The organism is Arenibacter sp. S6351L (assembly GCF_023016025.1).
GTDB classification, from domain to species: Bacteria; Bacteroidota; Bacteroidia; order Flavobacteriales; family Flavobacteriaceae; genus Arenibacter; species Arenibacter algicola_B.
In genome coordinates this window covers 115,343-230,685 of sequence record NZ_JALKBB010000006.1, presented here as the reverse complement: position 1 = coordinate 230,685, position 115,343 = coordinate 115,343, and the positions used below count along the sequence as shown (strand labels likewise).

General features: G+C 39.7%; 89 protein-coding genes and 1 other RNA gene (2 of these 90 running past the window's edge). 38 read left to right on the top strand and 52 right to left on the bottom strand.

The window, feature by feature from the left end:
• Window positions 1-517, top strand: the 3' portion of a protein-coding gene (locus MWU82_RS07410) for an NlpC/P60 family protein (RefSeq protein WP_215946564.1). It extends 236 nt beyond the left edge of the window; only the last 517 of its 753 coding nucleotides appear in the window; the start codon falls outside the window, past its left edge; the stop codon is at window positions 515-517.
• Between the two features lie 54 nt (window positions 518-571).
• Here MWU82_RS07410 and MWU82_RS07405 read toward each other — a convergent pair whose 3' ends face one another.
• Together MWU82_RS07405 and gyrA are read right to left on the bottom strand one after the other, a co-directional pair.
• Window positions 572-1,834: a tetratricopeptide repeat protein gene (locus MWU82_RS07405; protein ID WP_215946563.1), complete on the bottom strand. Its 1,263-nt coding sequence runs from the start codon at window positions 1,832-1,834 to the stop codon at window positions 572-574.
• A 33-nt stretch (window positions 1,835-1,867) separates the two neighbouring features.
• Entirely contained in the window at window positions 1,868-4,399 is a 2,532-nt protein-coding gene (gyrA, locus tag MWU82_RS07400; protein ID WP_215946562.1) for a DNA gyrase subunit A, read from the bottom strand.
• 257 nt (window positions 4,400-4,656) lie between these two features.
• On the opposite strand from gyrA, the gene MWU82_RS07395 reads away from it, so the two are divergent.
• Together MWU82_RS07395 and MWU82_RS07390 are read left to right on the top strand one after the other, a co-directional pair.
• Window positions 4,657-7,209 carry an ATP-dependent Clp protease ATP-binding subunit gene (locus MWU82_RS07395; protein WP_247095881.1) on the top strand — a complete coding sequence of 851 codons (2,553 nt, stop codon included), beginning with the start codon at window positions 4,657-4,659 and terminating at the stop codon, window positions 7,207-7,209.
• A gap of 205 nt (window positions 7,210-7,414) precedes the next feature.
• Window positions 7,415-7,825 (top strand): STAS/SEC14 domain-containing protein, encoded by a 411-nt coding sequence (locus MWU82_RS07390; RefSeq protein WP_215946560.1) that lies wholly within the window; start codon window positions 7,415-7,417, stop codon window positions 7,823-7,825.
• A 37-nt stretch (window positions 7,826-7,862) separates the two neighbouring features.
• Here MWU82_RS07390 and MWU82_RS07385 read toward each other — a convergent pair whose 3' ends face one another.
• Entirely contained in the window at window positions 7,863-9,407 is a 1,545-nt protein-coding gene (locus MWU82_RS07385) for an NAD(P)H-hydrate dehydratase (RefSeq protein WP_247095879.1), read from the bottom strand.
• A gap of 58 nt (window positions 9,408-9,465) precedes the next feature.
• Here MWU82_RS07385 and MWU82_RS07380 point away from each other — a divergent pair, with 58 nt between their 5' ends.
• The 4 genes from MWU82_RS07380 to thrC all read left to right on the top strand — a co-directional run bounded on the left by MWU82_RS07380 (window position 9,466) and on the right by thrC (window position 14,453).
• Window positions 9,466-9,606 (top strand): hypothetical protein, encoded by a 141-nt coding sequence (locus MWU82_RS07380; RefSeq protein ID WP_215946558.1) that lies wholly within the window; start codon window positions 9,466-9,468, stop codon window positions 9,604-9,606.
• Between the two features lie 69 nt (window positions 9,607-9,675).
• The gene (thrA, locus tag MWU82_RS07375; protein ID WP_215946557.1) at window positions 9,676-12,120 is read left to right on the top strand and encodes a bifunctional aspartate kinase/homoserine dehydrogenase I; all 2,445 of its coding nucleotides are present in this window, start codon (window positions 9,676-9,678) and stop codon (window positions 12,118-12,120) included.
• A gap of 36 nt (window positions 12,121-12,156) precedes the next feature.
• Window positions 12,157-13,089 (top strand): homoserine kinase, encoded by a 933-nt coding sequence (locus tag MWU82_RS07370; protein WP_247095877.1) that lies wholly within the window; start codon window positions 12,157-12,159, stop codon window positions 13,087-13,089.
• 68 nt (window positions 13,090-13,157) lie between these two features.
• On the top strand, window positions 13,158-14,453 hold the full coding sequence (gene thrC / locus MWU82_RS07365) for a threonine synthase (RefSeq protein WP_247095875.1): 1,296 nt from the start codon (window positions 13,158-13,160) through the stop codon (window positions 14,451-14,453).
• Between the two features lie 9 nt (window positions 14,454-14,462).
• On the opposite strand, the gene glf is transcribed toward thrC, so the two are convergent.
• Window positions 14,463-15,560, bottom strand: coding sequence for a UDP-galactopyranose mutase (gene glf / locus MWU82_RS07360; protein ID WP_247095874.1), 1,098 nt, complete (start codon window positions 15,558-15,560; stop codon window positions 14,463-14,465).
• 137 nt (window positions 15,561-15,697) lie between these two features.
• On the opposite strand from glf, the gene MWU82_RS07355 reads away from it, so the two are divergent.
• Window positions 15,698-16,741 carry a beta-1,6-galactofuranosyltransferase gene (locus MWU82_RS07355; protein ID WP_247095872.1) on the top strand — a complete coding sequence of 348 codons (1,044 nt, stop codon included), beginning with the start codon at window positions 15,698-15,700 and terminating at the stop codon, window positions 16,739-16,741.
• An 18-nt stretch (window positions 16,742-16,759) separates the two neighbouring features.
• Here the strand turns inward: MWU82_RS07355 and MWU82_RS07350 are convergent, their stop codons facing one another.
• On the bottom strand, window positions 16,760-18,379 hold the full coding sequence (locus tag MWU82_RS07350; RefSeq protein WP_247095886.1) for an aminopeptidase P family protein: 1,620 nt from the start codon (window positions 18,377-18,379) through the stop codon (window positions 16,760-16,762).
• A gap of 254 nt (window positions 18,380-18,633) precedes the next feature.
• Between MWU82_RS07350 and gcvT the strand changes: the two genes are divergently transcribed.
• From gcvT to MWU82_RS07330, 4 genes are all read left to right on the top strand, one after another.
• Entirely contained in the window at window positions 18,634-19,719 is a 1,086-nt protein-coding gene (gene gcvT / locus MWU82_RS07345; protein ID WP_247095870.1) for a glycine cleavage system aminomethyltransferase GcvT, read from the top strand.
• Between the two features lie 39 nt (window positions 19,720-19,758).
• Window positions 19,759-20,577, top strand: coding sequence for a sugar nucleotide-binding protein (locus tag MWU82_RS07340; protein ID WP_215946550.1), 819 nt, complete (start codon window positions 19,759-19,761; stop codon window positions 20,575-20,577).
• A 48-nt stretch (window positions 20,578-20,625) separates the two neighbouring features.
• On the top strand, window positions 20,626-20,913 hold the full coding sequence (locus MWU82_RS07335; RefSeq protein WP_215946549.1) for a 4a-hydroxytetrahydrobiopterin dehydratase: 288 nt from the start codon (window positions 20,626-20,628) through the stop codon (window positions 20,911-20,913).
• Window positions 20,914-20,980: 67 nt separating this feature from the next.
• Entirely contained in the window at window positions 20,981-21,691 is a 711-nt protein-coding gene (locus tag MWU82_RS07330) for a YebC/PmpR family DNA-binding transcriptional regulator (protein WP_111621994.1), read from the top strand.
• Between the two features lie 115 nt (window positions 21,692-21,806).
• Here MWU82_RS07330 and MWU82_RS07325 read toward each other — a convergent pair whose 3' ends face one another.
• The 9 genes from MWU82_RS07325 to MWU82_RS07285 form a co-directional block, all read right to left on the bottom strand.
• A complete protein-coding gene (locus MWU82_RS07325) occupies window positions 21,807-22,901 on the bottom strand; it encodes a hypothetical protein (protein ID WP_247095868.1) in 1,095 nt (364 codons plus the stop codon).
• 411 nt (window positions 22,902-23,312) lie between these two features.
• Window positions 23,313-31,892, bottom strand: coding sequence for a malectin domain-containing carbohydrate-binding protein (locus MWU82_RS07320; RefSeq protein ID WP_247095867.1), 8,580 nt, complete (start codon window positions 31,890-31,892; stop codon window positions 23,313-23,315).
• Between the two features lie 24 nt (window positions 31,893-31,916).
• The gene (locus MWU82_RS07315) at window positions 31,917-40,082 is read right to left on the bottom strand and encodes a PKD domain-containing protein (RefSeq protein WP_247095865.1); all 8,166 of its coding nucleotides are present in this window, start codon (window positions 40,080-40,082) and stop codon (window positions 31,917-31,919) included.
• A gap of 696 nt (window positions 40,083-40,778) precedes the next feature.
• Window positions 40,779-41,318: a 1-acyl-sn-glycerol-3-phosphate acyltransferase gene (locus tag MWU82_RS07310; RefSeq protein ID WP_247095863.1), complete on the bottom strand. Its 540-nt coding sequence runs from the start codon at window positions 41,316-41,318 to the stop codon at window positions 40,779-40,781.
• Window positions 41,319-41,456: 138 nt separating this feature from the next.
• Window positions 41,457-42,584, bottom strand: coding sequence for an iron-containing alcohol dehydrogenase family protein (locus tag MWU82_RS07305; protein WP_247095861.1), 1,128 nt, complete (start codon window positions 42,582-42,584; stop codon window positions 41,457-41,459).
• Window positions 42,585-42,588: 4 nt separating this feature from the next.
• On the bottom strand, window positions 42,589-43,290 hold the full coding sequence (locus tag MWU82_RS07300) for an HAD family hydrolase (protein ID WP_215946545.1): 702 nt from the start codon (window positions 43,288-43,290) through the stop codon (window positions 42,589-42,591).
• Window positions 43,281-44,009, bottom strand: a complete 729-nt coding sequence (gene kdsB / locus MWU82_RS07295; protein WP_247095859.1) for a 3-deoxy-manno-octulosonate cytidylyltransferase — start codon at window positions 44,007-44,009, stop codon at window positions 43,281-43,283. Before kdsB ends, MWU82_RS07300 begins: the two co-directional genes overlap by 10 nt.
• Window positions 44,010-44,124: 115 nt before the next feature.
• Window positions 44,125-44,688 carry a DUF4126 domain-containing protein gene (locus tag MWU82_RS07290; RefSeq protein ID WP_247095857.1) on the bottom strand — a complete coding sequence of 188 codons (564 nt, stop codon included), beginning with the start codon at window positions 44,686-44,688 and terminating at the stop codon, window positions 44,125-44,127.
• Between the two features lie 33 nt (window positions 44,689-44,721).
• Complete coding sequence (locus MWU82_RS07285; protein ID WP_215946543.1) at window positions 44,722-46,155, bottom strand: AAA family ATPase; 1,434 nt, start codon at window positions 46,153-46,155, stop codon at window positions 44,722-44,724.
• Window positions 46,156-46,256: 101 nt separating this feature from the next.
• Between MWU82_RS07285 and MWU82_RS07280 the strand changes: the two genes are divergently transcribed.
• The 3 genes from MWU82_RS07280 to MWU82_RS07270 are packed head-to-tail and all read left to right on the top strand — an operon-like array spanning window position 46,257 to window position 48,266.
• Entirely contained in the window at window positions 46,257-46,907 is a 651-nt protein-coding gene (locus MWU82_RS07280; RefSeq protein ID WP_215946542.1) for a hypothetical protein, read from the top strand.
• On the top strand, window positions 46,885-47,721 hold the full coding sequence (locus MWU82_RS07275; RefSeq protein WP_215946541.1) for a DUF3822 family protein: 837 nt from the start codon (window positions 46,885-46,887) through the stop codon (window positions 47,719-47,721). The genes MWU82_RS07280 and MWU82_RS07275 overlap by 23 nt, the downstream gene beginning before the upstream one ends.
• Complete coding sequence (locus tag MWU82_RS07270) at window positions 47,721-48,266, top strand: RsmD family RNA methyltransferase (protein WP_247095855.1); 546 nt, start codon at window positions 47,721-47,723, stop codon at window positions 48,264-48,266. Before MWU82_RS07275 ends, MWU82_RS07270 begins: the two co-directional genes overlap by 1 nt.
• Window positions 48,267-48,542: 276 nt before the next feature.
• Here MWU82_RS07270 and rnpB read toward each other — a convergent pair.
• An RNA gene (rnpB, locus tag MWU82_RS07265) (RNase P RNA component class A) lies at window positions 48,543-48,859 on the bottom strand.
• A gap of 133 nt (window positions 48,860-48,992) precedes the next feature.
• On the opposite strand from rnpB, the gene MWU82_RS07260 reads away from it, so the two are divergent.
• Window positions 48,993-50,828 carry a DNA polymerase III subunit gamma/tau gene (locus MWU82_RS07260; protein WP_247095853.1) on the top strand — a complete coding sequence of 612 codons (1,836 nt, stop codon included), beginning with the start codon at window positions 48,993-48,995 and terminating at the stop codon, window positions 50,826-50,828.
• Here the strand turns inward: MWU82_RS07260 and MWU82_RS07255 are convergent.
• From MWU82_RS07255 to MWU82_RS07220, 8 genes are all read right to left on the bottom strand, one after another.
• Window positions 50,817-51,176: a transmembrane 220 family protein gene (locus MWU82_RS07255; protein WP_247095851.1), complete on the bottom strand. Its 360-nt coding sequence runs from the start codon at window positions 51,174-51,176 to the stop codon at window positions 50,817-50,819. The genes MWU82_RS07260 and MWU82_RS07255 overlap by 12 nt on opposite strands.
• Before the next feature lies 1 nt (window position 51,177).
• Window positions 51,178-52,554 (bottom strand): nucleotide pyrophosphatase/phosphodiesterase family protein, encoded by a 1,377-nt coding sequence (locus MWU82_RS07250; protein WP_247095850.1) that lies wholly within the window; start codon window positions 52,552-52,554, stop codon window positions 51,178-51,180.
• A 3-nt stretch (window positions 52,555-52,557) separates the two neighbouring features.
• The gene (gene eboE, locus MWU82_RS07245; RefSeq protein WP_247095848.1) at window positions 52,558-53,751 is read right to left on the bottom strand and encodes a metabolite traffic protein EboE; all 1,194 of its coding nucleotides are present in this window, start codon (window positions 53,749-53,751) and stop codon (window positions 52,558-52,560) included.
• Complete coding sequence (locus tag MWU82_RS07240; RefSeq protein WP_215946535.1) at window positions 53,745-54,926, bottom strand: 3-dehydroquinate synthase; 1,182 nt, start codon at window positions 54,924-54,926, stop codon at window positions 53,745-53,747. Before MWU82_RS07240 ends, eboE begins: the two co-directional genes overlap by 7 nt.
• 11 nt (window positions 54,927-54,937) lie before the next feature.
• Window positions 54,938-55,840 (bottom strand): UbiA-like protein EboC, encoded by a 903-nt coding sequence (eboC, locus tag MWU82_RS07235; protein ID WP_247095846.1) that lies wholly within the window; start codon window positions 55,838-55,840, stop codon window positions 54,938-54,940.
• On the bottom strand, window positions 55,840-56,748 hold the full coding sequence (locus tag MWU82_RS07230) for a TatD family hydrolase (RefSeq protein ID WP_215946533.1): 909 nt from the start codon (window positions 56,746-56,748) through the stop codon (window positions 55,840-55,842). The genes eboC and MWU82_RS07230 overlap by 1 nt, the downstream gene beginning before the upstream one ends.
• Before the next feature lie 246 nt (window positions 56,749-56,994).
• Window positions 56,995-60,345 (bottom strand): ThuA domain-containing protein, encoded by a 3,351-nt coding sequence (locus MWU82_RS07225; RefSeq protein ID WP_247095844.1) that lies wholly within the window; start codon window positions 60,343-60,345, stop codon window positions 56,995-56,997.
• Between the two features lie 680 nt (window positions 60,346-61,025).
• Window positions 61,026-61,883, bottom strand: a complete 858-nt coding sequence (locus MWU82_RS07220; protein WP_247095843.1) for an EboA domain-containing protein — start codon at window positions 61,881-61,883, stop codon at window positions 61,026-61,028.
• Window positions 61,884-62,060: 177 nt separating this feature from the next.
• Here MWU82_RS07220 and MWU82_RS07215 point away from each other — a divergent pair, with 177 nt between their 5' ends.
• Window positions 62,061-62,642, top strand: a complete 582-nt coding sequence (locus tag MWU82_RS07215; RefSeq protein ID WP_215946530.1) for a tRNA-(ms[2]io[6]A)-hydroxylase — start codon at window positions 62,061-62,063, stop codon at window positions 62,640-62,642.
• 52 nt (window positions 62,643-62,694) lie between these two features.
• Here the strand turns inward: MWU82_RS07215 and MWU82_RS07210 are convergent, their stop codons facing one another.
• From MWU82_RS07210 to rpsA, 9 genes are all read right to left on the bottom strand, one after another.
• Window positions 62,695-63,582, bottom strand: coding sequence for an exopolyphosphatase (locus MWU82_RS07210; protein WP_215946529.1), 888 nt, complete (start codon window positions 63,580-63,582; stop codon window positions 62,695-62,697).
• A 14-nt stretch (window positions 63,583-63,596) separates the two neighbouring features.
• On the bottom strand, window positions 63,597-65,675 hold the full coding sequence (gene ppk1, locus MWU82_RS07205; protein WP_215946528.1) for a polyphosphate kinase 1: 2,079 nt from the start codon (window positions 65,673-65,675) through the stop codon (window positions 63,597-63,599).
• Window positions 65,672-66,160, bottom strand: coding sequence for a histidine phosphatase family protein (locus MWU82_RS07200; protein ID WP_247095841.1), 489 nt, complete (start codon window positions 66,158-66,160; stop codon window positions 65,672-65,674). The genes ppk1 and MWU82_RS07200 overlap by 4 nt, the downstream gene beginning before the upstream one ends.
• Before the next feature lie 136 nt (window positions 66,161-66,296).
• Window positions 66,297-66,944, bottom strand: a complete 648-nt coding sequence (gene pdxH, locus MWU82_RS07195; protein ID WP_215946526.1) for a pyridoxamine 5'-phosphate oxidase — start codon at window positions 66,942-66,944, stop codon at window positions 66,297-66,299.
• 278 nt (window positions 66,945-67,222) lie between these two features.
• Window positions 67,223-68,128, bottom strand: a complete 906-nt coding sequence (locus tag MWU82_RS07190; protein ID WP_247095840.1) for a ribonuclease Z — start codon at window positions 68,126-68,128, stop codon at window positions 67,223-67,225.
• Between the two features lie 145 nt (window positions 68,129-68,273).
• Window positions 68,274-68,606 (bottom strand): ribonuclease Z, encoded by a 333-nt coding sequence (locus MWU82_RS07185; RefSeq protein WP_215946524.1) that lies wholly within the window; start codon window positions 68,604-68,606, stop codon window positions 68,274-68,276.
• A gap of 7 nt (window positions 68,607-68,613) precedes the next feature.
• Complete coding sequence (locus MWU82_RS07180) at window positions 68,614-69,540, bottom strand: aspartate carbamoyltransferase catalytic subunit (protein ID WP_215946523.1); 927 nt, start codon at window positions 69,538-69,540, stop codon at window positions 68,614-68,616.
• A 2-nt stretch (window positions 69,541-69,542) separates the two neighbouring features.
• Entirely contained in the window at window positions 69,543-70,082 is a 540-nt protein-coding gene (pyrR, locus tag MWU82_RS07175; RefSeq protein ID WP_247095838.1) for a bifunctional pyr operon transcriptional regulator/uracil phosphoribosyltransferase PyrR, read from the bottom strand.
• Between the two features lie 285 nt (window positions 70,083-70,367).
• A complete protein-coding gene (gene rpsA / locus MWU82_RS07170; RefSeq protein WP_215946522.1) occupies window positions 70,368-72,209 on the bottom strand; it encodes a 30S ribosomal protein S1 in 1,842 nt (613 codons plus the stop codon).
• Between the two features lie 263 nt (window positions 72,210-72,472).
• Between rpsA and MWU82_RS07165 the strand changes: the two genes are divergently transcribed.
• On the top strand, window positions 72,473-72,850 hold the full coding sequence (locus MWU82_RS07165) for a LysM peptidoglycan-binding domain-containing protein (protein WP_110357789.1): 378 nt from the start codon (window positions 72,473-72,475) through the stop codon (window positions 72,848-72,850).
• A 92-nt stretch (window positions 72,851-72,942) separates the two neighbouring features.
• On the opposite strand, the gene cmk is transcribed toward MWU82_RS07165, so the two are convergent.
• Both cmk and lon read right to left on the bottom strand, forming a co-directional pair.
• Window positions 72,943-73,635 carry a (d)CMP kinase gene (gene cmk / locus MWU82_RS07160; protein WP_215946521.1) on the bottom strand — a complete coding sequence of 231 codons (693 nt, stop codon included), beginning with the start codon at window positions 73,633-73,635 and terminating at the stop codon, window positions 72,943-72,945.
• Between the two features lie 145 nt (window positions 73,636-73,780).
• Window positions 73,781-76,231 (bottom strand): endopeptidase La, encoded by a 2,451-nt coding sequence (gene lon, locus MWU82_RS07155; protein WP_247095836.1) that lies wholly within the window; start codon window positions 76,229-76,231, stop codon window positions 73,781-73,783.
• 218 nt (window positions 76,232-76,449) lie between these two features.
• Between lon and MWU82_RS07150 the strand changes: the two genes are divergently transcribed.
• The 4 genes from MWU82_RS07150 to MWU82_RS07135 are packed head-to-tail and all read left to right on the top strand — an operon-like array spanning window position 76,450 to window position 79,377.
• Complete coding sequence (locus MWU82_RS07150) at window positions 76,450-77,013, top strand: RNA polymerase sigma factor (protein WP_215946520.1); 564 nt, start codon at window positions 76,450-76,452, stop codon at window positions 77,011-77,013.
• Window positions 77,003-77,563, top strand: a complete 561-nt coding sequence (locus MWU82_RS07145) for a hypothetical protein (RefSeq protein ID WP_215946519.1) — start codon at window positions 77,003-77,005, stop codon at window positions 77,561-77,563. Before MWU82_RS07150 ends, MWU82_RS07145 begins: the two co-directional genes overlap by 11 nt.
• The gene (locus tag MWU82_RS07140) at window positions 77,544-78,635 is read left to right on the top strand and encodes a hypothetical protein (RefSeq protein WP_215946518.1); all 1,092 of its coding nucleotides are present in this window, start codon (window positions 77,544-77,546) and stop codon (window positions 78,633-78,635) included. The genes MWU82_RS07145 and MWU82_RS07140 overlap by 20 nt, the downstream gene beginning before the upstream one ends.
• 16 nt (window positions 78,636-78,651) lie before the next feature.
• Window positions 78,652-79,377: a head GIN domain-containing protein gene (locus tag MWU82_RS07135; RefSeq protein ID WP_215946517.1), complete on the top strand. Its 726-nt coding sequence runs from the start codon at window positions 78,652-78,654 to the stop codon at window positions 79,375-79,377.
• A 22-nt stretch (window positions 79,378-79,399) separates the two neighbouring features.
• Here the strand turns inward: MWU82_RS07135 and MWU82_RS07130 are convergent, their stop codons facing one another.
• The 4 genes from MWU82_RS07130 to glgB form a co-directional block, all read right to left on the bottom strand.
• Window positions 79,400-80,728 (bottom strand): MFS transporter, encoded by a 1,329-nt coding sequence (locus MWU82_RS07130; protein WP_215946516.1) that lies wholly within the window; start codon window positions 80,726-80,728, stop codon window positions 79,400-79,402.
• Window positions 80,729-80,802: 74 nt separating this feature from the next.
• A complete protein-coding gene (locus MWU82_RS07125; protein ID WP_247095835.1) occupies window positions 80,803-81,612 on the bottom strand; it encodes a M48 family metallopeptidase in 810 nt (269 codons plus the stop codon).
• A gap of 40 nt (window positions 81,613-81,652) precedes the next feature.
• Window positions 81,653-84,052 carry a glycoside hydrolase family 31 protein gene (locus tag MWU82_RS07120; RefSeq protein ID WP_247095834.1) on the bottom strand — a complete coding sequence of 800 codons (2,400 nt, stop codon included), beginning with the start codon at window positions 84,050-84,052 and terminating at the stop codon, window positions 81,653-81,655.
• A 98-nt stretch (window positions 84,053-84,150) separates the two neighbouring features.
• Window positions 84,151-86,046 (bottom strand): 1,4-alpha-glucan branching protein GlgB, encoded by a 1,896-nt coding sequence (gene glgB / locus MWU82_RS07115; RefSeq protein ID WP_215946513.1) that lies wholly within the window; start codon window positions 86,044-86,046, stop codon window positions 84,151-84,153.
• Window positions 86,047-86,227: 181 nt separating this feature from the next.
• Here glgB and MWU82_RS07110 point away from each other — a divergent pair, with 181 nt between their 5' ends.
• The 4 genes from MWU82_RS07110 to MWU82_RS07095 all read left to right on the top strand — a co-directional run bounded on the left by MWU82_RS07110 (window position 86,228) and on the right by MWU82_RS07095 (window position 89,417).
• A complete protein-coding gene (locus MWU82_RS07110) occupies window positions 86,228-86,803 on the top strand; it encodes a collagen-like protein (RefSeq protein ID WP_215946512.1) in 576 nt (191 codons plus the stop codon).
• Between the two features lie 163 nt (window positions 86,804-86,966).
• Entirely contained in the window at window positions 86,967-87,461 is a 495-nt protein-coding gene (msrB, locus tag MWU82_RS07105) for a peptide-methionine (R)-S-oxide reductase MsrB (RefSeq protein WP_215946511.1), read from the top strand.
• A gap of 163 nt (window positions 87,462-87,624) precedes the next feature.
• Window positions 87,625-89,016 (top strand): dihydrolipoyl dehydrogenase, encoded by a 1,392-nt coding sequence (gene lpdA, locus MWU82_RS07100; RefSeq protein ID WP_247095832.1) that lies wholly within the window; start codon window positions 87,625-87,627, stop codon window positions 89,014-89,016.
• Window positions 89,017-89,117: 101 nt separating this feature from the next.
• Window positions 89,118-89,417 (top strand): DUF3817 domain-containing protein, encoded by a 300-nt coding sequence (locus tag MWU82_RS07095; RefSeq protein WP_247095830.1) that lies wholly within the window; start codon window positions 89,118-89,120, stop codon window positions 89,415-89,417.
• 116 nt (window positions 89,418-89,533) lie between these two features.
• On the opposite strand, the gene aroQ is transcribed toward MWU82_RS07095, so the two are convergent.
• Together aroQ and MWU82_RS07085 are read right to left on the bottom strand one after the other, a co-directional pair.
• Window positions 89,534-89,959, bottom strand: coding sequence for a type II 3-dehydroquinate dehydratase (gene aroQ, locus MWU82_RS07090; protein WP_215946508.1), 426 nt, complete (start codon window positions 89,957-89,959; stop codon window positions 89,534-89,536).
• A 103-nt stretch (window positions 89,960-90,062) separates the two neighbouring features.
• The gene (locus MWU82_RS07085) at window positions 90,063-90,596 is read right to left on the bottom strand and encodes a hypothetical protein (protein WP_247095828.1); all 534 of its coding nucleotides are present in this window, start codon (window positions 90,594-90,596) and stop codon (window positions 90,063-90,065) included.
• 159 nt (window positions 90,597-90,755) lie between these two features.
• On the opposite strand from MWU82_RS07085, the gene xerD reads away from it, so the two are divergent.
• Entirely contained in the window at window positions 90,756-91,667 is a 912-nt protein-coding gene (xerD, locus tag MWU82_RS07080) for a site-specific tyrosine recombinase XerD (RefSeq protein ID WP_215946506.1), read from the top strand.
• A 27-nt stretch (window positions 91,668-91,694) separates the two neighbouring features.
• Here the strand turns inward: xerD and MWU82_RS07075 are convergent, their stop codons facing one another.
• Window positions 91,695-92,987, bottom strand: a complete 1,293-nt coding sequence (locus tag MWU82_RS07075; protein ID WP_215946505.1) for an NAD(P)/FAD-dependent oxidoreductase — start codon at window positions 92,985-92,987, stop codon at window positions 91,695-91,697.
• A gap of 256 nt (window positions 92,988-93,243) precedes the next feature.
• On the opposite strand from MWU82_RS07075, the gene MWU82_RS07070 reads away from it, so the two are divergent.
• Window positions 93,244-93,738, top strand: coding sequence for a sigma-70 family RNA polymerase sigma factor (locus tag MWU82_RS07070; RefSeq protein WP_031442937.1), 495 nt, complete (start codon window positions 93,244-93,246; stop codon window positions 93,736-93,738).
• A 4-nt stretch (window positions 93,739-93,742) separates the two neighbouring features.
• Window positions 93,743-94,390, top strand: a complete 648-nt coding sequence (locus tag MWU82_RS07065; protein ID WP_215946504.1) for a hypothetical protein — start codon at window positions 93,743-93,745, stop codon at window positions 94,388-94,390.
• On the opposite strand, the gene MWU82_RS07060 is transcribed toward MWU82_RS07065, so the two are convergent.
• Window positions 94,387-95,190 carry a lysophospholipid acyltransferase family protein gene (locus MWU82_RS07060; protein ID WP_215946503.1) on the bottom strand — a complete coding sequence of 268 codons (804 nt, stop codon included), beginning with the start codon at window positions 95,188-95,190 and terminating at the stop codon, window positions 94,387-94,389. The two genes, MWU82_RS07065 and MWU82_RS07060, sit on opposite strands and share 4 nt — an antisense overlap.
• Before the next feature lie 39 nt (window positions 95,191-95,229).
• Window positions 95,230-95,871: a CoA pyrophosphatase gene (locus MWU82_RS07055; RefSeq protein WP_215946502.1), complete on the bottom strand. Its 642-nt coding sequence runs from the start codon at window positions 95,869-95,871 to the stop codon at window positions 95,230-95,232.
• A 101-nt stretch (window positions 95,872-95,972) separates the two neighbouring features.
• Between MWU82_RS07055 and MWU82_RS07050 the strand changes: the two genes are divergently transcribed.
• A complete protein-coding gene (locus MWU82_RS07050) occupies window positions 95,973-96,689 on the top strand; it encodes a peptidylprolyl isomerase (protein ID WP_247095826.1) in 717 nt (238 codons plus the stop codon).
• 80 nt (window positions 96,690-96,769) lie between these two features.
• Here MWU82_RS07050 and MWU82_RS07045 read toward each other — a convergent pair whose 3' ends face one another.
• Both MWU82_RS07045 and MWU82_RS07040 read right to left on the bottom strand, forming a co-directional pair.
• Window positions 96,770-97,387, bottom strand: a complete 618-nt coding sequence (locus MWU82_RS07045; protein WP_215946500.1) for a trimeric intracellular cation channel family protein — start codon at window positions 97,385-97,387, stop codon at window positions 96,770-96,772.
• A gap of 3 nt (window positions 97,388-97,390) precedes the next feature.
• Window positions 97,391-98,116 carry an RDD family protein gene (locus MWU82_RS07040; protein WP_215946499.1) on the bottom strand — a complete coding sequence of 242 codons (726 nt, stop codon included), beginning with the start codon at window positions 98,114-98,116 and terminating at the stop codon, window positions 97,391-97,393.
• A gap of 38 nt (window positions 98,117-98,154) precedes the next feature.
• On the opposite strand from MWU82_RS07040, the gene MWU82_RS07035 reads away from it, so the two are divergent.
• Genes MWU82_RS07035 through MWU82_RS07010 form a run of 6 tightly spaced genes read left to right on the top strand, consistent with a single transcriptional unit; the run spans window position 98,155 to window position 104,373 of the window.
• Complete coding sequence (locus MWU82_RS07035) at window positions 98,155-99,135, top strand: stage II sporulation protein M (RefSeq protein WP_215946498.1); 981 nt, start codon at window positions 98,155-98,157, stop codon at window positions 99,133-99,135.
• Window positions 99,104-100,054, top strand: a complete 951-nt coding sequence (locus tag MWU82_RS07030; protein WP_247095825.1) for a hypothetical protein — start codon at window positions 99,104-99,106, stop codon at window positions 100,052-100,054. The genes MWU82_RS07035 and MWU82_RS07030 overlap by 32 nt, the downstream gene beginning before the upstream one ends.
• On the top strand, window positions 100,051-100,779 hold the full coding sequence (locus tag MWU82_RS07025) for a DUF4129 domain-containing protein (protein ID WP_247095823.1): 729 nt from the start codon (window positions 100,051-100,053) through the stop codon (window positions 100,777-100,779). The genes MWU82_RS07030 and MWU82_RS07025 overlap by 4 nt, the downstream gene beginning before the upstream one ends.
• Window positions 100,772-101,983 (top strand): DUF4350 domain-containing protein, encoded by a 1,212-nt coding sequence (locus MWU82_RS07020; RefSeq protein WP_247095822.1) that lies wholly within the window; start codon window positions 100,772-100,774, stop codon window positions 101,981-101,983. Before MWU82_RS07025 ends, MWU82_RS07020 begins: the two co-directional genes overlap by 8 nt.
• A gap of 3 nt (window positions 101,984-101,986) precedes the next feature.
• Window positions 101,987-102,991 carry a MoxR family ATPase gene (locus MWU82_RS07015; RefSeq protein ID WP_215946494.1) on the top strand — a complete coding sequence of 335 codons (1,005 nt, stop codon included), beginning with the start codon at window positions 101,987-101,989 and terminating at the stop codon, window positions 102,989-102,991.
• A 47-nt stretch (window positions 102,992-103,038) separates the two neighbouring features.
• Window positions 103,039-104,373 (top strand): DUF58 domain-containing protein, encoded by a 1,335-nt coding sequence (locus MWU82_RS07010; protein WP_247095821.1) that lies wholly within the window; start codon window positions 103,039-103,041, stop codon window positions 104,371-104,373.
• A 42-nt stretch (window positions 104,374-104,415) separates the two neighbouring features.
• Here the strand turns inward: MWU82_RS07010 and MWU82_RS07005 are convergent, their stop codons facing one another.
• Window positions 104,416-104,778: a hypothetical protein gene (locus tag MWU82_RS07005; RefSeq protein ID WP_215946492.1), complete on the bottom strand. Its 363-nt coding sequence runs from the start codon at window positions 104,776-104,778 to the stop codon at window positions 104,416-104,418.
• 95 nt (window positions 104,779-104,873) lie between these two features.
• On the opposite strand from MWU82_RS07005, the gene MWU82_RS07000 reads away from it, so the two are divergent.
• Both MWU82_RS07000 and MWU82_RS06995 read left to right on the top strand, forming a co-directional pair.
• Window positions 104,874-105,098, top strand: coding sequence for a DUF2007 domain-containing protein (locus MWU82_RS07000; protein WP_247095819.1), 225 nt, complete (start codon window positions 104,874-104,876; stop codon window positions 105,096-105,098).
• 338 nt (window positions 105,099-105,436) lie between these two features.
• Complete coding sequence (locus MWU82_RS06995; protein WP_247095818.1) at window positions 105,437-107,167, top strand: hypothetical protein; 1,731 nt, start codon at window positions 105,437-105,439, stop codon at window positions 107,165-107,167.
• Window positions 107,168-107,272: 105 nt separating this feature from the next.
• Here the strand turns inward: MWU82_RS06995 and MWU82_RS06990 are convergent, their stop codons facing one another.
• The 6 genes from MWU82_RS06990 to MWU82_RS06965 all read right to left on the bottom strand — a co-directional run.
• Complete coding sequence (locus tag MWU82_RS06990) at window positions 107,273-108,214, bottom strand: nitronate monooxygenase (protein ID WP_247095817.1); 942 nt, start codon at window positions 108,212-108,214, stop codon at window positions 107,273-107,275.
• Window positions 108,214-109,833, bottom strand: a complete 1,620-nt coding sequence (locus tag MWU82_RS06985) for a S8 family serine peptidase (RefSeq protein WP_247095815.1) — start codon at window positions 109,831-109,833, stop codon at window positions 108,214-108,216. The genes MWU82_RS06990 and MWU82_RS06985 overlap by 1 nt, the downstream gene beginning before the upstream one ends.
• 1 nt (window position 109,834) lies before the next feature.
• Entirely contained in the window at window positions 109,835-111,025 is a 1,191-nt protein-coding gene (mnmA, locus tag MWU82_RS06980) for a tRNA 2-thiouridine(34) synthase MnmA (RefSeq protein ID WP_215946487.1), read from the bottom strand.
• Between the two features lie 550 nt (window positions 111,026-111,575).
• Window positions 111,576-113,432 (bottom strand): membrane protein insertase YidC, encoded by a 1,857-nt coding sequence (gene yidC / locus MWU82_RS06975; protein ID WP_215946486.1) that lies wholly within the window; start codon window positions 113,430-113,432, stop codon window positions 111,576-111,578.
• Window positions 113,433-113,551: 119 nt separating this feature from the next.
• The gene (locus MWU82_RS06970) at window positions 113,552-115,177 is read right to left on the bottom strand and encodes a CTP synthase (protein WP_247095814.1); all 1,626 of its coding nucleotides are present in this window, start codon (window positions 115,175-115,177) and stop codon (window positions 113,552-113,554) included.
• A 63-nt stretch (window positions 115,178-115,240) separates the two neighbouring features.
• Window positions 115,241-115,343, bottom strand: partial view of a DUF3820 family protein gene (locus MWU82_RS06965; RefSeq protein ID WP_072862729.1) — the final stretch only. 131 nt of this gene lie beyond the right edge of the window; the window shows 103 of its 234 coding nt (coding positions 132-234); the start codon falls outside the window, past its right edge — the gene reads right to left on this strand; its stop codon occupies window positions 115,241-115,243.

The window sequence follows — 115,343 nt, the reverse complement described above, 5'->3', positions numbered from 1 at the left end:
AATATCTTCCGAACTTATTTCATTTATAGAAACAGAGAACAATGTACTGCTTCCTATTGTCCTAGGATCGTGCATACCACAAAATTGTCCTTTAAACCACAAGTTCGACGGCTCGTTCACAGTCGGAAAACAGGACAAGGACCAACTCGTAAACAAAGCTCTTCTCTATTTAAACGCTCCTTACCTATGGGGAGGAAAAACCACTTTTGGAATTGACGGTCCGGGATTTACCCAAATGGCCTACAGAACCAACGGCTATCGTTTACTCAGAGGAGCCCAACAGCAATCTACCCAAGGGGAAGCCTTAAGTTTTATTGAGGAAAGTGAACCAGGGGATCTGGCCTTTTTTGACAATAATGATGGCATTATAGACCACGTAGGGATTATCATGGAGAACAACTATGTTATCCATTCCTTTGGCAAGGTCAGAATAGACCGGATAGACCATACAGGAATTTTCAATGCCGAAACAAATACCTATACCCATAAGCTAAGGGTAATCAAAAAAATCATATAAAAAAAGGGCCATCGTTTTGCGATAGGCCCTTTAATATATTGTTGAAATATGGTATTACTCTCCGCTAAGCTTTTTAAGGCGCAAGAAGTTTTCATTATCTCCTAAGGCACCATAAATATTCTTTAATTGGGAAAGAATGCTTTGGTTATCAGGATTCAATTTTAAGGCATCCTCCAAGATTATGGCCCCGTCGCGGAACAAACTATCTTTTTTCTCCTTCAATTCATCATACCTGGCTATATCTTTTTTGGAATTGCCAAGTGAGTTCATTTCATCTATCAAACCGTTACCTTCGTTAACGTAGGTTGTAGAAAGATTCAGTTGTGCATTGACATAGCCTGGATTAATTTCGATTGCCCTTCTATAAGCTTTCCTTGCATCTTCAATTAACCCTTGTTCCATATTGATAACACCAACATTGTAGAACAAATCGGGATTATCAGGAGCAACTTCCGAAGCTTCTGCCATTAAAGCCTTGAATTTCTCCTTATCGCCCATCTTATAGTAAAGATTGGCTTCGTTCAGAATCAAGTTCACATCCTTTGGATCTTTTGCCCTTGCATCCTTATAAGCATCCAACGCATTGTCATCTTGACCCAATTGTGTATATATCAAGGCAATATTCTTTACTATTTCCGTGGTTTTTGAAGGGGTCTTCTCGTCCACTGGATCTTTATAGGCCCCAGATTTAACCATTAATTCTCTTTGTGTTTTCTCCATCTCCTCGACTTCACCAGTAGACACGTTGGTAGCTTTATAAACCATTCCGCCTCCATCATAACCCAAATCCTTTAACTCATTGTAATATTTAAGTGCCTTCTCATAATGTCCTCCATTTACAGCGCTACTGGCCGCATAATAAAGATAAACAGTATCCTGAGGACTTAATTGGTACCCCATATAGAGTTTACCGGCAGCTTCCTCGTACTTTTTGTTATTGTTATCTTCCACAGCAGAATTGATCAGATCAGCGGTCATACCAGAAAGTTTTTCCTTGGCATCCGATCCGTATTTGGCCTTACCACTCTTTTCTTCTACTTCACTTACTTTTTTAAGGGAAGAAATAGCTTCATCAAAAGCACCAGCAGTTCCTTTTTTAGCCAGTTCAGCATAAGCGCTTCCCCTTAAAAAATAATATTGGGCCTGCATTTTTGGGTCTGCACTGGCAATTAGTGAAGATGCACCATCCAATGCTGTTTTCGCAGCCATGGCATCGCCCGACTTTAACGCCTTATCAGCCGTTTTTATCTCATCCTTTTGAGCAATTCCGACTACCGAAAAAAGCATAGTCGAGAGTATTAAAATATTTGTTTTCATTTCAAATTAAATTTACTTATTAGTGTTTAAATGTTATTCTTTGGTTTCCGCACTATCATTATCAAGAGCCGTGCCATCTTCTTCTTTGGCATCTACCTCCAAGGTTGTAATGTCATCTATTTCGTCTTCATCCTTCATAACTTTGGCCACAGCAGCAATGGAATCGTTGCCTTTAATATTAATAAGTCGAACACCCTGTGTTGCCCTACCCATTACTCTTAAATCCTCAACACTCATCCTAATTGCGATACCCGATTTATTGATAATCATTAAATCATCGGAGTCCGAAACATTTTTAATAGCTACCAATCCACCAGTTTTATCGGTAATGGAGATAGTCTTCACCCCTTTACCTCCTCTATTGGTGATTCTATAGTCTTCAATACTGGAACGTTTTCCGTACCCATTCTCGGACACTACCAATATTTCCTCTTCAAAATTATGCACGGCCACCATACCTATTACCTCATCATTATCATGTGCCAGGGTAATTCCACGTACACCGGATGCATTTCTACCCATAGGTCTCGTCTTTACCTCCTCGAACCTAATAGCCTTACCGGACTTTAACCCTAGGAAAATCTGACTTGAACCTGTGGTAAGTTTAGCTTCCAAAAGTTCATCGTCCTCACGAATACTTATCGCATTAATACCATTCTGTCTTGGCCTTGAGTATTGTTCCAAAGATGTTTTTTTAACGATACCCTTTTTGGTCGCCATAATAACATAATGACTGTTTACATATTCCTCATCCTTTAAATCCTGGGTACAGATGAAGGCTTTCACCATATCATCGTTCTCAATATTGATCAAGTTTTGGATAGCACGTCCTTTGGAAGTTTTGGTACCCTCCGGAATTTCATACACGCGCATCCAGAAACATTTACCCTTTTGGGTAAAGAACAACATGTATTGGTGGTTGGTACCCACGAAAAGATGTTCCAAGAAATCTTCATTTCTAGTGGAAGATGCCTTTTGGCCAACACCACCCCTGTTTTGGGTCTTATATTCCGAAAGAGGCGTTCTTTTAATATAACCGGCATGGGAAATGGTAATTACCACTTGCTCATCAGGAATCATATCCTCCATACTTAGGTCACCACCAGCAAAATTTATTTCGGAACGACGGTTATCGCCATACTTGTCCTTAACCTCTAGCAGCTCATCCTTAATTATCTGCATCCTTCGCTCTTTCTTGGCAAGGATATCCTTTAAATCCGCAATGGTCAAGATTATTTCTTCGTACTCCGTCCTTAATTTATCCTGCTCCAGACCTGTCAATTGGCGTAAACGCATTTCAACAATGGCCTTGGCCTGAATTTCACTAAGCTTGAAGCGCTCCATAAGCTTTTCCCTTGCCTCATCAGCATTGGAGGAAGCTCTTATGATCGCAATTACCTCGTCTATATTATCCGAGGCTATAATAAGTCCTTCTAGGATGTGCGCCCTGTCTTCGGCCTTCTTCAGCTCAAACTCCGTGCGCCTTACAACCACTTCGTGACGGTGCTCCACAAAATAGTGGATCATCTCCTTAACGTTCAACAATTGTGGCCTTCCGTTTACAAGTGCAATGTTATTAACACTAAAAGAGGACTGTAAGGAAGTATACTTGTATAAGGTATTAAGTACTATATTTGGAATAGCATCCCTTTTAAGGATATAAACGATACGCATACCGTTCCTATCAGATTCATCCCTTATGGTAGAAATTCCTTCTATCTTTTTTTCATTGACCAGATCGGCAGTCTTCTTGATCATGTCCGCCTTGTTGATCTGATAAGGAATTTCCGTCACTACAATACTCTCTCTTCCCTGAACTTCCTCAAAATTGGCTTTCGCCCTCATTACTACACGACCACGTCCGGTATGGAAAGCCTCCTTAACCCCGTCGTAGCCATAAATTATACCACCTGTTGGAAAATCCGGTGCCTTGATATGGGTAATCAGCTCATCGATCTCAATATCGTTATTGTCAATATAGGCAACGGTACCGTCCACTACTTCCGAGAGGTTATGGGGCGGCATATTGGTCGCCATACCCACTGCAATTCCGGAAGCCCCATTGATCAATAAATTAGGTATCCTAGTAGGGAGTACCGTTGGCTCCTGTAAGGAATCATCAAAATTAAGCTGATGATCCACAGTATCCTTATCAATATCGGCCAACATATCATCCGCAATTTTACGCATACGGGCCTCCGTATAACGCATCGCTGCAGGACTGTCACCATCAACGGAACCAAAGTTTCCCTGGCCATCGACCAACATATACCTTAAACTCCACTCCTGGGCCATACGCACCATGGAATCATAAACAGAAGTATCTCCGTGTGGATGATACTTACCTAATACTTCCCCGACAATACGCGCGGATTTCTTATGGGCACTATTAGATCTAACACCTAACTCGTGCATTCCGAACAAAACCCTTCTATGCACTGGCTTTAAACCATCCCTAACATCTGGCAGGGCACGTGACACAATGACCGACATTGAATAATCAATGTAGGCAGATTTCATTTCATCTTCAATGTTAATCGGAATTAATTTTTCTCCTTCTGCCATTTAAAATCTTCTATTTATTTTTAGTTAAAAAAGCAGGACAATATACGTAAAATCGATACTATACAAGTACTTAGGACAGACTTTTGTGAAGAATTTATTAACACTTCAAATATGAGGTTCGGATAACGATTTGATTGTTAATTTTTTTGCAAATAATGGCTTATTTCGGCAAATCGACCACCTTTAACGAATATTAGGTATAGTATTTGCCATAGATTGATATAGATTTACTATTTTTAAAGTTGAAAGGATATTTTATGGACGACAATTTTTCCCCTAGAGTAAAAGATGTTATTGCTTACAGTAAGGAAGAGGCCTTAAGATTGGGTCACGACTTCATTGGAACCGAGCATTTAATGCTGGGATTACTGCGGGACGGTAATGGAAAAGCAATAAGCATTTTAGACGCATTGGACGTGGACTTGGATCACTTGAGAAGAAAAGTGGAGATATTAAGTCCCGCCAATCCAAATGCTGGCGCTGCACAAAAGGACAAAAAGAACCTGCATCTGACCAGACAGGCGGAGCGTGCGCTGAAAACAACATTTCTAGAAGCTAAATTATTTCAAAGCTCCTCTATCAATACGGCCCATTTATTACTATGTATTTTACGTAATGAAAACGACCCTACCACTAAATTACTACATAAATTAAAAGTGGACTATGATGGAGTAAAAGACCAGTTTAAATCAATGATAACAAGTGATGACGATTATATAGATTCCCCTACTTCGGAATCCTTTCCTAGTGATTCCGATGAGCCCAATGAAGAAAAAGAAGGCACTTTTGGCACTTCCGGTTCCGGGCAAAAGGGAAGCAAAAAATCAAAGACCCCTGTATTGGACAATTTTGGTCGCGACCTGACCAAAATGGCAGAGGAAAACAAATTGGACCCCGTTGTGGGGCGTGAAAAGGAAATTGAAAGGGTTTCCCAAATTCTAAGTAGAAGAAAAAAGAACAATCCTCTGCTAATAGGAGAACCAGGTGTTGGTAAAAGTGCCATTGCCGAAGGACTTGCCCTAAGGATAATCAACAAGAAAGTTTCCAGAATACTATACAATAAAAGGGTAGTAACCCTGGATTTGGCTTCTTTGGTTGCAGGTACCAAATACCGCGGCCAATTTGAAGAGCGAATGAAGGCGGTCATGAACGAACTCGAAAAAAATGATGATGTAATTCTATTCATCGATGAGATCCACACTATTGTAGGTGCCGGCGGGGCCACAGGTAGTTTGGATGCTTCCAATATGTTTAAGCCAGCACTCGCGAGAGGTGAAATTCAATGTATTGGAGCCACCACTTTGGACGAATACAGACAATACATAGAAAAAGATGGTGCCCTAGAAAGACGATTTCAAAAGGTAATCGTTGAGCCTACAACCGTAACCGAGACCATTGAGATCTTAAAGAATATCAAAGGAAAGTACGAGGACCACCATAACGTAATCTACACAGATGAAGCGATAATTGCCTGTGTAAAACTTACCAATAGGTATATGACGGACAGGTATTTACCGGACAAGGCCATTGATGCCCTGGACGAGGCAGGTTCGCGCGTGCATATTGTTAATATGGATGTTCCCAAACAAATATTGGAACTGGAAAAACAATTGGAAGACGTTCGTGAACTAAAAAATACTGTCGTAAAAAAACAAAAATACGAGGAGGCCGCCAAACTAAGGGATGATGAAAAACGAATAGAAAAAGATTTGGCCATTGCCCAAGAACGATGGGAGGAAGACAGTAAGCTACACAAAGAAACCGTTACCGAGGACAATGTTGCCGACGTGGTTTCCATGATGAGCGGTATTCCCGTAAACAGGATTGCACAAACAGAAAGCAATAAATTGGCAGAATTGCCAAAACTTATCAAGAGCAATGTAATTGGTCAGGACGAAGCTGTTGCCAAAGTTGCCAAAGCGATCCAACGTAACCGGGCAGGTCTAAAAGACCCTAACAAACCTATTGGCTCCTTCATCTTTTTAGGGCAAACAGGGGTAGGTAAAACACAACTTGCCAAAATACTGGCCAAGGAGTTATTCGATTCCGAGGACGCCTTGATCAGAGTGGACATGAGTGAATATATGGAGAAATTTGCCATATCAAGACTAGTAGGTGCACCTCCAGGATATGTCGGATACGAAGAAGGCGGACAGTTGACAGAAAAGGTACGCCGTAAGCCTTATTCCGTTATTCTATTGGATGAAATTGAAAAAGCACACCCAGATGTATTCAATATGCTTCTGCAAGTGCTGGATGACGGATATTTAACAGATAGTCTTGGCAGAAAGATCGATTTTAGAAATACGATCATCATAATGACCTCCAATATCGGAGCTAGACAGCTTAAGGATTTTGGCCAAGGAGTTGGTTTTGGAACTTCCGCAAAAAAGGCCCAGGCCGACACCCATCAAAAAAGTGTTATCGAAAACGCCTTAAAGAAGGCCTTTGCACCGGAATTCTTAAACAGAATAGACGACGTTGTTGTATTTAATGCCCTGGAACGCGAAGATATCCACAGGATAATCGATATTGAGTTGAAGAAATTATACCTCAGGATCAAGGATATTGGGTATGATTTACAGCTAACCGATAAGGCCAAGGATTATATTGCCGAAAAAGGCTTTGACAAACAATACGGCGCCAGGCCACTTAAGAGAGCTATTCAAAAATATATTGAAGATGCACTGGCCGAGGAAATCGTAAATTCCAAATTGGAGGAAGGCGATACTATTCATATGGATCTTGATGAGGCCAAGGAAGAACTTACCATTAAGATCAAAAAAGCAGAAAAGTCGTCCAAAACTTAAATTGGACATCTATATTAAACACAAAAAAGGAGTAGCAAAATGCTACTCCTTTTTTTATTTATTCCCCGAGGTTTGTAAGAAATAAATCACAGTAAGCCCCTTTTCATTCCACATAAACGATTAAAGTGTCTTTAATCTAATAATTTTTATAATAGTTATACTTAATTCTACATTCGCTGCAGACACACTATATAAAATACGGAGAATGAAAGTCGGACGACCCAAGAAGACTATTATCGTACGAGAATATCAACTGGACATTGGGAAAGTACAGGTATTTGACGATTACATGGTTTCTATTTTTGACGAAGGAAGCACCATAACCAAAGAAAGAGTATTTCAAATTATTGGCATTATGGAAATTCATTTCAGGAATAAAAACTTCGGTTACATAAGTTTAAGGAAGAACTCATATGCCATTGACCCAATGGTATACAATCAAATTAGGGAAATAGAGAATATTAAGGCTTTTGCTGTAGTTTCAATAAAAGAAATAGACATGCACAATTTTAATATCGAGAGACTATTTTATAAAAAACCTATGAAATTCTTCATTGATCAGGATAATGCCCTGATGTGGGTTAAAAGACGTGTAAGAACATCCAATACAGAATAAAGGTATGTCATTATCATAATTGGTAATGACATACCTTCTATTGCTCACTTTCACCAGTGGCAACATCAGGCTCAGAAACTTGAAAAAGATCTAAAAAGGCCATGCCGATATTATCCAATATACCACTGGCAATCAAGGCTTGAAAACCACATTTCTCTACCGCAATATCAGCTGCTTTTCCATGGATGTATACCCCAAAAATAGCAGCATTCAATGGAGAATAACCCTGAGCGATCATACCCGTGATTACCCCTGTTAGCACATCCCCGCTTCCACCAGTGGCCATACCTGGATTTCCTGTGGTGTTAACATAGCCCATATCCTTATATATAGTCATGGTGTTTGCCCCTTTTATAACCAAAATACAATCGTATTTTTCAGAGAACTCCTTTGCTTTTTTCAACTTGTCAAAGTCATCGGCCCATTTCCCGATTAAACGCTCCAACTCCTTGGGGTGCGGGGTTAAAACGGTCTGGGGAGGCATTTCTTGAAACAAGTCCTGATTTTTGGAAAGAATGTTCAAACCGTCAGCATCTATGACCAAAGGCAGTTTATTCCCCTTTAGAAAATTAGAAAAAGCCTTAACTGTAGTCGCGGTTGTTCCAATTCCAACCCCTATACCAACAACGCTGGGCATTATAATGAAATCAATTTTGGAAATTTCCACTTCTTCATTATCTGTAATTACCATGGCCTCCGGCAATGCCGTCTGCAATGGCAAATATCCACACCTTGGAACAAAAGCCGTTACCAATCCGCTTCCGGCCAACATACTTCCCTTTGCCGCCAAAACAACGGCCCCGATCTTTCCGTAACTTCCACCAATTATCAATGAATGGCCATAACTGCCCTTATGCGAATACTTTTCCCTGGGAATGTACATGGACAGCACTTCGTTCTTACCTATCAACTCATATTGCGGTTTCAACTTAAACATAAACTCTTGGTCCAAGCCAATATCCAGAATCTCCCAATGATCCATATATTTACCCGTTTCTGGAAGAAAAAAAGCAAGTTTAGGCACTTGAAAAGTAAGCACGTAATTTGCTTTTATTACACCTTCTTTATTGGGAAGGCCAGCCTCCATAAAAAGTCCGGAAGGCATATCTATTGAGAGAATAAACGCATTTGAGTTGTTTAGCTGCTGCATAAGCCTTACCACCCATTTATCGGGAACCCTATTCAGTCCTATACCAAAAATAGCATCAACAACAATATCATCTTTTCCTATAACGGGTAATTCCGATTGTTCATTTAGAAAATTGGGCCAAACGCCTTTCTCCTTTAATCGATCTAGGTTTATTAAAAAATCCTTGGACCTGTGTTCGCTATAGTTAACAACAAATACCTCTATATTATAATCGTGATCCTGCAAATGCCTTGCAAGTACCAGCCCATCCCCACCATTGTTGCCGATACCGCAAAACAAATGAATTTTTGTTTGGGCACCCTGCATTCTAGAATGCATCCAATTAAAAATCTGAATTGCAGCCCTTTCCATAAGCTGCTCACTGGTGATTTGTTGCTTTTCTATTGTGAATTTATCAGCTTCGTATATCTGTTTGGCATTAAAAATCTTCATTCTATAAGATATTTTAGAAAAAATTGATGATTTGGCAAAAATCCGCAAAAACATTTGATTGGGTAATCAAAAATACTACATTTGGTTCTTTATTCTTATGATGACTTTTAACAATACGGACAATAAACTACTTAATACACCATTTATAGATGGTTGCATTGCTATTACCGTTATCAGCACCACTACCCCATTGGGGTAAGCTACTACATATACGTCCGTTACACAATTTTATCAAAATTCAGTTTTTCTTACTTAATTCCATTGAACCATGAAAGTTCTAAAATTCGGTGGCACTTCGGTGGCCAACGCCAATAATATAAGCTTAGTAAAAAATATTATCGCAGATCTAGGGTCCAACAAAACCATAGTAGTGGTTTCCGCACTTGGAGGAATTACGGATCTTCTTTTAAAAACCGCCGCTTTAGCTTCTGCACAGGATCAAACCTATAAAACGATACTAAAGGAAATAGAGGACAGACACCTCTTGACCATCAAGGAACTAATCCCAATACATTCCCAGAGTAAGGTACTTAGTAAGGTAAAGAGTGAGCTAAATACCTTGGAAACTCTTTTGGAAGGGGCTTATTTAATTGGCGAGATTACACCTAAACTATCGGATAAAATTGTGAGTTATGGAGAGTTGCTATCTTCCTATATCATAGGCGAATATTTTATTGTTGAAGGAATAGATACCGTACATGCCGATAGCAGACAACTAATAAAGACAAATTCCAATTTTGGAAAAGCGGCCGTCAACTTTAATCTTACGAACAACAATATTACCGAATACGTGGACAAGTGCAATAATTCCGTAATTATTATGGGAGGCTTTATTGCTTCGGCCGTAAATGGAGATTCCACCACCCTAGGGCGTGGAGGATCGGACTATACTGCTGCCATCGTTGCAAATGCCATAAATGCGGAAGTTCTGGAAATATGGACAGATGTAAGCGGTATGTATACCGCCAACCCCAAAATAGTAAAACAGGCCATGGCCATTCCCCATATTTCTTATGAAGAAGCCATGGAGCTGTCGCATTTTGGTGCAAAGGTTCTTTATCCGCCCACGATCCAACCAGTATTGACCAAAGGAATTTCCATCGTCATTAAGAACACCTTCGATCCCAAGGCAGCAGGTACTTTGATTACCAAGAATAAGAATGGACAAGGTAAAACGGTACGGGGAATAAGCCATGTGGAGAATATTGCACTCGTATCCCTTGAAGGACCTGGCATGGTAGGAATTACAGGTATCTCCAAACGCTTTTTCGAAGTGCTATCAACTGCAGGTATCAGTGTTGTAATGATTACCCAGGCATCATCCGAACATTCCATCTGCATAGGAATAGACAATCAGGATGCAGACCATGCAGTACAAGTTATCAATGATGCATTTGACATTGAAATTTCCCTCGGAAAAATAAAACCGGTAATTGCGGAGAAAGATTTGGCCATCATTGCCCTTGTCGGCGATAACATGAAAAGTCACCAAGGACTTAGCGGAAAAATGTTCAGCACCTTAGGTAAGAACAACGTTAATATACGCGCCATAGCCCAAGGTGCATCCGAAAGGAACATATCTGCCGTTATCCTTAAGGAAGATGTAAAAAAAGCTCTCAATACATTGCATGAGGAATTTTTTGAGGAAAATATAAAACAGTTGAATCTGTTTGTCATGGGTGTGGGTAATGTAGGTGCCAAATTTTTGAACCAAATACAATCACAAAAAAAGTATTTAAAAGAGAAGTTAAAACTCAATATAAGGGTTATTGGTATGTCCAATTCCAGGACCATGATATTCGATGAAGATGGCATAGCCCTTAAGAACTGGGAAGAATTGCTAAGCAAGGGAGAAAAGACCGATCTAGACCTGTTCTTCCAAAAAGTAAAAAAACTGAATTACCGAAATAGCATCTTTGTTGACAATACCGCCAGCCAAGAGGTTTCGGAAACTTACAATTCATATTTAAGGAACAGCATATCCGTTGTTACCTGTAATAAAATAGCCTGCTCATCGGCCTATGATAATTATCAGGAGTTAAAGGATCTAGCCAGACAGTACAATGCACCATTTCTTTTTGAAACAAATGTTGGTGCGGGATTACCCATTATCGATACATTAAAGCATCTAGTAGCATCAGGGGACAAAATATTAAAAATTCAAGCGGTACTTTCAGGTAGTTTAAATTTCGTTTTCAACAATTTCAACGATAGTACCACCTTTCATGATGTGGTAAAGCAAGCCCAAGAAGAAGGCTACACGGAGCCAGATCCCAAAATAGATTTAAGTGGGGTGGATGTAATGCGAAAAATATTGATCCTGGCCAGGGAAAGTGGAAATGTACTGAACATAGAGGACATTCAGAACAATCCTTTTCTACCACAGGAGAGTTTGGAAACAACCAACAATGAGGATTTCTTCAAATCTTTGACCAAGTATGAAGCATCGTTTCAAGAGATGTACAAAAAAGCGGTTGAGGAAGACAGTAAATTGAAATATGTGGCGCAATTCGAAAACGGAAAAGCCAGTGTAGGTCTGCAAAGGATACCCAAGGGACATGATTTCTATAATTTGGAAGGCAGTGATAATATCGTATTGTTCTACACAGAACGTTATCCCAACCAACCTATGATTATAAAAGGCGCTGGGGCCGGAGCCGATGTTACTGCCTCTGGAATTTTTGCAGATATTATACGTATAGGTAATTTTTAAAAGTGCCCCACAAGTTTGAAATTTATTTGATGAGAAATGAAAACTAACGAAATTAGAATTTTCTGTCCAGCTACGATAGCCAATGTTTCCTGTGGCTTTGATGTTCTGGGGCTTGCTTTGGATTCCGTAGGAGATGAGATGGTGGTAAGGAAAACCACTGAAAAAGGAATAAAGATTACCAAGCTTACAGGACAGGATCTACCTACCGAAACCCTTCAAAATGTTGCCGGAGTTGCCGGTTTGGCCTTGTTGGCGGAAAGTGATCATGTAGGTGGTTTTGAGATAGAAATTTACAAGAAAATAAAAGCGGGTAGCGGTATAGGAAGCAGTGCAGCCAGTTCTACGGGAGCGGTATGGGCTATGAATCAACTACTGGGCAGCCCCTTTAGCAATCTGGAGTTGGTAAAATTTGCTATGGAAGGAGAGCGATTGGCCAGTGGGGTTGCCCATGCTGACAATGTTGCCCCTGCCCTGTTCGGAGGCTTTACCTTGGTGCGCAGTTACCAACCATTGGACATAGTGAAAATTCCGACTCCTCCAGAATTATACGCAACGGTAATACACCCGCAAATAGAAGTAAGGACCTCAGACTCCAGACGAATCCTAAAAACATCCATTTCCCTGGAAGACGGTATAAAGCAATGGGGAAATGTGGGTGGCCTTATTGCTGGGCTATTTACCAATGATTATGACCTAATAGGCAGGTCCTTGGTAGACCATATCATAGAACCCATTAGATCCATTCTTATTCCGGGATTTGACAAGGTAAAGGAAGATGCCATAGAAGCAGGTGCCCTGGGCTGTGGTATCTCAGGCTCGGGCCCATCTATATTTGCGCTAAGCAAAGGCAAGGAAACTGCCCTTAAAGTGGCCGAGGCTATGAGAAAGGTATATGAAAAAATTGGGGTCGACTATGACGTGCATGTTTCAAAAATAAATACACAAGGGATTAAAATACTGGAAAGCTAATGTATTATATCCTTCAGGTCACTTAAGTCAGAACTCAAAAATTACAACTCATTCTAACAACAATAAATATGAACTTTTATAGCCTAAATCAACAAGCACCCAATGTATCTTTCAAAGACGCAGTTATAAAAGGAATTGCCCCAGATCGTGGGTTATATTTTCCGGAAATAATCGAGGCACTGCCAAATGATTTTTTTAACAAGATAGAAGATTACTCCAATCATGAAATTGCCTTTTTGGCCATACAACAATTTGTGGGCAAGGATATTCCTGAAGACGTGCTTAAAGAAATTCTTGCCGATGTTTTGGATTTTGATTTTCCCGTTGTGGAAATTGAGGACGACGTGGCCGTATTGGAACTTTTTCATGGTCCTACCTTGGCCTTTAAGGACGTGGGCGCAAGATTTATGGCCAGATGCCTTGGCTATTTTTCAACCGAAAACACTAAAGATGTAACCGTATTGGTAGCTACATCCGGAGATACCGGAGGTGCAGTGGCCAATGGATTTCTTGGAGTGGACGGAGTTAAGGTTGTTATTCTATACCCTAGTGGAAAGGTCAGCGATATTCAAGAAAAACAGTTGACCACATTGGGCAAAAACATTACTGCCCTAGAAGTTGAAGGCACTTTCGACGACTGCCAAAACATGGTAAAAACAGCTTTCTTGGACGAAGAGTTGATCCAAAACATGCAATTGACCTCGGCCAATAGCATCAATGTGGCCAGATGGCTTCCTCAAATGTTTTATTTCCTGTTCGCATACAAGGAGATGAAGTCCAAGGGCAAGGATATTATATTTTCTGTCCCTAGTGGAAATTTTGGAAACATCTGTGCAGGTATTATGGCACAAAGACTGGGAATGCCCACCAAACATTTTATTGCCTCAACGAACGTCAATGACGTGGTTCCTCGTTACATGGATACAGGAGCATATGACCCAAAAGCTTCCATCGCCACCATTTCCAACGCCATGGATGTTGGTGATCCCAGTAATTTTATTAGGATAAGGCATTTGTACAAAGATAATTTTGAGGAGCTGTCCAAAAACATATCTTCTTATTCATTTACAGATAAGGAGACCAAAGAAGCCATGTTGAAATTATACAACGACTTTACTTATGTGGCCGATCCCCACGGGGCCGTTGGTTATTTGGGCTTAAAGAAGTATCAACAAACCCATCCGGATACTTACGGCATTTTTCTAGAAACTGCACACCCTGTCAAGTTCTTGGATGTCGTGGAGGATACCATTCGTGAAAATATTGATTTACCGGAGAGTATTGTAAAAGTAATGGGCAAAAAGAAAAAGTCGATTAAAATCTCCCTATATGACGAGCTGAAAGGTTACCTATTGGGTAAATAAAATTTTATCTTAGTTAAAGATTTTTTTACACTTGGCCAATGCCGAGGCTATTACCTGGTGCATATCGTAGTACTTATACTCGGCCAGCCTTCCTCCAAAAATGATATTGTCCCTTTCGGATAAGGTCTTGTACTTGGAGTAAATGTCACTGTTTCGTTGATCATTGATGGGATAATAAGGCTCCTTATTGCCAGACCATTCCGTAGGGTATTCTTTTGTTATTACGGTCTTTTTCTGTGTTCCAAATTCAAAATGCTTATGCTCTAAAATCCGGGTATATGGAATGTCTGAAGCTGTATAATTTACGACTGCATTACCCTGATAATTTTCCATATCCAGGGTTTCATGCTTAAAATCCAGGCTCCTATATTCCAGCTTACCATATTGGTAATCATAAAACTCATCAATCTTGCCTGTGAACACTACCTGATCGGCCATTGCGACCAATTCCGTTTTATCCTTAAAAAAGTCGACCTCTAAGCGAGTTTCTATGCCTTCCAACAAACCATTGATCAACTTATTGTAACCCCCGATGGGAATTCCTTGGTATTTGTCATTGAAATAATTATTATCGAAGGTAAATCGCAACGGCAATCTTTTTATAATAAAAGCAGGCAGTTCCGTGGCTTTTCGTCCCCATTGTTTCTCCGTATACCCTTTTATCAACTTTTCGTAGATATCCTTACCTACCAGAGACAAGGCCTGTTCTTCCAAATTTTTTGGAATTTCAACCCCTACTTCCTTTACTTGTTCAGCAATAACCGACTTAGCTTCTTCAGGCGTCTTTACCTTCCATAACTGATAAAAGGTGTTCATATTGAAGGGCAAATTATAAAGTTCATCCTTATAATTGGCCACGGGTGAATTGGTATATCTATTAAATTCCACAAAACTATTTACATAATCCCAAATTGCTTTGTCATTGGTATGAAAAATATGGGCTCCGTACTTATGAACATTTATACCTTCCACTTCCTCGCAATAAACATTACCTCCAAGATGTGGACGTTTATCAATTACCAGACATTTTTTTCCTTTCTTCTTGGCCTCGTGGGCAAATACGGCGCCAAAAAGTCCAGCTCCCACAATAAGGTAGTCGTATTTCATTATAGGTAGATTAGTATCCAATAGGAATAAAAAAGTAAAACTAGTGTATATTATAACGTTTACGAATTGAAATCAAAAAAAAAATCCCCTTTGCCATAACATGGTTATATTTGTAGAGCTTAAAGAACCGACCCAAAATGGCCAATTTATATTATATCTCCCGAAATTACAAAGCTACCAACAGTGCGGCCTCCAAGCCGAAAACAGATTGTGAGCGAATCTTGGACACCATAGGTTTCCGAAATTTAGGATTTAAACAGACTACTTATGCAAGTTCTGCTATTGGTGCGGTAGTAAGTTTTTTTGGAATAACCAAGGGCGTAATTCGTTTGCCAAAAAATTCCACTTTGGCCATACAATACCCTCTAAGCAAATATTACAAATACATCACTACCATAGCCGGAATAAAAAAATGCAAAATCGTGTTGATCATTCATGATGTTAAATACCTCATGGGAAAAAACAAGGATATTGCCCGGGAAATGAAAAAATTCTCATGTGCCGATGTAATCATTGTACATAACGACAACATGAAAAAATGGTTCGAGCAACAAGGGGCTACTGCCCAATTGATCCCCCTATACATGTTCGATTATTTGGATAACAACAGTAGCTATACTGCTCCGGAACTTTCTAACAATGGCCTATTCGATGTAGTTTTCGCCGGTGGCTTGGGAATAGCAAAAAGTGCCTTTATCTATAAATTGGATGCCTTAAAAAATAATAGTTTTCATTTAAAACTATACGGCAGCGGTTTTATCAAAGACGATGTGGACCCGGCCAACACCATCATAAGTTTTGAGGGCATGTATTCTCCGGATGAAGTTGCCAAACACATAAAAGGTTCCTTCGGTTTGGTCTGGAACGGGAATTCCATTGACGAATGTGCCGGTCATTTTGGGCAATACCTTTTATATAACAATCCCCATAAGACATCTCTATACTTACTCTGTGGCCTTCCCATCATTATATGGGACAAAGCTGCCATTGCCGCTGTGATTAAAGAACGCCAATTGGGCATTTGTATTTCCTCCTTGGAGGAGTTGGACGGTAAATTAAAAAACCTGTCCCATGAAGACTACCAAAAAATGGTAAAAAATGTAGCCGAAGTCAGAAAAGAAATCATTTCCGGTGGATTTTTAAAAGCAGCTATGGATAAGGCACTCCTAGCACTTTCTTAGTACCCTGTATCGAAATATTTAATCCAATGGTGGCAATTTAAATTGATCCAGCGGACTGGATTGTTTCATCACTGCCTCTATAGCTTCCGTTGTCCTAGGGGCCATTCCCGATAAATTAACAGGACCATTTTTGGTGATAAGAATATCGTCTTCGATCCTTACGGCTATCCCCCACCACTTTTTATCGCAATCGCTCCCCTCCGGAATGTAAATTCCTGGTTCCACTGTAATCACCGTATTTTCCTTAAAGGGCTGATAAGTGCCCTTATCATGAACATCCAATCCCAAATAATGGGATGTGCCATGTGGAAAATAATTTCTGGCCTCCTCCGGGCTTCCAATAATTCCCAGCTTCATCAACCCTCTGGCAACAACTTCACTAGCGGCCTGCCCAGGGGCCTGAAAAGAAGCCCCTATTACACTAGCCCTTATCCCCGCCTCTTGTGCATTGTATACAATATCGTAAATTTGTTTTTGTTCCTTTGAAAATTTGCCATTGGCCGGAATGGTCCGGGTTACATCGGCAGTATAACCATGATATTCGGCTCCTAAATCCATCAAAACCAAATCGTTCCCAACCTTAGGTTTATTATTCTCTATATAATGTAGAATACAGCCATTATTGCCTCCACCCACAATGGAAGGATACCCCTCATATTCGGCACCGTACTTCTTATAAACAAACTCATGCACCCCTTGTATTTCCATCTCGGACATATTGGGATGCATGGCCTTCATAACCTCTATTTGCCCTACTGCCGAAATCTCCACGGCCTTCTTCAGAAGTACCAACTCTTCTTTGGTCTTAACTTCCCTTAAGGTGTTCATTATTTCCTCCAACTTAGCGCTGTTAAGGTTATTGGATTTCAATTGCAGGGCCACTTTTTCCTTGATTTCGATCCGGGACCTATCATCTGAAGCCTCCACAAAATCGACCAACAATTTGTCCGATTTTAATTCCTGGTAATAATTTAAATACCTCCCCAGGGTTTGGGCCACATTGGCACTATTTTCCAATTCCGTTGACTTGATCATGCTGTAAAGCTGTTGTTTGGTGGCATCGTAATCTGACGGATAATTGGATTTGTCCTTAAATGTCCTTATCAAATCAAATATATCAGCTGGGTCATTGGTATCCCTAAAATCATTATTAAAATCAAAAAACAGTACATTTTCAAACTGGGAAAAATCAATATCCGAATTTAAAAATTCTTCCGCATTAAACGCTTGTTCAAACCCCAATTGCCCTTTAACCCCTTCTACTCCCAATCGTTTTCCATTCCACTGTTCGGCCTTTTCATCCCTTTTCTGGGCATAGAGCACCTCATCATAATTATTCCCTTCCTTATCCTTTTGCATTTCGGAAAATATGAGCAAAAGAGCATTAGGTTCCTTATATCCAGTTAAATAATAAAAATCCGGATCTTGATGGTATATATAATCCACGTCGTTCGCCCTATTCCTAACGGCTGCGGCAAAAAATACCGCCACACTATTTGGAGGCATAGCCTTGCGCACTTCCTGACGCCTTCCCTTATGAAAATCTGCAGGTAGAAAATCGTTGGGAACTTCCTGGGCCTGAAACCAAGATGTTAAAAAAAGAAATAAAGAAATCATTATTAAATTCCTCATAGTCATCATTAAATTAATGTTTAAAAATAATCAATTATAATACCACATTGACTAATACTTCGCCAGAAAACTTGGAAAAGCAAACTGGACAATCCCTAAAGGGACAAAAAATGTTCACTGCTCGGTTAAAAAGTGAACATCCCTCCTCCCCCAAATTATCAAAGTAAGAATTCAAATTAACATTAATTTGTGCAAAACAAAAAGTATATAGATTCTCCCTTAGATTAATTTTCGATATTTTTACGCCTCAAATTATTCAAATGAAAAACACCGCATTGACAAAAACCCATGAGGCATTGGGCGCTAAAATGGTACCGTTCGCAGGATACAATATGCCTGTTTCTTATGAAGGAGTTAATATAGAACACGAAACAGTCCGCAAAGGAGTGGGCGTTTTTGACGTATCCCACATGGGTGAGTTCTTAGTAGGAGGCCCCAAGGCATTGGATCTCATACAAAAAGTAACTTCCAATGATGCATCCAAATTGACTATTGGTAAGGCGCAATACAGTTGTTTGCCTAACGAGACTGGTGGTATTGTGGATGACCTTATAGTCTATAAAATTAAAGAAGAGCAGTATTTATTGGTGGTAAACGCATCCAATATTGATAAGGATTGGGAGCACATTAGTAAATATAATAAAGATTTTGGTGCAGATATGCGCAATATATCCGAAGGGTATTCCCTTCTGGCCATTCAGGGTCCCAAAGCCGTTGAAGCTATGCAAACGTTGACGTCCATAGATTTAAGCGCAATTAAGTTCTACAGCTTTGAGGTAGCAGATTTTGCCGGTATTGATAACGTAATTATTTCTGCCACCGGCTATACCGGTTCAGGAGGTTTTGAAATATACTGCAAGAATGAAGAAGTACAACAGATTTGGGACAAGGTTTTTGAAGCTGGTGCCGCCTATAACATAAAACCTATTGGACTTGCCGCCAGGGACACCTTACGCTTGGAAATGGGCTACTGTTTGTACGGCAATGATATCAATGATACTACATCGCCACTGGAAGCAGGCCTAGGATGGATTACCAAGTTCAGCAAGGATTTTGTGAACAGTGAATCCCTAGCCAAACAAAAGGAAGAAGGCGTTACCAAAAAACTGGTTGCTTTTGAGTTGGATGAAAAAGGGATTCCAAGGCACGATTATGACATTGTTGATGCTTTGGGAAATAAAATAGGGGTGGTAACCTCGGGCACCATGTCGCCCTCCATGGGAAAGGGCATTGGTTTGGGGTATGTACCCACAGACTTGTCCCAAATTGGCAGTAAAATCTATATTCAAATTAGAAAAAATGCGGTTCCTGCTACCATCGTTAAACTCCCTTTTTATAAGGTTTAACAGATGTAGTGGTTGAGTTTTGCAAAAGGAGGTGATAGAATGAACAAAATACTCATTTTAGGAGCAAGCGGTTTTATAGGCAATGCCATTTACAAGGAATTGAATTCCTATTTTGACACCTATGGCACTTATTACTCTTCAAGAAAGAGCTTTGAGAACAATCAACAGTTCTTCCGCTATGACCTTGAAGAAGATGACGTTCATGATATTTTGAACAAAGTAAAACCCGACTTAATAATTTCTGCACTAAGGGGAAATTTCCAAGCACAGGTAATGGCCCATCAACATATAGTGGAATACATCCAAAAAAGGGATTGCAAATTATATTTTATATCCTCTGCCAACGTATTTGATGCCTATAGCAAATACCCATCCTATGAAAATGACAAGACCTTGTCCGAAAGTATCTATGGCCGACTGAAAATTAAAATAGAAAATATGCTTCTGAGGATACCTGTTTCTAAAATGGCTATTCTTAGGGTGCCCATGGTTTTTGGCATAAATTCACCAAGAATTAAGGAAATAAAGAATGCCCTATCCAATAAGGAACCTATTGAGGTATTCCCCAACCTAATTATAAATGTTACCAACGATGATAAACTAACACAACAAATACATTACCTTATAAATCACAATAAAACGGGTACTTTTCATTTGGGAAGTGTAGACCTAATACACCATGAAGATTTTATAAAGGAAATTGTAAACCGTTTGGGCAACTACCATCCCATATATAAACATGTTTTTACCACCAATGAAGACCGTTATTTGGCGGTGCTACCAAAAACGAATCAGCTTCCAAAGAATTTATTATTCAACTATCAGGAGATAATAGACCATCATATCTTTAGTGAATAAGCCACTTGGAATTGTACTGTTTTAATTAACTTTATAAAAAATAGCGACATGAAAAAATTATCGGAATTGGAAATAGAAAAGCGATTGGAGGAATTGGACGGTTGGGATTATGTTGATGGTGCTATAGAAACGTCATTTGAATTTAAAAATTTCAAGGATGCCTTCTCCGTAATGACCAGAATCGCCTTTGAATGTGAATCCCAAAATCATCACCCAGATTGGAGCAATGTCTACAATTCCCTTAATATAAGACTTTCCACCCATGATGCGGAGGGAGTTACCGAAAGGGATTTTAAATTAGCGCACAGTATTGAGGAAATTATTGTAAGCAACTAAGCTGAACACTTGCGCCGGTAGTAAAAATTATTAAATTTGTTCCATATTATTCTAATAAAACTAAGAAATGGGAAGAGCTTTTGAGTTTAGAAAAGCACGTAAAATGAAAAGGTGGTCCGCAATGTCAAAGGCCTTTACCAGAATAGGCAAAGACATTGTTATGGCTGTAAAAGAGGGAGGGCCAGACCCGAGCTCCAATGCGCGATTAAGGGCCGTTATTCAAAATGCCAAGGCGGTAAACATGCCCAAAGACAATGTGGAAAGAGCCATTAAAAGGGCATCTGACAAGAGTTTGGGCGACTTTAAGGAAGTGCTTTTTGAAGGATACGCACCCCATGGAATTGCAATTTTAGTAGAAACTGCTACGGACAACAATACAAGGACAGTTGCGAATGTTAGAAGTTACTTCAACAAATGTAACGGTAGCTTGGGAACTTCGGGTTCTGTTGAGTTTATGTTCGACCATACTTGTAACTTTAGGATTCCCGCTGAAGGCATAGATCCGGAGGAGTTGGAATTGGAAATGATCGACTTTGGGGCCGAGGAAGTTTTTGCCGATGAGGATGGTATTTTGATCTATGCTCCCTTTGAAAGTTTCGGAGCCATTCAGAAAGAATTGGAAAATAGAGAGATTGAAATTCTATCTTCCGGTTTTGAACGTATACCACAGGTTACCAAGGCCCTGAGTGAGGAAGAAGCAGCCGATGTTGAAAAACTCCTGGAAAAAATAGAAGAGGATGATGATGTGCAGAATGTATATCACACCATGCAGGAATAATAATTCACTTTAATGACAAAAATAAAAAGAGGCCCTTGATCGGGCCTCTTTTTATTTTTAATAGTTTAATGTTTTTTTGTTCTAAATCAATTCCAATATCTGGAAATTTCCATCTTTAGTGCAGTTCTTCATCCGCTCCTATTAGTAAAGATTTGTTCAACGTAAGAACAACTGTTCCCTCATCCTCTGTTGGAGTAACCGAGGTTATAAAATTATTCAGTTGGTTTCCTGAAGTTACAATAGGATTACCATACCAGTTATTTCCATTGTTTACAAAGATATTATTGGTAATGGTAGTTTTGGAATCATGTTTAAAACCTCCACCGGTATTGATAATGGTCCCCGTATTTCCCTGAAAAAGGTTCCCATCAAAAAGAGTATTATTGGTCCCTAACGTATCCTCGCCCCATGATGGGGTATCGCCAATCTTACTAGAAAAAGTAAATAGCAATCGGCCAGTATTATTAACGAATTTAGAGTTTAATATCTGGTAGCGGTTTACCCCCTTGAAACTGGCTATTTGATCATAATTCCGGCTAAAGATGCAATTATCAATTTTTACATAATGCTCCGTTGAAAAGATTAAGCCCCTATTGGAAATAAATGACGATCCCGTAATTGTAATTCTATTGGTATAATCATTTTCATTGTCCGAAGTAAAATTGGGAGTAGATCCCCAATAGCTTCTAAATAAGGTGGCAGAATTATTTTCAAAAATGGAATTGGAAATGGTAATAGATGAATTGTCTCCCTTGGACCAAAACGCCGTTTGATTGGAAACACCGGTAACCCTTATTTCAGAAGCCTTTACAGCTGAGCCCGAAACGGCAAAAATAGTTCCGTCATTGTAATTATCTGCAGAATCAGTAAAGGTAAATCCGGAGATATCCAAACTAAAACCTTTATTAACCACGAACATACGATAATTCCTCTCCCCCGAGATAGTGATATGCTTTGCCCCTGGTCCAGTAATGGTGAGATTATTATTGATGGGAGGCAGATCTGAAGATAATCTAAGAGTGCCCTCCAATCCTTCCAAAAAACTTATTTTATCGATATTTGAATCAGCATTGGCCGTATTTATGGCCCAACGCAAAGTACCCTTACTATTATCGTCGTCAAGACCAGTAACCAATACCTCAGTTTGTGCAATGGATTTGGAAAAACTGAAAACGATAATTAAAAAAACAATTATTTGATTTCTTTTCATTCTCGATGGAATTAATACTATAAATGCTAATTAAATCAACGTTACTCCTTACTAGAAATAGGCTTATACCTTGTTCCTTGTTAACGTATTAAGATCAAAATTAGTATTCCGCACCTAAAAAAGGATTTATTATAGCCCCAAAGATGTGTAAGTGTCTGAAAATGTTGTGTAAAGCCGTTATTGTGCAGTTTGATTTTAAGACGCCTACCAATTCCATGATAAAACCTAGGCTGTTTCTAAAATATAACTGGTTTTAATGATTTGTATCGGCCCGCATATCCAAATAGCCTAGTCATAGTTCCAACTGTAAGAAACTAGGAATGGGTAATTACTTATCAATTTAGGAATCATTTTAAACAAAAAAAAGCACTGGGCTAGCCCAGTGCTTTTTTTTGAACACTAAATTATATTTTACAATCCACTGGGCACTTCCCCTGCAACATTGAAATTAGTCACCAACAGCGAGAAATCTTCCAATCCTACACTACCATCCCCATTAAAGTCTGCACGAGCATCATAGCCTGTATCCCCAAAACCTATATTAAAGGTGGTTACCAAGACAGAGAAATCCTCTAAGCCTACTGTATTGTCGTTGTTAGCGTCCCCAACTCTTAGTTCCCCTATATTGAGATTATTGTCACCTGCCTCTAAGGTCATGGTCGACACTTTTTGTAAATGCATTCCGGATTTGACAGCAATTTCATAGGTGCCTTGCGGAATTCCTACCATTACAGCTTCTCCATTGGAAGTTCCTATAGGATTAAACTCCAGCAAAGGTGTAGTAGCACCTACTTCATATAGAGCAACCGATAAATCAATACTGTGATCGGTACGACCCTGTAAGCTATAGGAAACGGTCAAATCGGATGCTGCTGCAGTAGGATCAAACTCCAATACGATGATATTGGATGCAACGCTATTTATTCCATTGGCGCCAGTTACTACAGCAACGAAATGATTAAGGCCACCGTTTGGCGTTCCGGCCGCTCCCGTTGTTTGTGTTAGGGTAACCGGAATATTGGCAACCCCCGATGCATTTAATTGAGTGGTATATAACTCCTTGGCCATGGCTTCATTAGCCTCAAAAGGATCTATATCATACCCTATAGAAGGATTACCTGCATCAATATATAATCGTCCATCTACACGCAATAGACTAATCAGTGCATTTGGCTGGCCTGTAATCTGCACAACTTGATTCGCCTGCGTCACCAATCTGGAACCATTTGATCCATCAACCAAAATGGAAGGTGCCACCAAACTATTACTATCACTATTTACAATAGCATCCGATCCTCCTAAGGAACCTTCATCATACAAGCTTGTTGTATAAACAACCCCACTGGCAAACTCTATTGTAATTGTCGCCCCGATCAGTTCAAATCCCGAAATAGAACCTGCATCACCGGATGATAAATCGCCCTTGATGGTTGTCGGATCCATATCAACGCCAAACACAAACGACTCTCCAGGATTAAAATCAGTAAAATCCAAAGATAAAACATCATAACCTTCCTGATTATTAGTGCCATTGTGGGGTTGCGCAAATACACTCACGCAATCTGCATTGTCCGAACCTCCGTTCCCTGGTACTGTTAATCCAACAGCACTGGAGGAACTACCCGCATTACCAGCCGTTAAACATTTGGCAACACTATCTCCTGCGGTTCCCACTGGATCAAAAACTACATCCATCATAAATCCAGAAGATGTATTAATAGTAACATTTACTATATCATCATCACCAGTATTGTCAATAAAGAAGGAATTATTTCCATAAGTTGACGCTGCTAGATCACCTCCGGGGGTAACCTTAACCGTAGCTTCCGGATTGCCTATTGGCAAGGCGGTAACATTCCAATTAAAGTTAATCACCGTACTTGAAGAAGGATCACAAGCATCACTTACCGTTACCGCAACATTGTAAGGACTGTTTTCAGAGGCCCCAGGTGAACCACCAACATTTTGTGAAGATTGTGCACCATTTAAAATAGAATTGTTTACCCCTGTACCTGTTATATCTATATGGGTTAATGCTATACGATCTATTTTATGGCCTTCTGAGCGCTCGTTCATGGTAATCGAATATGTACCCGGATTTGCGAAATAGGCGTATATAGGCCAAGCATTATTATCTATAGTACGGGCATACCACGAATTAGCAATCGTATTGGTATATACCTTGAAGAAACCGTTGATCCCAGGATTTTCGGTACCATGATCAGATCTTCCCTGGGCATTTCCCTTTGGCCAATACAAGGTTTTAGTGGTACTCGCAGGATTACTCAATTCATTAAGGAATTGTTGGGTTCCAGTAAGGTCTCCTCCTTGCACGGTGAAGAAATGAACGTCAGGGGTGTTCTCTATTTTAAACCAAGTATCGTTTTTATCCGTGGAAACTGAGCCTGAAATGGCCGATTTTACATGAAAGCGATATACTCCCGGTGTTGTAATTTCCACATTATAGTTGACACTTTGCCCATTAAGATTAGAAAAATGATCCGTACTTGCTACCAAAAATGTTGTTCCTGAGGTGGTTTGAAGATTAAATCCTCCAGCGGTATCCGTAAAATCGGTTTCTGCTTCCATAATTACCACTCCATTGTTCTCAATAAAAGCACCTGCAGTACCACTACCTGAACCGCCTAGAATAGTGCCTGAAATAACACCTGTTGAGGGGTCAATAGAAAGATTTGGCGGTAAATTTGTTGCAGAATAACTTAAAGGGCCGCAAGGATCAGTATTTTCATCATTAGCCACTATTTGAAGGTTTACCACGCCTCCATCCACACCCATCTGTGCGCCTGGATTGGCTACTAATGGAGGTAAACCTGAGGTTGGATTACCACTAACTTCAACTATTTCTATCGCCTTAAGGGAGGGGTTCTGTACACCGTGAATAAATTGAAGATCCAAGGTGCCATCTGTAATCGTTACCCTATGGGATACCATTAAGGCCCCTAAAGCCCCTGCTCTTGCAAAGGGGTCAATATCATTAAATGCACTGGGCACCGATCCTTCAACTGAAACGTCGAAAACCCTTTGTCCTGCCGCCGTTATTTGATTGTACAACTCCGCAAAATAAAGCCTTACCTCAACCTCGGTCCCCGTTTCTATTGGGAATTGCCACAACATTTCAGGGGCACCCTCAGCGTCATATCTTTCTGTAACAAAAATACTACTTGGTGTCCCAGAAGGAAGTGATGCATGTGTCATATTTATTGGGCCTTTATAAGCAGAACCGGCAGATTGATTATATAATCCACCTGTTGCGGTTGCTGCTGCCAAATATGGAGAGTTTCCAGCTATCCCAAAAGTACCCTGATCGACACTCCAATCCGGATTGGGCGTGTCTGTTGCAGTAATTAATTCACCTCCTGCATTTATTCGGTATAAAATAGTTGAAGTCTCTTCGCCACTGGTAACACCTACACTCGTAGATCCATTGCTTCCATAAGCCATAACCAAAGTAGCTACTTCTCCTGTCTGGGAACCTGTATGTTCAATTTGAATTGTCTTAGTAGCACCTGCCTCGATTAAAAAGCTGCTTGACCCAAGAATCGTAAAATTTGAAGCATTGGAACCGGTAAGTGCCAATGACTTAACATAAACTCCCTGATTTCCTCCTGAAATACTTATCAATAAATCCTCAACTCCCCCTTGTGGTACCGTAATGTTGGAGGGCACAGATAGAGTACTTGCAACAATTGATGTCCCAGTTGGATTATCAGAGCCATAAACTTCCATTTTAGTTTGGTTGCCACCTCCTTGATTGGGAGACCCTGAAGTAATCCAAATACCATCACCGGATACAATACCTTGAGTACCGTGACGTGGATTGTTCAAATCGCTTAAAGAAGACCATGTATTAGTGTTTACATCCAAGGCATCTGTATTGGCATATGCCTGTCCATTTCCTTCACCACCAATTACGACCACTTTTCCATTAAAAGTAACTGTTCCGGAAGCAGCACGCGGAGTAGGCAAATTACCGGATGCCGGTAGGGTTATCCACGTTTTACTAACAAAATCATATACATCCACCTCAGGAATAACGGGAGCAAAAGTTCCTCCATCACCTCCTGTAAGTCTACCACCTACTACATATAATTTATTGCCAACAACGGTAGCGTGAAAATGATCCCGTGCCCGCGGCACATCTCCTAAGACTGTCCATTTGCCAGTAGCTGGATCAAACTCATCAAACCATGCGATATAACCTCCATTATGCCCAATAGTGTTTCCTGCTATAACATAAAACTTATTATTGTACATCACCAATCCGGCAGAACCTCTTTTACGTGCATTGGGTATGGCAGGACCTTGAATCCAAGTATCAGAAACAGGATTGTACATATAAATATGATCGGCCGGAGCTTCATTGGGGTATCCATTATCCTTAAAGGATCCAATAACCCAAATTAACCCTTGATAAGCAACAGCTTGGAAGTGATTAAATTCGAATGGGGCCGTTGAGGCTGCCTGGGACCACGTATTGGTATTGTAGTCATAAATTTCTACCTTTTTGGCATTTTCCCTACCTCCGAATAAATAAAATTTATCTCCTGCTTGTACAAATGAGTTTTCGTGTCTAGGAGTATGTTCTGTTACATTGGTTATATTGGTCCAATCTCCACTAACGGTACCTCCGGAGCTAATAATCTCAATACCCTTAATATTAGGGTTTTCAATTCCTTTGATAAAATCAATATCAAGGTTTCCATCATTTACCTCTACCACAAAACTCTCGACTCCTACAGTAGCAAACCCATATTTTGCTGTTTGATCCAAATCGTTCAGTACAATTTGGCCTTCAATGGCTACATCGAATACGCGCACTCCTGGAGCGTTGGCTCCAGCCCATACCTCGGCAAATAACAAATTAATGGTATATGTCCCCTGCGACAGTGGAATATCCCACTGCATATTTCCGGGTACAGCCAATGTATTATATCTTTCTGTAGCAAATATATTATTGGGATAGGATGTATTGTTGACAAAAGTGCCTGGAAGTGCTGCCCCGTAAGTTTTATCCTCTGTTGAAGAATTTACATATACGGAAGGTGTTCCGTTTTGTGCATTACCATTGGCGCCACTTGCTGCCTGATCCTCTCCCCAATTTATTGGAGACGCATCGTTGGAAGCAATAATGTTACCCCCTGCGTTAATTCGGTACAACACATTGTTAGGAGCATTGGGATCATTAACCGTCCAAGCAAAATTTACATTAGCTGGTGTTGATGATGGTTTGCTCACCGTAACGGTAACATTGTACTGTCCTGCATCTGCTGCATAGGAAGAAATGGTTCCCAATATAGCTCCTTGGGTTGGCTCTATAATCAAGCCAGGAGGCAATCCAGTTACAGAAAATGTGAAATTCTCATTAGGATCACCACCACTAGCTGTAATATTCAGTACGGGTGTTTCTCCAGGATTGTTTATCTGATTGGCAACAGGGTCAATAACAATTGGTGAATTTACAACACTTCCTGCACCAAGTATTTCAATAGCGTTGATCAATGGGTTTTCGGTTTGATGTATGAACTCCAAATTCAATACGCCATCGGTAACAGTCACCTGATAACTTTCCATAGCACCTACCTTATTTCCATATTGCGCAGATAGATCCTTATCGTTTATCACCAAGACATCTTCCATTTTAACATCGAACACTCGCTGCCCCGGAGCTCCAGTACCATCGTACCCATTTCCCATATATAGGTTTACGGTAAAAGTCCCGTTGCCTGTATTAAAGGTCCATTCCATTTCAGGAAGCCCTGCTGGATCCCATCGTTCTTTCGCAAATATCTCCTGAGGCGCATAAGATGGAACGGAAGAATGTCTACCTGCAATATTATGGGTAGAAATATTTCCAGTGTTAACACTAAAATTAGTCCCTCCTGAAGCACCTACCACATCGTTTCCTGCCCAATTGGGATTGGGAGCATCTGTGGCGGTAATGGTAGCTCCACCGGCATTCACCCTAAACAAAACTGCCGGTTGCTCGGTGACATTAACCGTGAAAATTTGATCCACATACAACAAATTGGAATCTGTGGCCCGAATGGTAATATTTGAACTTGCCTCAGTATCCGGATAAGTTAAGGTCAGTATATTGGCCGAAATAGTGGCCCCAATTGCAAGATTGGAATTATTTTCAACAGTATAAGTCAAATTTCCGACCCCTTGGTCATCTCCAAAATAATCGTTAAGATCAATATTTTGATCTGGAGAACTAATCAATTTATCCAAATTGGCCAAAGGCTGGGATATAGTAGGTTGACTTCCTGTAACATTCAAATAATCCCATGTTCCTTCTACCTCTTCTCCAGCTGCATTGGAGGTTCCTATTAAACCTACCGCTAAAATGGTAGACGATTGTTGTATAGCTGTTTTTATTGTCCCAGATGCCGCAATGGTCCCTAAGGAAATTGGGGGATTACCATCAAGACTGTACAAAACTTCTACTGCCGCGGTAACGGCATTAATATTGAATGAAAAAACAACATCATTGGAAGGTCTATTTCCTGTTGCGATTGTAGCCGTTAGAGGGGTTTGGGGCACATCATTGATCTCCTGTAAGGCTACAACCCCGTTCTGGGTAAGGACAACCTTAATATAATTGCTTTGAGTTCCATCCCCTATAAATATTCCCAATTCACCGCCCGATGGGGCACTGGAACCATAAAGCTGGGTAGGATCGGAAAAATTAAATAATCGGCCAACAACGGTGAATGAGTTAACGGATTGATCTACGTTGACACCATATTGGAATCCCTTTTCCTGATTATTGGTCGTACCCAATGCCGTTCCCGAAGTCATCTGCATGGTCATAGCGCCTGTTGCCCCACCTAAAATATCATTTGGATTTGGGCCGGCACCAACTACATCCAACCAATTTAGCCAGTTCGGATTGGGGGCACCATTATTCATAAGACCTGTTAATCCAAGACCCAAATAACCACCTAGAACTAAATTATCGGATAATAATTCGTTCAGCACTGGTAAATCAAATCCATCAGAACCATTATCCAATGGATTACCCAATTGAAATGGGTCATTAGCATCTATAATACCATCGTTATCATCGTCATTATCGTTCAAATCAGAAACCAAAACTCCACCTGCCGCTTTATCAAAATCATTTGGCTGTGATCCCCCGTTACAATGGTCTATATTGTTCTGAACTTCATCTTGATTGGTGTAACCGTCTTGATCGGTATCTGCCAACCCATCATATGAGTCATCGGAGGGGTCCAAACACACAACCTCAGGTTGTGGCTCTAAAATTTTTATGGTACCATTAAATGTCGCCACCCATATGGTCCCAGGAAAAGGATCATTGTCCCCATTACATGTAATACCCAGGGCATTACCCCCAAGACCAGATGCAAAAGTATTGGTTAATGTTTTTAGACTTCCGTCCGATTCCAATTGCACCCTTCTTAAAATGCCGTTATTATGACCAGCGATCAGATCGCCCACCATACTTTCCGAACCAGTGAATATCGTGGAGGTATATTCGTCAATACCATTGGTATTATTGCCCCAGGTAGTTACAATAGCATCGTTTGGGCCGTCAGGATTTGGAGTTGAAGGCCCTCTCCAGTCACCTTGTGCCTCATCAGCAAGACCTACTGGAACTGGTGGCCAATCTACAGGTAGGGCTATGCTTGCATTATTTGTATAGCCAGTTCCTTTTAAACCAGTTGGATCATAAATCAAAGTTCTATATACCGCCCCATTGGTATTGTTTACAGACGGGTTGGTGTAAAGTCCAGCACCGGCTGGATTGGCTCTGATCGGTGCCGGGTGCCCTCCATAAAAAGTACCAAATGAATACCCTTGAATATTAGTGGTAATCAAAGATAAATGGTCGTCATTATCCACCTTTTCCCCTCCAATAGTTGTATTACTACCTGGTTCACTTGAATTGTATTCATTGGTTACATTGCCCGTACCTTCGTTGTTGGGAAATCCACCCCAACCTCCATTAGCTCCATTATCGGTCACATACACGGCCCCAGAGGCCGTAAGTACCAAATCGTAGGCATTTCTATATCCTGGTGAAAATATTTGCACTGGACCGCCAATAACAATTTTTGCCTGATTCAATCCATCATTACCTCCCCATGGATCATTTACATCTACACCATCATAGCCTGCTGCGTCCGGATCAATTATACCATTAACATTTGCCCTAGTAGGATCGTCCAAAGTAGGAATATCATAAATATAATTCCTTCCATCGTTTTTAATAGGCATACTTTCTATAAGGTCAAGATTTATTGAAAGTACTGCTGCAGATAGGGCATATTCCGTGGTCCAGGCAAAATTGTCAGATGGTGACCCAGCATTTGTATGGCCTCCCTGCGCCACTATTAGAAAATCCACACCATTGATAGTTGCAAATTCCAATCCATTGGTGGCATGGTTTTCCTCAGACCTTGGTAGTCCACGAACTATATCCACCACGCTCCAGTTGCTTCCCGTCCAAGTAAGTCGGGTAATCACTCCAGAATTGGTATCAAGATTTAAATCTCCACTAGGCCCTCCTACCCTTGAATCACTGGAGGTAACATAAATAATTGGATTTAGCGCTGTTCCTGCAACAGTGAGACCAGTGGCCTCCCTATTATTACCACTATTTGAAGAACCGTCGTCGTTATGATTGGGAATGTTTTTAACACCCAGCAACTTTTCGGATGCCGTGACCACATAATTATTGCTCGCATTCTTTTGCACTGTATAAATGTCAATGGTACCATTTAAGTTTAGTACGTACAACCTTCCATCCGGGCCATACATCAAAGATGTTCCTTGACTTACAGCTCCATTACCATTAAAATTAAGATTACTCTGGCTGAAAGATTGAGCATTCATGCCGTTATGACAAAGAACCATCATCAGGCCAAGTATAAATATAGTTCGTAGCCTACTTACTAGTGAAGTTTCTTTTATGATCAATGGTATGTAATTTAAGTTTTCCATTTTTTAATCTTTTTTGGGACTTGGTTATCGCTTTATTGCCATTTGTTGTTGTAATTCCTTTCCTTCTGCATCTATAGTTCTTATGAAATAAGATCCTGTAGGCAGATCCTGAACTCCAAGAAGATAAGTTTCCACATTCTCACTTGCATCCATTTTCAGAAATTTCACCAACCTACCCGTAATATCATATACATAGATTTGGGTTAATGGCGTTGGCTCATCAAAGGAAACCGTAACGCTTTCATTAGCCGGATTTGGAAATATGTTCATAGAGGTAACCGACGTCTTCGCAGTGGAAGCGGACTGTACCACATTAAAGACTATTGTCAACGATTGACCCGCATTTCCAGTGCCCCCTGCCGAAGAATAAGGTGTTGCTTTAAGGGTATAGGATCCAACTAGGAAAGTTGTCGGTATATAATCACCGTTAAAGTCACCATAAAGGGCGTAAGGAGCGTTGGTCTCTGTCCATGTTCTGGTCAGAGTACCCGACAATTCAAATTTTACACTTCCAACAATTCCAGGATCCGTATTAGCCCTGATATTGACTCCTTCCCCATCATTTACATTCATATTATTCTGTATATCAAATAGGTCAAATTGGTTTTCCGCATCTATCAACGTAAAGCTTACCACCTTGTCGATATCGGTAGGATCAACAGCAATAACCTGAATGCTTGTGGTTCCAATTCCATCATCATCATCGGTTACTGAAAGAGTTACTGTTTTAGTACCCCCAGAACTATAGGTATGGGAAGGATTTTGGGAAGTTGAGGTAGTTCCGTCTCCAAAATTCCAAGAGTACCCAACAATGTTCCCATCATTATCCGTTGAACCTAAGCTTGAAAAATTAATTTTAAACGCAGTGTTGGCATCCGGGTTGCCTATTGCAACAGCTATTGGATTAACATTGCCTGGTGGTCCACTTACAACACTAAAATTAATTGTTTGGGTTGTTCCAACGGATGGTCTCGCCACTAAAGTGTAGTTCCCTACTGGAAAGGGTTTGCCTTGAATATCCACACCTATATCCCCGAACAATGAGTAAGGAGCAGAAGGTCCTTCGGACTTACTCTGACTTAATGGTCCTGTAAGTGTAAAATAAACATTACCCGGATTTAGATTAGGGTTATAGATGATACCCAAGGGAGTCTCTCCTATATCGGTTTTGGAAATCTGCAATCCATTGGTTAAAGTATATAATTGACTATCATTATTGGCATTCAATATAAATAGTGCCGCATTGCTGTTAGGTGCATTTACATTGACACTTACACTTGTTGTACCTATTGCCCCATCGTCATCCTTTACGGTAAGAGTACAAACAAAACTACCCTGGGTGATATAGGTATGTGACGGGTTGCTCTGGGTAGAGGTTACTCCATCCCCAAAGTCCCATTCGTAGGAGTCGATATTACCATCCGCATCACTGGAACCATTACTTGAAAAATTGACTAATAACGGTGCCGTTCCACTATTTGGCGAAGCGGTGACCACAGCAATTGGCGGTTGATTAATACTAGGATCAATTGCCGTTACACTAATATTTTTAGTACTAGTTGCGTTGTCATCATCTGTTAATGTAAGGCTAACACTATATATACCACCTGAGTCGTAAGTATGTGCTGGATTTTGCAGATTTGAGGTATTACCATCACCAAAATTCCATGAATACCCAGTTATAATTCCATCATTATCAGTGGATCCGGCACTCGAGAAATTAATTTTAAACGGAACACTATTGTCTGCGTTACCTGCTAGAGCCACAACTGGAGGCACATTGGCCGGAGGACCGCTTATAATCGAGAAATTAATTGTCTGACTTACTCCTGAAGAAGTAGAGGTTACCAAGGTATAATTCCCAATCGGGAAGGGCTGCCCTTGTATATCTACACCTATATCCCCAAATAAGGAATAAGGAGCAGATGGCCCTTCATATTTATTCTGATTTATGGGACCGGTCAACTTAAATGAGACATTACCAGGATTCAAGGCCGCATTATAAATAATCCCCAGAGGCGTATTTCCTATTGTACTTTTTTCAATCTGTAATCCATTGGTCAAGGCGAACATTGCATTATCGGTGTTGGCATTTACTACAATTACAGAAGCATTGTCTATTGGAGTACCCACTCTAATAGTTTGAGTGGCACTGTTTGAACAACCATTACCATCTTCATAAGTATAGACTATAGAATAGTTTCCACTTCCTATTGCAGGGTTAAAGGAATTATTACTCACCCCTGTACCACTATATACACCTCCAGAAGGACTACCTCCCGTTAGGGCAAACGGACTATCTGTTATAAGTACATCGGCAAAAGGTGCCAAGGTTACTTCAGGAAGTGTTGGTCCATTTAAAGTAACAGTCAAATCTTCAGAACAACCATTGGCATCGGTAACTGTAACATTATAAGTACCAGCTCTCAATCCACTAACTGTAGCAGTGTTTAAATTGGCATTATGGCTCCAATTATATGTAAGAGGACCCACAAACCCAACGGTGTTGATGACTATAGAACCATCGTTGCTATTACAAGCGCTAGGGTTAGAAGAAGTACCAACGCTTGCGTCAAAATTACTACATAATGGATTCTGATTTGTGAATTGAAAGGTTATGGTCTTTGGTAAACCTTGATTTCCACTCAATCCTGAATTGGCATATGGAGTAGCCGTAAGGGTATAATTCCCTATAGGAAACAACTCACCAATATAATCGCCAGTTGTTGCATTATCACCATACAATGTGAAGGGTGCAACACTTTCAGTTTGATTCCTACTCTTAGTGCCACTGAGCAATAACTTTACGCTACCCACATCCGGGGTAGCATTGGCCCTGATGGCAAGGTTGGTGGTGGCGTAAGTTCCAGCGTTGATCAATTTACCATTAGTCAATGGCATTATATCCTGATCTGTATCCGCATTTACAAGCGTAAATCCATTTACGGTAAGAGAAGCTGGGGCTGTAGTTTCTATGGTTACATTGAAACTACAGGTCTGATTGTTTCCTGCTGCATCTGTAACCTCAAAAATATTTAATGTTGTTCCTAGTGGAAAGTTAGAACCACTTGCAAGACCTTGAGTTTGCTGAATATTGGCATTAGGACAATTGTCACTAAAAAGTGGAGTCGTAAAATCCACGATGGCAGTTGAAACTCCTTCTGCAACCTGGATAACAATATCTTGCGGACAACTTATTGTTGGATTTTCAGAGTCTAGTACGGTAACGGTAAAACTACATGAAGATGTATTTCCTGATGCATCAGTAACGGTATAAACCTCTGTAGTTGTACCGATAGGGAAAAACTCCCCACTTCCCAAGCCTTGGGTTAGGTTGGTAATAGCCCCTGGAACATTGTCCGTTCCAACCGGTGCGGTGTAATCTACCACTGCTCCACATTGTCCATTATCATTGGAAATACTAATATCTCCCAAGCAAATAATTTCCGGATCTTCGTTATCTTCTTGAACAGTAACCGTAACCGTCCAATTCTTTTGAGTTCCGTTTTGAGCTGTAACTGTATAATTTACTGAGTTGGTAAAATCCAAAACTGTTCCCGAGGAAGGATTTATTGTGGCATCTGCCGAAATCCCAATACTAGGTGAAAGGCCAGTAACATCTGTTCCTGCAACAACGGTAACTCCTACTGTACCAGACGAAGCGTCAATAATTTCCGGTCCAAACTGTCCTTCGACACTAAAAGACTCAATGTTTTTCTGGGTGGAAGCCGTAAAATCAACTGTAACTGATTGTATACAAGAACTTATATTGCCAGCATTATCAGTAGCCTTCCATTCTATCTGCGTAGTCCCTACGGGATAAGCATCGTCTATTTCCTGACCATCATTACGTGTACTTGTTAATGTAACATCCAATTGTGAACATGAATCGAAAACAGGCGGTGCAGTAATTTCAACTACTACCGGATTACCATTGAAACTGGTTGCATTGATGTTAGCTGGACACCCGAAATTAGGCCCAACCTCATCATTTACAGTTATGGTCTGGATACAAGGCTCAGAAACATTACCAGTTTCGTCAGTGGCAGTCCAGGATACCGTAGTTACCCCTAAGGCATAGGGTTCCGTGAGTTCTAGTCCATCACTTCTAATTCCCTCAAAAGTTATAGTTCCACTCATATCTATGGCGGATACACCAGTTAGATTTAATTCTACTCCACAAAAATCTGGATCAGTAGAAGTCACAATATCATCTGGACATGTAATAACTGGTGCAGTGCTATCGAATACAATAACTGTTTGGGTTACCTCTGTGGCAGGATTTCCAGCTGCATCAAAAACATTATATGTAATAACGTATTCCCCTATGGTATTAGGATCAACGATATCACCTCCTATTTCAATTTCATCGGTCAAATCACCATCCGTATCATCGGTTGCACTGGCGCCCAAATTAATATAAGACGAGCCTAATTCCACTAGAAGCGGATCAACATCCAGAAGTGTTATCACTGGTGGTATATTGTCCGGTAGGTTTACCGTAAAATTCACTATAGCCGTAGCCTCTACATTTTCAAAAGCTGCATGAGTAGGATCTGCCACTACCAGAACAATGGTATTTGGTCCATCCACTATCCCATCTGCAGCTGTTAGGTCCCAGAATTCCTGTCCTATCTGTGAAGCTGTTGAAATCCGGGTTGCAGGATCAATATTATTTATATCCGATGGATTAACAAAAATATGATAGTGCTCTGTAAGATCATATAACACATCCGTTCCTGTCCATTCCAATCTTACATCGGTAGAATTCAATTCTGCAGCTTCTAAAGGAAGGTCTATAACCACACCGGGCCCGGAAACATTAACAGTTACGTTGGCTGTACCCACTTCTGAACCATTATCTGTCGCAGTTGCCGTCAAGGTCTGAACTCCTGGCGTAACAAATTGTCCGGAAATTGCCGAACCAATTCCGTCTAAAGGTGTTGTAGTAAATCTAGTGTCGTTTGAACTCCAACCGATAAAATTGGAAATGTCTCCATCCTCAATATCCAAAGCAGTTCCGGTAAGGGTAACATCTGTCCCCCGTATTACTGGATCTCCATTGGCTGGTGCCGTTATTGACACCACTGGCGGAGTGTTGTTAGGTTCAGAAATTAAACAAATACTGAATCCTTTTACAGATGGATTTTGATTACCTTTTTTAAAGTCGATATTCATAATACCGTCCGTAACTTCAACGATAAAAGTTTCAACCTTTGCTATGTTGAACCCACCAGCGGCTAAAGATGGTCTATAGTCATCCAACACCAGATCACCTTCTATTTCTACATCAAAAATCCTAGCGTTACCGGGATTGGCTTCTCCAGTCCAGTTTTCATTGAATAAAATATTTACTTCGTAAGTACCGTTAGCTGGAAACTCCCAGTTCATTAAAACCCCGCCATCTATATGCCGCTCCGTTTGAAAAATGGCATCAGGATATCCTGTGGTGTTTGATACCAAGGCTACATTTGAGCCAAAGGTTTTATCTACAATACCCTTGTAATAAGGGGAAGGAGTTCCTGTACCAGCAGTTCCACCGGCCCCAGCAACAGATTGATCTGCTTCGAAATCCCCTCCTAATAATCCTTGGATGGGACCTCCTGCATTTACCCTAAAAGCCACATTACATGCTGCAATGGCCGACTGGGAAATATCAAAATTCTTAATATTAACACCAGCATTAAAATCCAAGCGAATCGTCTGGATTCCTGGATTGCTGATGTCTACAGAAGTAAAATATGAAGCATAAGTCTGCCAGTTCCCCGTCGATAAAACATTGGCAGATCCAACAGCAGAAAAACCACCTCCATTTTCTTCGGAAATGGTTATAACCGTTGTTCCGCCATTGCCCTTTGCCGCCGAGAACTCTATATCGTATACACCTGGAGCTGGAACATCTATTAAATACTCTGCAAAATCCCCTCCATCTATATAACCAATATTCTGAGCTGCATTGGCTTCAATTGCAATCGTAAATGGCAACGAGGGATTCGGACCGTACCATGGCAAAGGATTACTAAACGTCCTGGCAAAAATATTTGCAGGAATCGGTTGGGCAATATTAATATTAAAGCTCTGTTTTACAGCTGGATTAACACCATCATCGGCAGTGACTTCGGCCAAATAGGAACGACCATCTCCTTGAACAGTACTCCAATTAAGTACATAACTACCACCGCCATTATCCGTAAAGGTATACTCCGTAGAAGGCACAATAGTGGACGGCAATAAAGGATTGTTTGTTCCTCCATTACTTTTATCATATATGACAATACTGGCATTGAATACATCTTTATCATCAGAAACAACAATATTAGCAGATGCTGTTGATCCCTCGGCCACTTCAATATCATTTATGGCGGCGATACTAGGAGGAAGATCAGTTCCAGAAGGATAAATTGTAATAGTAAACTCTGCCGTTACAGGAGCACTGACCCCATCATCAATTATGGCGTTGACTAAATGATCACCTACCTCAGCGACCACAGGAGTACCCTCCAATTGATTGTTGGACGGATTATAACTTAAGGAGGCTGGCAGGTTATTAAATACAATATTCAACTGATCACTATCCACAATATTCAAGGTTTCTGCAACAGCGGCAAGTGCCTCAAATTGAAGATTGCTGATATTGGCTATTGGATGAACATTTGTGGCAGACGTCGCCGTAACGCACAGTCCGGATATTTTTCCATTATCGACTGTCGCAGGTCCAACTTGCACATTTAGACTTCCATCAACAACCTCAACATAATACGTCCTGACAACAGCCGTTTTGTTGGCAGAAATACCGTCTTTAATTGGATCTACCAAATCGTATTCATCCAAAATAACATTTCCTTCCAATAACACGTCGAAAACCCTACCCTCAGCATTAGGATGATATACCTCGGCGAAGTACAGATCCACTTGATAATAGCCATTTGGAACAGGGATCTCATACATCAATGGAGGGTTGGCACTATCCTTACCCCCATAAATTTCCTTTTGAAACAATAAAAGTTCATTGGGAGTGGATGTTCCACTAATTGCACCATTATAACCTAAATAAGCCTTACCACCAGTCCGTAAAAAGGACGCCCCAGTCGGTGGCGTGGTTGCGGGATCTCCAACGAAATTGCGACCAAAAGCAGTAAGTGCATCATTACCACTGGCTATACATAATTGGAAAGCATTTTCTATAAACGTAGCACTTATACTTGCAGTTGCCTGAACATCTGTGAACTCATATGAGGCTACGGGACCGACAGAACTTCCATTTACTAGAACATCTTCTATTTCAAACCCTTGGTCCGGTGTTATAGTAAAAATAATATTATCCCCTTGATTGACCTGCGTAGTGGATGGGGATATAGTCCCGTTTAAGCCAGGATTAGTAGTGATAGTATATGTATTAACTACAACTTGGGAGACATTTACGGTACGTACTACCTCTGCCGCAGGATTCTCAGCTGCATCCATTACATTATATGTAACCATATAACTACCTACCGTATTGGTATCCACCACATCTCCACCTATAGTTACATATTCACTAATATCACCATCTGTTTCATCGTTGGCATTGGCTCCCTGTTCAATATAAACATCGCCAACCGATAAATTGACAACCTCATCTCCGATGAGGGTAATAACCGGAGGTATTATATCTGTTACTCCAACCGTAATTGTAGATCCACTTACACCAGATAATATGTTATGCCCCCCAAAGGTAACTTTTGAAGGAAGTCCGCTAAATTCCAAATTCGTAGAACCTTCAGCTATTGCGGTAAATTGTATTTCGAGCAAATCAAAATCTGAATTGGGAAAGGCTGAAAAAGTACCCGCCGCATAATTGATCACACCTAAAGAATTATCAAATTCCGATCCTATGATTTGAACAGGCAATGGATTGGGCTGTGACAGACTTATACTTGTAACCTCTATAATACTTGGATCAAAACTCATATGTACTTCGGCCGCATCAGCATTTTGATCGGTCTCAACCTGCACCGTAATTGAAAATGTTTCATTAGGTGCAACCGTAAGTGAGGACGGATCAGTCGTTATTTGGACCTGACCCAAGAGGGATGAACTACAGCATAATAATACAAGCAGGATCCCTGCTACCCTTCTTTCCAATTTATTGGACTGAACAAGGTGAATTGGCAAGAAAAAACCAATAAGTTTACGTAAAAATCTATGCATAATGTGGAGTATTAAAATTATGTGTGGAATGATTATTTAATATTATCAGATTCAATAAATCTATTTGGCTTATTCTCTTAGATTCAACAGTCCTTAGACGGAAGTACTCATAAAACCAATGCCATTTCAGCCATATTACGTTGCAATTGGGTGAAATTGAATTAAGAGCAAAACAAAACTTCTTAAGGTAATTTTTTTTCATAAAAATCCTGTTGGTCATGACCACAACCAAGCGAAGCACATAGAGATCTGGGGTGCAAATCAACTAAATGTAATAACAAAAAAAATGGGGGATATTTTTTTACTAAAACTAACTCTATAAAAAACCTATAATATCAATATTGCAATTAATAATGATATTCTCTATTGATTAATTATAAGAGGGGATAAATATTAACATAAAATGTTAAATTTTGTGAAAAGAGTACACAATTTCGATAAGTGGTATCAAATCATAGACAATCAACCAGCTTTAAATGCAATAAAATAGAATTAACAACAGGGGATATCAAATATTACCTAGGGCGTAATTTTGGAGATAAAATTCCAATCTCGAAATTACTATTAAGATACTTACAATGATTGAAAATTAATACTTAATAATTGGTCATATTTACGGAAAAAGTACGATTAAAACTCTTATAAATACTAAAGGAATAACTTACAGAATTTGATAAATTAGGCCCATTGAAATTTTCAAAAACTATTCTCCGGCACCTTGCCCAACACGCCTTTAAAAAATGCCTTGTAGGTTGCAAAATCCTTTTCTTTGTCATCGGTAGGATATTGAGGTTTGGAGATTTTAATCTGCTTGTTTCCAAAGTCGAAAGCTACCATCACAATGGGAACTTCGGCCGCTTTGGCAATAAAATAGAAACCGGTTTTCCATTCCGCAACCTTTTTCCTAGTTCCCTCCGGGGAAAGCGCCAGTCTGAACTTTTTATTTTGATCAAATATTTTGGTTATGGCACTCACAGTATCCATATTTTTGCTTCTATCTATAGGAGCACCGCCCATCCAGCGAAAATACCAACCAAATGGAGGTTTAAACAGTGCTTTCTTTCCTATAAAATGGATATCCTCGTTCAAAACCCTCCTAATCAAAAGTCCCAAAAAGAAATCGACCCAACTGGTATGCGGCACCACAATTACAACACATTTGTCCACCTGCGGAAAGGAACCTACTAATTTCCAACCTAAAATTTTAAAATAAATAAATTTGGCAAGGGTCTGCATAAACCATAAAATTATTTAAAATATTCGGAGCCTTTTGTACTTGATCGAGATATCCCTATTTACCAACACCCGCCTTGTCTACATGTGCCACAAAACCCAGCACTAATCAAAACATACAGCATCATCATCTTAGGTCGATTATATTTTTTGATAGATCGACTTTAATTTTTCAGGCGTTATTATAGTTCGCCATTCCTTTCCAATAGCATTTTCCCATAGCGGCACAAGGCCAAGGGCCACATTGGTCATAATTTCAAAATCATCATTGGTCAGTTCACTACAGATACCTTTTGGGAGCTGAATATTGTGCTTTTCCTTCATTTTATTAAATAATTCCACCCCTTCAGGATAGAACTCCTTCAAATGCTGAAACACCAAACAATTCCCAATTCCATGTCTAACTCCTAATAAATAGGATAGACCATAGCTCATGGCGTGTGCAACCCCAACTTGGGAATAGGCTATACTCATACCCCCATGCCAGGAAGCCATCATTAATTTATTTCTGGCTTCATCCATTTGCAGATCTTCCAAATAGACCTCTTTACACAATTCCAGTGCCTTTTCTCCGTAGCTCTGGCTAAAGGCATTCAAATAAGTACCATTTAGGGATTCTATACAATGTATAAAACAGTCCATACCAGTATAAAACCATTGCTCCTTGGGCACCCCTTTTGTTAAATCGGGATCCATAAGCACTTGGTCAAAAGTGGTATAATCAGAGTTTATCCCTAGTTTTTTCTCCGGCCCCAATAGTACCGTTGTCCGGGACACTTCTGCACCTGTACCACTAATGGTGGGTATACCCACGTGATATATGGATGGTTTTTTTACCAAATCCCAACCTTGATACTGATAGGCATTGCCCTTATTGGTCAGCATTATTGCCACGGCTTTCGACAGATCCAGCAAGGTGCCTCCACCAATACCAATAATTCCGGAAGGCAGATGGTCATAATCGTTTTTTATTTTACGGACCAGAGCATCTACTTGGTCCGTTTTTGGCTCCTCGTCCGCCGAAATGAATATTATCTGATCATTAAAAATTAACGGTATTCTGGAAATTAGATCGGTGCCTTCGAATACATCGTCCACCAAAAAAATAAATGGAGCCTCGGAATTAACCCGTTTTGGCAACAAAATCTCTCCCAATTGCCCAAAACAACCCGCACCAAATATAACGCGCGGCACCATAGGAAAGTTCTTGAAATTCGTCTTCAATTCAGGGCTTATAATTGTGTTGATATTTTTACTCTTTATGTCCATAAACTTATTTAAGATACTTTAAAATATCGGAGATAGTACTTAAGGTAAGATGATCATTATTATGCTCCTCCATCCTTACCTCTTCGTGCTGCCAAGTAGTATGAAAGGGAATATGTACGGCCTTTGCTCCTATTTTCAGTATTGGCAGTACATCCGATTTTAAAGAATTTCCAATCATTAAAAACTCCTCCACAGGAATTTCCAAATGCTCCAGTAGATTCTTATAATTTCCTTCTTTTTTATCGCTCAGAACTTCTACATGGTGAAAATATTGGGACAGGCCAGATTTTTCCAATTTCCTCTCTTGGTCCAACAAATCCCCTTTGGTCAATACTATTAGACGATACTTATCCTTCAATGCTTCCAATACCTGCTCCACGCCGTCCAATAATTCCACTGGATGCGACAACATTTCCTTCCCTAGATTCAAAATTTCCGTAATCGTTGCTTGCGAAATTCTATTATTGGACAGATCCAGGGCAGATTCTATCATGGACAGCATAAAACCCTTAATACCATAACCATAAAGTTCAAGGTTCTTGATCTCTGTTTTAAACAGCTCCTGATCTATTTGATTCTTGGTTTCATAGCCATCCAAAAGACTGGCAAATTTTTCTTCTGCATTCCTAAAATACGTTTCATTTACCCATAGGGTATCATCGGCATCAAAACCCACCACTGTAATATTGCCAAAATCTACTTCCATACCTTCTTTGCTTTTTCCAAATCTTCCGGGGTGTCTATTTCTATACCTGAAACGCTGGTTTCTACCATCTTTATTTTTTTTCCATATTCCAGATATCGAATGGCTTCTATTTTTTCCGTGGCCTCCAAAATAAGCATGGGCAATCTCTGAAAATCCATCAATGCACTTTTTCTAAAGGCATAGATTCCCTTGTGCTTAAAATATGGTATATCCAACTCCCTTGACCTGGGATATGGAATTGGGGCCCTAGAAAAATAAAGGGCAAAATTTTGATTGTCCACTATTACCTTTACGGTATTGGGGTCATTAATCTCTACCCAATCATTAATTCTAGTCATTAAGGAAGCTAGATCAATTTCTTTCTTAACGTCATCCTTAAAAACTTCGATTACACTGGCCAGACTCTCCCTGTCCGTAAATGGTTCATCTCCCTGAACGTTTACGATGATATCAACATCCATGGATTCCACTGCCTCGGCAATACGGTCGCTTCCACATTCATGTTGCTTTACACTCATTATGGCCTTGCCACCTATATTGGTAATGGTATCATATATAGTAGTACTGTCCGTAACTACATAAACTTCCTGAAACAAACCCGTTTTTACGGCTGCTTCATAAGTTCTCTGTATTACCGGTTTCCCTTGAAGGTCCTGCATAAGCTTACCTGGAAATCTTGAGGCTGCATAACGAGCCGGTATCATTGCAATGATTTTCATATGTGGATATTAATTGTTTTTAACGATCATATGCAATACGCATAACTTCATTGATTTTGCGACCGGTTTTGGGTCATGCTCATTTCACACGATAATTATTTAAAATTAATTTGGATTATGTTCCCGGTCTAAATTTTCTATATAACCTATAAATAACTATCAATATTATAAGGACCAAAAACGCAGCAAGAATAGGAGCGAAAATTGATGCTGTAGTTACTACTGCCGCAGTTCCCGTTTCCACCAGACCAATAACAGGATTGGCCGTTCCCCCTGTGGTGGCCGTAGAAGCTAATCTGCCGGTAGCCGAAGCTCCTTTTATTGCGGTAGCCGTTCCCCCTCCCGCAATTATAGCCAGGGTCCAGGTAATCACTGGATCTAGATTGGAGGCCGTTGACACCATAACGGCGGTACCCGCCAAAGCAGCCATAGGTATCGCGAAACTATCCAACAAATTGTCCAACCAAGGAATAAAATATGCGAATATTTCAACCATTGTGGCAACGCCAAAGGTTATTAGGGCCGCCAAAGTCCCTATCCATTCCCAATTTTCATTTAGTTGCCAAACATCAAAATAAGCGGCCAAACTTAAAGCAAACAAAGGCAAAAAAATTCTGAAGCCTACAGATGCAGCCAGCCCAATACCTAAAAATATGCTTAAAACGGTCTCAAAAGTCATATTCCTAAACTTTAATGCGAAATTAGGCTATTCCTAATCAACAAAAAAATCGTCCTTAAAGCCTATGAGATACAATTTGTCCTTTGCCCTGGTCACGGCGGTATACAACCAACGAAGATATTCTTTGTCTATTCCGTTCGGTAAATACGGCTGTTCAACAAAGACAGTATTCCATTGCCCGCCCTGGGACTTATGACAGGTAATGGCGTAAGAGAATTTAACTTGCAGCGCATTAAAAAACTTATTGTTCTTTACTGCCAAAAACTTTTTGTATTTGGATTTCTCATCAGCATAGTCTTTCATAACTTCCTGATATAGACGGTTGCCATCATCATAGGACAAGGATGGGGTCTCCGCCATAATGGTATCCAATAAAAGGACTGTTTCAAACGGTTTTTGATTAGGATAATCTACCATTTTCACCTTTACCTCTGCAAACTTAAAACCGTACAACTCTTTTATGGCAAATATCTCCAGCACTTCAATGATATCACCGTTGGCAATAAAACCGGCCTCGGAAGTAGGTTTCAGCCAGAAATAGTTGTTTTTAACTACCATCATATAGTCCCCTGTGGCCAACTCGTTTTCCAGGTATAGGATTCTATTCCTAATATTCTCATTGTAAAGATTGGCCCGCTTATTGGAGCGCACTATAATGGCGGTTTCCTCTTTACCATTTTGCGAATAGGAATCGTCTATAGCCTCTTGGATATCATTGCCATCCACCAAGCGAACGATATCTGTATAATGGCTGACCGAAAACTTAAAATCATCAAAGAATTCAGATTGCAGCTGTTCCCTTAAGTTGGTGGCGTTTACTAAAATTCCGGAATCCTCTGCCTGCCTCACTACCTCATCCAACTCCAATTTAATAACTTCCTTATTATAATTTAAGGCTAATTGATTTTCATCCAGAGCCGGACTAATATTTAAATGCACGGGAGGAAGCTGTGCGGTATCACCTATTAGGATTAGTTTACAATTATGTCCCGAATACACATACATTAGCAAATCGTCCAGGAGCGACCCATTTTCCATCAACTTCGAATCCGTGGGAGTATCCGGAATCATAGAGGCCTCATCCACAATAAAAATGGTATTTCTATGCTTATTGGGCGATAAAACGAATTGTACCCCACCCCCACTCTGTTTTTTGGGAAAATAAATTTTTCTATGAATCGTAAAAGCCTGTGTTCCGGAGTAATTGGACATTACCTTAGCGGCCCTACCGGTAGGAGCCATTAAAACCGCCTTCATAGTGGTCTTCCAAAGATTGGTCACAATAGTTCCCACAATGGTAGTTTTTCCAGTACCAGCGAACCCTTTCAACATAAAAACACTATCCTTTTCCTTGGATAAAACAAAACTTGCAAGTTTTTGTAAAGCCACTGACTGCTTGGCAGTTGGATCATGTGGAAATTTGTCTGTCAGTAGTTTAAAAAAAGTAGCGTCGGTTATAGAAGTCATAGGACATCAAAGATAATCAGTATTTTTAAGGTCAAATACTTTTACCATTAAAAAAAAATTGTAGATTTGTGACAACCACTAAATAAAATAACACTTACAAAATGAAGACCATTTTACAAATTTTCCTTTGGATAGTATCTATCGTGTTGGGTTATATGATATATAATTCTGTAAACGGCCCAATTGAATTTAAGAAAGTTAAGCAAGAACGTTTTGCCAAGGTAATATCAAATTTGAAGGACATTAGAAATTCCCAAGAAGCCTATAAAACTGTAAATGGTAGATATGCTAAGGATTTTGAGTCCCTAGTAAGTTTTGTTGATACTGGTAAATATACCATTACCCAACAGAGAGATTCCTCTTATTTGGAGTACGACAAGAATTTTGGTATCGATATGTTGAAAGAAGTTAAAATAATAGATACACTTGGTACTGTTTCTGTTAAGGATTCATTATTCAAAAAAGACGATCGTTTTAAGACAATGATGAACGTACCATATGCTCCTAATGGCGAAAAATTTGAAATGAAGTCGACCATTATCGAAAAAAGCGGATACAAAGCTCCAGTTTTCGAAGCTAAAGTTAGCAAGAACATTGTATTACATGACCAACCCAAAGCTTTGTTGGCAAGGGAAAATAGCCAAATCAATGTAGACGAGGTAAATGGAAATGTAATTAAGGTTGGATCTTTGACCGAGGTAAGCACCAGTGGAAATTGGCCATCTATATATGACAAACGAAACGACCAATAACATTTTAGAAAATTCTAAATCGGAATATCATAAATTGTCCATTCAAGTTAGCTTGAATGGACTTTCTTTTTGTGTCCTGGACACACTTTCCAACACCATTCTTGCTTCTGAAAGGATGTTGTTTGAAAATGAACTTACCCCATATGCCGTTCAAAAGGAAATAAAGCAACTTTTTGAGAAAAATAAAATAAGGGATGTAAAGTTTTCAGAAGTCGTTGTAATACATAGAAACAATCTTTTCAGCTTAGTACCACAGGCACTTTTCAACGAAGATGAACTGGCCAATTACCTAAAATTCAATGCCAAAATCCTAGCAAACGACCATCTGGAATATGATGAAATCAAAAATCTGGATATGGTAAACGTTTATGTTCCCTTTATGAATATAAACAATTATATATACGACCTTTTCGGTGAATTTGAATTTATGCACCATGGAACAATCATGATCCAAACCTTGACAAACCACCATGGAAACCAAAGCGAACCCATATGTTATGTTCATCTCATAGAGGGACATATGGACATTGCCGTAATTTCAAACAAAAAATTGATCCTATACAATAACTTCAGTTTTGCTACCAAGGAGGATTTTATTTACTATCTATTATTCACCTTGGAACAATTAAAATTGGATACAGAAACCACTAAACTCAAACTTTTTGGATCTATTGAGGAAGGCGACGAACTATACAATATGTGCCATCAATACATAAGGGAAATTTCCATTTTCGTTCCCTCCAACACTTCATTTTATCATTTTGGGGGATCGGACAAGGAAACCATAGATTTTACACTACTAAACACTCTTTAATGCGTATTATATCTGGTAAAAACAAAGGCCAAAGACTAACTGCCCCCAAAAAGCTCCCTGTCCGCCCCACAACCGATATGGCTAAAGAGGCCCTCTTTAATATACTCAATAACCAATATTACTTTAACGAGGTAAGCGTATTGGATCTATTTGCCGGGACTGGAAATATCAGTTACGAGTTTGCATCTAGAGGCTCTGAAAATATTACCGCAGTAGATGCGGACTTTGGATGTATCAAGTTTATTACGGCAACATCCTCGGAAATGGACTTCCCCATAACGACCATCAAGAAAGATGTTTTTCAATATTTGCAGACCAACTCTGTAAAAGCGCATATTATATTTGCCGATCCGCCCTACGATCTGTCACCTGAAGAATTCGCTGCTATTCCCAAACTGGTATTTGAAAAGCAGTTACTGCTAGAGAATGGTGTTTTGATCATTGAGCATTCCAAACATACCGATCTATCACATTTGGAGCATTTCACTAACCAAAGAAGATATGGTGGCAGTGTTTTTAGTTTTTTCGAATGGACTGAAGAATAACTATAGTATTATAGGACCCAATTACATTGAAAAGATACCACAGAAGGTAGGGTTAGGTAGACATTTTATCATTCGGGGTGGTATTAAGCTCTAATTACAACACCTAGGACGGCATTAATTTAAAGAATCTTCCCTGGACGACATTCGTCAACAAGATACCGCCTGAAGCGGCAGTATTCGTAAGAATTCATACCCCGGATTACATTAATCAAAAGGATACCGCCTGAGGCGGCATCAATTCGACTACGTATTTGCTGTGCAAATACTGTCTCATTAAAAAAAAGCAGGTCATAAGCCGGATTCTGTTGGCCTTGAATAATTTCAGGGCCTCCTTATCATTTATCTAGGCCAAAAGTTACCCTTTGGCTCCAACCGCCTACCCTTCAGCTCGGGCGTGCAGCCCTCAAACACTGATTTACATGACGTTGCACCGTATAGAGTTTACCTGGTTTCACTACAGCATAACCTGTACATACTTTCTGTTGCACTTGTCCTCATCTCTCAATGGACGGGCGTTACCCGCTATACTGCACTATGGTGTCCGGACTTTCCTCCCCCCACGGAACGCGGGGAGCGATAAGGCGACCTGCTGATACAAAGGTAATTCAATTGTTGATAAATAAAGTACTAAAGAAAGTTAAATAGGCCCTTTAATGCAATGCTATTTTTATATTTGTACTTCACCCATCGGCGTATTATTTTTACACCGAATATAAGTTAATAGCCTTGGAACCTTTTATAGTATCCGCACGAAAATACAGGCCCCAAACATTTAAGGATGTTGTTGGGCAACAGGCTATTACCAACACCTTGACCAACGCCATAGACAACGATCACCTGGCTCAGGCACTATTGTTTACTGGTCCTAGAGGTGTAGGAAAAACTACTTGCGCCCGTATTCTGGCAAAGCAGATCAACCAAGATGGTAGAACGGACGAAGACGAGGACTATGCCTTTAACATCTTTGAGCTGGATGCCGCATCCAATAATTCGGTAGATGATATAAGGGAGCTTACAAGTCAAGTACGCATACCCCCCCAGGTTGGAAAATATAAGGTATATATTATTGACGAGGTGCACATGCTGTCCCAGGCCGCCTTTAACGCATTCTTAAAGACGCTTGAAGAGCCACCTGCCCATGCCATATTTATATTGGCCACAACTGAAAAGCATAAAATTATCCCTACAATTCTATCTCGCTGTCAGATATTTGATTTTAAGCGCATCACCGTTAAGGATGCCGCCGAATACCTTAAATATATTGCGGAGAACCAAGAAATAGAGGCTGAGGACGATGCGCTTCATATTATAGCCCAAAAAGCAGACGGCGCTATGCGCGATGCCCTATCCATCTTTGACAGGGTCGTGAGTTACTCTGGCAAAAAATTGACCAGGAAAGCCGTAACCGAGAACTTGAACGTTCTTGATTACGACACCTATTTCGCTGCTACAGATCTTATTCTAAAACACGATATTCCCGGCCTATTGATACTTTTCAATGAAACTTTGGCCAGGGGTTTTGACGGACACCATTTTATAAGTGGCCTGGCTTCACATTTTAGGGATCTAATGGTATGCCAGCATCAAAACACTATTGAACTCCTAGAAGTTGGGGAGGAGGCAAAGAAACACTATAGCGAACAATCCAAAAATACTACTAGTAGCTTCTTATTATCAGCGATTGATTTGGCAAACGATTGCGACATAAAGTACAAGTCCAGTAAAAATCAGCGTCTTCTTGTTGAATTGACCTTAATGAAATTAGCCTCTATCGATTTTGATGGAGAAAAAAAAAAGTCTGAATCCTTAGGGAATGGTCGTAACAAACCAGATTTTATAATCCCTGCCTCCTTTTATAGGGTTAGTCGCCCCACCTCGGAAGGGAAAGAAATAAAATCCAACCAATCGGAGGTAAAAACCATCAATCCCGATGCGCCCAATACCGAAAGGGCCATCGTACAGGAACAAACTGTCCAAAATCAATCTTCTCCTGCCAACACTACCCAAAAGCCCCTAAGGAATGAAGGTAACGGAGCCGCAAATATTGCCCAGGAATCAAATCCTGCACCTAGGACCAAAATCAACATAAAATCTACCGAAAGGAGGGTCTCTGGTCTTTCGCTGTCCAGCTTAAAGGCTAAAAAAGAACATCAACTGAACAAAAAAGAGGATGTTATTGACGAAAGCAACCTTCCCAAAGCTAATTTTACAGAGGAAGAAATGCAAAAACATTGGGCAGATTTTGTTGACATTTTGGATAATGATGGACGGAAAATTTTGGCATCCAACCTGCATTCTGATGTACCCAAGCTTACCGATAATTTCACCATTTGGATAGAATTACCAAATGGCACCATGAAAAAGGAAATTGAGCGGGAAAAGTACGATCTAATGGAGTATTTAAAGCTAAAACTCAATAATCATTTTATACAACTGCGAATAACTGTAAACGAGGCCACTGCCAAGAAATTTGCATTTACCCCGGAAGAAAAGTATCTAAAATTAAGGGAGAAAAATCCGGCTATCGATCTTTTGAGAAAAGAGTTCGATTTAGATATTTAGCGCCCTTACAACCTTAACCCTCCAAGCATAAAACAACATTACCAAGGCATTGATTAGGAGCCCCAAGGACTCCCTGGCATGTTCTATATTATCTATATTTCCACCACCTATTGAAACTCCTTCAAAGTGATCCGGCCAGAAAATCCACGCCCCAATTAAGTAAGCAAAGGCAAGAACAACTGGAATCAATAAATTTAATTTACCAAGGAAAAATAAAAATGAAGCCACTGCGGCTATTCCATATATGATATACCACATAAAGGCATCCGGATCGTTATACTGGACCAATGCCGCCCAAACAAACAATATGGTAAATACTCCCGAAAATATCTTGGAAAAAAGTCGCATGTTATGAATTAATAAGATGGTTTTCTATAATACCGTACACCTCCGTTGCCAACACATTGTCCTTTAACAAAGCACTTTTTTTATTGGTTATCAAAACTGGGTGATCTTTGGGATCTTCGGGCATCCTGCCATGTGATCCTTTAACCAAAGTGGCGTCTAAGGGAATAATATCCATTACCGTTCGGAAACCCAATTTCTTTTTCAACAACTTCCAAATAACCTTTGGCATCAAGAATTTATCCTGGGGATCTGTTAGCATCTCCACTGGGTCGTATCCTGGTTTTTTATGAATGTCTACCATCCTAGCATAATCAGGCGCCTTTTCATCATCCAACCAGAAGTAATAAGTAAACCACGAATCCTTATCCGCTATCACTACCAAATCTCCACAACGTTCATGATCCAATTGCAGACCCTTGATTTCGCTTCCTGAAAGTACTTGCTCAACCCCTTTAAGACCTTTTAAAATAGCCTTGATCTTATCCAAATCCTCCTTATCCTTTACATATACATGGGCCAATTGATGGTCCGCAACGGCAAACGCCTTACTGGCTCCAGCATCCAACAATTCCAGTCCCCTTTCCACACGAATATCAAGGTAACCCTCTTGCCTGAGCTTTCTATTTAAATGGATGGGATTGTTCACATTGGTAATCCCATACTCCGAGAGTAGAATAATATGGGCCGATTTGGTTTCATAATATTCCACCAATTGCTTAACTACATCATCGATCTCCTTTAGATCCTTTGAAATTTTGGTTAAATCGGTCCCGTAGCGTTGCATATTGTAGTCCAAATGCGGCAGGTAGACCAAAGTGAGGGTGGGATCATGCAAAACATCCGTTTTTAAACTGGCGTCCGCTATCCATTGACTGGATTTTATAGAGGTTTTCGGCCCCCAAAAATGGAATAGCGGAAATGTTCCCAATTCATTCTGTAAATGGTCCCGAAGTTCCGCCGGATAGGAATACACATCCGGGATCTTTCTTCCATCGGCCAAATAATTAGGTCTAGGGGTAACACTGTAATCCGCATTGGAATACATATTGTACCACCAGAACATATTGGCACAGCTAAAATTGCTGTCCAGCTTTTTAAGTTTGTCCCATATTTTTTCGGATTGTATAAGGCTATTGGATTGACGCCAAAACTTTACCTCGTGTTCTTCCTTAAAATACCAACCATTACCAACAATACCGTGTTCAGATGGGGTTTTTCCAGTTAAATAGGTGGCCTGCACAGAACAGGTCACCGCAGGCAATTGTGGTGTAATAGTTGCCGAAGCACCTCTTTCCAAAAAAGATTTAATAAAGGGTGTGTGCTCCCCTATCAATCCCCGCGTTAATCCTACAATATTTAACACTACGGTTTTCTTCATGCCTTAAATTTTACCCTTTAACCATTCAATTTCACGGACAATACAATTGGACAGTTCGGTTTTGAGATCTTTCGGCAAGACATCCCAGGTATAGGTCTCTATCTCCAATTGATCCGAAAATTGATCCTTCTTAAGGTATTCCAACACTTTAAGTATCTGGTCCTGGGTAGAAAATAAATGATCGTACCTTTCCAAAAAAATGGGTACATGAAAATGGGACCTTAGCTCTTTGGCATTGGAGCGCTGCTCCAAAACTTCGGGCAAATCCCTATAGGTCACCACTTTATCGCCAATCTTTTCGGTGACTTGATGTAGATAGGTGGGCTCGTTAAACTGACTTAGCGAGTGCCATATAGCCTCATTATCACCCTCTTTAAAAAGAATTTTAAGTGCCGAGCTCACCTGTATTTTACCAACCTTTATCCCAGCTTTCTTAAATTTTACCAATGTATATTCCGGTTCCTCATAGGCTAGGGAAAAATGGCACACGTCATAACAAACAGTTATATGTCTTAGAATTAAATCCTTGGCCGTTTCCTTGCTACACCCCAAAACTGCGATCAATTTTTGAGTGGCTATGGGAATCAAATAGGTATCATAAAAATAAAGAACCTCATCGCTATTCTCTATCATACCATCTGGTTCCGGCTCAATATCCATATGAAGATGCTTACCGGTATTCCTTTCAGTTTCTACCAACTGTAAAACAATCTCCGCCATACTTTCGGCTCCCGTTGCAAAGGCCTTGTCCAAAGCCTCATCGGAAGTATGCCAATGCCTATAACTAACAGGCGAAGTAGAAATACCTCCCGAAATACCTTCAGGAATCAAAAAAGCCAATTGATCAAAAAGTCGCTTGGTATAATCCAATCTTTCTTGGGTGGTCCAATCCGGGGCATGTACCATATCTTTTACCCTTTCGTTATGAAAATTCCCATAAGGGAATCCGTTCATGGTAAAAACATAGAATTGATTACGGTCCAACCAATCCTTGAAATCCTTCAAATTACTACCTTCATTAAGCCCCAAACTTGCTACATTGGACAAACGCAGTCCAATACCAAAAGGAGATTCCGGCGCAACTTCCTTCTTTATTTTAGGTAGATATGTTTTTAGGCTATTATAGGTCTGCTCCCAATCTTCACCAGGATGAATGTTGCTACAATAGCTAAGATGATATTTGTTTTGTATTAACATGAGGTATTGGTTACTTTAGGTTTGTACATTTCGTTTAACCATACAATTGCTTTTCCCATGGTGGAAATATCAATTTCATGCACATCGTGTTTGGCACCTATTTTTGATATCAAGGTAATAGTAAGTTCCCCGCCCAAATGCTCCCTAAATTCCTGAATGCCGTTCAACAAATCATCCAGATCACTATCCTTTTGAATAGGGATATGTAAATCGAACCCAATTTGTTCCAGAACTTTCAAAATGCGGTCCAGGGTCTCCTTACTTATCAACCCTATAAAATGGGCATACACCAAATCCAAGGCCATACCAATGGCAACAGCCTCACCATGACGCAATTGGTAATTGGTCATATATTCCAATTTATGGGCTGCCCAATGACCAAAATCCAAAGGTCTGGAAGATCCACTTTCAAAAGGATCCCCCCCTTGGGCAATATGCTCCATATGCATCTCCGCACAGCGATAAATCAAGTACTCCATGGACTCCATATCACGTGCCCGAAGAAGTGTACTATTCTCCTCAATAAAATCAAAGAATATCGCATCCTTGATCAATGCCACTTTTACCGCCTCCGCTATACCAGAAATCCAATCGCGCTGCTCTAAGGTGGTTAAAAAATTACTGTCGTTTATTATGGCATAAGCTGGAGCAAAAGTCCCCAAAAAATTCTTTTTGCCTAAAATATTAAAACTATTCTTCACCCCTACGGCCGAATCGTTCTGGGACAGTACAGTGGTAGGTATTCTTATCAATTTCACCCCCCTGTGAGCTATGGCAGCGGCATATCCTACCATATCAATGATGGCTCCTCCTCCAATTGCCACAACAAAAGAGTGCCTGCAAATTCGGTTATCATTTACAGCGTTCAATATACGCTCCACATTGTGGTAATCATTCTTACACTGTTCCCCGCCCGTAATCACAATTTGTTCCGTTAGATGTACCACTGAACTATTTTTTACGCAATAGGATGCAATATCGGAGCTTAAATTTGGATGGGCGTCCTGTACACCACTGTCTATTACAAAAAGAACTTTTACATCTCCCTTTTTGTTATACCCACTAATAATATCCCTGAACAAGGGATTATCCAACTTAAAAATATATTCCGTAAAATGGAGCTTATACTCATAAGATACTTTAAAGGATTGCTCTATTGGTTTATAATGTGACATACTTTAAAACGTTAGGTAACTGCGAACAGTTTTGATAAAAAAATAGATAAGGGCAGTAGTAATAGTGTAAGCAACCCTACCCACCAATAGGAAAACCCTACGGCCAAGGTTGCGTCCAAAACAATGATAGAAATCACCCCGGCCATCACAGCCTTTTTAATGTTTTTGGGCGAATTCTCTGCATACGCCTTCAATAAAGGCCTAAATATTAAAAAAGCGAACAGTATTAAAAATGGAATTGCCTCCAATAAATTAAGCCCTGAGGTTGAAAAAAGAACAACAATTCCCAAAATCACAACACTGTACAATCCCCCTGCAAAAATAATATGGCTCTTATTATTACCGTGTACTTCTCCCCTACTAATAAGGGTTATAGCTGCAATATATAATACTGGCAAAACAAAATATACCCAATTGCTGAAATCACCCAAAATGGACACCCCTAGAAGTAAATTTAAACCTCTGCAAACCCCCATATTAAGTGGACCAAAGAAAGAATGATGTTTCCCCAAGGCATCATACAAAAGAATGGAAAGTCCTAAAGAAACGGCTACCATTCCACTTACAGAGCCTACCAAAAACGAAAATAGAACCCCCAAATTCATTAGTACACCTCCAAATATTGCGGCCGCTTGCACAGAAACTAATCCGGAAGGAATAGGTCTTTCCGGGCGCTCTGTTTTGTCCAATTTATGATCAAAGACGTCATTGAGAACAACACCAGCTGCATATAGGAACACGGAGGAAAACACCAACAAAGCTAAATCCCCTAAAATGGACAAATTCCAATCCGCATTAAGGGAAACCCCCATAAATACGCCCGAAATAGCCACACCTGCCAAAACATCGGCAGCAGCTGTAGGTAAATTTGCAGGTCTGGCGAGCCTTAAATATCCTTTCAATACAGGATTCATTATACTATTTTATCCGAATCAACCTTAGGCTCCTGCCCTCGCAAAACACTATTGTCATTATATAATTTGGTTTGATTGATGCCTTGTGGATTTAACCAATCGGATTCCTTCATTTTACCATTTTTTCCGAAAATATCCAATGCATTTTGGTAACAGGTTTTAACCACATCCGATTTGGCTATTCCCCTTTTCAGCATCAGGGAGGCTGTTTTTGGCACTGCCAAAGGATCGCTAACGCCCCAGTCCGCAGAACTATCCACAATAATACGATCGCTTCCAAAATTTCTTACTACCTCCACCATTCTTTCATTCCCCATTTTGGTTTTTGGATAAATCGTAAATGCAGCCCAAAAACCGCGATCCAATACATCCTTAACAGTTTCCTCGTTATTGTGATCAATAACAACCATACCCGGATCAAGACCATGTTCCAAACAAACTTCCATACTTTTTAAGGTTCCCGACTTTTTATCCCTATGCGGGGTATGTATCTGTACGGGAATATTCAATTCTTTGGCCAACTCCAACTGCATTCTAAAATATTTATCCTCGGCTGGGGTCTGATCGTCATAACCAATCTCACCAATGGCTACTACATTTTCCTTGTGCACGTACAACGGCAATAATTCAATTACCTGTTCGGCCAGGGCTTCATTATTGGCCTCCTTGGAATTTAACCCTATAGTGCAATAATGATGTATCCCAAACTGACTGGCCCTAAAAGGCTCCCACCCCACAAGGCTGCTGTAATAATCTTGAAACGACCCTACTTGTGTACGCGGTTGTCCCAGCCAAAATGAAGGCTCTATAATAGCCACTACACCTGCTGCCGCCATTGCCTCATAATCGTCCGTTGTTCTGGAGGACATGTGTACATGTGGGTCAATAATCATCATTTTCTCTTCCATAATAATATTGTATACTTTAATTGATAAACGCTTCTAATATTCAAATGTTTTACCTGCCTTTAAGAACATAAACCAAATATTGTAAAAATCCCTATTCTGAAGGCAACTCTAACCGATAAAGTTAGTTAATTAATGGGTCATAACGAATATAACAAGCCCATTTTAAAAGTGTTTTAACAGAAAACCAAACTACCAACTTTAGCTTAACACTAAAGAATTCAATTTATATTTAGCGCAATAACCGCTTTAATATTTCAATATCATAGCGTTAAAATTGGCTATTATTTGTTCCTTGTCACCTGTACCTTTAAAAACCAGGCATAGGGCATCAAAATCCTTGCTAGGCTTTACCGGGATAAGATAGTTCTTCTTTGCCCCTTTCTCCTTGTTAAAATATTTTAGGGAGCTTTCCCCGATCAATTTACCGTTAGGACTATTTTCCCTAATTTCTACTTTGCCCTCGTACGGATAGTCGGCCCCAAAATACATGAACAACTCTATATTTTTTAAACCCTCCAAGCCAATGTCGTTGAATTTTAAATAGGAATCATTTTTAATGGATCCAACTACCTGGTCTCCTTCCACCTCCCAATTACTCAATCCCCCACTTTTTTCATCAGCATTGGCTCCTTCATACTTCGGAAATTTAAAAACAATTTGATCTCTAACCGAAAGGGAAGATTCAGGCTGCTCCTTACTTCCCCTATCAGTGTACGAAGCCATTAAGACGTACTTACCTTGGCTCTTTTTCGCCTGATGGGCATTAAAACCAACTTCACCTTGTATAGGCAATAGATTTTCATCTTTCCCAATATCCGAATTCAAAGAAAGAATATAATCTACTATTTTATCCACTTCGGAGACCTTAAGTTGGGGGTGTGCGGACATCATACTTTCTCCCCAAACTCCTGAGCCCCCTTTAATGATTTTATCTATCAAATAATTTTTGTCCTTGGCCGAATATCTCGCTGCAATTTCCTCATATGAAGGCCCATTGACCTTAACATTAATGGCATGACAGGCCTTACAGTCCGTATCCTCCATAATTAATTTACCTTCGGGTATGGTGTTCTGTTGATGCCCAATGGTGGCCTTAACCATATCCTCACCTTCCGGAATATAATCAAAGGTGACTTTTACATCCTTGGGATCAATGGTACCCTCAAGGGTACTACCATCCTGTTTATCGGTCACAACAATCTTATAGGCCACTTTAAGTCCATCCCAATACGTTCTGTTCTTGGTATCCAATTCAATTTTTATTTCAGGAATATCATTGCCTACCAATATTTTGTGGGTGGATGTATCCGTGTTTCCTGCTTCATCGGTTACCTTTAAACGAACCGTATAATTCCCGGGTTCATTAAAGGTAAAACTAGGCTCCATAGCCGTATCCTGTACCTCATCCGAATTAAAATACCATTCGTATTGCAATTTGTCCTTATCAAAATCCTCGGAGGTACTCCCTGAAAAATTTACGGTAAATGGCTGGGCACCAACCATTTTATCCGAGGTAATTCGGGAAACCGGCTTGCGGTTACCGTCAACATAACTAATTCTGTTTAAACGGGCATCCATGTTTTGGGAATTCCATTTTTGGCCATATTCAAGGACATAAAGGTTGCCATCAGAAGCAAAAAGCATATCCATCGGATGGGAAAACTCGTTATTGGGCATAAAAGGGTCTGCCTTTACATAGTTGTGATCTTCATCTAAAGTTACCACATAGATCCAATCCCTCATCCACTCATACAATAAAACCTTATCCTCAAAATACTCTGGAAATTTATTGGTAGCATTGGGATAGTTGGAAGTATGATAAATTGGGCCCGCCATAGGGTTAACTCCTCCAGAGCCCAACCATGGAAATTCTTCCGAAGCACCATAGGAAAACCATATCATTGATTCCTGTGCGGGAGGAAGCTCTTTGATACCCGTATTATTGGGAGAATCGTTGATCAATTTGGTAGGATCGAACTTTTTTCCTGGGGTTTCGGTGGTAAAATCATAATCATTATATGCCTGATTATTGCCGCGGGTATAGGGCCATCCCCAATTCCCAGCTTTTCTAGCCTGATCAAATTCACCCATACCATGTGGTCCCCGATTGGGATCGCCCTTACCGGCATCTGGACCAACATCTCCCCAATATAGATACCCTGTTTCACTATCTATAGAAAATCTAAAAGGGTTACGAGACCCCATTACATATATTTCCGGTCTAGTATTAGGAGTACCTACTGGGAAAAGATTCCCTTCAGGAATGGAATAGGTTCCGTCGTCCTCTGGTTTAATTCTCAATATCTTTCCTCTAAGATCATTGGCATTGGCCGCCGATTTTTGCGCATCCCATAATGCCCTACCTTCCCGTTCGTCTATCGGAGCAAAACCGGAAGACTCAAAAGGGTTAGTGTTGTCCCCCAGACCAATAAACAAATTACCATCGGGACCAAATTCCAAGGCCCCCCCACTATGGCAGCATTTACGCATTGTTGGAATGGTCAATAGATTTTTTTCAGAGGCAAAATCCAAGGAATCACCCACCAAAGTAAATCTTGAAATCCGTTGTTCGCTTTTATCTCCTGGAGCGGAATAGAATAAGTAAATCCAATTATTTTTTTTATAATCGGGATCAACCGCTATACCCAACAAACCATCCTCATTACCATAAAACAAATCCAATTGGGCCAGCTGTTTCGTTTTTTCCTCCTTAAAATCATAAAGCTTCAAGGCACCCCGGCGTTCAACGAACAATATCCCTCTACCCGGTAATTCTTCAATTTCCATTGGCTCGTTCAGGTTAAAATCGAGCACCTTGCGAACATACCTGTTTTCCTCAGGAATCCTTTCGGTCTTTGCCTTGCTGTAATCCAATACCGCATCCCCGACTGCATAGGTAATACCGCCCAAAATGTGATTTAAAAAATCCGTATCTTCAAAAGTGGCATCGGTATGTCCCATTTCCGTATAAAAAGATCTTCCCCCGTCATATTCGTGATACCAGGATATGGGATGGTGTTCCCCATTTTCCCCTCCCTCATAACTGGTCTCGTCAATTTCTATCAATACCTTTATTGCTGGGTTGATATCCCTAAAATTATACCATTCGTCCGTCTTCATCCATGTATCGGACATAGATTTCGTAGCTGGATGATTTTTATCCACTATATTCAACCTTGCCTCCTGAATTTTAGGATGCCCCTTAAAATAGGCGCCCACTAATTTATTGTACCAAGGCCAACCGTACTCCGTATCCGTAGCCGCATGGATTCCCATAAATCCCCCACCAGCTTGAATATATCTTTCAAAATCTGCCTGTTGCACCTCATTTAATATATCGCCAGTAGTATTTAAAAATACAACTGCGGAATATTGCTTTAATATTTCTTCGGTAAAATAGGTCGCATCTTCGGTTGTGTCGACCAAGAATCCATTTTCTGTACCCAATTTTTTCAATGCCTCTGCTCCTGCCTCAATGGATCCATGCCTAAATCCTTCCGTTTTACTAAACACCAATAATTTGGTTTCCTTGGAGGTACAGGAGCCTAGAATACAAACTAGGATAAGTCCCATTACCAACTTTAAAATATTATCCATAAAATTCAATTAATTAAATACTATTCTTTGATCAAGGTGTCGCAAATGTAGATTCAATTGTAACCTTCAAATCTGAAAAACACCTCAACCAAAAACAAATTATACATTTATAAATACTTTTTTTGCCTAAAATGTAGAATTCTTTACAATAATGCAGCAATTTAAATCATTTGAAAAGAATTTTATATAAACCAGTAAAAAAAGACGACTATGGACCATCATTACCCTATTCCAAGTTGGGCCTTTTAAAATGGAAATGCACATCTTATAAATATCTGAATTAAAGTGAGTGCTTCTGTCATAAACGTTCTTAGTTTCTGCCGATATTAGGCCATACTAAGTTCATGCCAGTATGCTGCCAGGAGTAAAGGCCAAAAAATCCATCCCACCAATTTACATCCTACCTTGTACTATATCTTAAACAATATACCAGAGGAGGTGCTGCGGTTCCAGTATCGGACCTATCTACCAAACGCTCCAGTTTATTAAAAAAAGAGATTAGCCATAAGAAACCAGCATACGCAACACCAATGGCGCCTATGCCACATGTGCCCAAAGATGAAGCTCTTAAAATTGCCGGATAGATCAATTCATATAAGAAGAAAGACTTAACAACATCCAATAAAAAAAGCGGCTCAATGTTACCGTTGAGCCGCTCTTTTTATTTTTAAAATGTAACACTATTCTTTAAGGTTCTGCCAAGTAATACTACCATTTTCGATTCCTTTTACAAGCGCAGGAAATTCTGTCAACAATGCCTTCGCTTCAGTGGAATTGGAGTGGTAACAACAAAGAGCGGCAGCTTTTCGTTCGGCAATATTTTCGCTCGAAAATAATCTTTTCATGTCCTTTAAGAGTTTTTCGTTCATAAAATTGCTCACTGGCCTCCAAAAGCAGGGATCTATTTCCCTTGATGCCGCCCAACGCTCATGGGCGTAATCCGAAATAATTCTTGTAAGCTCCTTGTTTCCCCGTTGTTCTACCTGCACTATTTCATTGAGATTTTGCTGCATAAATGCAGCCTTAAGGTACATTTGGTTCCATTGCTGTTCATTAAAATAAAGAGCAGGATAAGGATTGTTCAACGCTATAGCATCAAAAACAGTAGAAATATTGGTCCTAAGTGCCTCCACGGCCTGTACTTTATAGTTTTCTGGATGCGGCAACAACACCAAAAATTTAAGGAAGGTCTCAAGTTCACTCTTATCCGCCACTTCAATAATATTGGCCACCTTGGCCTTAAAAAAATCCTCCTTGGCCTCCAACACCCTATAAAGCAAATAGATTCTACCTATCTGCTGAAGGTTTGCATGTTGTATTTCAAGGTAACCCTTTAACTCCTTATCATCCAATAAGAGCGACAAATCTTTTTCCGATCTAATTTTTGTGGGTACCAAGCTATAGGTCAGATATAAATCCTTTGTGGACTCTGATTCCACAATGCCTTCAATTTTTGAAAACAGCCATTGCTTATTTTCATTGTCCACATTATCCTCTAAAATTTTCAGAAGCTGGGTACCGATATTTTTAAATAACATATTACAATATATTTGTTCAGTGTTAAACCATAAATTTTAATAAAACATATAGTAAGCCTATGTGTAATTCAAATTATTGCACAAGGCCTACAAAGAAGGCTTAAATATAAAACTATATCAGCATTAATTACCGCGGTTTATGGTATTCTTTCTATTTTTGAAATAGAAAATTGTGCTATGTTAGGTTTAAAGTTACCCACAGACCCAAGATGGGTCAACATTGTTGAGAAAAATATTGATGAAATATTAACGGACCATGCCTATTGCGAGCAAAAGGCGGCAAGCACGGCTATTTCATTGATCGTGAGCTTTCCCGAATACACGGAACTTACCCAAGAAATGATAGCCTTGTCCAGGGAGGAAATGGGACATTTTAAAATGGTACATGACCGCATATTAGCCCGTGGAAAAACATTGGGAAGAGACAGAAAGGACGACTACGTCATAGCATTATTAAAGTTTTTCCCGAAGGGAGGCAGCAGAACCACCCAGTTGGTGCACCGATTGTTATATGCTGCATTAATTGAGGCCCGGAGCTGTGAACGCTTTAGATTGCTATCCGAGCAATTACAAGATAAAGAGCTGGCAGATTTTTACCATAAACTAATGATCAGTGAAGCAGGTCATTACACCATGTTTTTAAACTTCGCCCGCACGTATGGAGATCGCAAGGAGGTGGACAAGAAATGGGACGCTCTACTAACTTATGAAGCATCGATCATGAAGGATCTGGGCAATACTGAAACCGTACACGGCTAAATTGCCTTTCGGCAAAAAGGTCCAATAAATCCAACTTCTGTACCAGAATCCCTTAGTCTTTGGTATAGTACAGTGTTTTAATAATTCCGTCTGACAACCCTATTTTGGGTACATGAATTTTTTTGGCTCCGATCCACTTGGCAGAAGAGACAAAAATTTGTGTTGCAGGAATAATTACATCTGCCCTATCAGGATTTAGTCCCAATTCCGAAACCCTTTCCTCAAAAGTTAAGCTGGCCAGAAAATGATATTGCGCCCTTAGCCAAATATAAGACAGGGACTCTCCTTCCTTTCGACCGGACATTTTGTGTAGTTTATTAATGTTTCCCCCAGAACCAATGATCGATAAATTGGGCAGCCCCTTAACGTGTTTCTTTAGCCAGAGTTCCAGATCGTTCCACATAGAATCATTTACCATACCGTTCAGGAGCCGAACGGTTCCAATCTTAAAGGATTCCGAAATTTTTATTTTCCCTTCAGAAAATACAGTGAACTCCGTACTCCCTCCGCCCACATCTATATAAAGATAAGTCTCATCTTTCCTTATCAAATTCTTAAGGTCTGTAGAGGCTATAATTGAAGCCTCCCTTTCCCCGTCTATAAGTTGAATCTGTACGCCTGAAGCCTCTAAGATATTATCAATAACCAGCTGCCCATTATCAGCTTCCCTCATGGCCGAAGTAGCACAGGCCATATATTTTTCCACCCCATGTACTTCCATTAAAAGTTGAAACGCCTTCATAGCATTCAACAAGCGTTCTTCATTGCGTTTGGAAATAGTCCCATTTTTAAACACATCCTCCCCAAGCCTGATAGGCAATCGTACCAGGGCACTTTTTCTAAAGAGGGTATCTTTCCCTTCTTCTTCAATTACGTTATGGGTAAGTAAGCGTATAGCATTGGAGCCAATATCTATAGCGGCATATTTCCGTACTTTCAAAGTAGCTGTTTTTTTTAGGAATTCAATTTATTGAGGTAATAATCATAGGTAGCGAATTGTGAACGCACTTTGGGGTTATTGTTCTTTCTATATGCATTATCGTGTCTTTCAGAAAACATCCTTGCCTTTACGTTATCCCTCCAAGAAATATCAAAGGTATCCAGAAGTTCCTGCTTTACGTCACCATCATATATCGGCACTCCGACTTCTACACGATAATCCAAATTTCTCGTCATCCAATCGGCAGAGGAGATATATACTTTTGAATTACCATCATTTCCAAAAATGAAGATTCTAGGATGCTCCAAAAATTTATCCACAATACTAATGGCCTCTATGTTTTCGCTCATGCCCTTAACACCTGGCACCAAGCAGCAAATACCCCTGATAATAAGCTGAATTTTTACACCCGCCCTACTGGCTTCATACAGCTTATCTACCATTTTATATGACGTAAAGCTGTTCATTTTTATCTTTATATAAGCCTCTTTGCCTGCCTTTGCATTTTGAATTTCCTTATCGATCAACTTCTTGAACACATTTTTGGTGTAGTGGGGAGAAACTATAAGATGTTTGTATTTATTGATCTTATAGGTAGTCTCAAAGAAATCGAAAACTTTGTTCAATTCTTTCAATATACCGTCATGTGCCGTGAATAAGGTATAATCCGTATAGATACGGGCCGTTGATTCATTAAAGTTTCCAGTACTAACAAACCCGTAGCGTTTAATTTGGGTACCCTCTTCCCTCTCTACAAGACATATTTTACTGTGCACTTTTAAGCCGCGAACACCGAATATAAGCTTTACCCCCTCTGCCTGTAACTGTTCCGCATATTCAATATTGGCCTGTTCGTCGAACCTGGCCTGCAATTCTATCTGCACTGTAACGTGTTTTCCATTTTTTACGGCGTTTATCAAGGAAGCCGCCACTTGGGAGTTATCGGCCAATCTATATACCGTAATCTTGATATTTCTCACCTTGGGATCCAAGGCTGCTTCCCTTAAAAATTTAATGATATAGGAAAAGGTCTGGTATGGGGTATACTGCAGGAAATCCTTTTCCGATATCCGCTCAAAAAGGCTTCCTTCCATTGAAATTCCCTTAACGGGCAATGGAGATATCTTATCGTACATTAAATCATTTCTTCCCAAACTTGGAAAGCCCATATAGTCACGTCTATTGTGATATCTTCCTCCTGGAATTACACTATCCGTATCCTCAATGTCCATTTTTTCCTTTAAGAAATCGAGGGTATCCTTACCAATGCTCTTATCGTAAACAAAACGCACAGGATCACTTATTTTCCTATGCTCCACACTGGACGATATTTTTTCAATAAAGCTCTTGCTCAGGTCGTTATCCATATCCAACTCGGCATCACGGGTAATTTTGATCATATGTGCAGATATGGATTCATAGTCGAACATATTAAAAATACTCCCCAGACAATACCTGATAAGATCATCAAGAATGATGATATAGTTTTTGTCGCCCTCCTTGGGCAACACCACAAAACGATCTATACCCTTAGGAATTTCAATAAGTGCATACCGCTTTTCTTTGACATTGGATTTGCTGCCGGGCTCTTTCTTTAATATTAATTTTACCGCAAGATAGGCCGCAGTATCCTTCAGCATAGGGAAGCCGGCCAAATCGTTTAAAATAATGGTCATCAAAACTGGACTGACCTTTTCGATGAAATAATTTTTAATAAAGGAACATTGGGACTCCGTTATTTTTTTTTCATTGATCAAAAAAATATTCTGGGTTTCCAGTTCCTTTTCAATATCACTTAAGATCTTTAAACTTTTGGTTTGCTGCTTAATTACGATTTCGGTAATTTCCTCGAGTAGATCTTTTGCCGTTTCCCCGCCCAAGACACTTTTACCAGATCTGCCTGCTTCTACAATTCTTTTAACGGTTGCATACCTTACCTTAAAAAATTCATCCAAATTATTGGAAAATATCCCTAAAAATCGAAGGCGCTCTATTAAAGGAACATTCTTGTCCGCACTTTCCTGTAAAACCCTCTCATTAAAACTTAACCAACTAATTTCTCTGTTTATATATTGATTTTTACTCTTGATCATTCTTTTAATTGTTTTGGAAAAAGTGTCTGTACCGTAATTCCTTTTGTCACGGCACTCCAATCGTTTATGTCAAATTTTAATTGTACCAGCCCACTGGTGGGAACATTGTCAATATACATGTTTCCCAGAGAATTGGCAATATGCGTAAAAGCTTCGTTGTGTCCAAAAATAATTACCGTATCCAAGCCATTGTTCAATCCCTTAACAAATCGGTATACGTCCTCCCCTGAAAAATCATAAAGTTCATTGGACAGTTCAAATTTTGTATATGGAAAGTTTATAGTTCTTAAAAAAATCATAGCGGTATGCAAAGCCCTATTGGCGGGACTGGAATAGGCCGCATCAATATGGATTATATTGGACAAAAATTCCTTTGCCACCTTATTTACATCCTTTATACCCCTTTCCATTAGGGGCCTGTCCCTGTCGGAAACATTGTATTCCCATGACGATTTTCCGTGCCTTACCAATATTACCGTTTTCATACGTTTAAATCATTTTAATTCATTCCTAAAAAAAAAAATCAAAAATGGAGAGCGTGTAAATTGTTCATTACCTTTTTTACCACATAGTAATTGGCACATCCCCATTACCATTCAAATCCAATGCGTTGGCCAAGCGTCAAGGGGCCAACCTTTCAATTTTCCAATCGAAATTGGCCTGAAGACTATAACGTATCCTATCGTGCAATCTATTGGGCCGTCCTTGCCAGAATTCAATGGACACAGGCTTTACAATAAATCCGCCCCAATATTTGGGACGCTCTATCTCCTTATTTTCATATTCCTTCTCCAAATCCTTTAATTTCTTCTCCAAATAATCCCTACTCGGAACCACCTCGCTCTGGTTGGAGACTATTGCACCTAGCTTGCTACCATCGGGTCGCGATTCAAAATAGCCATCAGATAAATTTTCAGCAATTTTCTCCGCTCTTCCCTTAATTATGACCTGCCTTTCCATATTGGGCCAAAAAAAGGAAATGCAAACATTGGGGTTTTGGGTTATGGCCCTACCCTTTTCACTTTCATAATTGGTATAAAAAATAAAACCTTCAAAGGTGTACTTTTTCAACAATACCACCCTGTTCTTTGGAAACCCGTCCAAACCTATGGTAGAGACCGTCATGGCATTGGGTTCATCTACCCCATCTGATGCCTCAACCTCATAAAACCATTTTTGAAACAACTCCATAGGGTTATCCGAAATAACCTCTTCTGTAAGAGAGCTTTTTTCATAGGATTTCCTGTAATTCCCTAGGTCTTTTTGCATATGTACTCTTGGATATTATTATCGTGAAAAGTTACTATACAAAATTGCATAAAACAAACTGAAACACGAAAAGTAAGTGGAGTTTTTTTAAACTCTAGAAACCAAGGATTGACCGATATAATTACACACAATTATAGTTTGGCAATAGCCCCTCCAAAACAATGTTTATGCCCAATAACTCAAGCATAAATTTTAAGGAGTATGGACTAACAAGGAAAGCAAATAGCTTTAAAATAAAAACAGTCAAGTCTTAGTAACAATATTGCGTTTTATTTGGACTAAAGTTCAAACTCCTTGCCATCGTCCGCTAGCTCCACATTTGGAAATATGGTTTGGGCCTCTTCCTTAAAAAGGTCCAGAGATTGATATCTAGTTGAAAAATGTCCCAATATCAACATCCCTACATTAGCTTCCTTGGCAATGGTAGCGGCCTCTTTGGCGGTGGCATGTTTTGTTTTCGGAGCCAATCTTTTTTCTGTCTCCAAGAATGTGGCCTCATGATACAACACATCCACATTCCGGATCCAAGGAATAATTTTGGCTGAAAATGCCGTGTCACTACAAAAAGCATAACTTTTGGGAGCGGGAGGATCAAAAGTCAACAAGGCATTGGGGATAACACTATTATTATCCAAAACAATGTCTTTGCCGTTCTTGATATTCTGAAAATAACATTTGTCTATTTTGTATTTGGCTACAGCTTTTACATTTAATTTGCGTTCGCCCAGCTGCTCCCTTATCAGAAAACCATTGGTATATATCCTGTGTTCTAAAGGAATTGTGGTTATGGACACCTTGTCATCCTCATAAATCCTTTCGGGCTCTGTTGAAGTTAATTCGTGAAAAATTAGGGGGTAATTGGTCCATGAATCCCCTAATTTAAGAAATAAGGTAATCGCCTCCTTAATTCCTTTTGGGCCATATACATGCAATTCATTGGTCCTGCCCAATAACCTAAAAGTAGATATTAACCCTGGCAAGCCAAAAAAATGGTCTCCGTGCAAATGCGATATTAAAATATGATTGATACGGGAAAACTTTATCTTGCTCTTACGCAATTGTACCTGTGTTCCTTCTCCACAGTCTATTAAAAACAATTGATTCTTAATCTCAAGTACTTGTGACGTAGGATTGTTCAAAGATCTTGGTGTTGCAGCATAACAACCCAATACAGTTAGTTTCATAAAAATGAAATATTGAAAGTGGAAAATGGAAGATTATTCCCTGGTTATATTTAAAAGACACCTAATCGACAGCAATAACCTAATAACTTTGGCATTTACTTCAATAAAAATCTTACTCCCACTATCACTTATAAATTATAAATTCTTAAAGGTCCAAGTCCCTTTCGATCTCCTCCATTTCTATAATATCCTTAGCCTCCTGAATGGTAGGCACCACACAGATGCGATCTGGGACCTCATCATAGGATACTTTTCCGGTAACCAAAACGAAGGATTTTTTAGTTTTCCGATGAGCATCGGAGAGCTCCAAAAATTCCAAAACGTCGTTGGAAGTCAGTTTTGAAAAGGAAAAAAGATTCACAATAATATGATCGTTCTTAATCTTAGGATACATGTCCCTAAAATTGGATAGAAACTTGTTTAATGAGATATTTTCTTGAAGAACCGTAGTTACATTCCCTTCTTTATCCAAAATCATAGGCCTATTATTTAATTTTTGACGCCAACAAATAAATCACTGCCATACGTATGGCGACCCCATTTTCTACCTGGTTCAATATAATGGATTGTTTGGAATCCGCCACATCACTGGTTATTTCCACTCCACGGTTAATGGGACCCGGGTGCATAATTACAATTTCCTTATCCAAGCTATTCAACAAAGCCTTATTAACCCCAAACTGCTGGGTGTACTCCCTTGTTGTAGGGAAATAACTAATATCCAGTCTTTCATTCTGAATACGTAGCATATTGGCAACATCGCACCAGTTCAACGCTTTTCGCAAATTGGTTTCCACGGTAACACCTAAGGATTCTATATGTTTAGGAATCAATGTTTTAGGTCCACAAACCTTTACATTGGCACCCTGTAATTGCAAGGCGAAGATATTGGAAAGTGCCACCCGTGAATGAAGAATATCTCCTACGATGACCACATTTTTACCTGCTACATCCCCTAATTTTTCTCTAATGGAATAGGAATCCAACAAGGCCTGGGTGGGATGCTCATGGGCACCATCACCAGCATTGACTATAGAGGCCTTAACATGTTTGGAAAGGAATATTCCAGCTCCAGGGTTGGGATGGCGCATTACCACCATATCTACCTTCATGGAAAGAATATTATTTACTGTATCTATCAAGGTCTCCCCTTTTTTCACGGAAGATTGTGCTGCAGAAAAATTAACAACATCTGCGGACAACCTCTTTTCCGCCAACTCAAAGGAAAGTCGTGTACGGGTACTGTTTTCAAAAAATATATTGGCTATGGTAATATCTCGTAGGGAAGGAACTTTTTTGATAGATCGGTTGATCACTTCCTTAAAGTGATCTGCCGTTTCAAAAATGAGCTGAATATCCGATTCCTTCAGATACTTGATTCCCAACAAGTGTTTTACACTTAATTCGCCCATATCTATGTCTTTACTAAATATATTACATCCTCCCCATCATTTTCCTCCCACATTACCTTAACTTTTTCTCCATTTATGGCATCTACTTGCCTCCCCCTATAATTGGGCTGAATGGGCAAATGCCTGCTAAAACGCCGATCGATCAATGTCAACAACTCAATTTCCAACGGCCTTCCAAAAGACTGTATTGCCGTTAAAGCTGCCCTTATGCTTCTGCCTGTATAAAGTACATCATCCACAAAAACTACTTTCTTATCCTCTACAAGAAAATCGATTTTGGTCTTGTTGGCTTCCAAGGTCTTGTCACCCCTCCTAAAATCATCGCGATAAAATGTTATATCCAAGAATCCCAAATCTATATTCTTTACCCCGTAGTCCTCTTTAAGGATCTTGGCAAGGCGTGTAGCCAGAAATATTCCCCTAGGTTGTATCCCTATAAGAACGGTATTTTTAAAATCGAGATGGTTTTCTAATAATTGACAAGCCAGGCGATGCAGGATAATATTTATTTCTTTGGAAGAAAGTAATACTTTTTGACTCATAGATGATTTGGCCAGTGCTTTTGAAATACAAAAGTAGGGATTTCTATTTAATATTGTCGCCATAAAGACAAAAGACCGCTAGAGAACAGAAATTAGTATTTTGAACCCCCACGCAATGCCCTGAGAACCCAAGGGTTGCACTTTTTCAACGTCCGAAGCAATCTTAACCCGGGAATTCAACACACCTTTAATTACTAGCCTAAAAGACATCTGAATCCCAAATATTTTACCAATAAAAAAGCCCTGACATATGCCAGGGCCCCTTTATATAAATAATCTAAAAGCTTACTTCTTTTTCTTGTCGTTAGCTTCCATTTTATCTTTCAACGCTTGCAATGCTTCATTGGCATCACCTATGGTAGGCTTAGCTTCATCAGCAGAGGCTGCAGCTTTTTTAACGGCAGCTTTTACATTACGTTGTTCCTCTTCTCTAAAGATAGCGGTATGACTAGCTACAACCCTTTTGAATTCTTTGTTGAACTCAATGATTTTGAACTCGGCCTCTTCACCTTTTACCAATTTCTTGCCATCTTCTTTTTCTAAATGACGTGATGGTACAAAGGCAACGATATCCTCGTTAAAATCGATAGTTGCTCCTTTATCCACTATTTCAGCGATAGTTCCTTTGTGAACTGTATCTAAAGCAAATTCAGTTTCGTACTTATCCCAAGGATTTTCTGTTGTCTGTTTGTGTCCCAAACTTAGTTTACGACCTTCAACATCCAATTCCAATACTTCAACTTCTAAAGTATCACCTACGGTTACAAACTCTGATGGATGCTTAATTTTCTTGGTCCAAGAAAGATCTGAGATGTAGATCAACCCGTCTATTCCTTCTTCCAATTCAACAAACACACCAAAATTGGTGAAATTACGAACAATACCTTTATGCTTAGATCCAACAGGATATTTGCTAGTGATATCAGTCCATGGATCTGGAGTTAATTGCTTAATTCCAAGAGACATTTTACGGTCTTCCCTATCCAAGGTCAATACTACAGCTTCTACCTCGTCACCAACTTTTACGAAATCCTGTGCGGAACGTAAATGTGTAGACCAAGACATTTCAGAAACGTGGATCAATCCTTCAACACCTTCTGCAACTTCGATAAATGCACCGTAGTCAGCTATAACAACTACCTTACCTTTAACTTTGTCTCCAATTTTAATGTCTTCGCTAAGTGCATCCCAAGGATGTTTCTCCAATTGCTTAAGACCTAACTGGATTCTAGATTTGTTCTCATCAAAGTCAAGGATAACAACGTTCAATTTCTGATCCAATTCCACCACTTCATTTGGATGGTTGATTCTGCTCCAAGAAAGATCAGTAATATGTACCAATCCATCAACACCACCAAGATCAATAAAGACACCGTAAGAAGTAATGTTTTTAACAACACCTTCAAGAACCTGTCCTTTTTCCAATTGACCAATGATCTCTTTTTTCTGTTCTTCAATATCAGCCTCGATCAACGCCTTATGCGAAACAACTACGTTTTTGAATTCGTGGTTTATCTTAACCACTTTGAATTCCATAGTTTTGTTTACATACTGATCGTAATCACGGATTGGCTTAACATCTATTTGTGAACCTGGTAAGAATGCCTCAATTCCAAAAACATCCACGATCATACCACCTTTGGTTCTGCATTTTACAAAACCACTAACAATCTCCTCTTTGTCATGGGCCGCATTTACACGATCCCAAGCCATAATAGTTCTTGCCTTTCTGTGTGAAAGCACCAACTGTCCACTTTTATCCTCACGGATATCGATCAACACCTCTACCTTATCACCAACCTTTAGGTCAGGATTGTATCGGAATTCGTTCAGTGAAATAACACCTTCAGATTTGGCATTAATATCAATAATCGCCTCACGTTCTGTAAGGTACACTACTGTTCCCTGTACTACTTCTTCGTCTGCAGTATCTACAAAGTTTTCAGCGACCAAGCTTTCAAATTCCTTTAATTTGGAATCATCAACGCGCTCTATTCCTTGCTCGTACTTGTCCCAATCAAAATTCTCCAAAAACTCTTTTGGATCTTGCGCTTGGGTTTCTACTTTTGTTTCTTGTGTAGCTTCGGTAGTTTCTTCTACCTCAACTGTTGTTTTTTCTTCAGCCATTTGCTGATTATAAATTTGTATTCCATGGGGTTACAAGAGCTAACAATTACCACAGAAGAAGTTATATTGATTTTCTTTTCTTTCCTTTTTCCTCTCGATGCTTTGCTAAAAAAGGAGTGCAAAAATACAACTAAAAAATGGTTTTACAAACCTTAAAATGAGATGAATGACAATTACTTTACTATTTTCCGAAAATTGATGAAAACTATACTTAGAATCCCTATCTTGAGGCCACAAATATTAACCGTTAAAAAAATATAATTATGAGTGTTAAAGCAAAATATCAAGCTGTCTTAAACCTTGGCGAGCAGTTAAAAATAAAGGATGGTGATGTAAGTGAGGAAGCAGGTATTCTAAAAATAAAAGGGCAGGCCGCAACCCAGTACGAGAAAAATCTTTTGTGGGATAAAATAAAAGAATTGGGCGGAGAAAATCCTTCGGATATTAAAGCCAATATTACCGTAGCCGACGAAAGTGTTTATCACAGACACACCGTAAAAAGTGGAGAGTCCCTTAGTAAGATTGCCAAAAAATACTATGGCGACCCTATGAAATACAAGAAAATCTTTGAGGCAAACACTAACATCCTAAAAAATCCGGATGTTATTCACCCAGACCAAGTTTTGGTTATCCCGAACTAGGGGAAGCACAAATTAAATTCGGGCGCAGCCAGGGTTACAAACTTCCTGACTGCGCCCGAATTAATATTCAAGGGATCAATAAAAAGAAATTTCTATTTTCCTTCAATTTTACGGAGAGCAAAATTATATATGCGTTCCAATTGTTCCTTTAAACCCATATCACTGTTATCAAATTCTATGGCATCATCCGCTTTTCTCAAGGGTGAAAATTCGCGATGGGAGTCAATGTAATCCCTGGTCTGAACGTTCTTCAACACTTCTTTATACGAGACCTTCTCCCCCTTGTCCAAAAGCTCCTTATATCTTCTAAACGCCCTAGTTTCTGGAGAAGCGGTCATAAAAATCTTAAATTCGGCATTGGGAAAGACCACGGTCCCTATATCCCTGCCATCCATAACAACTCCTTTCTTCTTACCCATTTCCTGTTGCATCCCCACCAATTTCAACCTAACTTTCTCAATGGTGGCAATCTTGCTCACTTGTTGGGAAACCGGCAAGGTCCGAATTTCCTTCTCTACATTCTCCCCATTCAAATACATCTCGGAAAACCCAAGGGATTTATTGTAGACAAATTTAAGATCCACAGTGGGCAGAGCATTGACCAATCCTTCCAGATCGTCTTTTTCACCCCCAATAAAGCCTTGGCGCATAGCAAAAAGTGTTACCGCCCTGTACATGGCCCCGGTATCTACATAAACATAATCCAATGCCTTCGCCAACTGTTTGGCGATAGTACTTTTTCCTGTAGATGAATATCCATCAATTGCAATAGTTATCTTTCCCATGGGTCTAAAAATAGTAAGAATTGCTCAATTGCAGCGTATTGACAAGTGTAAATATTAACATTTTGACAAGGGAAAGCTTCCCGTAAAATACAAAAGCACCCACTTATTAGTAGGTGCTTTTGATCTATTGATAATAAAAATCTCTTTAAAGTTGCTTTGGATTTTTAACGGACTCATCTGTAATGGCAATATCTATTACCTCCTGCATGTCGTTCACATAATGAAAAGTAAGGCCCTTTAAATAATCCTCCTTAATTTCCAAAATATCCTTTCTGTTATCCTCACAAAGTATGATTTCCTTAATTTTCGCCCGCTTTGCAGCCAAAATCTTCTCCTTTATCCCTCCAACAGGAAGTACTTTGCCCCTTAGGGTAATTTCTCCCGTCATGGCCAGACTCTTTTTTATTTTTTTCTGGGTAAACAAGGACACCAAAGAGGTCAACATGGTAATTCCCGCACTGGGTCCGTCTTTTGGCGTAGCCCCTTCAGGAACGTGAATATGCACATTGTATTTATCGAATACTTCTGGATCAATACCATACCTATCCGAATTGGATTTAATATACTCCATAGCTATTGTGGCAGACTCCTTCATCACCGTACCCAAGTTACCTGTAATGGTCAGATTCCCTTTTCCCCTGGACAAAATGGACTCAATGAACAAAATATCACCTCCAACACTGGTCCAGGCCAATCCTGTAACCACACCCGCCACATCATTATTCTCGTATTTATCCCTTTCCATTCGTGCAGGTCCCAAAACCTTTTCAACATCTTCAAAGGAAACCTTTTGGTTGTATTCCTCATCCATTGCAATAGATTTTGCGGCATGCCGTACCATTTTGGCTATTTGTTTTTCCAAAGACCTTACCCCGGATTCCCTGGTATACCCCTCGACAATCTTTTCCAATTGAGGCTTCCCAATTTTCAGATGATTTACACTTAAGCCATGCTCCTTTAACTGCTTTGGCAATAGATGCCTTTTTGCAATTTCCACCTTTTCCTCTATGGTATACCCGGTTACATGTATAATTTCCATCCTATCCCTTAGGGCAGGCTGTATTTCCGCTAAGCTATTGGCCGTAGCAATGAACATTACTTTGGATAGGTCGTAGCCCATTTCCAAAAAGTTATCATGAAACTCATTGTTTTGTTCGGGATCCAAAACCTCCAACATAGCCGAGGAAGGATCACCTTGATGGCTATTGGACAGTTTATCTATTTCGTCCAAAATAAAAACAGGATTAGACTTACCTGCCTTTTTTAAACTTTGAATAATTCTACCGGGCATGGCTCCTATATAGGTTTTACGGTGCCCACGAATCTCGGCCTCGTCCCTGAGACCACCAAGTGAAATTCGTACATATTCCCTTCCCAATGCCTCGGCCACAGATTTACCCAAGGAGGTTTTACCAACTCCCGGAGGTCCAAATAGGCATAGGATAGGCGATTTCATATCATTCCTCAATTTTAGCACCGCCAAATATTCAATAATCCTTCTTTTTACATCTTCCAGACCATAATGGTCCCTATCCAATATTTTTTGGGCCCTTTTTAAATCGAACTTATCCTTGGAATATTCGTTCCAGGGAAGGTCCAGAAAGAGGTCCAAATAATTACGTTGGATGGAATACTCCGCTACCTGCGGATTCATCCTTTGCATTTTTGCCAATTCCTTTTCAAAATGTTCGGCAACGGCTTTGTTCCACTTCTTCTTTTTGGCCTTTTTGCGCATCTCATCCACTTCCTCTTCATAAGAAAGTCCTCCCAATTCCTCTTGGATGGTTTTCATTTGCTGATGAAGATAGTACTCCCGTTGTTGCTGATCCATATCAGTTCGAACCTTTGACTGAATATCATTTTTCAGTTCCAGCTTCTGAAGCTCAATGTTCATATATTTAAGGGTAGCCAATGCACGATCCTGTAAGCTGCCAATCTCCAATAATTCCTGTTTGTCCTTTACGCTCAAGTTGAGATTGGAGGAGACAAAATTTATCAGAAAAGAATCGCTCTGTATATTTTTTATAGCAAAAGAAGCCTCACTGGGGATATTGGGATTGTCCCTAATAATCTGCAATGACAATTCTTTTATAGTATCTATGATTGCCCTAAACTCCTTGTCGTCTCGTGCCGGTCTAACTTCGGTTGTTTCCCTCACGGTAGCGGTGATGTAAGGCTTTTCAGTAAGCACTTCGGCTACTTCAAATCGTTTTTTACCCTGAATGATCACCGTAGTGTTCCCATCGGGCATTTGCAGCACCCTTAAAATTCTCGCCACAGTCCCCAAAGTATTGATATCCTTTACACCGGGATTTTCTGTTTCCTCATCCTTTTGGGCCACCACACCAATAACCTTTGATCCGTTATTGGCATCCTTTATCAATTTAATGGACTTATCCCTTCCTGCTGTAATAGGAATTACCACACCGGGAAACAATACAGTATTACGCAACGGCAATATAGGCAAGGTTTCGGGCAACTTTTCATTGTTAATTTCCTCCTCATCTTCAGGTGTCATCAAGGGTATTAACTCCGCATCCTCATCAATCCCCTGCAATGACATAGTGTCAAATTGTATGTTTTTTGTTTTAGCCATATTCTATTTTCGGTCATTCTGTCATTGTTAGACAGAAAAATAATTTATATTTAATCCTGTGTATACCTTCTTTCCCTATAATAATCAGGAGGTTGAGGATTCTAGCATTTCCTTTTATTTCTATTTGGGCAATTCTTATGCCAACAAGGAAAATCTTTTTATAAATAAACTGTAACATTCCATAAATTACCTCATCTATTAAGCAAACCAATACCTTTTTGAGCCTAGAAAAGAGACATATTGATGAGTTGTTACCATTGTGCTTAAACGGCAACCGGAACGCGCAACTAGAAATTTACAATCGCTATTACAAGGGAATGTACAATGTTTCCTATAGGATTGTAAAAGACAGCGCTATTGCAGAAGATGTAATGCAGGAATCGCTATTAAGCGCATTGACCAAACTGGACCAATTTAAGGGAGAAGTTTCCTTTGGGGCCTGGCTAAAGCGAATCGTGGTCAACAACAGTATTCATCAATATAAAAAAAGGTTAAAACGCCAGGAAGTCGATCTTGGAAATGTAATGTACAAGGTCGAAGATAATGATGGATATGTCCCAGATAATGGAATGATTGAACTAAAGGCTCAAAAAGTGATTGAAACCATGAAGCTGTTAAAAGACAATTACAGAATTTCTTTGACCTTACATTTAATTGAAGGATATGATTACGAAGAAATATGCGAAATAATGAATTTGAGTTATGCCAATTGCAGAACAATGATTTCAAGGGCAAAAGAAAGCCTGAGGCAAAAATTAAATATCGAATACCATGGAAGTTGATCCTATAGAAAAACTGTTTGGGGAATTAAAAGGCTCCTTTGATACAGCAGAACCGGTAGATGGCCACAGACAAAGGTTCTTCACAAAATTAGAAGCCTCGTCTACAGCGGTAGTAAAAACCAAAAGGAAACGTTTCGGATGGAAACCTCTATCCATAGCCGCTGCTGTGCTAATATTATGCTCCCTAGGATTCAATTTCCTATATACATCCCCAAGCGTGCAACAGCAGGTTTCCAAAATTTCCCCGGAAATCACCAACACCGAATACTACTTTGCCAGTGTAATAGAGGATCAGGTAAAAAAAATGCAAAATGAAAGTACACCCGAGACTCAAAAATTGATTGCCGATACCATGATCCAACTTAAGAACTTGGATAGGGATTACAAAAAAATGGAGCAGGATCTATTGGATGGCGGCAATAGCAAACTGATATTAAGTGCCATGATCACCAATTTTCAGACCAGAATAGATCTATTGAATGAAGTGTTGGAGCAAATTGAAGAAATTAAAAATTTTAAAAACTACAAAAATGAAAATATTACGGCTTAGATATATACTCGCCTTGTTATGGCTTGTTCCCATCAGTTCTTTTTCCAACAATGATATGCCTAGAGGTAAATACACCAAGGAAAAAACCATTAAAAAAGAGTACAAAGTAAATCTGGAAGCCTTATTGAAAATCGATAATAGCTATGGAAATTTAAATATAAGCTCTTGGAACCAGGATAGGATAACCATAGAGGTCCATATTAAGACCACTGGGGACAACGAAGATAAGGTACAGCGTAAGCTGGATGAAATTACCGTGGATTTTGAGGGCAACAGCACTATGGTTTCTGCCACTACCATCTTTAACAAGGATAAAAATAGTTGGGGATGGAATTGGGGCAGCAGCAATAATGTAAATATGCAAGTAAACTATACGGTTAAAATCCCCATAAAGAACAGTGTTAATCTTAGCAACGACTATGGTAGTATTATTTTGGACAGAATAGACGGCCACGCCAAAATTAATTGCGACTATGGACGATTGGAAATTGGGGAACTACACGGGAGAAGCAACCAATTATCCTTCGATTATACCTCCAAATCTACCATTGGTTATATAAATAGCGGCAAAATCAATGCCGATTATTCCGGCTTTACCATTGAAAAGGCAGGGAATCTGGATATTGTTGCCGACTACACCAACGCCACGGTCCAAACAATGGAAGACCTGTCTTATGTTTGCGATTATGGCAAATTGGAAATCGGGCAAGCCAGAAATATTCAGGGCAATGGTGATTATATAAATGTAAGCCTGGGAACAATACATGGCAACGTGGATATAAAATCGAGCTACGGGTCAGTGAAAATTGATGAGATGGCAGCCGATGCCAAAAACCTTCGGATAAACACGGATTACACCGGCATAAAAATAGGGTACTCCCCAGCTTATCATTTCGATTTTGAAATCGACACAAAATATGCAGGGGTAAGTGGAAAGGATGAATTCGAAATAAACATTAGCAACGAAAAATCCCACCAAAAATACTTTAAAGGCTATTACGGAAGTCAAAACAGTGGCAATCTAATGACTATTACAAGTGAATACGGCGGGATTTCATTTAATAAAAAATAACTTTAAACAGATAAAGATGAAACACATAACAACCACCCTACTCAGTCTATTTATCCTTGGTAGCATTAGCGCCCAAAGAAACAATAAAATAAGAGGAAACGGTAATCAGGTTACCATCGAGAGAACCACAAAGCACTACGATCAAATTGCAATTTCAGGATTCTTCGATATTGATTTGGTAGAAGGCAAGGAAGGTTTGCTCACGTTAGTGGGAGAACAAAATATATTGGACCATATTACAACCGAAGTTAATGGGAATAAATTAACCATTAAAGTCAAAAACGGATATAACCTAAATCCGTCTTCTTGGAGAAAAGGGGTTTCCATAACCATTCCTGTAGAAAGCATAAGTGCCTTGAGTTTATCTGGCTCTGGGGATATTGTTAGTAAAAAGACCTTAAAAGCCGATTTTTTTGAAACCACAATATCGGGCTCAGGAGACATTTCCCTAGCACTCGAGGTAAAATCCTTGAAAGCAAGTATGTCCGGTTCCGGGGATATGGTATTAAGTGGAAAAACAACCGATTTAGATGTATCTATCTCAGGATCTGGGAATATCAATGCCTATGACCTAAGTGCCGACCATGTGGATGCCACTGTTTCGGGTTCGGCAAATGTAAAGGTAACCGCTAATAAGGAAATAAACGCAAAAGTATCTGGTTCGGGCGATATAGATTATCGGGGCAATCCTGAAAAAATTAATACTAAGGTTTCAGGATCTGGAGACATAACCATGCAATAAATGAAAATACTACCTTAAGAACTTATATTCCCCTGGCCCTATTTACCCTGGTCAGAAGAAATGCGCCTGCCATAAAAAACAATCCAAGCAAAATAATGGCGTATCGCATACTTCCAAAATATTGGGCCGCAAAACCATATAAGAAAGTGCCTATAACAATTCCTATCTTTTCCGCTACATCATAAAAACTAAAAAAAGATGCAGTATCTGTGGTTTCTGGTAAAAATTTGGAATAGGTGGACCTAGAAAGCGCCTGAATCCCACCCATAACGATACCCACACACCCTGCTGCTATATAAAAATCGATAGGCGTAATCAAAAAATAAGCATAAATGCAAATCAATACCCAAAGTATATTCACCACAATAAGTGTCCCAATATTGCCGAAGGTTTTGGATGCCTTGGCGGTAAGCGTTGCCCCAGCAATGGCAACAAGCTGAATAAGAAGGATACTAACAATCAATCCTGTTGTTCTTTCGGAATCCGAATTCCATTGAATCTCCTCTTCCCCAAAATAAGTTGCAATCAACATAACGGTCTGTACAGCCATGCTATAGATAAAAAAGGCGGCCAAATATCGTTTCAATTTTAATTGCCCTGCCATTTGATGCCATACATTCTTTAGCTCTCTAAAACCATTAAGTATTATATGTTGCCTAACCCCTTCCCTTTTAAACCCTTTGGGAAGAAAATAAAAACTATACTGGGAAAATCCTATCCACCAAAGGCCTACCGTTAGAAACGAATACCTCATCGCCTTTATTTCCGCGATTCCGCCAGCGTCGGTTTCGATTCCAAAGAGATTGGGCTTCATGACCATTGCCAAATTAAAAAGCAGCAAAATAACACTTCCAATATAGCCAAGAGAAAAGCCTTTTGCACTAATTCTATCCTGTTGTTCTGGAAAAGCAATATCTGGCAGGTATGAGTTACTAAAGGCAAAACTTACCCAAAACCCCACCAATCCAAAAAAATAACAAAGCAGACTGAAGTAAATATTTTCCAAGGAAAACCAGTATAGCCCTATGCAGGACAATGCCCCCAAGTAACAAAACAACTTCATAAAGAGCCTTTTGTTCCCCAAATAGTCTGCAATACCGGATAAAATAGGTGTTATAAGGGCTATAAACAAAAACGCAGCCGAGGTAACATAGCTTATTAGGGGTGCCCTCGCAATTTCTCCACCAAAGACAACGACCTTCTCTATTCCGGCCACCCGGAACAGGGCCCCATAAAAAATGGGAAATATGGCAGATGAAATTACAAGGCTATAAACAGAATTTGCCCAATCATAAAATGCCCATGCGTTTAATAATTTTTTACTGCCCTTTATAGGAAAGATTCTAGTCATTTATAAAAAAAGCTGCTCCTATAAGAGCAGCTTTCCAATTATAATTAGTACTTAATTTTTTATTTTACCTATCACTATTGAAAAGTAGTAACGCCAAATTTAGCCGCTTCCTTTTTGGCCAAAGGTGCCCATTCCGTAAGGTTGGCAATACGGGTTTCGTTGGAGGGGTGGGTACTTAGAAACTCTGGCGGTGCACTACCTCCACTATTGGCCTGCATTCTCTTCCAAAGTTCTGCAGCTTCATCTGGATTATAACCCGCAATGGCCATAATCTGCAAACCAATTCTATCGGCTTCTGTCTCATGACTTCTACTAAAAGGAAGCATTACCCCAACCTGGGAACCAATTCCATAAGCTTGATTGAATATGTTCCTTTTTTGCTCATCCTGTATCACCACATTGCCAGCCACAGCCCCCAATTGCTGCAAGGTGCCGGCGCTCATCCGTTGCGCTCCATGGTCCGCCAAGGCGTGCGCCACCTCATGGCCCATTACCACTGCCACTCCGGTCTCCCCTTGACATATAGGCAGGATCCCGGTATAAAAAACAATTTTACCACCCGGCATACACCAAGCATTCACTGTTTCATCATTCACCAAATTATATTCCCATTTGTAATCCTTGAGGTAACCTGGATAACCATTGGCTGCTAACCAACGTTCGGCAGCCGCTGCAATACGCTGACCTGTTTTTGTTATCATTTTTGCATCGTCTGTTCCGGTAATTACCTTGTTCTCTCCAAGAAATTGGTCATATTGAGCAAAAGCTGTTGGAAAAATTTGACTATTCGGGTAAAAGTTCAAAACCTTTTGCCCTGTAAAAGGATTGGTCTTACAGGCCGCAACCCCTAAAAAGACCATTATTATTAAAACTATTTTTTTCATCTTAAGATTAAATATTTATTCACCGAAAATTACAAAAAATTTAGGCACCAATAATGTGTAACAAAGTAAAATCCTTGCTGATATGAATATTGTTGTTCCCATTTAACTTAACATCCTTCAAATCCACAAACTCATTATCTATTTGTATTTTCTTAATTTTGAAGGGCAAGCCATGAAGATTCATTTTTAAGGTTGTATAGGATGTTATAAAACTTCCGTCCTTAAACTGCTGTATAAGCAGTTCGTTTGCTTTTCCCTTTAAATTAAAGTTTCTAAGACTGTACCTGCCTTTTTTGTAATCATAACCGTCCTGGCCATCCTCGTAGACTGTTGAAGTTTCAACACCATTTTTAAAGTATACATCCAAAACCAATTCTTTTATTTCCAGTTCACCAACATATTGTTGAACGGGGTATTTCGGAATCATGGCTCCTTCTTTAATAAAGATCGGAATTTTATCCAAACCTGCTACCACCCATTTCTCCATACCACCAACTACGGCTTCATTGGTCCAATAATTGTACCAAGTACCTCTGGGCAGGTACATCCTTCTACCTTGGGCATTGGGTTCATGAACCGGGCATATCAAGATTTGCTCCCCAAAAATAAATTCATCGGTCCTAAAATGCGTCTGATAATCTTCTTGATCAAAATGCACCAATGGTTTCAACATGGGCACTCCTTCTTTGGAATACCGGTAGAACATAGTATACAAATATGGCAATAGTTGATAGCGCAATTCAATAAATTTGCGCACAATATTGGTTACTTCGTCATCAAAGGACCATGGCTCCTGATCGCCGTGATCACCACTGGAATGCACCCTACAGAAAGGGTGGAAAACTCCCAATTGAATCCATCTGGCAAACAGCTCGCCATTGGGTTGTTCCGCAAAACCCCCAATATCCGAACCTACGAACGAATAGCCGCTCATACACATGCGTTGCGCCTGTACATTCGCAATCCATAAATGTTCCCATGTGGCAATATTATCGCCGGTCCATGTAGAAGAAAACCTTTGGGTCCCCGCGAATGCCGCCCTGGTAATTACAAAGGGCCGCTTTGGATATACGTACTTTTTAATGCCCTCATAGGTAGCACGAACCATCTGCATTCCATATACATTGTGGGCTTTTCTGTGCGAACAAGGATGTCCATCATAATCATGACGGGTATCCAAAGGTGCCGTCTTGGTGGGAACCTCCATAACTGCTGGTTCGTTCATATCGTTCCAAACCGCATGGACACCAATTTCCGACATCATTTCCTTATACAGTTCAGCCCACCACTCCCTAACCTTGGGATTGGTAAAATCCGGAAAATTACATTCCCCGGGCCACACCTTACCTTTCATGAACGCACCATCGGCCCGTTTGCAGAAATAATCATTTTCAATGGCCTCTTGATATACCCAATAATCCTTATCTATCTTTATGCCCGGATCTATCATTACAACCGTTTTAAATCCCTTTTCCTCCAAATCCGAAATCATTTTTTTCGGATTCGGAAAACGCGATTTATCCCAAGTAAAACACCTAAATCCATCCATATAATCAATGTCCAAATAAATGGCATCACAAGGAATCTTCATTTTTCGAAAATTCTTGGCTATTGCCCTAACATTACTTTCCGGATAGTAGCTCCATTTGGATTGATGGTAACCCATAGCCCACATTGGCGGCAACTCTGGCGTCCCTGTTAAATTGGTGTAGGCTTTGACTACTTGGCTCATTTGTGGACCGTAGATGAAATAATAATTCATCTCTCCCCCATCTGCCCAAAAACTGGTTACATTTCTGCGCTCATGCGCAAAATCGAAATTTGTTTTAAACGTATTGTCAAAGAAAATCCCATAGGACTTATTATTGTGCAAGCCTATAAAAAAAGGAATCGCCTTGTACAAAGGATCTTGATCCTTTCCATAGGCGTATTGGTCCGTTACCCAATTACTTACTCGTTTGCCCTTAAGGTTGGAATGTGTTGCTTTATCTCCCAAACCGTAGAAACTCTCGGCATTTTGGGTAATCTTGCTCATTTTTACAGAATTCCCCCCAAACTCATAGTTCTCTTCCCAATGAAAACCAAGCTCATCCTCATTAATGATATTGCCATCAAGATCCGAAATCTGGGTCCTCAGGGTCTTTTTATCTACAAGTACCTTTAGTTTGGCGGTATATACCAAATATTCTGTTGGAGTCTCCTCTACCTTAAGGTGATTAAACCCAACACTAACATTTTCGCTGATGGCATAAGAAAAATCGGGCTCAAAAATATTTTCGGTAGCATATCTAAATCTCAATATACTGTCCCGCAAAATTGTCATCTCCAAAATGACACCGTTTGAGGTGGTAAAATACAATTTATCCGTATCCCTGTGAAATTCAACAATTGTATTGGGGTATAAATTGCCTTTGTATTCAAGTTCAGTATTAGTGATCATGGGTGGTTAAATTTGCGAATACAAAAAAAGTACATTCATGTGAATTAAAGAAATGATATGCGGTGCAATTATATTCAGTAACATTATAATTCCTAAAATCACTTAAAAACGACTATTCCAAGTGGTGGAATGTTGATTTCCACAGACTTATCATATCCATGCCAAGCGGTTTTACCAATTTTCAATGTGCCGTTTTTCATTCCTGTACCGCCATATTTGGTATCATCACTATTGAAAATTTCCTTTAATTGCCCCGTTTTAGAAATTCCCATTCTATATTTTTCCCTTGGAACCGGGGTAAAATTACAGGCTACATAGATATTTTGCTTAGGGTCATTTCCTTTTCTAATATAGGTAAGCACGGAATTTTGATGGTCCCCGTAATCTATCCATTGAAAACCCTCCGGACTAAATTGTTTCTCATACAGGGCAGGATATTCCTGATATAACTTGTTCAAGTCTTTCACCAATTTTTGAATTCCACTATGGAAGTCATATTGTAGAAGATGCCAATCCAAACTTTTTTGAAAATTCCATTCGGAAGATTGCCCAAATTCCCCGCCCATGAAAATTAAATTGGTCCCGGGATGGGTATACATATACCCAAAAAGTAATCTTAAATTGGCAAAACGCTGCCATTCATCTCCGGGCATCCTATACAATAGGGACTGTTTACCATAAACCACTTCATCATGGGAAAAGGGCAACATAAAATTCTCTGTAAAGGCATAGGTTGCACTAAAGGTCAAATCGTTTTGATGGTGCTTCCTATAAATGGGTTCTTTTTTAAAATACTCCAAGGTATCGTGCATCCATCCCATCATCCATTTCATTCCAAAACCAAGGCCTCCCATACTCACTGGTTTGGATACCATTGAAAAGGAGGTAGATTCTTCCGCAATCATCTGTATTCCCTCAAAATTGGAATAAACGGTTTCATTAAGTTCCCTTATAAATGAAATTGCCTCCAAATTCTCATTATTACCATATATATTGGGTTCCCACTGACCCTCATCCCTGGAATAATCCAAATATAGCATAGATGCCACCGCGTCTACACGCAGTGCATCGGCATGGAATTGATCTAACCAAAACATGGCATTACTGATCAAAAATGCCCTTACCTCATTTCTACCGTAATTAAATATCAAGCTCTTCCAATCCGGGTGATAGCCTCTTCTACTATCGGGATGCTCATAAAGATGGGAGCCGTCAAAAAATCCCAAACCGTGGGCATCTTCCGGAAAATGCGATGGTACCCAATCCAAGATAACCCCAATTCCATTTTGGTGCAATGCATCTACCAACAATTTAAACCCTTCAGGTTTTCCGAATCTCGAGGTAGGGGCAAAATAACCCGTTAATTGATATCCCCATGATGGATCATATGGATACTCCATAATGGGCATAAACTCCACATGGGTAAAATTCATCTCCTTAACATATTTCACCAAATCTTCGGCCAATTCCGAATAGGTCAAATAATCATTATTGGATTTTCGCTTCCAAGATCCCAAATGCACTTCATAAACAGCGAATGGTTTATCCAGGGCATTTTTTTCCTTTCTGGACTTCATCCAGGTATTGTCTCCCCATTGGTGTTTATCTTCCCAAACTATAGATGCCGTCATAGGTGGGTGTTCACAGCTTCGGGCAAAGGGGTCTGCCTTTTCGGTTACCACTCCGTGATTGGTAGAATGAACAATATATTTGTACAAAGTACCCTTTCCCAAATCGGGAACGAACCCCTCCCAGATACCGCTACCGTCCCAGCGAACATACAGTTGATGGTCTGCTTCGTACCAACTATTAAAATCGCCCACCACAGAAACGGAACGCGCAGAAGGCGCCCAAACGGCAAAATAAGTGCCTTTTACCCCGTTGACTTCAATAAGGTGGGATCCCAACTTTTCATATAATTTGAAATGTTTGCCCGCCTTAAATAGATCAATGTCAAAATCTGTAAATAAACTATGGGATACTACTTTGGTCATGATTACGTTATTTAGTGCACAGTTAAGACAACTTTGTTCTGTAACTTGAATATAAGAACAAAATGTTTTCTCTAAAACCTAACTTTGCAAGTATAGATATAAAAAATGGAACGCTTTTTGAAACTACAATAAAAATACAATAACATTTTATAGATATTGATTAATCCCTAAAATAATTATTATGAAAAAAGTTACCCTAGTACTCGGCGCATTTATTGCTTTATTTTTTATCTCCTGTGAAGGACCTGCAGGACCTCCAGGCTATGATGGTTTTGATGGAGCGGACGGACAGGACGGAGAGGATGGCATTCAAGGACAAGTATTTGAAGTAGACAATATTGACTTCAGTTATAATGCTGCAGGAGACATCTATTCCTACGTTATTACATTTTCTGATTTTACAAGTTTCCCTGTTTACGAATCTGATGCAGTTTTGGTATACCGATTTGATGGTTCCATTGATTATCAAGACAATACAACAGCCGACGCATGGAGCCTGATACCGCAAAATTTCTTTGTACCTCAAGGAACCATACAATATTCCAATACCCATACATTTATAGACGTTGAGCTTTTTATTGACGGAAATTTTGACCTTTCCAATTTAGATACCGGATTTACGGACAATCAATTGTTCAGAATTGTTATCCTACCAAGCCAATATGCTGAATCAAAATTGGATAAATCCAATATTAATGCCGTAATGAGAACTATAGGAGTTGAAAACAAAGACGTTAAGCGATTTACATTGGACTAAAATTAGCTCTAAAATTTTAATGGCCCTTATTTCCTTCAAGAAATAAGGGCTATTTTTATACATTAAAACCGAAAATCAAGAATTGACGCAGATCAAGGAATGAAAGGAAGCTACCCTCATTTCGTCTAAATGTTAGGAAGCACAAAAAAAAATAAAATACGCTATGAAAAAAATAATATTCGCACTTTGTGTAATGTTTATTGGATGCAAGGGAACCTCTCAGGAAAAGGAAGTATCCAAAATAGATTCTAAAAAAAAGGAGCAATTTAAAGTCACCAAAACAGAAGCCGAGTGGCGTAAACAATTAACGGACATGCAGTTTTATGTGCTGCGAAAGGCAGGTACCGAAAACCCTGGGTCAAGCGAATTACTGCATAACAAACAAAAAGGTGTTTATACCTGTGCCGCCTGTGGAACCGAGCTTTTCAAAAGCGACCACAAGTTCGATTCCGGAACGGGATGGCCTAGTTTTGACAGGGAGATAAAAGGAAATGTTGCCTTTGATGTGGATTACGATTTAGGATATGCCAGAAAAGAAGAACACTGTGCAACCTGCGGTGGCCACTTAGGTCATGTTTTTAACGATGGACCTAAAAAAACTACTGGCGAGAGACATTGCATAAACGGGGCGGCCTTGAACTTTGTACCGGAAAAATAAGGTCCATCCACAATTCCATAAACTAAACAATTCTTTAGGCTGGCCAGTACATACATACGGGCCAGCCTTATTTATTCCAATTAATTTAAAATGGCCTCTGTGTGGATTCAGTATGGTTTTGTAACTTTGCGACTTCATAATTTATTTATCAAAAAAAATATAAATGAGCAATTTCGATATTATTGTATTAGGTAGTGGTCCTGGAGGTTATGTAGCCGCAATCAGAGCCTCTCAATTGGGATTTAAGACTGCCATTATAGAAAAGGAAAATCTTGGTGGCGTCTGTTTAAATTGGGGATGTATCCCTACCAAAGCATTATTGAAATCCGCTCAGGTTTTCGAATATTTGCTTCATGCTGCCGATTACGGACTAAAGGCCGAAGGTGTGGACAAAGACTTTAATGCGGTGGTCAAAAGAAGTAGGAACGTTGCGGAAGGTATGAGTAAAGGCGTTCAATTTTTGATGAAAAAAAATAAGATTGAAGTCATTCAAGGTTATGGAACCTTAAAACCAGGCAAAAAGGTAAGTGTAAAGTCGGATGACGGTAAAGAGACCGAGTATTCGGCCAATAACATTATTATTGCTACAGGTGCACGTAGTAGGGAACTACCTAGTTTACCACAGGACGGCAAAAAAATTATAGGCTACCGTGAGGCTATGTCCTTGGACAAACAGCCAAAGAAAATGCTTGTAGTGGGCAGTGGAGCCATAGGTATCGAATTTGCCTATTTCTACAATGCAATGGGTACAGAGGTAACCGTAGTGGAGTTTTTACCAAATGTAGTACCGGTAGAGGACGAAGAAATTTCCAAACAATTGGAACGTAGCCTTAAAAAGACCGGAATAAAAATTATGACCTCCTCCGAGGTAACCAAGGTAGACACTTCTGGAACTGGGGTGAAAGCAACCGTAAAAACCAGTAAAGGGGAAGAAATCCTAGAGGCCGATATTGTATTGTCTGCCGTGGGTATCAAGACCAATATCGAAAATATTGGTTTGGAAAATGTTGGAATTGCAACGGATAGGGATAAAATTTTGGTAAACGATTATTACCAGACCAATATTCCTGGATACTTCGCCATTGGTGATGTAACTCCAGGACAGGCCTTGGCCCATGTTGCCTCGGCAGAAGGAATACTTTGTGTGGAGAAAATTGCGGATATGCATGTGGAGCCCTTGGATTATGGTAATATCCCAGGATGTACCTACTGCTCTCCCGAAATAGCATCGGTTGGACTTACCGAAAAACAGGCTATTGAAAAGGGATATGAAATAAAAGTTGGTAAATTCCCATTTTCAGCTAGTGGAAAAGCCAGTGCTTCCGGTAACAAAGACGGTTTTGTGAAAGTAATTTTCGATGCCAAATACGGCGAATGGTTAGGATGCCACATGATCGGCGCAGGAGTTACGGACATGATTGCCGAAGCTGTAGTGGCCCGTAAATTGGAGACTACAGGCCATGAGATCCTAAAAGCTGTGCATCCACACCCTACCATGAGCGAAGCGGTAATGGAAGCTGTTGCACATGCGTACGGGGAAGTAATACATATATAAATTTATACTAAAGGCATAGTCCTTTAACAATTTAGCCCCGTTAGACCCAAAGCCTGACGGGGCTAAAAAATAATTAGATCAAGAACATTACCGAAAAAGATATGTTGAAGATATTTAGCTTGACTGCAATTCTCGAAGGTATTTCCTATTTACTGCTTTTTGGTATTGGAATGCCTTTAAAATACATGGCCCAAATACCAGAACCCAACATCTATATTGGGTATGCCCATGGATTCCTTTTTATGGCCTATGTGGTCCTGGCAATCGTGGTCTGCATAGAAAAAAAGTGGGACCTAAAGATGTTTGCCATCCTATTTATTGCTTCCCTTGTTCCTTTTGGCACTTTTTATGTTGACAAGAAGTATCTAAAGCCACAAATGGCCGTAAATAGTGGGCAGTAGGTAGTTGACAGTATTCAGTAAGCAGTTTTCAGTAGGCATAACCGTACGTCCCTGATACTGTACAATTACTGTAATCAACTTAAATGGCTATTATTTTCTTCACCCGGTCTACAACCTTAGACTTTATTCAAAAAGCTTTGAATGGCCAGGTCGTAACTTTTTAACCCAAAGCCTAAAATAACCCCTTTGGCCGCTGGGGAAATATAGGAGGTATGTCTAAACTCCTCCCTCCCAAAAGTATTGCTAATATGCACCTCTACCACCGGAGTGGTAATTCCTTTTATAGCATCGCCAATACCTATGGACGTATGGGTATATGCACCGGCATTCAGGATAATACCTTCATATCCTTCAAAACCGCATTCGTGTAATTTATTAATGATTTCACCCTCTATATTGGACTGATAATATTCCAATTGCACCTCCTTGAACTTGAATTGCAAAGTGGCAAAATACTCCTCAAAAGTGGTTTTTCCGTAAACCTCGGGCTCGCGTTTGCCCAAAAGGTTAAGGTTTGGTCCGTTGACAATGATAATCTTCATGGGATAAATGTAAGAAATTGTAATTCATAAAAAAAGTGGAAGCAAATTCTTGATTCCACTTTTAAATACTTTACTTAAAGAGTCAAATTTACTGAAGTTCAAACTAGAAATGTAAGGCGAACCCTATTCTAAATTCCAAGATCCCTTCCTCCGTAAAATCTTTATTTAAACTTAAATTATATCGCAAACCTGGCTCTACACTAACAAAATCATTTAAGAAAACGGCATAACCACCTTGAATACCAAGCCATAAAGGATTTTCATCCAAATCTTTTATACTCGCGCCCGTAAAGTCCAGTTGAACAGGAATGGAACTATTTATATAATACTTGGCTCCCAACTTATAAGAAAAAGAATTGCTTCCATCTGTGTCGGTATAACCTAATCCAACCTTCACAGCCAGATCATCCGCAACAAAGTAACCTCCCTCAGCACCGATAGACCAAATAGTGGTGCCGTCAATAGAAACCAAACCGAAACTTGTATTTGCGGTATGTCCAACACCTAAACCTCCTCCACCGAAACCGGTATTGGCCTCAATAAGATATTTTCCTTTGGCAGTTGGGGTTCCGTCCTGGGCCTTTGCCTGAAACACTGCACCTACAGCAAACATTGCTACTAATAAAACTTTTTTCATAATTGGATTATATTATTATTAATTAATATGCCGCCAAACTTAGTTGAGTATATCCCTTCAATAAAATGAAAGTTGTGAAAAGAAGAATATTGGATACCACGGAACAGTTAATGTATATGAATACTATTCGAACCCAAAAAAGTGCTTTATATTTAGCCTATGAAATGGAATCAAGCCCTTCAGGATTTTCAACATTACCTAAATTTGGAACGTGGTCTATCAAAGAATTCCATAAGTAACTATGTTTTGGATGTTGAAAAATTAATTTTATTTCTTGAATCCCATGAAATCGTAGAAAACCCTTTAAATATTGATAAAAAAACCATTCAACAATTCATTTACGAACTGGCAAAAAATGTAAACCCAAGATCCCAGGCAAGGATAATATCGGGATTAAAAAGCTTTTTTAATTACTTGGTTTTCGAAGATTATCGCCAAGACAACCCAATGGAGTTGATAGAATCCCCCAAAGTTGGCCGTAAACTCCCCGATACCCTTTCCGAGGAGGAGATTAATGCGCTAATTGGGGCCATAGACCTTTCCAAACCGGAAGGAGAGCGCAATAGGGCCATTTTGGAAACACTTTATGGCTGTGGGCTAAGGGTTTCAGAGTTGTTGGACTTAAAACTATCGGACCTTTATTTTGAAGAGGATTTTATCAAGGTTACCGGAAAAGGTGACAAGCAACGTTTTGTTCCCATTAGTGAAATCAACAAAAAATATATAAACATATATAGGAAGGAAATTCGTGTACACATGGCCATTAAAAAAGGTGCTGAAGATATCTTATTTTTAAACCGTCGAGGGAACAAATTGACCCGTGCCATGATCTTTACCATTATAAAACAACTTGCACAGGAAATAGGGCTACAAAAAACTATAAGCCCCCACACCTTTCGGCATTCTTTCGCTACCCACTTGTTGCAGAATGGGGCAGATTTGAGGGCCATTCAACAAATGCTCGGCCATGAGAGCATAACCACTACGGAAGTTTATATGCATGTAGATCGTTCACATTTGGCCGAAGTAATGAATAAATACCATCCAAGAAAAAGCGGAATAACCGATTAGACAATAAAACTTATTGGTTAATTACTCCTAATCCTTAAAAGCGCTATAATTTCTATTGAAGGGTCTAATGATCAATCGGGCCTCCCTATCGAACCGAACGTAGTTGTATACCCAGTTCACGAAGACCACCATTCTATTCCTGAAACCTATGAGAAAGAAAAGGTGTACGAACATCCAAACAAACCATGCAAAAACGCCTTGGAATCTAATATTCTTCATATCCACTACTGCCTTGTTCCTTCCAATGGTAGCCATACTGCCCTTATCCTTGTAAACGAAGGGCTCTAAGGGCTTGTTTTCCAATAATCGCACTAAGTTCTCTCCCAGGTTCCTTCCTTGCTGCATTGCGGGCTGGGCCATCATAGGGTGCCCTTTGGGCGTAGCCTCCGTCTGCATACAGGCCACATCCCCTACAGCAAAAATATTATTATGTCCTTTCACCTTATTGAATTCATCCACCGGAATTCTACTTCCTCCCACCAATAGATCCTTGGCATTCAAACCTTTAATCTCAACCCCTTTTACACCAGCTGCCCATACTAAGGTCGCTGTTTCAAAGTTAACATCTGTATCTGTGGTAACCGTTTTGCCGTCATAGCCCGTTACCCTTGTATTTTTCCAAATCTGAACACCAAGTCCGTCCAAAAAATCCTCCGCCTTTCGGGAAGCTTTTTCACTCATTTCCTTAAGAATACGATCTCCGGATTGAATAAGGTGAATTTGTACCCGCCTGGTATCCAAATCCGGATAGTCCTTGGGCAAAATCCCTTTTTTTATTTCCGCCAAGGCACCGGCCAATTCCACTCCGGTAGGTCCCGCCCCCACAATAACAAAATTCATTAGTGCATCCCTTTCATGATATTGATCGGTAAGAAGTGCCTGCTCAAAGTTTTCCAGTATTAAACTTCTAAGGTTTAATGATTGGGGTATGGTTTTCATGGCCATACTATTTATTTCAATCTCCCTATTCCCGTAATAATTTGTTTCAGAACCAGTGGCAATCACCAAATAATCATATTCCAAAGCACCTATATTGGTTACAATAGTATTCTCCTCGGTTCTTATTTCCTCAACATTGGCCAGCCTAAAGAAAAAGTTGGTATAGCCCTTTAAAACTTTTCTTATAGGATAAGCAATGGAATCTGGCTCCAACCCCCCAGTAGATACTTGATAAAGCAGGGGTTGAAAAGTATGATAATTATGTTTATCCAGAAGTACAACCTGCACCTCTTTGTTTTTTAACCCTTTGGCAATGGAAATGCCTGCAAAACCACCACCTACAATAACAATTCTTGGAAAACTAGTCTTAGGAATATTCATATATGTAAATATGGGTAAATTTAAACATTCGCAAACTAATCAAGAAGAAGAATATTGGATTTAAGTATATTTAGATTCCCCAAAAATAGAACAGCACACCACTTTAACCAACGATTATACCATTCGGATAGATGAAATATATTGTCCAATGAAGTAAATCCTTATTAATTTTCAATTAACCCTTTTAAAAAAAATATATTGGTTGTAACAAAAATATATTTTCTACTACTAATCATCAACTAACTACTAGAACCGAGTGACCAAAGATTTGGAACATCAATTTGTTACGGAATTAGAGTGCAATCAGAATATTGTGCATAAGGTCTGTACATTGTATACCAATGACAGGGACTCTCATAATGATTTATTTCAGGAAATAACGATTCAATTATGGAAGGCCTATCCCAAGTTTAGGGGAGAATCCAAATTTAGTACCTGGATGTATCGTGTTGCCCTGAATACGGCCATAACCTTATATAGAAAATCAAAAAAAAGTATACCGACCCAAGACTATGAGTCGGTCATGTTTAAAATAACAGCGGACGAATACGACCCTACCGAGGAACAACAACTTAAACTGATGTACAATGCGGTAAGGCAATTAGGGGATGTAGACAAGGCCTTGGTCTTTCTTTACCTGGAAGACAAGGACTATAGAGAAATAGCGGAAACCTTGGGTATTACCGAGGTAAATGCCAGAGTGAAAATGAACCGAATAAAAAACAAGTTAAAAACCATTTTAAATCCCTAGCCATATGATGGATGAACTGGAATTATTAAAAAGGGATTGGCAAAAGAAAGACAAGCAATTGCCTCAACTGTCCTTTGATGAGATTTATAAAATGATATGGAAGAAATCGTCTTCCATCGTTAAATGGATTTTCTTAATAAGCATTATTGAATTTTTAGTGCCCCACTTATTGTACTTTCTTCCTTCTATGTCTAAAAATTTGGCGGTTTGGAAAGATCTGGGCCTGGGGAATTTTTTATTGATTTCCAACGTGGTTCAATATACCGTGGTACTGTATTTTATCTTTCAATTTTATAGAAGATATAGGGAAATATCAACTTTGGACAATGCCAAAAAACTTCTATCCAATATTTTAAAGACCAGAAAGACCGTTAAATACTATGTTATTTTTTGTTTGTCCCTGATACTCATGTCCTTTATTGTCATGGCCGTAGGAATATACTTGAACGAAGACCCTATGGCCGCGATGGGATATAACTATTATCCAGAAAATATTAGCCCTGAAAAATTAAAGACCATTTTGATATCTACAGTGGTTGTTCTCGGGATAGTTGTTACCCTGGTAATGGGATGCATTTATTTTTTACTTTACGGAATCCTCCTAAAGAAACTTAAGAAGAACTACAAGGAACTAAAGGAAATGGATATTTAAACCCTGAATTTCCGTTTTTTATTTTCCTCTTCGTAAGCCATTAACTCACTTTTGGGAATAACCTTTAAAAAGGAAGGATGTTGCTCTATGGCATATTCCAATTTTTCAATGATGGAATCGAAAGATTCATTCTCGTAATCAATATCCAATGGTTCCTTGATTACCATAGACTGAAGAATTCCTTTCTTTTTAATGCGCAGTCCTTTTTTATCGAATGATCTTCTAAAACCATCTATAACAACAGGAACCACAATAGGTTTGTATTTTTTAATAATATGTGATGTCCCTTTTCTCAAAGGTTTCCACGGTGTTGTAGTACCCTGTGGAAAGGTAATTACCCAACCGTCATTAAGGGCCGTACCAATATTGGATATATCGCTAAATTTAACCTTCCGGTTAACATCCTTACCTTCGGACCGCCAAGTTCGTTCTACACTTATAGAACCGGCATAGGCCAAAATCTTGGTCAATAGACTCTTTTTCATGGTTTCTGCCGCCGCCACATAATACATATTCAACTTGGGCTGCCATATGTACCCCAAATTTTTTATAGAGTCTTCCCTTCCGCTTAAACTGGCGTTGAATACATGGAACATTGCTACCACATCGGCAAAATATGTCTGATGGTTGCTTACGAAAAGAACATTTTGCGGAGGTAGTTTTCTAATAATATCCGACCCCTCAATTTCAATGGTATTAAATCCCCTATATCTTTTGTGGGTGATAACGGCCAGAATGCGTATAAGCCACTTCTTCAAAAACAAATTATGTCCAAACGGATTTTTCTTAAACAGGCCCATATTTTTTTTGTTAACGTTCAAAATTACAAAATAAGTAACTTATAACACTTGTTTGAACAATTCCTTAATTTCACTTAACATCATGGCTGTTGCACCCCACACCGTATAACCATTTAATTTAAAGGCTGGTACCTCTACATTCTGGGCATATGAAGTATTCAAAATTTGATGAAATATTTTCTTGTCATCCATAAAATCATGCAAAGGAACCTCAACAATGGCTGCCACCTCATCTACCTGCCTTAAAAACGGCTTCTCCTTTTTATACAGCCCGAGGTATGGCGTAACCTCAAAATTGCTTGGAGGAATATAGATTTCACTCATGGAACGGATTACAGTAATCTGTTCCCGAATTGCCCCCACTTCTTCCTGAGTTTCGCGCAGGGCGGTGTCCAACAAGTTTAGGTCCAACTTTTCTACCTTGCCACCGGGCAATGCTATCTGATTGCTATGTATGCCCTTATAGGTATTTCGTAATATTAGAAGAAGGTTGGTCTGGTAATCCATATTAGGGTAAAAGAGTGCCATTACTGCAGCCTGCCTAGGATTTTTCTTTACGATTTTACCGGACTCCAACTCTTTTATCCTGTACATTGGGGCCATTTTATAATGTGAAGCACTCCCAGGAAGTTCTAGATTTTCTATTTTTGATACTCTGTTGGAAAAATCGTCAAAATGCACAAATTCTATTTTTGTAATTTTTCAGCAAATTAATTAAAAAACAACCAACCCTTGGGCGATATTAATCATTTAACACTCATTTAAAAAATAACACAAATTACATGACACTTAAAGAGATTTCACTATTTGCAATATTGTTTATGTTCCTTTTAGGGAGCTGCAAAGATCAGCCGACTACCAAAGAAAACAAGCTTCCCCAAAACAATATTAAAAAAGATAGCATTGTTCCCGAGGTGCCTGCAAAAGAAGATGAAAAAGAAGAAGAGGCCTTTGAGCTAACGGAGGATAATGCCATTGAGTTTTTCTTTAATTACAGCAAAACCTTAAAGGAGAACAAGGTAAAACTTACCACTAGTTTAGGGGAAATTACTATTGAGTTGTTCAACAATGTCCCATACCATAAAGCCAACTTTATCTACCTTGCCAAAATGGGGTATTTTAACAACACCTATTTCCATAGAGTGGTTAAAAACTTTATAATACAGGGAGGAAATGCCGACAATGTGGAAACGGCGGAAAAAAGGTCAAAAATAGGACGATATCTTTTACCTCCGGATACAAGAAAAGGGCACAAGCACCATAGGGGAGTTGTATCCATGCCAAGCAGTGAAATCAACAATCCCCATAAATTGGCATCTCCTTACGAATTCTTTATCGTGGTTACCAAACCGGGCTCCTATCACTTGGACGGTGGATATACCCCATTTGGAAGGGTAATAGACGGTATGGATGTGGTAGACAAAATAAACAGCCAACCTGTGGACAACGGCGATTGGCCTTCCCAAAATATCTATATTCTAAAAGCGGAAGCTTTTTAATAGGGGTAAATAATTCGAAATAGATAGAAAGCAAACAGTCCTATTCCTACCCTCTACTTGCAACCTATCCATAAAAACCACTACCCTTCCTTGACACTACGGTAGATACTTGGAAGGGATATTTTGAATCTAACGGCCAGTAATCGGATCCCAATGACGATCAATATGGTAGCTACATAGGCATATGCATCATCATAGGGCAATTTGCGAATGAGGAAAAAGCTAACACCACCCATTATACAGGCCGTGGCATAAATTTCCTTTCTAAATATTACAGGTATTTCATTACATAATATATCGCGTATTACCCCTCCAAAACAAGCCGTTATGGTACCAAGGGCTATGCACATTACCGGTGGCAAGCCCGATTGTAACCCATGAGAAATGCCAACCATAGTGTACAGGCCTATACCAATAGTATCAAAAAGAAACAGTGACCTGCGTACATATTTCAATTGATTCCTGAAAATTATGGCAAAAACAACGGTTCCGGCAATCACATAAACATAGGTGGGCTCCTGCATCCACAATACTGGAGTATTGCCAATTAGCAAATCCCTTAAAGTACCACCCCCGGTCGCCGTTACAAAGGCTATGATAAAGACCCCAAAAAGATCTAATTTTTTGTCAATAGCTACCAAAACTCCAGAAATGGCAAAGGAAATTATTCCTAATATATCAATTACAAAATAGAGCATGGGCTATGATTTTTGGGTATAAAAATTATAATCTTTTAATACGGCATCTATATATTGCACGTCATATAAGTCCGAATTGGAATTTAAAACACTTTCCACTTTATCCCTCAAGGCCTTCATGGTCTTATAGTCATGGCTTTTTCTGGCAATATGGTAGGTTTCCTTTATTAGGCGAACATCTTTATCTGTTAAAAGGGTTACATTGGTAAACTTAGGGGCATAGGTTTCTTCTACCTCTTCCAAAATGGTATGTGAAATTTTCACTGATTTTTTTGTACTAATGACTACGGTACCGGCGGCGGCGTCCCCCAATCTTTGTTTTTTATCGGTAAATAAAATGGTCAACAATCCTACGGACCCGAAGAAAAGCCAAATATCCACAACACGCAGCATCCACCTAACCAATAAATTGGACCAATGTACAGGGGAGCCATCCAATCTTACCACTCTTATTTTCATTAGCATTTTCCCCACCGTTTGACCATTGAAAAGTGAGTGCAATATTAAGCTATAAAACATGGCCGGAAGAAAAATAAGGCTTACCAACCCTATTTGTGTCCAACTATCATCATACACATAACCTATGGCCCTTCCTATCAACTGCACCAGTATGGCGTAGAGATATAGTATAAATCCATCGATTAAAAAAGCTACGATCCTTTCTCCAATACCAACAATTTTATAATCCAGGTTTACATTTTGCGTTGTATTGATTTGAAGTTTGGACATATTAGTACTATTTTTATTTTTTAAAGGATTATCCCAGTATGCGTGAGGCAGCTTTTGTGAAGCAAAATAAAGAAAAATGGATAGCATTTGAAAAGGCTATCAACTATAATGCCCACATTAGCCCGGACGAACTTGCCAATGGTTACATTCAATTGACCAACGACCTTGCCTACGCACAGACTTATTACGCTGAAAGCAAGACATTATTGTACTTAAACTCCTTGGCATCCCAGGCACATCAAAAAATATATAAAAACAAAAAGGAGAGCCGGAACAGAATAGTGGATTTTTGGAAAACAGAATTCCCACTTTTCTTTAGACAATATCATAAAACCTTGGGTATCGCCTTCCTAATATTTATGATTGCCAGCGCTATAGGCAGTATTTCCGTTATGAACGATGATACCTTTGTAAGATTGATCCTAGGTGATGCCTATGTTAATGAGACCCTGAACAATATTGCCAGCGGAGACCCTACGGCCATATATAAAGGGGGCAGTGAAATTGGTACTTTTTTAGGGATTACCATAAACAATATTAAAGTAGCCTTTATGGCCTTTTCTTTTGGCGTAATTACCAGTATTGGCACCGCCTATATTCTGTTTAGCAATGGTGTAATGCTAGGGGCGTTCATCACTTTTTTTTACACTCAAGATGTCTTTTATCAGGCAAACAAACAGATTTGGCTACACGGAACCATAGAAATTTCGGTAATCATTATAGCCGGTTGTGCCGGATTGATCATGGGGAATAGCATCCTATTTCCCAAAACCTATTCCAGAAGGGTTTCTTTTATGAAGGGAGCCAAGGACGGATTAAAGGTAGTGGTAAGCACCATTCCCTTTTTTATTATTGCCGGATTTATAGAAGGGTTTATAACCCGCTATTCCAATATGCCCTCTTGGTTGGCGTTTTTAATTATAGGCGGGTCTTTACTCCTAATCATTTTTTATTATATCATTTATCCAATTTTGTTAAACCAATCTTATGCAAGTCAAAAACCAGGAAAAATTTATTGAACTAAGAGTTAATAGGGACTTTGGGGATATCATCAATGTTTACTTCGAATTCTTTAAACAAAACCTTAAAAAATTTACCAATGTTTTTCTAAGCTACAATGGTATTTTCCTAATAGGACTGTTGGTCGTTAGCTATTTACTGGTGTCCGGGGTAATAGGCCTAATCACCAATAACCAAAACACAGTCTTGGACGTAGTAGGTTCCGGTAGCGAAGCCTATATTATGTACTTTATCTTTGGAGGTATTTTGTTCTTTGTAATTTTTCTAATGGTGGCTGTGTTAAATTATAGTCTCAGCACTTCTTATATGATAAAATACGAAGAACGAAAAGGACAGAATTTTGATAAAACCGACGTTTGGGAAGAAGTAAAAAATAATTTGGGAAGCATTGTTATTTTCATATTGATATTGATGTTGCTCTTTTTTGGCCTTATGATTGCAGCCATAATCTTGACCTTTATTCCGCTAGTGGGAATGCTTGCACAATATGTAATTCAATACTTCGTAATGGCTTGGGTTGGAGTATCGTTTTTTGTTATGCTGAAAGAAAAAAGAGGTGTTACCGATGCCCTTGGGGAAGGTTGGAACTTGGTGACCAAAAATTTTTGGAGGTCCGTGGGGGTTAATTTTATCCTAGGGTTCTTAATTGGTCTTTTGTTCATGGTGGTCATTATGATTCCCGGGATTCTTATAGGTATCTACACTTTTCACGTAGTTCAAAACGATGTTGATCTAGGAGCTTCCGTGGTACCCACCATCATTTACACTTTGGGCACCTGCCTATTCTTGATAATTGCGGTTTATTCACAATGTTTATCACAGTTCGTAAATGGACTATTATACTTTTCCCTGCACGAAAAAACATATAATTTAAATTCAAGAAGCAAAATAGACCAAATAGGACTTCAAGACCAGTGATAAGATTAGCTGCCGCCATTTATTGTTTTTTCATCCTATTCTCCGGGTTGGCCCAAGGGGAAAAAGATTCGGTACCCTTAACCCAAGATACCAACAGTAAATTGGTATTGCGAACATTGGATGAAAATCTTATCCAAAAATATCAAGGAAAAGAGTTTAACTACAACATCAAGGACGGGGATTCACAAAATTTACTTGCCCGTTTTCTCAACTGGGTTATGAACGGGCTCAGGGATGTCTTTGGTATTGACATCCCTCCGGGAATTACCAAATTATTGGAATACCTAATTTATGGGCTAATGGGAGCTTTGGCCATATACTTGCTTATAAAATTCCTGACCGGAGAAAATGCCTCAGCCATATTTAGAAAAAAGGAGGCGGCAATCATAAATTTAAACTTGGCAGAGGAACACATAGAAAGCCTGGACCTGGATGTTATGATAACTGATGCCGTGCAGCAAAAGAATTACCGATTGGCCATTCGCTATCAATACCTAAAAGTATTAAAAACACTATCCCAACAGCAGGTCATTGAATGGCATTATGAAAAAACCAACCAGGACTACGAAAAAGAAATAGAAGCCCCTAAAATAAGGCTACTCTTTAAAGATGTTTCCTATCTATACGATCATATTTGGTACGGAGAACAGGAAATAGACGATCAAAAATACCGGGCCGCCCAGATGACATTTACCAACCTAAACAATATAAGTGCCCATGGATAAGCGTTCCAAAATAATCCTTGGGTTGTTCCTTGCGGTACTTATTGGTATTGTAGTAACCGAAATTGTACGTCCCAAGCCCTTGAACTGGAGGCCATCCTATACTTCCTCGGACAAAATACCTTTTGGGTGCTATGTATTGTTCAATGAACTTCCCAATCTATTCCCAGAACAAAAAATACATACTACCAGTGAAAGTTTGTACAATATCCTTGCGGAAAGGGATTCCATCATCGCCTCCAACTATTTATTGATCAATGATTTTCTGGACCTGGACAAACAAGAGACCCATAAATTACTTCAATATGTGCACGACGGCAACGATACCTTTATTGCTGCCTCCAACTTTGGGACCTACCTTGCGGACACCTTGAACATTGAAGTAGAAACCCAATACTCCATACAAGAGGATACCGTTCTGACCTATCTTACCAACAATTCATTTTCCAAACAAAATTATCCCTTGAAGCGTGGAGTTTACAATACGCATTTTACTTCCGTGGATACTTTAAACACAACTGTTTTAGGGTATATTACCTTTAAATCGGAACAAGGAACTTTATCTTCTGGATCCAATGAACGGACCAAGGGCACCAATTTTGTGAAGGTAAGATTCGGCAAGGGCCATTTTTACCTGAATTCTACCCCACAGGCGTTTACCAACTACTACATGCTAAAGGGCAATAAGGACTATGTGGCAAATGCCTTTTCCTATCTAAAGGATTTGGATGTATATTGGGATAATTATAAAAAATCAGGACGGGTAGTCATAGATTCCCCTATGCGCTTTATACTTAATCAAGTGTCCCTAAGGTGGGCCTATTACTTGGGTATGGTCGGGCTATTGATTTTTGTAATATTCAAGGCCAAAAGGGAGCAACGCATCATTCCGGTAATTAAACCTTTGGAGAATTCATCCATTGAATTTGCCAAAACTGTAGGAGGGCTTTACTATGAGCACAGGGACTATACAGATTTGATCTTTAAAAAAATTAACTTTTTTCTAGAGCATCTTAGAAGTAATTACCACCTTAACACCGAAACGATCAACGAGAAAACCGCGACAGTACTTTCGGCCAGATCGGACAAACCTCTATCAGAAGTCAAGGACCTTTTAGATATGATAGTGCTTCTTAAAAACAAAAAAAATCACAGTGAACAGGATGTAATTCATCTGAACAAAAAATTAAATCAATTCAAAAAATAATACATGGAAGAAAGTCGGCATGAGGAAGACAACAAGCCTTTCGAATTTAAAAGCAGAATAGACCTTGATCAGCTACAGACATCGGTGGCACAGATAAAATCGGAATTGGGAAGAGTGATCATAGGGCAACAGGACATGATAGAATTACTGATTATTTCTATCCTCGCCAATGGGCATTCCCTAATTGAGGGGGTACCGGGAGTAGCCAAAACCGTTACTGCCAAACTCTTGGCAAAGACTATGAATGTAGACTTTAGCAGAATACAATTTACACCGGATCTAATGCCAAGCGACATATTGGGCACGTCTATTTTTAACGTCAAGACTTCGGAATTTGAGTTTAAAAAAGGTCCTTTATTTTCCAATATTATTCTCATAGATGAAATAAACCGTGCACCCGCCAAGACGCAGGCAGCCTTGTTTGAAGCTATGGCAGAACGTCAAATCACTATGGATGGACATGCTTATGAAATGACGCCACCCTTTTTGGTGTTTGCCACCCAAAATCCTATTGAACAGGAAGGTACCTACCGACTTCCGGAAGCACAATTGGACCGATTCCTTTTTAAAATTAAGGTGAACTATCCATCCTTGGAGGAAGAGATAGAGATATTGGAAAGCAAACATCGTCAAAAAAATAAAAACTTGGAAAGCTTAATAACTTCGGTGCTTACCGCTGACCAAATAGCTAGCTACCAAGAGACTATCAAGGAAATTATAATAGAGGACAATTTAATGAAATATATTGCCGGAATCGTCCACAATACGCGCAACAATGCCAACCTATATCTGGGGGCCTCTCCCAGGGCTTCCATAGCTATCATGGACGCCTCCAAAGCATTGGCAGCCATTAACGGACGCGATTTTGTAACACCTGATGATATTAAAAAAGTGGCAACCCCAATATTAGGGCACAGAGTTATATTGACACCAGAAAGGGAAATGGAAGGATTTACCCCGGATAAAGTGATTAAACAAATTATGGAGACCATTGAAATTCCAAGATAACAGTCAAAACCTGTCGGCATTAAAATATCTATAGTTACATAAAGGAAATGAAAAAAATCCTAAGAAACATCTATCTTCAAAAGAGGTTCTTTATAGTATTGACTGGTTTGGTCATAGGTTTCCTGATATCCTATATGGTGCCTAATATTTTGGGGGCAATAAAATTGTTATTCTATGTTTTTGTCCTAATTTTTTTAGTCGATATTATTTTGGTATTTGCCTCCAAGGGTGGAATAAAAGGCCAACGTTCAGTTCCCGAAAAACTTTCCAATGGGGATGAAAACGAAATTAAAATAAGCTTATTCAATTCATATTTGTTCCCGGTCGGTTTGAAAATTCTGGATGAAATTCCCCATCAATTTCAAAAGCGCGATTTCGGTATTTCCACTACTCTTGGGAAAGGAAAGGAAAAGGTGTTCAAATATTACCTAAGACCTACTGAAAGAGGTGTATATTCCTTTGGGAATTTAAACGTCTTCGCCCACTCCCCTATTGGCTTCATATCCAAAAAGTACACTTTTGGTTATGAACAGCAAGTCCCTGTGTACCCCTCCTTCCTACAATTGCGGAAGTATGACCTAATGGCCTTTACCAATAAACTCTTCGAATATGGCCTTAAGAAAATTCGCCGCATTGGTCATACCATGGAGTTCGAGCAAATCAAGGACTATGTCCTAGGCGATGACATCCGGAACATTAACTGGAAAGCAACAGCAAAAAAAAATGGGCTGATGGTAAATCAGTATCAGGATGAAAAGTCGCAGCCTATTTATTCCATAATTGATAAGGGCAGGGTCATGAAAATGCCCTTTGACGGACTCAGCTTATTGGATTATGCCATTAACGCCACATTGGTTATTTCCCACATTGCCCTTAAAAAGCAGGACAAGGCCGGAATGTTCGCCTTTAGCAAGAAGATTGAAAACAGGGTAGTTGCCGAGAGACGGAGTTCCCAAATGAACCTTATTTTGGAAACACTTTACAATTTGGAGACCAATTTCGTAGAAAGTGATTACAGCCGATTATACGCCGATATTAAAAGAAATATTACCCACAGGAGCCTACTACTGCTCTATACCAATTTCGAGACCTTGGATGCCCTACAGCGACAACTTCCCTACCTACAGGCAATTGCCAAGCAACATCTATTAGTGGTCATTTTCTTTGAAAACACTGAATTGATCAAATTTACCGATGAAAAGGCTGAGACCATTCAACAAATATTTGAAAAAACAATTGCAGAGAAATTTGTTTATGAAAAGAAGCTAATCGTTAACGAATTAAGGAAATACGGTATACAGACCATACTAACAAAACCAGAGCACTTGACCATAAACACCATCAACAAATATTTGGAAATAAAAGCGCGGGGACTTATTTAATTATTGGAAGTGGGGTAATGAAATGTACCTGATTATATTTGTTTACTCTTCAAATGAATTTAGCACCACCTTATTCTTTCTTTTTCTCCTGTTTTTGGAGAAAATATTAATAGTAACCCCTGCAGTAACACCACCCAATACAGTTGCTGCCAAATCTCCATTATCCCAACCCTTGTACTTATTCTCATCATAGGCCTCCTTGGCCAAGCCCGCCAACAAACTAGCCGTTATCGCCCCGGCAAATCTCCAATAGGGATCTCCTCTGGAAACTTTATCAGCTATTGTAGCACCTACAATTCCACTTATGGCACCAGCTCCAAAATGCAAGGCCTTATCCTTCTCTATTTGAGCACTCAATGGCAAAGCAGATATAAAAATAAAAATACCGATTAATATACTTTTCATTGGCCACAAAGATACTAATGCCTGCTGTACAAATACTCTTGCACTGGGGATTATATAAAATTTGTATCTTAACGACAGTATACAAACACTAAAAAATGAATTCAAATTATACCCGCATATTTTCAAGTAGTTTTATTTTGGCACAGACCATAGTAAATCAACTCAAGGAAATTGGCATAGTTCCGGTGATAAAGGATGAATCCGAATCTGGACGGTTGGCAGGTTTTGGATCTGCCATTCAAGGGAACCAGGAAATTTATGTCCATGCCGATGAAGTGGCAAAAGCGCAAAGTATTGTCCAAAAAATTATTGGTGCTTAAAAGAAGATATGGCCAAAAAATTTCCCTATGAAACATTCTTGACCCTATAATTCATATTAATGGCCAGATCATAGTTTTTGGAATATAAACTTTGGTCGCTTTGCTTCAATAACCAATTAACACTTGTATAACCCCCTGGAATTCACTACTTTTAGATATAGGAAAAATTAGTTTTCCATCTCCCCTGTAAGTCAGCGATCACAAATTCCCCCTGGCATTGCAATTAGACAGTCTCTATTCTATATCAAAGCAACCTATCTTCAAACATAGTTTGCCCCATTGTAATGTCTTGGAAATCCAAAAAGGAATTAATAACATCAATCTAAAACTTCAACGTCATGAAAACTAAATTGAGTCTTTCCATATTGGCCATAGTTTTATTGGCCATAGCCTATTTTTGGACGCCTCAAACCTCTCCAAAGGTATTGGAGGTAACGCAGGAAGCCAGTTTTTACTCAATGAAATGTACCGTTGCCAAATTCCTTTTGAGCAATGTGGATACCACCCAACAAATTGCACCGCTGTTCGAGAACCTAGGTAATTTACATTTCGGCATAAGCACAAAAGACCAAAAGGCCCAAGCTTATTTTGATCAGGGCATAAAACTTACCTATACTTTTAACCATGCCGAAGCTCACCGTTCGTTTATGGAAGCATCGCGCCTAGACCCTAAGTCGGCCATGTCCTATTGGGGACAGGCCTACGCCTTAGGCCCCAATATAAATGACCCTATGCCAGATGAAGAGCGCAGGAAAAAATCTTATGAAGCAATATTAAGAGCCAAAAACCTGTCCCAAAGCAGTTCTCCCAAGGAAAAAGCTTTAATAGAAGCTTTGACCCATAGATATAGTGGTGACTTAACAAAAGAAATATCAGAATTGAACATGGCCTATATGAGTGCCATGGAAAAAGTAGTGGAAGCATTTCCAGATGATGCCCATATACAGACCTTGTACGCTGCCTCCATTATGAATACTATGCCTTGGAATTATTGGGACAATGATGGTAACCCAGCACCGAATACACTAAAGGGAAAAGCTGCCTTGGAGCGTGCAATGATCCTGAATCCCGACCATCCAGGAGCCCATCATTATTATATTCATATGGTGGAACTTCCTAAACCGGACCTCGCTGTTCCCAGTGCGGATAAACTAGGGTCCCTAATGCCCGCAGCAGGCCATATTGTACATATGCCTTCACATATTTATATAAGGGTAGGTAGGTATGAGGATGCAGTAAAGGTAAATCAAGCAGCTATTTTGGCAGATGAGGATTATATCTCCCAATGTTATTCCCAGGGCATGTATCCATTGGGATATTACCCGCACAATCTACACTTTCTATGGTCTGCCTCTACCCTCTTGGGCAACAGTGACCTAGCTATTGACGCCGCAAAAAAAACAGCGGAAAAAGTACCTATTGGCGAGATGGCAACTTTGCCATTCTTACAAGATTTTGCTTCTTCACCACTGTTGGCTTATACCCGCTTTGGAAAGTGGAATGAAATTCTGACCATACCTTATCCAGGAGATCAATATAAACACCTTAAACTTATTTGGCATTACGCAAGGGGAATTGCCTTTGTCAGGAAAAATAACATCAAAGAGGCCAAGGAAGAACTGGAAGCCCTTAGGCTAATGAAGAACGACCCAGAATTGGAAACTGTTGTGGCCAATTACACCAATCCATCTTCAAGTATAGCCCAAATTGCACATGGGGTTGTTTCCGGTGAAATAGCCCATGCAGAAGGCAATACAACAGAGGCCTTGGAATATCTAAAGCAAGCGGTATATTATGAAGACCAGTTAATTTATAGCGAACCTACAGCATGGCATATACCAGTAAGGCAGACTTTAGGTGCCGTTTTATTAAAGGCTCAAAAATATGAAGAAGCTGAAAAAGTATATATGGAAGACCTGGAAATACTCCGTCAAAACGGCTGGTCTTTAATGGGGTTACATGAAAGCCTTGTTGGTCAAGGCAAAATAGAGGAGGCAAAAAAGATCAAACAAGAATTTGATAATGCCTGGAAATATGCAGATATAGCTTTAAAAACTTCTGTCCTATAAATATCAACGCACATTTTAAGGAAACCTCCAATATGTTCGAAGATCTTTTTTCCCAAATTGGGTTATTTTATTCGGCTGTAGCACTATACCAAACCTATATCTCTTCTACAAATGCTTCACCTCTGCCTTGGCAATGGTAAACTCCTCCATCATGTCCATTACAATTTGGGCAGCGGGTTTTATTTCATGTATTATGGCGGCCACCTGGCCTATTTCCAATTCCCCTTCCTCCATATCGCCTTCGAACATACCTTTTTTGGCCCTGGCCCGACCTAATAGAGACTTTAGTTCCTCTATTGTTGCACAGCCGGCATAGGCTTTTTGTATATCACTATAGAATTTATTTTTGATCAATCGTACCGGAGCCAACTCTTTTAAAGTCAATTGCGTGGCACCTTCACCGGCCTCTACTACTTTTTGCTTAAATAAGGGATGGGACGAAGCTTCATTGCTCGCGACAAATCGACTGCCCACCTGCACCCCATCGGCACCTAAAACCATAACGGCCAACATGGATCTGCCAGTTGCTATTCCCCCAGCTGCTATTAAAGGGATGCTTATTTTTTCTTTTACCGCAGGAATCAATGTTAGTGTGGTAGTCTCATCCCTACCATTATGCCCACCAGCTTCAAAACCTTCCGCTACAATGGCATCTACCCCAGCTTCCTCAGCTTTTAGCGCAAATTTTACACTGCTCACCACGTGCACTACAATAATGCCTCTGTCCTTTAAATATGTAGTCCAGGTTTTTGGATTTCCTGCAGAGGTAAATACAATTTTCACATCCAGCTCCACTATGATCTCCATAAGCTTTTCTAAATCCGGATATAGCATGGGCACATTGACCCCAAAAGGCTTATTGGTGGCCAACTTACATTTCTCTATATGTTCCCGAAGTACCTCTGGATACATGGACCCAGCTCCTATTATCCCCAATCCGCCGGCATTGGAAACAGCAGATGCCAAACGCCATCCACTGGCCCATACCATACCAGCCTGAATTATGGGGTATTGAATTCCAAAAAGATCGGTAATTCTATTTCCCATTAGTTTTTTATCAATTTAAATTCCTTGCGAACCCCATCAACATTTACATGTACAATATACATGGCCCTACTTAAAGTTTCTACAGATATTTCCTCGTTACCTTGATTAAATTGCCTTTCCAGGATACGTTTTCCGTAGGTATCGAACAAAGTTAAATGCGCATTCCCATAGGTCTCCGGAAGCTGTACTTGAAATTCGGTCTTGGAGGGATTCGGAAATAGGTACCATTCATCTTCAGCATTTAAAACATCTATCCCCAAAAGTGCCAAGGGTGTTGAAAAATTGGGTATACCATAACCCATTTCAGAATTTGGATTTTGATAAAGGGAAGACGATTCCCGTACCATTGCCATAATTTCAAGATTGTTTTTTTCCGGGAACGCCTGCCAAAAGGAAGCGATAGCACCGGCCATTATGGGCGAAGAAAAGGAGGTTCCATTATTTTTCACCAATCGGCCATCAGGGCTTATTACCGTTGCTCCCTTGCCCAAGGCCATCCCATCTGGTTTAATCCTACCATCGGCGCTTGGCCCCCTGGAACTAAATGCCACATAATTGCCAGAGGCATCAACCGCTCCAACACCAAATACATTGGCATCTGCCGGTGCCGTAATAATACCCCAAGAGCTATCACCGGAATTCCCGGTAGAATTCACAACCAATATCCCTTTTTCCGTTGCTATATTGGCCCCTTTGGAAATAAAAGCTGTATTTCCATCCATATCCGCTGGAGAATAATTATACCTTGGATTATCATAAGTACTATAGCCCAACGAACTGTTAATAATATCTACCCCAAGGCTATCTGCCCGCTCAGCGGCCTCCACCCAATAGCTTTCTTCCACTGGAGTTTCCGTTGCCCCATCTTCAGTTCTAAAGAGAATATAGCTGGCGTCCGGAGCGGTTCCTACAAATTGCGCATCCACAAAACCACCCATATCGGACAATACCATAGTGCCATGATCATCTCCACTAGTCGTATAAATATCTGTAGACCGGTCTACAAAATCATATCCTCCCCATAAATCATTGTTAGATCGTAGACGCGTAAATGCACTCATTTGGTCCACATTGGGAAAACCACTGTCCAAAACGGCAATTAAAATACCCTCACCGGTAAAGTTATTTTTATGCAATTCATCTACCCCCAACTGTTTTACCTGAGTATCACTTTGCCCGTATATAAAATCGACTTCTTGTTCCAGAAATTTATAGGTATGATTATCGAGTTGGTTTTCCGATACCGATGTAGATTTGGCATTAATACTTTTATCGGCATAAAAAATACGGTCTACAAATTGAAGGTCCATTAAAGCCGCAATATTGGATATACTGCCAATTACGTGAGCACAATTGAACCATTTGGACTTGGCCTTGACCGTAATCCCCGCTTGAAGTTTTAATTGGGCTATATAAGCCTCGTTGACCGGAATATCCCTTTCGTCTATGACAATATTAAATCTATTCTTTTTTTGTATTGCCCGTTCAGATAAAATACTAGATGGATTTGAAATGGACTCCTCTACCTGGTCCTTATCTTTAAAATATACCCATGCATGCTCTTGTGCCCTTCCCCAAAAAGAGATTATTATAATTAGAAAAAGGGTAACCCTGTCCATATTAGGAGATTACGCCTGAACCTACCAATTCCTCTCCAATATACCAGGCTACAAATTGCCCTTCCGTTATAGCCGATTGTTTTTCAACAAAATCTACATACAAACCAGCATCCACCCTATAAAGTGTTGCCTTTTGTAAAGGTTGACGATATCTTATCCTGGCCATAACCTCCATAGTTTGGTCCACTTCCAAAGCCAAATCCGTGCGTACCCAATGCAATTCATCATTGTTTACAAATAAAGTCCTACGGTAAAGTCCGGGGTGACTCTTCCCTTGACCGGTATAGATTACGTTTTGGTCAACATCGGTTTCAATTACGAACAAGGGTTCTTTGGTACCACCCACGTCCAATCCCTTGCGCTGTCCTTTTGTAAAATAATGGGCTCCCTGATGCTCCCCTACCACCTTTCCGTCGGTTAGATCATAGTGTGGCTTTTCAGCGTAATAGGCCAATTCTTCCAATTTGGAATTAAACTGGGGAATTGTACTCGCGTACTGCTCCAATACCGCCGGCACTTCCACGATTACCCCTTTTTTGGGTCTTAGCTTCTGTTGCAAAAATTCTGGCAAACGTACCTTCCCTATAAAGCAAAGCCCTTGGGAATCCTTTTTATCGGCAGTGATCAAATCATTTTCCGCAGCAATTTTCCTTACTTCAGGTTTCTGTAATTCACCTATAGGGAATAAGGTTTTGGCAAGTTGCTCTTGGGACAGCTGACATAAAAAATAGGATTGATCCTTGTTTCCATCCGCGCCGGCCAGCAACTGATATGTTTCCGTTCCGTCCTCATTTTTAATAACACCCTTTCTACAATAGTGTCCAGTTGCCACGTAGTCAGCTCCAAGCTGCATGGCAATTTTCATAAACACATCAAACTTTATTTCCCTATTGCACAGCACATCTGGATTTGGTGTTCTCCCTTTCTCGTATTCCCTGAACATATAATCTACAATGCGTTCCTTGTACTGGGCACTTAAATCTACCGTTTGAAAGGGTATTCCCAACTTCTCCGCGACTATAAGGGCATCATTACTATCCTCCAACCAAGGGCATTCCTTGGAAATGGTCACGGAATCGTCATGCCAATTCTTCATAAAAAGGCCAATAACCTCATACCCTTGCTCCTTTAATAGGTATGCCGTAACACTGGAATCTACACCGCCGGAAAGTCCGACTACCACCTTTTGCATCTGTAATATTTTATTGTTTACCCTTGGTCGCTGCAAACCATTCCAGGCTTACAATTACCATGCAAAAATACAAAATTGGAATTTGCTTCCCTCAAAAATATAGTTCAATGACAATTGAGGGGATATCCGTTTACTAAGCGATGATAGATTGCCACCCATTAAATTATAAGGACTGGAATTAATTAGACCTTAGGTCTATCTTTTTTTAAGTAAACCAGGTTATTAAAATTAGAGTACCACCCACCTTAAAAAAGGAGAATTATAATCAAAAAAACAACCATACAACAAAAGAAGCCACTTTAGCATACTAAAAAGACCACTTTACAACTAATAGTTTTTTACAGTTTAAAAAAGAACAATCTTTGGAGACCCAAATCTTACCAAACTAAACCAAATCAATGCTAAAAACCCCGACCAGCTGGCCGGGGTTTTTATTTATATAATTATCCGAGTACACTGATCCCATAATTTAAGCACATCAATTAGGTACAAAAAAAAGTGCTTGAAAAAATTCAAGCACTTTAATCGTATGTTATAAGAAAATATAGACTTATTTCTTGCCTATTTTTTTCTGTTCCTCAGCCTGCTCCATCATCTCGCGCATCTTTTTTTGAAACTTATTTTCCTTCTTAGGCTTCTTTTTGTTCTCTTGTATCTGGGCATGGATCTTGTCCTCGTCCAAAATAAAATTCTTGATGGCCAGCATAATAAAAATGGTAATCAAGTTAGACACAAAATAGTATAAACTTAGTCCACTTGCATAGTTGTTAAAGAAAACCAACATCATCAAGGGAGACAAATACATAATAAATTTCATATTGGGCATTCCGGGTTGCGTCTGCATATTCTGCCCTGTGGTCATCATCATATAAAAGAATATGGCAACAGAGGCCAAAATTGGAAACAAACTTACATGATCCCCATAAAATGGAATGGTAAACGGCAATTGCGCTATTGCATCATAGGAAGAAAGGTCATCTGCCCATAAAAACGGCTTCTGTCTCAACGCAAAGGAAGTCGGGAAAAACATAAACAGGGCATAGAAGATTGGCATCTGCAACAAAGCGGGCACACAACCACTCATAGGGCTTACCCCGGCCTTATTATACAATTTCATGGTTTCCTGTTGCTTTTTCATGGCATTGTCCTTGAACTTCTCATTAAGCTCTGTAATCTCAGGTTTCAATACCTTCATTTTGGCTTGGGACAAGTAGGATTTATAAGTAGCTGGCGACATTATAAGTCTTACCAAAATGGTCATGACCACTATGGCAATACCGTAAGGCAGGAACGAACTTAGAAAAGTATATACAGGGGTAAAGATATATCTGTTTATCCATCCAAAAATACCCCAACCGAATGGAATGGAATCTTCCAGTCCCAATTCCTTGTACTGCGCCAAAACCTTTACATCCGTTGGCCCGTAGTACCAATTAAAATTATAGGCAAACTCACCGCCCTGCAACTCCAAAGGCACCTCGGCAGCGAACTCCTTGGTAAATTGTTGGGTGTGACTTTCTTCCTCCACTAAATTTACTGAATTCAGTTTAGCCGTTTCAAACTTATTGGCGTTGGTAAGAATAGAACTAAAAAAATGTTGCCTGTAAGAAATCCATTTTACATCCACTTCCGTTTCCTCATCCTCACTACCTTCGGATAATTTACTTATTTTGTCCCCATCGTGGTTATAGGTAACCCTGGTATATCTATTTTCATATTGGATACTTTTGGAATGACGGATTGCCTTCATTTTCCAATCCAAATCAATAGGCTTAGAACTATTTACGATACCATTTAAGCCTTGGGAGCGTACTGCAAAACCAATGAGGTATTCATCAGGTTTCATTTCGTACCGGTATTCCAGAAACTTATCCGATGCCACTTTGGCTTTCATGGACAACACCTGATTCTCACCAGATTTGGAAAGTGTTGGTTCAAAGTACAGGTCGTTGGTATTTAAAACCCTATTGTCCGAAGTACTGAAATTAAGCGCAAAATTGGCATTGCCATCTTTTATTAAATAAACGGGAATGGAATCATAGGTTACGTACCCTTTCATCTTCGCCTCGATAATCTGGCCTCCCTTGTTGCTTATTTCCAAATAAACAACGTCGTTCTCCAACACTGTTGTTCCCTCTGAAGGAGCCGTATAACCAAAGGCACCTATGGCACTTTTGTAACCTGCTACGGCCATTGAATCTTGTAGATCGATTGTTTTGGGTTGGGCAATCTCCTCTTTGGCCGCATTTACCTTTTGCATTTCAGCAGCCTCCAGTTGCTCTTGTTTTGCCTTTTGGGCTTCCAGCTCTTCCGGTGTTGGCTGGTTCTGCCAAAACATAAAAATAAGAATACCAAAAATCAGTACAAAACCGATAATGGTATTAATATCCAATTTCTTTTCCTCCATCTAAAGTTTAATTTTAAAATATTATCGGCAGGGAAACAAACAACATCTACGTCCCAACGGATTAAATCAGCTTGCAAATATATGCCCAATTAGGCTATATATGTCAAACTGGCACTAGTTTATTGCTTTCCTTCCTTCTGATGCTTTAAAGCAGCTTTAATAAACCCTACGAATAATGGGTGCGGATTGTCTACCGTACTCTTGTATTCCGGGTGATATTGAACCCCAATAAACCATGGATGGGCAGGAACCTCTACTATTTCTACCAATCCGGTTTCCTTGTTTACACCGGAAGCTACCAGTCCGGCGCCTTCCAATTGCTTTTTATAATTGTTGTTAAACTCATAACGGTGTCGGTGGCGCTCAGAAATTTCGGATGCCCCATGATAGATCTTTTGCACCAGACTGCCTTTTTCCAAATGACAGTCCCAAGCTCCCAATCGCATAGTACCTCCCTTGTTGACAATATTTTTCTGCTCCTCCATAATACTGATCACTGGATCTGGCGTGTTTTCATCCATCTCCGTAGAATTGGCCTCTTTAAGACCGAGCACATTTCTGGAATATTCTATTACGGCCATCTGCATTCCCAAACAGATGCCCAAAAATGGTATTTTATTTTCACGGGCAAATTGCACCGCCTTAATTTTGCCCTCTATTCCCCTTTCTCCAAAACCTGGGGCTACTAGTATACCGTCCAGACCTTGCATCTTCTTTTCTATATTCTTGGCGGAAAGATGTTCGGAATGAATTGATTTTACCTTTACTTTAACATGGTTCACAGATCCGGCATGGATAAATGACTCCAAAATGGATTTATAGGAATCCTGTAATTCCACATACTTTCCAATGAGACCAACGGTTACTTCATTTTTTGGATTCTTGTGCCATTGCAAAAATTGATTCCATTTTGTAAGATCGGGAACCACATTGTCTGGCAGAGCCAATTTTTTCAAGGTTACGGTATCCAATCCTTCCTGTTGCATTAAAATAGGCACATCATATATGGTTGATGCATCTATGGATTGTATTACCGCTTCCCTTTTTACATTGCAAAAAAGCGCTAATTTTTCCTTCAGGTCATCCGGAATTTCATGTTCTGTTCTACAGACCAAAATATCTGCCTTAATACCACTTTCCATTAAAGTCTTTACGGAATGTTGGGTAGGCTTGGTTTTTAATTCCCCGGCTGCAGAAAGGTAAGGCACCAAGGTTAAATGTATAACAATCCCATTATTATCACCCAACTCCCATAGCAACTGTCGTACAGCTTCTATATATGGCAAGGATTCTATATCCCCAACAGTTCCCCCTATTTCGGTAATGACAATATCATAATCCCCACTTTTCCCCAATAACTGGATACGCTCCTTTATTTCATTGGTAATATGGGGCACCACCTGAACGGTTTTTCCTAAAAATTCACCTCTGCGTTCTTTTTCTATAACACTTTGGTAAATTCTTCCAGTGGTAACATTATTTGCCTGTGAAGTACGAACATTTAAAAAACGCTCATAATGGCCCAAGTCCAAATCGGTCTCGGCACCATCATCGGTAACATAACATTCACCATGCTCATAGGGATTTAAAGTTCCCGGATCAACATTTATATAAGGATCTAATTTTTGGATAGTAGTTCTGTAACCCCGAGCCTGTAATAATTTGGCAAGAGAGGCTGCTATAATCCCTTTTCCGAGGGATGAAGTAACCCCACCGGTTACAAAAATATATTTAGTCTGCGACATGAAGCGTTAGGTTGAATTCGTAACGCGAGCAAAAATACGAATTGCTATCACAATTCACGGGTATTATTGGGGAAAATCTTTTTGAATTTTTCGAATTAGGCCCTCAAGTCCGTTAATTTTAATTTCCAGCATGGCCCTTAACAAATTTCCGAGCTTTCCCTCTGGA

Coding starts and splice junctions, on each gene's coding strand:
- MWU82_RS07405 (WP_215946563.1), bottom strand. CDS start 1,834: ATGAAAACAAATATTTTAATACTCTCGACTATGCTTTTTTCGGTAGTC.
- gyrA (WP_215946562.1), bottom strand. CDS start 4,399: ATGGCAGAAGGAGAAAAATTAATTCCGATTAACATTGAAGATGAAATG.
- MWU82_RS07395 (WP_247095881.1), top strand. CDS start 4,657: ATGGACGACAATTTTTCCCCTAGAGTAAAAGATGTTATTGCTTACAGT.
- MWU82_RS07390 (WP_215946560.1), top strand. CDS start 7,415: ATGAAAGTCGGACGACCCAAGAAGACTATTATCGTACGAGAATATCAA.
- MWU82_RS07385 (WP_247095879.1), bottom strand. CDS start 9,407: ATGAAGATTTTTAATGCCAAACAGATATACGAAGCTGATAAATTCACA.
- thrA (WP_215946557.1), top strand. CDS start 9,676: ATGAAAGTTCTAAAATTCGGTGGCACTTCGGTGGCCAACGCCAATAAT.
- MWU82_RS07370 (WP_247095877.1), top strand. CDS start 12,157: ATGAAAACTAACGAAATTAGAATTTTCTGTCCAGCTACGATAGCCAAT.
- thrC (WP_247095875.1), top strand. CDS start 13,158: ATGAACTTTTATAGCCTAAATCAACAAGCACCCAATGTATCTTTCAAA.
- glf (WP_247095874.1), bottom strand. CDS start 15,560: ATGAAATACGACTACCTTATTGTGGGAGCTGGACTTTTTGGCGCCGTA.
- MWU82_RS07355 (WP_247095872.1), top strand. CDS start 15,698: ATGGCCAATTTATATTATATCTCCCGAAATTACAAAGCTACCAACAGT.
- MWU82_RS07350 (WP_247095886.1), bottom strand. CDS start 18,379: ATGACTATGAGGAATTTAATAATGATTTCTTTATTTCTTTTTTTAACA.
- gcvT (WP_247095870.1), top strand. CDS start 18,634: ATGAAAAACACCGCATTGACAAAAACCCATGAGGCATTGGGCGCTAAA.
- MWU82_RS07340 (WP_215946550.1), top strand. CDS start 19,759: ATGAACAAAATACTCATTTTAGGAGCAAGCGGTTTTATAGGCAATGCC.
- MWU82_RS07335 (WP_215946549.1), top strand. CDS start 20,626: ATGAAAAAATTATCGGAATTGGAAATAGAAAAGCGATTGGAGGAATTG.
- MWU82_RS07330 (WP_111621994.1), top strand. CDS start 20,981: ATGGGAAGAGCTTTTGAGTTTAGAAAAGCACGTAAAATGAAAAGGTGG.
- MWU82_RS07325 (WP_247095868.1), bottom strand. CDS start 22,901: ATGAAAAGAAATCAAATAATTGTTTTTTTAATTATCGTTTTCAGTTTT.
- MWU82_RS07320 (WP_247095867.1), bottom strand. CDS start 31,892: ATGGAAAACTTAAATTACATACCATTGATCATAAAAGAAACTTCACTA.
- MWU82_RS07315 (WP_247095865.1), bottom strand. CDS start 40,082: ATGCATAGATTTTTACGTAAACTTATTGGTTTTTTCTTGCCAATTCAC.
- MWU82_RS07310 (WP_247095863.1), bottom strand. CDS start 41,318: ATGCAGACCCTTGCCAAATTTATTTATTTTAAAATTTTAGGTTGGAAA.
- MWU82_RS07305 (WP_247095861.1), bottom strand. CDS start 42,584: ATGGACATAAAGAGTAAAAATATCAACACAATTATAAGCCCTGAATTG.
- MWU82_RS07300 (WP_215946545.1), bottom strand. CDS start 43,290: ATGGAAGTAGATTTTGGCAATATTACAGTGGTGGGTTTTGATGCCGAT.
- kdsB (WP_247095859.1), bottom strand. CDS start 44,009: ATGAAAATCATTGCAATGATACCGGCTCGTTATGCAGCCTCAAGATTT.
- MWU82_RS07290 (WP_247095857.1), bottom strand. CDS start 44,688: ATGACTTTTGAGACCGTTTTAAGCATATTTTTAGGTATTGGGCTGGCT.
- MWU82_RS07285 (WP_215946543.1), bottom strand. CDS start 46,155: ATGACTTCTATAACCGACGCTACTTTTTTTAAACTACTGACAGACAAA.
- MWU82_RS07280 (WP_215946542.1), top strand. CDS start 46,257: ATGAAGACCATTTTACAAATTTTCCTTTGGATAGTATCTATCGTGTTG.
- MWU82_RS07275 (WP_215946541.1), top strand. CDS start 46,885: ATGACAAACGAAACGACCAATAACATTTTAGAAAATTCTAAATCGGAA.
- MWU82_RS07270 (WP_247095855.1), top strand. CDS start 47,721: ATGCGTATTATATCTGGTAAAAACAAAGGCCAAAGACTAACTGCCCCC.
- MWU82_RS07255 (WP_247095851.1), bottom strand. CDS start 51,176: ATGCGACTTTTTTCCAAGATATTTTCGGGAGTATTTACCATATTGTTT.
- MWU82_RS07250 (WP_247095850.1), bottom strand. CDS start 52,554: ATGAAGAAAACCGTAGTGTTAAATATTGTAGGATTAACGCGGGGATTG.
- eboE (WP_247095848.1), bottom strand. CDS start 53,751: ATGTTAATACAAAACAAATATCATCTTAGCTATTGTAGCAACATTCAT.
- MWU82_RS07240 (WP_215946535.1), bottom strand. CDS start 54,926: ATGTCACATTATAAACCAATAGAGCAATCCTTTAAAGTATCTTATGAG.
- eboC (WP_247095846.1), bottom strand. CDS start 55,840: ATGAATCCTGTATTGAAAGGATATTTAAGGCTCGCCAGACCTGCAAAT.
- MWU82_RS07230 (WP_215946533.1), bottom strand. CDS start 56,748: ATGGAAGAGAAAATGATGATTATTGACCCACATGTACACATGTCCTCC.
- MWU82_RS07225 (WP_247095844.1), bottom strand. CDS start 60,345: ATGGATAATATTTTAAAGTTGGTAATGGGACTTATCCTAGTTTGTATT.
- MWU82_RS07220 (WP_247095843.1), bottom strand. CDS start 61,883: ATGTTATTTAAAAATATCGGTACCCAGCTTCTGAAAATTTTAGAGGAT.
- MWU82_RS07215 (WP_215946530.1), top strand. CDS start 62,061: ATGTTAGGTTTAAAGTTACCCACAGACCCAAGATGGGTCAACATTGTT.
- ppk1 (WP_215946528.1), bottom strand. CDS start 65,675: ATGATCAAGAGTAAAAATCAATATATAAACAGAGAAATTAGTTGGTTA.
- MWU82_RS07200 (WP_247095841.1), bottom strand. CDS start 66,160: ATGAAAACGGTAATATTGGTAAGGCACGGAAAATCGTCATGGGAATAC.
- pdxH (WP_215946526.1), bottom strand. CDS start 66,944: ATGCAAAAAGACCTAGGGAATTACAGGAAATCCTATGAAAAAAGCTCT.
- MWU82_RS07190 (WP_247095840.1), bottom strand. CDS start 68,128: ATGAAACTAACTGTATTGGGTTGTTATGCTGCAACACCAAGATCTTTG.
- MWU82_RS07185 (WP_215946524.1), bottom strand. CDS start 68,606: ATGATTTTGGATAAAGAAGGGAATGTAACTACGGTTCTTCAAGAAAAT.
- MWU82_RS07180 (WP_215946523.1), bottom strand. CDS start 69,540: ATGGGCGAATTAAGTGTAAAACACTTGTTGGGAATCAAGTATCTGAAG.
- pyrR (WP_247095838.1), bottom strand. CDS start 70,082: ATGAGTCAAAAAGTATTACTTTCTTCCAAAGAAATAAATATTATCCTG.
- rpsA (WP_215946522.1), bottom strand. CDS start 72,209: ATGGCTGAAGAAAAAACAACAGTTGAGGTAGAAGAAACTACCGAAGCT.
- MWU82_RS07165 (WP_110357789.1), top strand. CDS start 72,473: ATGAGTGTTAAAGCAAAATATCAAGCTGTCTTAAACCTTGGCGAGCAG.
- cmk (WP_215946521.1), bottom strand. CDS start 73,635: ATGGGAAAGATAACTATTGCAATTGATGGATATTCATCTACAGGAAAA.
- lon (WP_247095836.1), bottom strand. CDS start 76,231: ATGGCTAAAACAAAAAACATACAATTTGACACTATGTCATTGCAGGGG.
- MWU82_RS07145 (WP_215946519.1), top strand. CDS start 77,003: ATGGAAGTTGATCCTATAGAAAAACTGTTTGGGGAATTAAAAGGCTCC.
- MWU82_RS07140 (WP_215946518.1), top strand. CDS start 77,544: ATGAAAATATTACGGCTTAGATATATACTCGCCTTGTTATGGCTTGTT.
- MWU82_RS07135 (WP_215946517.1), top strand. CDS start 78,652: ATGAAACACATAACAACCACCCTACTCAGTCTATTTATCCTTGGTAGC.
- MWU82_RS07130 (WP_215946516.1), bottom strand. CDS start 80,728: ATGACTAGAATCTTTCCTATAAAGGGCAGTAAAAAATTATTAAACGCA.
- MWU82_RS07125 (WP_247095835.1), bottom strand. CDS start 81,612: ATGAAAAAAATAGTTTTAATAATAATGGTCTTTTTAGGGGTTGCGGCC.
- MWU82_RS07120 (WP_247095834.1), bottom strand. CDS start 84,052: ATGATCACTAATACTGAACTTGAATACAAAGGCAATTTATACCCCAAT.
- glgB (WP_215946513.1), bottom strand. CDS start 86,046: ATGACCAAAGTAGTATCCCATAGTTTATTTACAGATTTTGACATTGAT.
- MWU82_RS07110 (WP_215946512.1), top strand. CDS start 86,228: ATGAAAAAAGTTACCCTAGTACTCGGCGCATTTATTGCTTTATTTTTT.
- msrB (WP_215946511.1), top strand. CDS start 86,967: ATGAAAAAAATAATATTCGCACTTTGTGTAATGTTTATTGGATGCAAG.
- lpdA (WP_247095832.1), top strand. CDS start 87,625: ATGAGCAATTTCGATATTATTGTATTAGGTAGTGGTCCTGGAGGTTAT.
- MWU82_RS07095 (WP_247095830.1), top strand. CDS start 89,118: ATGTTGAAGATATTTAGCTTGACTGCAATTCTCGAAGGTATTTCCTAT.
- aroQ (WP_215946508.1), bottom strand. CDS start 89,959: ATGAAGATTATCATTGTCAACGGACCAAACCTTAACCTTTTGGGCAAA.
- MWU82_RS07085 (WP_247095828.1), bottom strand. CDS start 90,596: ATGAAAAAAGTTTTATTAGTAGCAATGTTTGCTGTAGGTGCAGTGTTT.
- xerD (WP_215946506.1), top strand. CDS start 90,756: ATGAAATGGAATCAAGCCCTTCAGGATTTTCAACATTACCTAAATTTG.
- MWU82_RS07075 (WP_215946505.1), bottom strand. CDS start 92,987: ATGAATATTCCTAAGACTAGTTTTCCAAGAATTGTTATTGTAGGTGGT.
- MWU82_RS07065 (WP_215946504.1), top strand. CDS start 93,743: ATGATGGATGAACTGGAATTATTAAAAAGGGATTGGCAAAAGAAAGAC.
- MWU82_RS07060 (WP_215946503.1), bottom strand. CDS start 95,190: ATGGGCCTGTTTAAGAAAAATCCGTTTGGACATAATTTGTTTTTGAAG.
- MWU82_RS07050 (WP_247095826.1), top strand. CDS start 95,973: ATGACACTTAAAGAGATTTCACTATTTGCAATATTGTTTATGTTCCTT.
- MWU82_RS07045 (WP_215946500.1), bottom strand. CDS start 97,387: ATGCTCTATTTTGTAATTGATATATTAGGAATAATTTCCTTTGCCATT.
- MWU82_RS07040 (WP_215946499.1), bottom strand. CDS start 98,116: ATGTCCAAACTTCAAATCAATACAACGCAAAATGTAAACCTGGATTAT.
- MWU82_RS07035 (WP_215946498.1), top strand. CDS start 98,155: ATGCGTGAGGCAGCTTTTGTGAAGCAAAATAAAGAAAAATGGATAGCA.
- MWU82_RS07030 (WP_247095825.1), top strand. CDS start 99,104: ATGCAAGTCAAAAACCAGGAAAAATTTATTGAACTAAGAGTTAATAGG.
- MWU82_RS07020 (WP_247095822.1), top strand. CDS start 100,772: ATGGATAAGCGTTCCAAAATAATCCTTGGGTTGTTCCTTGCGGTACTT.
- MWU82_RS07015 (WP_215946494.1), top strand. CDS start 101,987: ATGGAAGAAAGTCGGCATGAGGAAGACAACAAGCCTTTCGAATTTAAA.
- MWU82_RS07010 (WP_247095821.1), top strand. CDS start 103,039: ATGAAAAAAATCCTAAGAAACATCTATCTTCAAAAGAGGTTCTTTATA.
- MWU82_RS07005 (WP_215946492.1), bottom strand. CDS start 104,778: ATGAAAAGTATATTAATCGGTATTTTTATTTTTATATCTGCTTTGCCA.
- MWU82_RS07000 (WP_247095819.1), top strand. CDS start 104,874: ATGAATTCAAATTATACCCGCATATTTTCAAGTAGTTTTATTTTGGCA.
- MWU82_RS06995 (WP_247095818.1), top strand. CDS start 105,437: ATGAAAACTAAATTGAGTCTTTCCATATTGGCCATAGTTTTATTGGCC.
- MWU82_RS06990 (WP_247095817.1), bottom strand. CDS start 108,214: ATGGGAAATAGAATTACCGATCTTTTTGGAATTCAATACCCCATAATT.
- MWU82_RS06985 (WP_247095815.1), bottom strand. CDS start 109,833: ATGGACAGGGTTACCCTTTTTCTAATTATAATAATCTCTTTTTGGGGA.
- mnmA (WP_215946487.1), bottom strand. CDS start 111,025: ATGCAAAAGGTGGTAGTCGGACTTTCCGGCGGTGTAGATTCCAGTGTT.
- yidC (WP_215946486.1), bottom strand. CDS start 113,432: ATGGAGGAAAAGAAATTGGATATTAATACCATTATCGGTTTTGTACTG.
- MWU82_RS06970 (WP_247095814.1), bottom strand. CDS start 115,177: ATGTCGCAGACTAAATATATTTTTGTAACCGGTGGGGTTACTTCATCC.